This is a genomic window from Nocardioides asiaticus (assembly GCF_040049175.1).
Taxonomy (GTDB): domain Bacteria; phylum Actinomycetota; class Actinomycetes; order Propionibacteriales; family Nocardioidaceae; genus Nocardioides; species Nocardioides cheoyonin.
The window spans coordinates 1-112228 of the sequence record NZ_JBDZDM010000001.1 but is presented as its reverse complement, the minus strand read 5'-3'; the positions used below and the strand labels follow the sequence as shown (position 1 = coordinate 112228).

Sequence of the window (112228 nt, the reverse complement as noted above, 5' to 3'; positions counted from 1 at the left end):
AGGGCGTTGTCGACGTTGCGCCGCCACGCCTCGCCGATCTGCACCTTCTCCCAGTCGGCGGCGTACTCGCGTACGAGGGTCTTCGCGTTCGCCGGCGCCACGAAGTCGCCGCGGACCAGTGAGGCCGTGTTCTTCCTCAGCCACTCATCGGCGTCGCGCTTCAGTCGGAAGAGCTTTGCGTGTTCCTTGCCGTCGTCGTCGCGGAATCGCGCCTTGTAGCGCTCCGCGGTCCTGACCTCGACCGCGCCCGTCTCGCGGTCGGTCACCTTCCACGAGATCGTCGTCTTCTTCACGCTGGCCATCTCTCAGTCCTCTTCCAGTTCGAGGCGGGCCTTCTCAATCTTCGCGCGTAGGCGGCCGAGCTCCGTCTCTGCCAGCCGGTCGTCCTCCGCGCTCCAGTTGCCGTTGCGGTACGCGGCGGCCATGCGCGCGGCCGTGCGCATCTCCTGCAAGTGCTCGTGGTCGGCCATGACCAGACGCAACAGGGCCAGCTCGGTCACGACCTCGCCCTCCGGGCCGGCCTTGAGGTCGACTTCGTACTGGGCCGGCGCACGGGAGTCGAGCTGGTGGCCGACGTACTCCGCCAACTCGCTGTTCTCGTAGACCAGGTCGTAGAACGCCAGCAGCGCGGTGAAGGTCTCGCTGGCCAGGTGGCCGAAGGCATCGATGCAGCGCAAGAGGTTCGTGACGAGCTCGTGCGCGCGGTCCTGGTCGACCAGTTCGGGAGGCTTGAGCATCTCCGCGACATCGCCGTCAGTGAAGATCTCGGCGAATCCGGTCAGCTCGTCCACCGTGATGCGCCGCGGAGGCTTGCCGTTCTCGATGCTGTAGAGCGCGGCCTTGCTGATCGTGCAGCCGACATCGGTCATCTCCTTGGCGAGCGTCTCGTAACTCCAGCCTCGCGCCTTCCTCTCGCGCTCAACGCGTCGCGCGAGGTTCGTCTCACCGCGCTCTGCGATGGGCCGTGCTGCGTATCGCCTGGGCATCCCGCCCTCCTTCCGACGTTCCAAAGGCTAACGGGTGCGTCTTGCTTAGTCAACGGTCTTCGCGTTCGATTGTCGTAACGAAGTCGTCAGGCTTCACGACGGCGATCCGCTGTCGCACCGAAGGAGGGGGAGAGATGCCCGAGTACCTGACAACCGCTGACGTCGCGACGATGCTGCGCACGTCGGCCGAGACCGTGCGCTACTGGCGGCACATCAAGAAGGGGCCGGCCAGCTTCAAGGTCGGTCGCCGCGTGCTCTACGCCCGCGAGGACGTCGAACGCTTCATCGACGAGGCGCGTGGGGCGAGTGCCTGATGGGCCGAACGGCAGAGCGCCGGCCCCCAGGAGAGGACCGGCGCTCAGAGGTCGACAACCACGACGACGCCGCTGATTCTACCGACGCGCGGTGCTGGATCTGCGGTCACGCGCTGACCGCTCGCGAGTCCGTGGCGCTCGGCATCGGGCCGCGGTGTTGGTCGAGGCGGATGGGCGGTGCTGCATGAGTACCGAGGAGGCGGCCCGCGCCATCCACGCGCTCGGGAACCAGGCGTGGCGCGAGCAGCGGGATCGTCATAGGGACTGGTGGTCCCTGCCGTCCTCCGAGCGGCTCCGGGTCCTGACCTACGAATCGGGCTACGACGACGGATACGGCCAGGCGATCGCCGACATCGCGGCGGCGTGGGCCTCGAGGCCGTACTGGACCGACGATGACCGGAGGTCCGCATGAGCGGCCGGGTGCTCTACGTCGCGTTCGTCAACGCCTCGTGCGCGTTCCTCAAGGGTCACGGCTCCCGCGAGCTGCTGACCGACCTACGGGGCCGCCCGCCCGTGTGGGCGAGTCTCACCCGCGCGTGGGGCTGCCAGCCATCGACCGCCCGCGATGCCGTCGCGGTCGCGCAGTCGCGGGGGTGGAACGTCGAGATCGTCTCCGAGGAGCACCTTCTCCGGATGGCGGGCGTCGAGGTCGAGGACGTGAAGCGGCTCCACGCTGAGAGCAAGGGGCGGTTGTGGTGACCGCCGAGCGCGCATGGGCGCGGCACTTCATGGACGAGTGGCAGGCCCGCGCGGGAGACCCGCGGCTGCCCTACTGGCTCCGGATCGCCTCGCTCGCCTACGGGCACCACGAGAACAACGGCCACGCCAAGTTCAAGCGCGGCGAGATCGCCCTGATCCTCGCGAAGGTCGACGGCGAGACCGGGGAGATCCGGCCCCACCAGTGGGTGGGCCGCGACATCGCCCTCGCGGTCGAGTACGGATGGCTCTCCGAAGGAAGCTTCTGGGGCTGCCTGATCGTGCCGGCACACAGTGTCCGCAAGGGCGACATGTGGGCGACTCCGAAGCCGTGCCCGATCCACATGCGTCGCAAGGCCAAGCGCGCGAAGTCATCAATCACTGAGGACTTCGCACCGCTGAAACCTGCAATCACTGAGGGTTCCAGCGCGCGAAAGCCTCACTCACTGAGGACTTCGGAGCGCAAGCCCCTCTCTCTGATCTGTTCCACCGAAGCGTCAGCTTCGGATCACCCGGACCACAAGGAGGGTGCATGACTGCCCCAGGTAACGCGATCCGTAACGGCGTTACAGCCCAGACCCCGACCCAGGAGCAGCTCGACTGGTTCCTCCACCGTCCCGGCTGCGAGGCGCCCGTCGTCGTGGCGACCACTGGCCGCCGGGACGGAACGCCGGCGCTGCTGTGCAAGGTGTGCGGGCGGTTCAAGCCGCTGCCGCCCTACCTGCTGCCCGCGGCTGACGACGGCCAGCCCGAGGCCGAGCCCCCGGTAATCCGTGGCCGCTACCGGCTCGAGTGCGTGCGCTGTGACGCCGTGATCGACCTGCACACCCCCGCCCCGCGGATCCCGCTCTGCGAGCGGTGCAAGGCCGCCGGCTCCCGGCCTCGCCGCGACCACCAGACCCACACCGACCCGACAACCCAGGCGATCGCCTGAGACCGAAGGAGAACACCCATGCTCGACACCAGCAAGACCCGGGCCATCCTCGCCAAGATCGAGGCGCTCGGACTCACCGACAGGTTCGCCCCGCAGGTGGCCGACGACCTGGCCCGCGCCGAGGAGCTCAGCGCCGCCACCCAGCAGCCCGACCGGTCCTTCGCTCAGGCCCGGGCCGAGATCGTGGCCGGTCTCGCCGACGGAAGCCTCGAGGTCGACCAGGCCCGCGAGCAGCTCATCGCGGCACGCAACGCCACCGACCCCGACGGACTGGTCAAGGCCGCGCTCGCCGAGGCGTCCAAGGCAGCAGGCAACCGCGCCGGCCGCGTGCTGCTCCGCGACGGCGAGGCGGTCGTGACCAACATCCTCGCGCCCGAGGGAGCCCGCTGCGTCGAGGCCACGCTCAAGGCGGCCGAGGCCATCCCCGCCGAGGTCGCCACCGCCGAGCAGGCGGTCAAGGCCGGCGGCAAGGTCGCAGCCGCGTGGAAGGCGCTCATCGAGGCCAACGACAGGTGGAACGCACTGGTCGACCTCGTCACCGCGCTGCGGATCAACGAGGCGCTGGCCGGCTCCCCGTCCGACGGCTTCCTCAACTACCGCAACCCCGACCTGGCCCGACCCGGCACGGAGGCGCTGAGCCTGCTGCGCTCCATCAACAACGGCGCCGAGCCCAGGCTCGCCAACGCCGCCGAGGCGGACGCGGAGTGGAAGGCGCACACCGACCGGCTCGACGCCGAGGCCGAGGCAGCGGCAGCCGCGGCCTACAAGCGCCAGCACCACGGCTGGAGCCCGAGCCCCGACCAGCGCGACAAGGCCATCGCCGAGATGGTCGCCGAGGTCGAGGCCCGCGAGCAGCGCGAGACCGAGCGCGAGACCGAGAGGGAGAAGGCCGATGCCTGACCTGCACCCGAGCGGACACGACACCGCAGGTGGCGAGCCCTCGCCGATCCTGCCCACCCACATTGCCGACGACCGCGAGCGCGGCAGCGGCCTCGCCAACCAGTGCGCCCACGCATGGCCCAAGCGCGGCTCCGATCGGCCGTGCCCGTTCTGCCCGCAGGAGCAGAGCGCATGATCCCCGCCGGTCCCGGTCGCGTGTTGGGCGCGGTGCAGCCACGGTCGCAGCGTCCACGTGGCCTCGCGCCGGGACCGGCGGTGCCGCTGACGAAGGGGTGGGGGATGACCCCCCTGACCGCGCGTCCGCATCACCGTTGGCCTAGGGCCTCGCTGTCTGTACGAAATCAAAACCTTTCGCTGACCGAAGGAATCAGATGACCGCCACCACCACCGACCTCGCCGCTGAGTTCGCGGCGCTCCACCCCGACCAGCAGCGGGCCGCGCTCGCGCTCGTGGCCGCGACCACCCGGTGTGACCCCGACCAGCGCTCTGTGGCCAGTGACCACTGCCTCGTCACGACCGCGATGTTCGCGGCGTTCCCGCGCTCCGAGGCCGACGACAAGGTGCTCCCGCTGGCTCTGATGCTCACCCGGCTCGCCGAGCTGATCACCATCGCCGCACGCATCGAGCACGGCGTCTACGACCAGAAGGAGGCCTGAGATGGCTACCAGATCCGAGCGCGTCGTCCTCACTCTCGAGGACAACTTCTCCACCGGCATGGCCAAGGCCGCCGCACAGACCGCGCTGCTGGAGCGCGCCCTGAAGGATCTCGACGGGACCTCGACGAAGACCGGCCGCTCCACCTCCTCGGCGTCGACGGACATCGAGAAGACCGGCACGGCGGCCCGGAAGTCGTCGGCGGACATCAACCAGCTCTCCGGCCGGCTGAACCTGCTAGCCCAGACCGCGGTGACCCTCGGTCCGGCACTGATCCCGATCGGCGCCGTCGGACTGCCCGCCGTCACCGGTCTCGCTGCCGGCCTCGGTGCCGCCGCCGGGGCCGCAGGCGTGGCGATGCTCGCGTTCCACGGAGTCGGTGACGCCCTCGACGCGCTGAACAAGTACCAGGCGGAGCCGACCGCGGAGAACCTCGCCGCGATGCAGGAGGAGTTCCGCAAGGTGGGGCCGGCCGCGGCCGACTTCGTCCGCTACATCGACTCGCTCTCCCCGGAGCTCGAGGGCCTCCAGCGGATCGCCGGCCGGGGCATCTTCCCGGGGTTCGAGTCGGGGATCCGGTCTCTGCTGACGCTGCTGCCGCAGGTCCGAGCCGTGGTCGCGTCGATCTCGGATGAGATCGGCCGGCTCGGCGCAGACGCCGGCGCCTCGCTGGCCAACGACGACGACTGGCAGCGGTTCTTCGACTACATCCGCACCGACGCCGCCCCGACGCTCGACGCGTTCGCCCGCGCCACCGGGAACGTGGCCGCCGGCCTCGCATCGCTCATGGTCGACTTCGCGCCGATGTCGCGTGACTTCTCCGGCGGGTTGCTGGAGATGTCCCGGGCGTTCCGGCAGTGGGCCGACGGACTCGGCGAAACCGAGGGGTTCGAGGAGTTCCTCGCCTACATCCGCGAGAACGGTCCCGCTGTACGCGAGTTCCTGGTCGCGGCCGCCGACGCGCTCGTCGGAGTGGCCAAGGCCGCCGCCCCGTGGGGCGCGACCGTACTGCCGATCTTGACCAGCGCCGCCAAGGTGTTCGCGGCCCTGGCGAACTCCCCGGTAGGGCCGCTTCTCTACGACGCCGCCGCCGGGATGCTCGTCCTCAACCGCGCCTCCTCGCTGCTCGGCCCGTCGCTGACGAAGGCGTCGACCGGGCTGACTGGCCTGCGGACGACCATCCCGCAGATGCGCACCGACTTCGGCACCCTCGCCACGACGTGGATGACCGCCGGCACTACCACCGAGCGCGAGGCGGCACGGGTGGGCGCCGCCTCCGAGCGGTTGCGCGGCAACCTCGCCAGGCTCGGCCCGGCTGCGAAGACCGCGGCCGGCGCGGGTGGGATCATGCTGCTCGCCGACTCCGCGAACCGTGCCGACCGGTCCCTCGGCGTGCTGGAGGCGACCGCAGGCGGTGCCCTGGCGGGTGCCGCGTTCGGTGGCTGGGGTGCGGTGATCGGTGGCGCCGCTGGTCTGCTGGTCGGACTCGGGCAGTCGGCCGACCAGACCTCGCAGTACGTGCAGGAGCTGGCCGGCACCTACGACCAGCTCACCGGGGCGATGACGAACAACACACGCGCCCTGGTCGCTCAGACACTCGAGCAGGACGGCGCCCTCAAGGCCGCCCAGGCGCTCGGTCTCAACCTCCAGACCGTCCTCAACGCCGCCCTCGGCGACTCCGCCGACCGCAGCCAGCTCGCCTCGGCGTACATCCGCGACTACAACGCCGCCTACAACGAGTTCGACAAGGACGCCGCCGGCCGGCTCGGCAACTGGGACAAGCTCAACAAGCAGATCAACTTCAACGCCGACAGCGTCGACTCCGCCGGCGCCGCCGCTCGCCGAGAGGCCGCGGCGATGGGTGGTGCGGCCAGCGCCACCGGCAAGTACGGCAGCGCCGCCAGCGGAGCCAGCGGCGACACCCGCACCCTGGCCCAGCAGGTCAAGGCCGCCACCAGCGCGATGCAGGCCCACCGCCAGGCCGCGCTCGGGGCGTTCGACGCCGAGACGCAGTGGCGGCAGGCGCTGGTCGCCGCCCGGCAGCAGGCCGCGTCCAACTCCGCCGGCATCCGCGGCAACTCCGACGCCGCACTCGCCAACCGGTCCGCGCTCTCCCAGCTCGCCGCCGCATGGAACAACCAGAGCGACGCGGTGAAGAACAACAACGCCCGGTTCAAAGAAGCACGCTCGGCGTTCGTCCAGACCGCGACCGCGATGGGTGTACCGATCGGGAAGGCCCGTCAGCTCGCCAGCGCGCTGCTGGAGATCCCCAAGTCCCGCGTCGTCAACGTCACCGTCAACACCGGCGACGCCACGTCGCGGATCTCCGCGGTCTACCAGCAGCTCGCGTCGCTGCACGACAAGACGATCACCGTCAACGTCGCCCAGCACCGCACCAGCTCGGGCACCACCGGCGGACCGTTCTACACGCCGGCCGACGGGATGACGATCCCCGGCTCGCGTGCGCCATACCGCGACCAGGTGCCGATCCTGGCCGCGCCCGGTGAGGAGGTCGTCTCCAACCGGTACGGGCAGGCCGACCGCTGGCGGCCGCTGCTGAAGGCGATCAACGCCAACATGCTCGCCGACGGCGGTACCGTGCAGCGGCTCGCCGACGGCGGCACCGCTGGAGGCAGCACCACCTCCAACCGCTCCGGCCTCGGCCAACTCGCCGGCATCAACCACGCGTACCTCTCCGCGGCCGAGCTCGGCCAGCGGCTCGACAACCTCTCGAACGTCCAGATCCGGCGGCTCTCGAAGTCGTTCGACAACCTCTCGCTGAAGTCGCTGAAGAAGCTCGACAAGGCGTTCGACGACGCCGTGGAGACCGCCCGCGACGCGAAGCAGGACGCACGAGACGCCTACGCGCAGGCGAAGGAGAACCGCTCGTCGCTGGCCTCGTCGGTCGCCGACAGTCTCCGCTCGGACCTGTGGGGGCAGCAGTCCAGCAACGTGTTCGCGGGCGGTGCCGGGTCGGACCCGTTGTCGATCCTCCGCTCGGACATCGCGCACTCGCGGCAGCAGAACACGCTCGAGAAGTCGCTGATCGGCAAGGGGATCTCGGACGCGGTCCTCAGCGACGTGGCGAGCAACGGCGGGCTGGCAGGTCTCCAGCAGATCTCCGGATACTCCCGAGCCCAGGTGCGCCAGCTCAACTCCCTCTACGCCCAGCGGCAGCGGCTGTCCACCCAGGCCGGCGCGACCGCGGCAAACGCGGTCTACGGCGACGAGATCAAGCAGCAGACGCGGGCGCTCGACACGGCCAACCGCCACCTGGCCGCCATCCAGTCGGAGAACAAGCAGCTCCGCAAGCAGCTCAAGGCCGCCGAGAAGACCGCCGACAAGAGCCGCCACAGCGCCGCCGAGCACGGCGGGAGGGCGACAGGCAAGGCCGTCAACAGTGCCGCCGCCAGCGGTAAGCGCCGACAGAAGCGCGGCGGAACCTACAAGGCCAACCACTGACGCGCGCCACAGACAGAACCGCCCGGCACCCTGGGGGAGTGCCGGGCGGTTCGTGGTGGTTCCGGTCAGTCGTCGAGGCGATCCTCGAGCGCCTTGACGCGCTGCTGGAGATCCTTGATCAGCTCGCGCTGCGCCTCCACGAGCGCGGTGAGCAGCTCGTAGTTCCGCCTCAGCGATCCGATCGCCTTGTCGGTCTCCCGGGCGAACTCCTCCGGTGTCACCGCTCGGCCTCCGCGCGCCGGGCCGCGGCCGTCCGCCCGAGCAGGAAGGCAGGGTTCTGGTCCGCGATCTCGGCCTCGCGCTCCTCGAGCCACTCGGCGGCTGCGAGCGCGTTCGCCGCTAGCTCGCGCAGGCCCTCGGCGGTGAACTCGCGCCCATCGAGGATCGAGATCGAGGCGTCGAAGTAGAGGGGCTCATCCTTGGTGAGCACCTCCTCGGCCCCCACGTGGATGAACTGCCCGAATCGCGGTCCACCGTGGCTGCGGACTAGGGCCGGGTCCAGGTCGGGGTTGACCGCCCGAACGTCCGTGAGGTTGCGGTGGTCGGCGTTGTCGACGTCGATACACCATTCGGGGCACTTGATGCCGATCGGGGTATCGGTGCCGACGGTCTGAGATCCTGCATTCATGGGGTTGCCTCCTTGGTAGGCGATTCCTAGGCCCCTGTCGGCGTTCGCCCGCCGGCGGGGGCCGCTCTTTACTTGGGTGGGAGTCTGCGCTCCCGTGCCGCTCCCTGTCTCGGGTTCGGCAAGATCGGTTGGGCTACTGTCCGCGGACCGTCCGCAAGACCTCCAAGCACGGTCAACGGCAGTCACCGGATCAGTGCAGGTCAGCCCGCAAGTGCCAACGTTTGCCAACGTCAGTCACCTACGCTCGCTTTGAAGAAGGCCAAGAAGGCGGCGCTGAAGGCGGGCGCCTGAGATCACACCTCGGGTCGGCCCGCGCGTGTCATCGCGGCGCCCCGCCGCGGGTACCTCTCGGGCATGAGTCAGACGCCCGACGCCGTACGACGGCCCACGCACCTCCCGAAGCCCCGCGGACCGCTCAGCGAGTCGGTGCTCGCCGCGCTCGTCGACGGCGGGACGGTGCCGGACCCGCCGGCCGACGTCGCGGCCACGGTCGCCCCCGAGGACGCGGCGATCACGCTCTGGACCATCTACGAGCTGTCCTACCGCGGCTTCGCCGAGATCGACGACGACCGGGAGTGGGACCCGGCGGTCGTGACGGTACGCCGCGCGCTGGAACGCGACCTCGAGGCGCGGCTGCGTGAGCGCTGGCCCGGACGGCCGGCGTACGACGGCGACTTCGCCGAGGCGCTCTTCGCCGAGGTCGGGGCCCACGACGGGCCGTCCCTCGCCCGCTACGTCCAGACCAAGGCCAGCGCCGACCAGGTGCTGGAGCTGCTGCAGCTGCGCTCGATCTACCACCTCAAGGAGTCCGACCCGGTCTCCTGGGCGGTACCGCGGCTGCCGACGACGCCGCGGGCGGCCCTCATGGAGCTGCAGTACGACGAGTACGGCGTCGGCCGGCCCGAGGCGCTGCACGCGCAGCTGTTCGCCGACGGGATGGCCGCGCTCGGGCTCGACCCGACCGAGGCGGCGTACGTCGACCAGGTCCCGCTCGAGATCCTCGAGCAGAACAACGCGATGAGCCTCTTCGGGCTCAACCGACGGCTGCGTGGCGCGGCGGTCGGCCACCTCGCCGCCTTCGAGGCGACCAGCTCGCTGCCGAGCCGGCGGATGGTGCAGGGGCTTGACCGGCTCGGGCTCGCCGAGGAGATGCAGCACTACTACCGCGAGCACGTCGAGGCCGACGCCGTCCACGAGCAGCTGGCCGCGCGCGCTATCTGCGGCAGCCTCCTCGAGGCGGAGCCGGAGCTCGAGGACGACGTCTGGCTCGGCGCCTTCACCTGCCTCGACGGCGAGGACCGGGTCGCGGGGTACCTCCTCGACCGCTGGGGCGCCCGATGAGCCGCATCAGCCCCGAGCGGGCGGGCAACGAGCGGACGGGCAACGAGCGGCAGAGCGCCGACGTCATCGTCTGCCCAGGCGGACCGCTGCTGCTGCGCGGCGACCACGTCGTCCAGGACGAGGACGGCACCGACCACCGCACCAAGCGGCCGGTCTCGGCGGTGTGCCGGTGCGGACGGTCGGCGACGAAGCCGTGGTGCGACGGCACGCACAAGGTCGTGCCGGACAAGCAGCGGCCCTGACCCGGGAGCCCGATCAGAGCCCGCGCACCGGGCAGACGGCCGGGCCCTCGAGCACGGACCCGTCCTCGTCGAAGCGCGACCCGTGCAGCGGGCAGTCCCAGCTCCGCTCGGCGTCGTTCCAGACCAGCTTCCCGCCCAGGTGGGTGCAGACGCCGTCGCCTGTGCCGTCCCGCCGGAGCGGGCGCACCCATCCGCGGGCGAGCTCGAGCCCGACCTCCGCGTTGAGCATCGCGGTGCCGGGCACGCCGCCGACCTCCGAGCGGCCCCACGGCCGCCACGCGCGCGCCCATTCGGGCTGCTGGGTGTCGCCGCCGAGGATCTCGGCCGACACCGCCAGCGCGGCGGCGACGCCGCCGGTCATGCCCCACTTCGAGAACCCGCCCGCGACGAGCAGCCGGTCCTGGCCGGGCACCAGCGGCCCGGCGTACGGCAGGGCATGTGCCGGCGAGGAGTCCTGCGCCGACCAGGCGTCGGTCTCGACCGCGCCCGGGAACCGCTCGTGCGCCCACGCCCGGATCTCCTCGAGGCGGCGGCTGGTCGGCGTCGAGCGACCGGTCACGTGACCGTTGCCGCCGACGAGCAGCAGGCTCCCGCCGCCGTCGGCCCCCTCGCCGGTCCCGTCGCCGGGCGCGTCACGGAGCGAGCGCGAGGGCTGGTCGGCGGAGAGGTACATCCCGTCGACGGCCGGTGCCGGCGTACGGAAGGCCACCGAGTAGGAGCGCGCCGGCGCCATCCGCGCGAAGAAGCCGCCGCGGTCGAGGATCGGCATGTTGGTGGCGAGCACGAGCCGGTCGACGTTCACCGTCCCGTCGGTGCCCTCGAGGTCGAGCCGCACGGGACTCCGCCCGCGCACCCGCGTCACCCGCTGGCCCTCCACGATCGTGGCCCCGTGGTGGGCGGCCTCGGCGGCGAGCACGTCGACGAGGTCGAGCGGGTCGAGCTGGAGCTGGCCGTCGAGGCGTACGGCGCCGCGGGTCGCGAACGGGAGCGGTACGTCGTCGAGCCACTCGGCGTCGAGACCCGCCTCCCTTGCGGCCGCGTGCTCCGCCTCGACGGAGCGCCGGCCGTCGTCGCCGTTCGCATAGGTGTACGCCGGCCGCGACTGCGTCGCGACGCCGTGCTCCTCGCACAGCCGGGCGACCCACGCCTGCGCGGTCCGGTGCCCCTCGACGTACTCCCGCACGACCTCGGCGGAGTGTCGACGGCGCAGCCGCGAGAGCATCGTGCCCTGCAGCAGGCTCAGCTTCGCCGTGGAGCGTCCGGTCGTCCCGCCGCCCAGCCGGCCCGCCTCGATGAGCACCACGCGCGTGCCCGCCCGCGCCAGGAGGAGGGCGGTCGTGAGCCCGGTGAGGCCGCCGCCGACCACACCGACGTCCCAGGCGCCGCCCGTGAGGGGGCCCTCTCGCGTGGCGGGGGCCTGCTGACGGCGTCGCTCCCAGACGGACGGACGGGTCATCGTTCACTCCTCGAGTCGTCTCCAACGGGAGCCTTCCGGTATCCGCGAGCCTCGGTGCGCACGCGGCGGAGCGGGCCGCGCGGGCCGCTCGGTGCTCGATGAACACCAGATGACCCCGGGTGGAATGGCCGAAGCGGGGTACCGGCCCGAAGCACGCCAGATGGATCCGACGCGCTGCACCGGGTCCCGAGGCAGGAGTTCCACCACGTGCGTGGCAGAATGACGTCGCGGCTCTTGACGTAAGCGGGCCTCGCCGCGCCCCGAAGCCAGTTCTGAACAAGTTCCAGCCCCGTAGGTTCGACCCCATAGCTCGACCTCATAGTTTCGACCCCATAGTTCGACCGAGAGGTGTTCGTGTCCTCGAACGCACGCAAGATTCCTGCTGAGGTTCTCGCCCACCCAGCCGTCACGGCTCTGATCGAGCGCGGCAGACCAACCGGCCGTGTCACCCCCGAGCAGCTGCGCCGCGCCAGCGAGGACGCCGCCGTCGAGCCGCGTCACCTCAAGCCACTGCTCGCCCATCTCAGCACCCTCGGGATCTCCGTCGACCTCGGCGACGGCGGCTCCGGCCGGGCCGCTGCCGCGACCTCCACGGCGCGGAAGAAGACCGCGACCGCGAAGACCGCCGCCAAGAAGTCGGCGACGTCGGACGAGGCTGAGGAGGAGCCGGCCACCAAGACGGCGAAGACGACGGCCAAGAAGGCGGCGAAGACGTCCGCCAAGGGCGAGAAGGCCGGGGACGAGCCGGCCACGGACGAGGACGAGCTCGACACCGACGACGTCGAGGACGCCGAGCCGGGCGACGGCGACCTCGAGGACGTCGACGTCGAGGTCGCCGACGACGCGGCCGACGAGACCGACGAGACCGGGGTCGACGACGAGACGGCGGCCGCCGACACCGGCGTACGCATCGGGCCCGACGGCAAGAAGATCCTGCCGGACATCTCCGACGAGCAGTTCGAGAAGGACGTCGCCTCCGACCCGACGATCGCCGAGGACGAGAAGGAGGCCTCCTTCGTCGTCTCGGCCGCCGACGACACCGACGAGCCCGAGCAGCAGGTCATGGTCGCGGGCGCGACCGCCGACCCGGTCAAGGACTACCTCAAGCAGATCGGCAAGGTGCCGCTGCTCAACGCGGAGATGGAGGTCGAGCTCGCCAAGCGGATCGAGGCCGGCCTCTTCGCGGAGGAGAAGCTCGCCAAGGGCGGGAAGGTCACCCCGAAGGTCCTCGAGGAGCTCGAGTGGATCGCCGAGGACGGCAAGCGGGCCAAGAACCACCTGCTCGAGGCCAACCTGCGTCTGGTCGTCTCGCTGGCCAAGCGCTACACCGGCCGCGGCATGCTCTTCCTCGACCTGATCCAGGAGGGCAACCTCGGCCTGATCCGTGCGGTGGAGAAGTTCGACTACACCAAGGGCTACAAGTTCTCGACCTACGCCACCTGGTGGATCCGGCAGGCCATCACCCGCGCGATGGCCGACCAGGCCCGGACCATCCGCATCCCGGTGCACATGGTCGAGGTCATCAACAAGCTCGCCCGCGTCCAGCGCCAGATGCTGCAGGACCTCGGCCGTGAGCCCACCCCGGAGGAGCTCGCCAAGGAGCTCGACATGACCCCCGAGAAGGTCATCGAGGTCCAGAAGTACGGCCGCGAGCCGATCTCGCTGCACACCCCGCTGGGCGAGGACGGCGACTCCGAGTTCGGTGACCTGATCGAGGACTCCGAGGCGATCGTCCCGGCCGACGCGGTCAGCTTCACCCTGCTGCAGGAGCAGCTCCACGCCGTGCTCGACACGCTGTCCGAGCGCGAGGCCGGCGTCGTGAGCATGCGCTTCGGGCTCACCGACGGCCAGCCGAAGACCCTCGACGAGATCGGCAAGGTCTACGGCGTCACCCGCGAGCGGATCCGCCAGATCGAGTCCAAGACGATGTCGAAGCTGCGCCACCCGAGCCGGTCGCAGGTCCTGCGCGACTACCTCGACTGATCGACACCCCTCCACACCGTCCTGCGCTCCGCGAGCAGCCGCTCCGCGGGGCGTACGACATTTCGGCGCTCGTACGCCGAGTCCATGGGCTTGCCTCTCGACGCCACGGCTCCTGCGGGACTAGGTTTCGCGGAGGCGATCTGCGCCTCTAGCACCTCATCTCGGGAGGAATTCGTGTCCTTGCGCGTGCTGTCGAAAAGATCCGGAGCCGGGCTCGTGGCGGCGGGAGCCCTCGCCGCCGGCGCCCTCTATGCCGTGCCCCTCGCCTCCGCCCCCGCTGCTGGCTCGTCGGTCCCCACCACCGACTGGGCCGCGTGCCTGTCGGGCACCACGGACCGCCAGGCGGTCTTCGAGCGGGCAGCAGCGACCAGCGGCGTCCCGTCCGACGTCCTCCTGGCGGTCTCCTACATGGAGTCGCGCTGGGACGTCCACGGCTCGTCGCCGAGCACCTCGGGCGGCTACGGCCCGATGAACCTCACCGACATCCCCGCGCTGACCGCCGGCGCCGACGGCACACCCGACGACGAGCTCGGCAAGGGCGACCCGTCGGCGCCCCACGTCGCCACGGGCGTCAAGGCACAGGCGGCCGGCAACGACGGCCTGGCCACCCTGCGCACCGCCCACCAGCTGACCGGCATCTCGGTGAAGGCCCTGCGCAGCGACGCGGTCGCCAACATCTGCGGCGGTGCGGCCGTCCTGGCGTCGTACCAGAAGCAGGCCGGCGGCGCCGCCGACCTCGGCGACTGGAGCGCCGCGGTCGCGCGTTACAGCGGGGCCTCGGACGAGGCGACCGCGCTCCGCTTCGTCACGCAGGTGTTCACCACGCTGCGCACCGGGGCCGCGCGCACGACCAACGACGGCCAGCGGGTCAGCCTCGCTGCGCGTCCGGCCGCGGTGGCCGACAGGTCGGCCGTCGCCGACCTCGGACTCACCGCGGCCGCCGACGACCAGGCGGTCTGCCCGGCGAGCCTGGGCTGTGAGTGGATCCCGGCGCCGTACGAGAACTACGACACCTCCGACCCGGGCGCCTACGGCAACTACGACCTCGCCGACCGGCCGACGACGATGAAGATCGACTACATCGTCCTGCACGACACCGAGGAGACCTACGACAACACCATCAAGCTGGTGCAGGACCCGACCTACCTCGGCTGGCACTACACGCTGCGCTCCTCCGACGGGCACGCCGCCGCCCACATCGACCCGAAGAACGTCGGCTGGCACGCCGGGAACTGGTACGTCAACAGCCACTCCATCGGCGTCGAGCAGGAGGGCTTCGCGGCCGAGGGGGCGACCTGGTTCACCGAGGCGCTCTACCAGACCAGCTCGACGCTGGTGCGCTACCTCGCGGCCAAGTACGACATCCCGCTCGACCGGGCGCACATCATCGGCCACGACCAGGTCCCGGGCATCGCGCCGGCCAACGTCGCGACGATGCACTGGGACCCGGGGCCGTACTGGGACTGGAAGCACTACTTCGACCTGCTCAAGGCGCCGATCAAGCCCGACCGCCGTGGCAAGAGCAACGTGTGGACCGTGCGGCCCGACTTCGCCACCAACCACCAGACCGTCACCAGCTGCGAGACCGCCGGTGACACCTGTCCGGAGCAGGGCAGCAACTTCGTCTACCTCCACACCGAGCCCTCCGAGGACGCCCCGCTGCTCCCGGACGCCGGGCTGCACACCGACGGGTCGAGCTCGACGACCGGCGTCTCCGACTGGGGCGCCCGCGTCGACGCCGGCCAGAAGGTCGTCGTCGCGAAGAAGCAGGGCGACTGGTGGGCGGTGTGGTTCAGCGGCCAGCTCGGCTGGCTGCACGACCCTGACAAGGTCCTCATCCCGTCCCAGGGCACCGTCGTGACGCCGAAGGGCGACACCGCTGTCGCGGTCTACGGCCGGGCGCTGCCCGAGGAGTCGGCCTACACCGACGGGATCCCGTACCAGAAACCCACGCCGCTGCAGTACACCATCGAGCCGGGGCAGGCCTACGTGCTCGCCGACAAGGACATCGAGACCGACTACTACAAGGCCTGGAACTACAACTGCCAGACGCTGGACGACGGCGTGCCCGACTGCGTCGACGTGAAGGGTCGGACGAAGTACTACGAGATCTGGTACAACCACCGGGTCGCGTACGTGAAGGCGGACGACGTCACGCTCGCCAAGGGCTGACCGGCGTTGCCGGCGCCCGTCCGCGGGCGCCGGCAGGCCCGGCCGTGCGCTAGTTGGCGCCCTTGTTGAACTTGTCGTCGATGAACATGTCCGAGCTCGACGGCACCTTCTTGATCATGTCCACCGACTTCATGAAGTCGGCGAACTTCCCGAACCCCGTCGGCGTCAGCGACCAGGTGACGTCGGGGTCGGTGATCTGCTCCTTGACCTCCGCCTTGCTCAGCTCGCCGCCGCTCTCCTTCGCGAGCAGCGTGGACGCCTGGTCGGGGTCGTTGTTCAGCATCGTGTTGGCGTCGGTGAGCGCCTTCTCGAACGCCTTGGTGAAGGCCGGGTTGGCGTCGAGGAAGTCGGGCTTGGCGTAGATGGCGTTGAACGTCGTACGCCCGAAGATGTCGTAGCTCTTCAGGATCGGGTGGGCGCCCTGGGCGGCCTCCTCGGCGACGTACGGCGGGGCCGTCAGGTGGCCGGTGATCTGGCCGGAGACCAGGGCCTGGAGCCCGTCGGGGTGTGCCATCGCGACGATGTTGTCGTCGAGGGCGTGGGCGTCCCCGAGCTGTTCCTCGGCGGCCTTGCGCAGCGGCAGCGACTGGATCGAGTCGGGCGCCGGCATCGCGATCTTGGCGTTGTCGGGCAGGTCCTTCAGGGACTTGATCTTCGGGTCCTTGACCATCAGCTCCATGTTCATCTGGTTCATGGCCGCGACGGTCTTCCAACCCACGCCGCCGTCGACGCCGACCAGGAACGGCGAGGCGCCCATCGACGCCACCTGGACGTCGCCGGCGATGACCGCGTCGCGGAGCGCGCTGCCCGAGTCGAGCATCTGCCACTTGATCTTCGTGTCCGGCAGCGCCTTCTCCAGCGTGCCCTGCTCCTTGATGATCAGCAGCGTCGCGTAGCCGAGCCCGGGCTGGTAGCCGATCGTGATCGAGTCGGTCGGGCCGCTGGCGTCCGAGCTCCCGCAGGCGGTCGCCAGCGACCCCGCCAGCGTCACTGCCGCGACAGTGCCGACCAGTCGACGGAGCCGACGGGAGGGACCGAGCCGGCGCAGGCGTGAGGACAGGGACATGCAGATCTCCTTGGAGTGATGGTGAGGATCCCGAGAGGGGGAATGCCGGCTCAGCTGCCGGTCTTCATGCCCCACGCGACGACCGTCTTCTTCTCGATCCAGGCGAAGACGAGGTCGAAGACGATGCCGATCACGGCGATGGTGACGAGCCCGGCGAAGGCGTCGTCGACGTGGAGGTAGGTCTTGGCGTTGTTGATGAAGTAGCCGAGGCCGCCGCCCTTGCCGGCGACGCCGAAGACCAGCTCGGCGGCGATGATCGTGCGCCAGCCGAAGGCCCAGGCGCTCTTGAGGCCGCTCACGGTGTGCGGGAGCGCCGCGGGCATGAGGACGTACCAGACCATCCGCCAGCCCCGGAGACCGATGTTGCGGCCGACCGCGACGACGGTGGGGTTGGCGGTGCGGAAGCCCTGGCTGACGTTGATGGCGATCGGCCAGACGACGGCGTTCGCGATCACGACGATCAGCGCGGTCGTGTTGATGCCGAACCAGAGCATGGCCAGCGGCAGGATCGCGACCGCCGGCAGCGGGTTGAGCATGGCGGTGAGCAGGACGAGGAGGTCCTCGCCGAGCCGGGTCCAGGTCGCGAACGTCGTCAGCACGGCCGCGACGACCACGCCGATGCCCAACGCCTCGGCGAGGACGCGCAGGGTCACCAGCGTCGAGTGGACCAGGTCGCCGTCCTGCACGCCTCGGCCGATGGCCTTGGCCACGTCGATCGGCCCGGCGACGAGGAGCGGATTGACGCCGCCGTACGACACCGCGAGCTGCCAGGCGAGCAGCAGCACGGCGAGGAGGAGCGTCCGGCGTACGACGGTCGGCAGGTCGCCCCAGCGCCGGTCGCGCAGCCGGGGCCGCTCGGGCGCGGGCGCCTCCGCGAGCGTGGGGGCGGCCTGGTCGAGGGCAGCGGGGGAGGAGAGCTGGGCCATCGGATGTCCTCTCACTCGAACGCCGCGTGGGCGAGGTCGGGGTCGGCGTGGTCGTCGTCTCCGGCGAGGAGCCCGCGCAGCCTGGCGAGGGCGGCCACGAAGTCCCGGTCGGTGGGGTCGTCGAGGCCGCGGACGTCGAGGGTCTCGAGGACCGTCGAGGGCGGCGTGGAGAGCACGACGACCTCGTCGCCGACGTACACCGCCTCCTGGATGCTGTGGGTGACGAAGAGGACCGTGACGCCGGTGCGGGCGGCGACCGCCTTGAGCTCGCGCTGGAGGCGGGACCGCGTCTGCGCGTCGAGGGCGCCGAACGGCTCGTCCATCAGGAGTACGTCGGGGTCGAGCGCCAGCGCCCGCGCGATGGCCACGCGCTGCTTCATGCCACCGGAGAGCTGGTGCGGATGCCGGTCCGCGGCCGCCGTGAGCCCCATCAGCTCGAGCAGCTCGTCGGTCCGGCGGCGGGCCTCGACGCGGCCCCGCCCGTTGGCCCGCTGCGGGAACTCGAGGTTGCCGCGCACGGTGCGCCACGGGAAGAGCTGGTCGAACTCCTGGAAGACGACGGCACGGTCGGGGCCCGGAGCACCCACGGGATGGCCGCTGACACTGATGGTGCCGCGCCACGTCCTGAGGTAGCCGGCGACCGCCTTCAGCAGCGTCGACTTCCCGCAGCCCGACGGGCCGAGCAGCATGGTCGTGCTGCCGCGCGTCACCTCGAAGCCGACATCGCCGACCGCGACCTGGCGGCGGTCGCCGACGACGTAGCCGATCTGGGCGTGCGAGACGCTGAGCATGGGGTCGGCGCCGCCGCTCCGGGGGAGCGGCACGGCTGCGGAGGCGCTCACGGGGACTCCTCGTGGGTCGGATGCGTCGGGATGTTCGAGTTATCAGAGTAAGTCACGCGACTATAGCGACCGGATCGGACTCACTGCATCACCAGGGGCCACACGAACGCCCACGCGCGGCGGCCGGCGTACACCGTCAGCCGGCGGCGACGAGCGCGACGGCCACGGCGCAGAGGGCCAGGCCGACCGCCTGGGGCCGGTGGACACGCTCGCGGAGGACGACCGCGGCGAGCAGCACGGTGGTGGCGGGGTAGAGCGAGGTGATGACGGCGGTGACGGTCAGGTAGCCGTGCTTGGTCGCGGCCAGGAAGGAGCCGGTCGCGGCGGTCCCCAGGAGGCCCGCGAGCGCGGCGAGCGGCGCACGCTCGCGCCGGGGCCGCCATGGGATGCGCAGGACCGTCCCGAGCGCGGCGACCAGGGCCGCCGCGGTGAGCTGGTTGGTCGCCAGCGGCAGCAGCCGGGCCCCGTCCGAGGTCTGCGCCAGGCCGAGGAGGAGGACGCCGAAGCCGCAGCCTGCGACCAGCCCGTCGACGACGCCGGCCGCGAGCCCGCTGCGCTGGGCGGGCGAGGGCTCGAGGGTGGCCGGCTCGCTGGCGACCAGCCAGATCGCGGGCAGCGCGAGCACGAGGCCCACCCAGACGACGGTCCCCGGCCGCTCGCCGCCGAGGATGCCGACGAGCGCCGGCAGCACGGCCGCCCCGACGCCGGAGACGGGCGCGACGACGCCCATCCGGCCGGCGTTCATGCCGCGGTAGAGCGCGCTGGTGCCGACCATGTTGCCGACGCCGGCGAGCAGTGACCAGCCGAGGTCAGCGCCCGTGAGCGTCCCGCCGACCCAGATCGAGGCGATCAGGCAGGTCAGGCCGCCGACCGTGTTGCTGATCATGGACACGGTCCAGGGCGCCAGCCGCGCGGCGGCGATCCCGCCGGCGAAGTCGGAGCTGCCGTAGGCCGCGGCCGCGAGGAGGGCGAGCAGGACGGCAGTCATCGAGGGGGCTCCGGTCTGTGGGTCGGGGCGCTGCGTCAGTCGGTGCAGTGGGGCACGTCGTCGCCCCAGCGCGCCCACGCGGGGAGGGCGTCGACGTACCGGTCGCGGACGGCGTCACTCCGGGTCGCCGCCCAGTCGACGACGTCGTGGACCTCGACCTCCTGCTTCTTCTGCTCGAACCAGTTGATCATCTTCAGCTGCGGCAGCTCCTCGGGCAGGTCGGCGGCGTAGACCTGGTCCCACCACCGGCTCTTCAGGTCGAGCTCGTCGGCCCCGCCGTTGCCGGGGACGTAGAGAGCGGCCGTCTCGGTGACGGCGAGCGGGAGGTCGTAGCGTTCGGCGTACTCGGCGTAGAAGTCCGGCGTCGGCAGGTCCTGCCCGTGCCAGCCGGCGTAGGTGCCGCGGAGCATCCCGACGAACTTGCCCGCCTCGGGCAGCTCGTTCTCGCCCCACGGGTAGCGCAGTCCCCAGTGGTAGACCGACATGCCGACCCAGTCGACGTAGTCCTTCCCGGGCCAGTACGGCGCGTAGGAGTCGTCCCTGCGGTCCAGCCGCCCGTTGTGGTTGGTGTCGAGCAGCCGGAAGGCCCTCGTCCCCGGCTTGGCGGAGTACTCCCCGCCGGCGAACGGGTAGCCGCCGCCGTAGTTCGGCGCCCACAGCATCGCCGCCCCCGGCGCACCGGAGTGCACGGCGTCGGCGAGCCTCCGGAAGGTCCGGACGTACGCCGCCGGGTCCTGCCCCCAGGCGTACCAGGATCCGTTCATCTCGTGGGCGAAGCGGACCAGGACCGGCACGCCCTGCCGGTCGTAGGAGTCGACCAGCGAGACGACGCTCTTGATCACGGTGTCCGTGACCGACGCCAGGCCGTCCTGCGGCTCGAGGGTGACCAGCAGCATCGCGCCGACCCCGCGGGCCTGGAACATCGCCTGGTCCAGCAGGTGCCGGTCGTTCCCGGTCAGCGGCAGGTCGGCGAAGGTGACCAGGACGGCGGGATCGTGGCCGAGCCGGTCGGCGTACTCCTTGGCGGTCTCGTCGCTCCACTGGAGTGACGCGCCCAGCCACACGCCGTGGTCGGGCGGCTCGAGGTCGGTGGCCGGCGAGGGGCACGGGTCCACCCACTCGGTGTCGCCGGGAGGGCCGGAGAGCCTGATGCTGCACGCGCCCAGGGCCGCCGTGAGGACGATCGCCGCGAGCGCGGCGAGCCTCCGCTGGGGGCGGATCATCCGGCGAGCCTCCGGGCGACCACGACGGTCACGTCGTCGACGATGTCGCTGTCCGCCTCCCGCGCGAGCCTGGTCAGCGTCGCGACGAGCGAGGCGGCGTCGGCACCGGAGGCGAGCTCCTCATCGGCCGTCGCGATCACCGGCTCCAGGCCGCCGACGGCGTCGTGGAGGCCGTCGCTGATCGCGACCACCGCGTCGCCCGGGTGCACCGTCGTGGAGTGCATGCGCCACGAGTCGTCGGGCAGGGTGCCGACCGGGAGCCCCTCCGAGGCCAGTCGGCGGCCCCCGCGGCCGGGGGAGACGACGAAGGCCATGCCGTGGCCGGCGTCGACGTACTCGACGGTGTCGGAGCCGGGCTGGAACCGCATCGCGAACACCGTGATGAAGCGGCCGACCTCGGTCAGGTCGTCGGCGAGGTCGACGGCGACGCGGCGGAGCACGTCGGCAGGGTTGTGGTACGGCGAGGCGCCGCGGATCATCGCGCGGACGACGGTCGAGAGCATCGCGGCCGGCAGCCCCTTGCCCATCACGTCGGCGACGACCACCTGCACCTTCTCGCCGAGCCGCTGCCAGTCGAAGAGGTCCCCGCCGACGGCGCCCGCCTGGACACAGTCGCCGGCGAGGTCCCAGTCACCGAGGTCGGCCAGCGGCCGGGGGAGCAGGTGGCGCTGGAGCTCGCGGCCCGCCTCGAGGTCGGAGCCGAGGTCTCCGGAGGTCATCACTCGCCCCCGGTGCGCCGGCGGACCATCCTCCACACGTTGTCGGAGCCGTCACGGACGTACTCGAGCTCGTCGAGCACCGTGTCGGCGAGCGGGAGTCCGCGGCCCGACTCCGAGAGCGGGTCGTCGGGCATCGCGCCGTGCAGGTCGCCGGTGAACGCCTGGCCGTTCTCGCGCAGCACCGCCTGCAGCTCCCCCGGGTCGACGTCCAGGGTGAAGGTCCAGTGCACGCCGCCGGTCGGCACGCCGTGCTCGATGACGTTGTTGGCGACCTCGGTCACGGCGGTCTCGAAGAGCATGAGGTCGCTCGCGGACACGTCGGGGTGCTCCTCTCCGGCGCGGGTGAGGAGGGCGTGCAGCTTGTCGAGCTCGTCGGGCACCGCGAAACCGTCCAAGACGTAGTCACCAGCCATGGCTGGCCTCCTCGATGTCTGCGTAGGGCTTAAGGATCCGGTCGAGGTTGGTGAGGCCGAGGACGGTGCGGACCTGCTCGCCGGCGCCGGAGATCCGCAGGTCGCCCGACGCCTGCCGCGCCGACTTCAGGCCGCCGATCAGGGCGCCGAGGCCGGAGGAGTCGATGAAGTCGACGGCGCTGAGGTCGACCACGATCCTCGGGTGCCCGCCGGCCACCGCCTCGTCGACCGCCTTCTTCAGCTGCGGGGCCGCGACCATGTTCAGCCTTCCCGAGGCGCTCAGCACGGCCATCCGGCCGCGACCGGTCGAGACGATGTCCATCTAGGTCCTTGCCTCCTGCGGGACGGTGCCGGCCTGCTGGTCCGGCTCGGGGGGTCGGTAGAGCGCCGCCTCGATGATCACGCTGAGCACCACGACGTCGTAGGCCACCCAGGCCGTGTTGACGCCGACCCCGATCACGGTCAGCGCCGATCCGGTCCACAACTTCACCACGCCGACGATCACGGAGGCAACGAGCACCACCATGATCGTCAGCTGCGGCCAGATCAGCCGGAACGGGAACCGCTGCCGCCCGCCCTCGCGGACCTTGGGCGTGACGATGAAGCCGAGGTCGCGGCCGAACCACACGTTGGCGGCCGCCGTGACGCACGCCTTGATCCAGATCGGGAACAGGGCGAGGGAGTACTGGTGGCCGCGCCAGGTCTTCACGCCGTACCCGACGATGAAGAAGAGCAGCTGGTTGAGCAGGAAGTACGGCGTGAAGAATGTCAGGAAGGTCAGGCCCCAGGCGTGCACCGGCAGCGCGTCGAAGAGCAGGTAGAAGACAGGGGCGAGCAGGAACGCCAGCGCCGCGAAGCCGGCGAGGTAGCTCCACATCGTGGCGAAGTACATCAGCCGCTGCCCGGACTTCAGACCCTTCTTCGTGAGCGGGCTCTCCTTGAGGAGCACCTGCAGCGTGCCCTGTGCCCACCGGAGCCGCTGCTTGAGCATCGTGCCGAGGTCCTCGGGCGCGAGCCCGGTGGCGAGGATCTCGTGATAGAACGCCGACTTCCAGCCGGCGGCGTGCAGCCGCATGCAGGTGGCCATGTCCTCGGTGACGGAGACGGTGGCCATCGGCATGACCGGCTGGGCCTCCTCCCCGCGGGTCACGTCGACGGACCGCATGATGCGCCCGACGGCCTCCAGCGCCCCGAGGGGGCTGAAGTCGCGGGTGGTCAGCTCGTCGAGGATCTCGTCCTGGGCCAGCGGGATCCCGGTCTCGGGGTCGGTCTCGAAACCGACGTCCTCGGCGAGGTCCACGCCGATGTCGGCGAGGTCTCTGCGGATCCCGGCCAGATCGTCGGAGACGACCTCGCGGCTCGCCGCACGCACCGTCTCCTGGACGTCGTAGGTGACGTCGGCGACCGGTTCGCCGGCGTCGAGCCGGCGCAGCGCGGTCTCGACCCCGCGGCGTACGTCGGCTACCGCGGAGGCGGCGGAGGGGTCCACCTTGCGGATCTGCCGCCGGGCACGGTCGAGGATCCGGCCCGAGGTCCGCAGCGCGGTGCGTACGGCGGCGTCCACCTCGGCGACGTACTCCTGGATGCCGAGCCGCATCAGCGCCTCGCGCCGGATGACGGCGTTGGAGCCGCAGAAGAAGGCGGCGTTCCAGCCGTCCTTGCCCTGCTGGATCGGGCCGTAGAAGAGCGGCGCCTGGCTGCCCAGCGGGTCGGAGTCGGTGACGTTGCTGAACCACTGCGGCGTCTGCACCAGCGCCATGTCGGGGTCGCGGAACCAGCCGAGCGTGCGGTCCAGGATCTGCCGCTTGGGGATCTGGTCGGCGTCGAGGATGAGGATGAACTCGCCGTACGTCTGGAAGAGGGCGTTGTTCAGGTTGCCGGCCTTCGCGTGGCGGGCGTGCCCCTCCCACTCCCGGCCGCGGGTGAGATAGCCGACCCCGGCCGCCTCCGCGGCTGCGCGCATCTCGGGCCGGTTGCCGTCGTCGAGGATGTAGGTCTGGTGCGGGAAGTCGATCGCCAGCGCGGCGCGGGCGGTCGTCATGACCAGGTCGACGGGCTCGTTGTAGGTGGTGATCAGCACGTCCGCCGTGGCGTCCTCGGGCGGCGGCGGGGGATCCCCGCGGCGCTTCATCCGCCAGATCGTGATGGCGAAGAGATAGCCGTCGACGAGGGAGTAGGTCTCCGCGACCACCAGTGGGACCGCGATCCACCAGTTGTGCCAGTTGACCGACCAGACCCACCGCCAGGTGACGTACCAGGTGCCGGCCGCCAGGGTGAGCACGGCCACGACGCGCAGGCCGATGAGCTTGCCGATGCCCTCGGTGGTCTGGGCCTCGAGCTGGGCGCGTGGGCTCACGCGGTCCACCCTAGGACCTCTCAGGTCAGGACGAGGCCCACGACCCACGTCACCGTGGCGAGTACGCCGGCGACGAGCTCGATCAGGATCGAGAGCCCCACGGCCCGCAGTGCGTGCTTCGTGGAGGCCCACGCCGTGCCGGCGGCGTGCAGCCGGGCCAGCTCGGCGAGGTAGACGCCCGCGACGAAGCCGACCGCGATCCCGACGACGGGGATGACGAAGAAGCCGACGATCGCGAGCACGGCGCCGACGAGCTGGGTGCGGAACGGCACGCCGGCGTCCTTGAGGCGGCGGCCGGGGACGGCGTACTTGGTGATGACCCCGGCGGCGAGCAGCACGACGGCGACGGAGAGGACGACCCAGGCGGCCGCCTCGCCCTTCCACACCGCCCACGCGAGGATCCCGCCGCCCACCGCGAGCGAGCCCCCCGGCAGGATCGGGACCAGGATCCCCGCTAGGCCGAAGGCGATGACGAGGGCGACCAGCAGCTCGACTCCGCTCACGGCGGACACCCTAGGGCCGGCATCCGTGACGTAGAGACGCGAGCGGCCCCGGACGCAAACGTCCGGGGCCGCTCGGTTGAGTGGTCTGGGGGGCTCAGTGCTCGTCGTCGGGAGCGATGGTCGGTGTCTCGGTCAGCTTGTGGGTCTCGTCGATGACGTTCACCGCGATCTCCTTGAGCTTGTCTCCGTGCTCACGGGCGTGGTGAGCGCAGAAGAGCAGCTCGCCGCCGGACTGGAGCTCCACGCGAAGGTAGGCCTGGGCTCCGCAACGGTCACAGCGGTCCGCAGCGGTCAGCGGAGAGCTGCTGGCAACGGCAGTGGTCACATCGGCCTCATTTCTTGATCTTCCGGTGTCGGGAGAACGTACGCGAGGATCCGCAGATTCCCGAGGGATCGTGGTCCCGATCACCTCAATCCAATCATGGACTTGTCGTTCCCCGTACCCGGGATTCGGTGACACCAAGCCCCGGACCGCTCTGTCCGGAACATCAGTCTGACGCTCTCGTCGCGATCGCGGTTGCGATTCCGTGAACCGGTCATCAATTCCGGTCACCGATCGTTTCCGCTCCGTGACGTCCCTGCCTTGGAAGTCAAGGTAAGCCCGACGCGTCCGGAGGCGTGGCGTCGTCGGATGCGCGGCGTGTCGCGGGTAGATTTCTGCCCAGCAGCACGGCGCGGCAGCGCGCCACCAGCCAGCCCGTACGTCAGGGAGCCCGTCATCGCCGACCACACCTACAACGCAGCACACCTCCTCGTCCTCGAGGGCCTGGAGGCGGTCCGCAAGCGCCCGGGCATGTACATCGGGTCGACCGACACGCGCGGCCTCATGCACTGCCTGTGGGAGATCATCGACAACGGCGTGGACGAGGCGCTCGCCGGCGTCGCGAGCCGGGTCGAGGTGACGCTGCACCGCGACGGCTCGGTCGAGGTGCACGACGACGGTCGCGGCATCCCGACCGACAACGAGCCGAAGACGGGGCTTCCGGGCGTCGAGGTCGTGGCGACGAAGCTGCACGCGGGCGGCAAGTTCGGCGGTACGTCGTACGTCGCCACCGGCGGCCTCCACGGCGTCGGGCTCTCGGTGGTCAACGCGCTCTCCGCGCGGATGGACATCGACGTCGACCGCTCGCCGGCGCAGCAGGGGATCTCGTTCCAGCGGGGGATCCCGGGCGTGTTCGACGGCGACGGGCCGACCGCCGCCTTCACGCCCAAGTCGGGGCTGACCCGCAAGGGCCCGAAGGTCGGCAAGACGAAGCACGGCACCCACATCCGGTTCTGGCCGGACCGGCAGATCTTCACCAAGGACGCCGACTTCGTGCTCGAGGGTCTCCTCGGGCGGGCCCGGCAGACGTCCTTCATCGTCCCGGGCCTCGAGATCGTGATCCGCGACCTGCGCGGCGACACGCCCGTGGAGGAGAAGTTCCGCCACGACGGCGGCATCGCGGAGTTCGTCGACTTCCTCGCCCACGACGAGCCGGTCACCGACGTGCTCCGGCTGCAGGGCTCCGACGCCTTCACCGAGACGGTGCCCATGCTCGACGAGCAGGGCCACATGACCCCGCAGGACGTCGAGCGGCGGCTGGAGGTCGACGTCGCGGTGCGCTGGGGGAGCGGCTACGACACCGAGATCCGCTCCTTCGTCAACGTCATCGCCACGCCCAAGGGCGGCACCCACGTGAGCGGGTTCGAGCAGGCGGTCACCCGCACCTTCAACGACGCGATGAAGGCCACGAAGGTCCTCAAGGTCAACGACGCCGACGTCATCAAGGACGACGTCATGGAGGGGCTGACCGCCGTCGTGGCGGTGCGCCTGGCCGAGCCTCAGTTCGAGGGGCAGACCAAGGAGATCCTCGGCACCCCGGCCGCGCGGACGGTCGTGCGCCGGGTGGTCGCGGCGGAGCTGAAGAGGTTCCTCACCGCCTCCCGCGGCGCCCAGAAGCAGCAGGCCAAGCTGGTCATGGAGAAGGTGTACGCCGCCTCCCGGACCCGGCTGACGCTGCGGCAGCAGAAGGAGAACCAGCGCCGCAAGAGCGCCCTCGAGTCCTCCGCGCTGCCCGCGAAGCTGGCCGACTGCCGGACGACCGACGACCGCGCCGAGCTGTTCATCGTCGAGGGCGACTCCGCGCTCGGCACCGCGAAGCTGGCGCGCGACTCGGAGTACCAGGCGCTCCTGCCGATCCGCGGCAAGATCCTCAACGTCCAGAAGGCGTCGGTCGGCGACATGCTCAAGAACGCCGAGTGCGCCTCGATCATCCAGGTCGTCGGCACCGGCACCGGGCGGACCTTCGACCTCGACGCCGCGCGCTACAGCAAGATCATCTTCATGGCCGACGCCGACGCCGACGGGTCCCACATCCGGACCCTGCTCGCCACGCTGTTCTTCAAGTACATGCCCGGCCTCATCAGCGAGGGCCGGGTCTACACCGCGGTGCCGCCGCTGCACCGGATCGAGCTCTCGAACCCCAAGAAGGGGATGGAGAAGTACATCTACACCTACTCCGACGACGAGCTGCAGCGGAAGCTGGCCGAGCTCAAGAAGAAGAACGTCGGCTGGAAGGACCCCGTCCAGCGCTACAAGGGCCTCGGCGAGATGGACGCCGACCAGCTGGCCGAGACCACGATGGACCCGCGCCGGCGTACGCTCCGCCGGCTGACCGTCGACGACGCCGACGCCGCGGCGCAGGTGTTCGAGCTGCTGATGGGCTCCGACGTGGCGCCGCGCAAGGAGTTCCTGGTCGCTGGCGGAAGCCAGCTCTCCGAGGAGGACCTGGACTTCTAGTCCGGGGCACGCATGGACCAGAAGGCGGCTCGCGCCGCTGTCGCCAAGGCGTTCAAGGCCCGCAAGGTGCCCCTCCGCAAGGGGCACTGGCGGCTGGTGGCGCCCGAGGTGACGTGGTACGTCGACCTGCGCAGCGACGGCCCCGGGCCGACCGCTCCGCTGCGGTTCGAGGCCGGCGCGTGGCTGCCGGTCCTCGAGCAGCCCGAGCCCGAGGGCGGGGCTGTCGACTGCCCGCTCCTGGTCGACGTACCCCTCGACCCGCGGCCGGCCGCCGCCGCCGAGGCGACCGCGGCCGCCGACGCCCTCGTCGACCGGCTCGAGTCGCTCGGCACCGTCGACTCCCTCGCGGAGGCCTGGCGCGGCGGGCGCCTCGAGGGCGCGCTGGTCGACCGCTCGTTGCGGACGCTGTTCGGCGACTGATTCGGGCCGGGCGGGTCTGGTGGCTGTTCGTCTAGGTATGCAGGGAAGTGGTCACTTCCCGCGCGGAGCTCCGCCAGGGGAGTGAGCGTTCGGCTGCATACCTAGACGAACAGGCAGCAGTCGGCTGAGCGAGGGCTCCCGCTCACGGGAGCGGGCTAGAGTCGCAGCATGGCCGTGATGACGACCCGCCGCGCGATCGTGCGCCGTGGGGTGAGCGCGCCCGACGACCTGGCCGTCGAGGCGCCGCTGGTGCTCGGCCTCGACGGCGAGGCGGTGGCGACGCTGATGCGGACCCCCGGCCACGACGTCGAGCTCGCCGCCGGGTGGCTGACCGTCGAGTCGGGCGTACGCCGGCCGGACGACATCGTGCAGCTGCGCGGCTGTCGCGAGGACGACACCGACCGCGTCCACATGACGCTCGCGCCGGGCGTGACGCCGCCGCGGCCGCGCGCGTTCGTGACCTCCGCGGCCTGCGGTGTCTGCTCCGCCGACGTCCTCGACCTGGCGCCGCTGCGCCGCGCCGAGCCGCACAGCCCCGGCTGGACGGTGGACCGCGACGTCGTCGCCGGGCTGCCGGATGCGCTCCGCGGGCGGCAGCGGGCGTTCGACAAGACCGGTGGCGTGCACGCCGCCGCGCTCGCCCGGGCCGACGGGTCGCTGGTCGCGGCCTACGAGGACGTGGGCAGGCACAACGCGGTCGACAAGGTCGTCGGACGGGCGCTGCTCGACGGGCTGCTGCCCGCCACCGACCACCTGCTCGTCGTCAGCGGGCGTGTGTCGTTCGAGATCGTGCAGAAGGCCGTGGCCGCGGGCGTGGCCGGGGTCGTCGCGGTGTCGGCGCCGTCCTCGCTCGCCGTCGACCTCGCCCGCGAGCACGGCCTCCTGCTGGCCGGGATGGTGCGCAAGGGCGATCTCAACGTGTACGCCGGCGCCGAGCTCGTCGACTGACCGGCGAGCCCGCGGCGTGCGCACACAGGCACTGCAGGACCGGTGGTGGCCGACGATGACCTGCTTCGGCTGCGGACCGGCCAACGAGCGGGGGCTGCGGCTGAAGAGCTACCCGCAGCTCGACGGGACCGTGACCGCGGAGTTCACGCCGTGGCCGGAGCACGACAACGGCGGCGGCTTCCTCAACGGCGGGATCATCGCGACGCTGCTCGACTGCCACAGCGCGGCGGCGGTCCACCACACCGCGTACGCCAACGGCTGGCTGCCCGCCGACGGGCAGGACCTGGCCTACGTGACCGCGGGGATCGAGGTGCGCTACCGGCGGCCGGCGCCGCTGCGGCACCGGGTCACCCTGGTCGCGGAGACGCTCGAGGCCGACGAGGGGCGGATCACCGCCGGCGTACGCCTCGAGTGGGACGGCAAGGTCCGTGCGGAGGCGGAGGCGCTCTGGAAGCGCTGGCGGCCGCGTCCCTGAACGGGACCGTCAGATGACCTGCTTGAGCAGGCCCGTGTCGACGTCGTACAGGAAGCCGCCGACGAGCACCTCCTCGGGGATGAGGGGGTGCGAGCGGACCTTGTGGACGTCCTCGGTGAGCGCGCGAGCCTGGTCGTCGACCACCGGGAGCGGCATCCACGCCGCGTCCTGGCCGGCGGACTCGCCGATCCGGGCCTTGAGCTCGGCCTCGGTGTTGCTCGCGACCGCGCAGCGGGTGTGCGGGACGATGAGGATGCGGGAGACGTTGAGCAGGTGGGCGCCGAGGACGAGGGCCTCCATCGCCTCGGGCGTCACGCGGCCACCGGGGTTGCGGAAGATCTTCGCGTCGCCGGCCTTCAGGCCGAGCATCGCGAGCGGGTCGATCCGGCTGTCCATGCAGGTCACGATCGCGATGCCGGCGTGCGCGATGCCGTCGAAGCCGCTCAGCCCGAAGTCGGCGGCGTAGTCGCGGTTGGCCCGGAGGAGGTCGTCGAAGTCAGGCATACCCCGAGGTTAGCCGGGTGGGCAGGCGGGTGGTCGGCGGGTCAGCCGACAGCGCCGAGGGCCTCGCCGGTGTCGACGGAGCGGGTGGGGGCGCCGCGGAAGAGGACGAGGGCGAGTACGCCGGCGGCGACCGTCGCCACGGCGGCGCCGGTGAAGACGGTGTGCTCCTGCGCGATCGCCGCCTGCTGGAGCAGGTCCTGGTAGGCGTCGCAGAGGCCGTTGCCCGCCCCGCAGACGTCGCGGACGCTCGGCAGGTCGGCCTGCTCGGCGTAGTAGCGCCGCAGCCCGAGCGTGGTGAGGCCCGAGATGCCGACGAGCATGCCTACCATCCGGGCGACGACGACGAGGGCGCTGGCGAGGCCGTGGACGCCGCTCTCGGTCGTGGCGAGGACCGCCGCGTTGACGGGTGCCAGCGCCAGACCGAAGCCGAGCCCGCCGACGACGAGCGGCACCGTCGCCGAGGCGTGCGTGAGGCTGTCGGCGTCCCAGCGCGCCATCAGCACGAAGCCGGCCGCCGCGAGGACCATCCCCGCGGCGGTCACCGCGCCCGCCGGGAGCCGCCTGGTCAGGTGGCCGCCCGCGACCGCGCCGACCGGCAGCGCCACGAGGAACCGCAGCAGCACCAGCGCGGCCCTCAGCTGGCTGTCGCCGTAGACCGTGGTGCGGGCGAAGAGCGGGACGTCGATGAGCGCGGCCACCAGCCCCGCGCCGACCAGGAAGCTGACGAGGACCGAGCCCCACGCCGGCGTACGACGGAGGGCACCGGCGGGCACGAGCGGGTGCTCGGCACGGCGCAGGTGGAGGACCAGGGCGACGGCGGCGAGGGCCGCGGCGACGAGGTACCACACCCCCTGCGCCGAGAAGACCTGCACCGCCGGGTCGGCCGTCGCGAAGGCGAGGATCACGCCGCCGAGCGCGACGGCGAGCAGGAAAGCGCCGAGCAGGTCGACGTCGCCCGCGCTGCGCGCCCAGCCGCGCAGGTCCAGCAGCGGCCGGCGGGCGGTCGCGCAGCGGAGGAGGAACAGCACCGTGGCGCCGATCGCCACCAGTCCGAGCGGCGTGGTCCAGCGGCCCGAGCCGACCTGCGGGATGAACAGCTGACCCCAGGTCAGGTCGCGCATCATCGCCGTCGGCTCGGCGAACACGAGCGCCGCGGCGGCGACGGCGACCAGCAGGAGCACGACGGCCACGGGGTCGGGCACACGCCGGCGGGGCTGCGCGCCTTGCTCGCGCCCGGCGGCTCGACCGGCGTCTCCTCCGGCGCCCCTGACGGCCGCCGCGAGGATCGCCCCGACGACGAGGTTGACCAGGAAGATCGCCCGCCAGTCGGCGAGGGCGAGGACGACGGCGCCGCCGAGGGGACCGAGGACCGAGCCGAGCTCCTGGACGGCGGAGACGATGCCTAGCGGTACGCCGCGCCGCTCGACGGGGTAGAGGTCGGCGACGAGGGCGAGCGTGGCTGGTACGAGCGCACCGCCGCCGAGGCCCTGGAAGAACCGGCCGACGACCATCGAGGCCAGGTCGTACGACGCCGCGGTGACCAGCGAGCCGGCGGCGAAGACGACGAGCCCGGCGACGAGCACGGGCAGCCGCCCGCGCAGGTCGGCGATGCGGCCGATGAGGGGCAGCATGGCGACGTACCCCAGCAGGAAGCCGGAGACCACCGGCGCCGCCTTCTGCAGCTCCTCCACCGAGAGCCCGACGCCGGCCATCATGTCCGGCAGGGCGAGGACGACGACGTAGGTGTCGGCCGCGGCGAAGGCGACCGCGACGGCGGCGAGCCCGAGCAGCGCGCGGGAGCGCCGCAGGGTCATGGGGCGGTGATCTTCTCGTCGGTGCCGTAGTCGTCGACGGTGACGGTGTAGGTGTTGGGGTCGTGGTCGGCGCCGTTGAAGCGGCCGGTGATGACCGCCTTGCTGAGCTCGCCGTCGTCGTCGATCGTGTAGGTCGCGTCGAAGTCGCCGGTGGCCCCCGGCAGCACCTTGTCGACGGCGTCTCCGGGGAGCGTGCCGGCGTACTCCGTCAGGACCTGCTTGTTGTCCTCGCCGCCGCGGACGCTGTCACCCTTCTTCACGTCCTCGGTCGCGTCGAGGAGCGAGGAGATGCCGTCGTCGGGGTCGAGGAGCGTCGCGGGGTCGGGGACGCCGTAGTCGGCGGGGTCGATCTCCTGGAAGCCGGCCGTGAAGGGCAGCTGGGCGTAGACCTTCCCGTCGACCGCGACCACGTCGACGTCGGCCTCGACGCCGAGGACGGGGACGGTGATCGTGCCCTTGAACGCCGGCGCCCGGGTGAGGGTGCCGTCGGCCTTCTTCAGCGCCTCGACGCCGGAGGGCAGGTCGTCGGTGGCGAGGGCGAAGTGGACCCCGCTGGTGTCGTCGAGGTGCTTCTTCGCCTCGGCCAGGGCGTCCTCCGGGCTGAGGCTGTCGCCTCCTGAGCCGCCGCAGCCCGCGAGCGCGAGGACCGTCGCGGCCAGGAGGGCCGCGACGAGCGTGCGGGGCCGGGTCGCCCCGCGGGTCGGGTGGCTCATGGGTCAGTCTTCCGCGCCGAGCGAGAGGAGTACGCCGACCGGCCCGGCGACCGCGTCGATCGGCTGCGCCGCGGGCACCCCGGAGCCGTCCCGGCGCCCCTCGGCCGGCGGCAGCTCGACCGGTGCGCCGCTGTTGGCGGCGGCCCGCGCGGGCGAGACTCCGGCCCAGGCGAGGACGAGGGTGTCCTCGCCCTTGAGGAAGCGGTGGCACCGGACGCCGCCGGTGGCCCGGCCCTTGCCGGGGTACTCCGAGAACGGCGTCACCTTGACCGCGCCCGCCTCCGTGCCTGGCAGCGCGGAGGACGAGCCGGAGACCGTCACCACCACCGGGCTGTGGCCATCGGGCGTCTGCGGGTCGACCGCGCCGAAGAACACCACGCGCGAACGGTCGGCGAGGCGTACGCCGGCGACGCCGCCACCGGTCCGGCCCTGCGGCCGCACCGCGTCGGCTGGGAAGTGGAGCAGCTGCGCGTCGGAGGTGACGAAGCAGAGCTCCTCCCGGCCGGTCCGGAGCTGGACCGCGCCGACCACCTCGTCGCCGTCGGCGAGCCGGATGACCTCCCAGTCGTCCTTGTTGAGGACCTCGGGGTTGACCCGCTTGACCGTGCCGAGCCGGGTGCCGAGCGCGAGGCCGGGCCCGTCGGTGGCGAGCGTGCAGAGCGCGAGCGCGCGCTCGCCGGCGTCGAGCGAGAGCAGCGCCGAGAGCGGGACGCCGCCCTGCAGGTTGGGGTCGCCGGCCGTGCCGGGGATCGCCGGCAGGTCGAGGACGCCGAGGCGCACCAGCCGCCCGGCCGAGGTCAGCACGCCGATCTCGCCGCGGGCCGTCGTACGCACCGCGGAGACGATGACGTCGTGGTTGGCCCGGTCATCGCCGGTGTGGACCGGCTCGTCGGTCGACGTACGCGCCAGCAGGCCGGTGGAGGAGAGGAAGGCGAAGCACGGGTCGTCGCTCACCTCGGCGGACATCCGCTGCGCCTCGACCGCGGCCGAGCCGGCCGACTGCAGCAGCACGGTGCGGCGTGGTGTGCCGTAGGTCTTGGCCACCTCCGCGAGCTCGTCGGAGACGACCTTCTTGAGGAGGGTGTCGTCGGCGAGGATCGAGTCGAGGTACTCGATCGTCGCCTGCAGCTCCTGCTGCTCCTTCTCCAGCTCGATCTTGGAGAACCTCGTCAGCCGGCGCAGCGCCATGTCGAGGATGTACTCGGCCTGGGCCTCCGACAGGTCGAAGACCGCGATCAGCCGCTGCTTGGCCTCCGGGGCGTTGTCGGAGGAGCGGATCACCTGGATGACCTCGTCGATGTCGAGGATCGCGATGAGGAGGCCCTCGACGAGGTGGAGGCGGTCGGCGGCCTTGCCACGGCGGTAGCGGCTGCGCCGGCGTACGACGTCGTAGCGGTGCTGCAGGAAGACCTCGAGCAGCTCCTTGAGGCCGAGCGTGCGCGGCTGGCCGTCGACGAGCGCCACGTTGTTGATGCCGAAGGAGTCCTCCAGCGGCGTCTGGCGGTACAGCTGCTCGAGCAGCACCTCCGGCACGAAGCCGTTCTTGACCTCGATGACCAGGCGCAGGCCCTTCTCGCGGTCGGTGAGGTCCTTGACGTCGCTGATGCCCTGCAGCTTCTTCGACTGGACGAGCTGCTTGATCCGCTCGATCACCTTCTCGGTGCCGACGGCGTACGGCAGCTCGGTGACGACGATGCCCTTGCGCCGGCCGACCGGCTCCACCCGCGCCGTCGCGCGCATCTTGAACGAGCCGCGGCCGGTCTCGTAGGCGTCCCGGATGCCGTCGAGGCCGACGATCGTGCCGCCGGTCGGCAGATCGGGGCCGGGGATGTAGCGCATCAGGTCGTCGAGCGTCGCCTGCGGGTGGGTGATGAGGTGGCGGCACGCGGCGACCACCTCGACGAGGTTGTGCGGCGCCATGTTGGTCGCCATGCCCACCGCGATCCCGGACGCGCCGTTGACCAGCAGGTTGGGGACCGCCGCCGGCAGCACCGCCGGCTCGAGCTCGCGCGAGTCGTAGTTGGGCCGGAACTCGACGGTGTCCTCGTCGATGTCGCGGGTCATCGCCACGGCGGGCGGGGCCATCCGCGCCTCGGTGTAGCGCATGGCCGCCGGCGGGTCGTCGCCGCCGGGGGAGCCGAAGTTGCCGTGGCCGTCGACCATCGGCAGCCGCATCGCCCAGGACTGCGCCATCCGCACCAGCGCGTCGTAGATGGCCCCGTCGCCGTGGGGGTGGAGCCGGCCCATGACCTCGCCGACGATGCGCGCGCACTTGACGTGACCGCGGTCGGGGAGCACGCGCATGTCGTTCATCGTGTAGAGGATCCGGCGCTGCACCGGCTTCAGCCCGTCGCGGGCGTCGGGGAGCGCGCGGGAGTAGATGACGGAGTAGGCGTACTCCAGGAACGACGTACGCATCTCGTCGCCGACGTCGATGTCGAGGATGTGCTCCTCGAAGTCGTCGGGCTGGTCCTGCTTGGTGGTGCCGCGTGCCATGCGGGCATTCTCCCCTCATCACCCCGACAGATCCGAGCGGGGCACGCCGTCGGCGCCCGCTCACCGGCGTACTCAACTAATAGGTTGACAAAGTGTGGCCGCGCCCCGGGGAGTGTCGTCAACCGATGAGTTGAATACAAGGGAGCACGAGATGAGCAGGGTGATCATGCACGCGGTGGTGTCGGTCGACGGGTTCATCGCCGACGAGAACGACGACGTGGGGCCCCTCTTCGAGTGGTACTTCAACGGCGACCGGTCGCTCACCGACGCCGACGGCGAGGACCTGCACGCGCCGTTCCGGCTCTCGCAGGCGTCGTACGACTACACGCAGCCGTTCTGGAGCGCGATCGGGTCGATGGTGATGGGTCGCCACCTCTTCGACCTCACCAACGGGTGGGAGGCCCGGCCGCCGACGGGGGAGCACCTGGTCGTGGTCTCGCACCGTCCGAAGCCCGAGGGGTGGCACCCGGAGGCCGACGTGCCCTTCTTCGACGACGTGGCCGACGCGATCGCGGAGGCGAAGCGGCGGGCCGGTGACCGGGTGGTCGCCGTGACCGCGGGCGACATGGGCGGCCGGGCGCTCGCCGCGGGGCTGGTCGACGAGGTGGCGATGGACGTCGTGCCGGTCGTCTTCGGGCGCGGCAAGCGGTACTTCGGGCCGGTCGACGGCCAGGTCCTCCTCGAGGACCCTGAGGACGTGGTCCGGGGCGACCGGGTCCTCCACCTGCGGTACCGCGTACGACGCGAGGACGATGGCGTCGGGGTCGCCCCGACCCGGTAGATTTCGGATGTGACCGCGCCCGCCCCGATCGCCTGGCCCAGCCACTGGGAGGCCGACGTCCTGCTGCGCGACGGCCGGACCGCCCACATCAGGCCGATCACGGCCGACGACAAGGAGCTCCTCGTCGACTTCTACGCGCGCGTGTCCGACGAGTCGAAGTACTACCGGTTCTTCTCCCCGATGCCCACGCTGTCGGAGAGGGACGTCCACCGGTTCACCGAGCTCGACTACGTCGACCGGGTGGCGTTCATCCTGACGCTGCGCGGCCGGATGATCGCCGTCGGGAGGTACGACGTCGTACGCCCCGGCGAGGCGGAGGTGGCCTTCCTAGTGGAGGACCACTACCAGGGCCGCGGCATCGCGCAGATCCTGCTCGAGCACCTCGCCCAGGCCGGCCGGGAGCGCGGGATCACGAAGTTCACCGCCGACGTGCTGCCCGACAACAGCCGGATGATCCAGACCTTCCGCGACGCGGGCTACAAGGTGGCCTCGGTCTACGAGGACGGCGTCATCTCGCTGGAGTTCCCGATCGACGTCACCGACACGGCCGTCGGGATCCTCGCCAAGCGCGAGCACGAGGCCGAGGCGGCCTCGATCAACCGGTTCTTCAACCCGCGCAGCGTCGCCGTCATCGGCGCCTCGCGGCGCCAGGAGACGATCGGCCAGGCGCTGGTGCGCAACCTGGTCATCGGCGACTACGCCGGCCGGGTCTACGTGGTCAACCCCAACACGGCGGCCGTGAGCGGCATGCCGGCGTACAAGAGCGTCCAGGACATCGCCGACGACGTCGACGTCGCCATCGTCGCGGTCCCGGCCGACGCGGTGCAGGACGTCGTCCTCGACTGCGCGGCCAAGGGCGTGCACGGGCTCGTCGTCATCTCGAGCGGGTTCGCCGAGACCGGCGAGGAGGGGCGCCAGCGGCAGCGCCGGCTGGTCAACCTCAGCCGCAGCTACGGCCTGCGCCTGATCGGCCCGAACGCGCTCGGGATCATCAACACCGACCCGGCGGTGCAGATCAACGCCAGCCTCAGCCCGCTGATGCCGCCCCGGGGCCGGGCAGGGTTCTTCTGCCAGTCCGGCGCGCTCGGCAGCGCGATCCTGGAGAAGGTCAACAACCGCGGCCTCGGTCTCTCGACGTTCGTCTCGGCGGGCAACCGCGCGGACGTCTCCGGCAACGACCTGCTGCAGTACTGGGAGGAGGACGACTCCACCGAGGTCGTGATGATGTACCTCGAGTCGATCGGGAACCCGCGCAAGTTCTCCCGCATCGCGCGCCGGGTCAGCCTGCGCAAGCCGATCGTCGCCGTACGCTCCGGCCGCACCACCCAGGGCGTCCCGATGGGCCACGCCGTACGCCGGATCTCCGCGCCGCCGGCCGCGGTGGACGCGATGTTCAAGCAGGCCGGGATCATCCAGGTCGACACCCTCGACGACATGTTCGACGTGGCCCAGCTGCTCGCCCACCAGCCGCTGCCGCGCGGCCGGAGGGTCGCCGTCGTCGGCAACTCCGACGCCCTCGGCCTGCTCGCGGCCGACGCCGCCGCCTCGGTGGGGCTGGTCGTCAACAAGCAGGTGCCCCTGTCGGCCGAGCCGACCGCCGAGGACTTCGAGGACGCGCTCGACTCCGCCATCGACGACCCGGACGTGGACGCGGTCATCGCCGTCTACATCCCGCCGCTCGACGTGACGGGGGAGGACATCGCCAACGTGCTCGCCGCGGTCGGCGAGCAGTCCGACAAGCCGCTGGTCTCCTCCTTCCTCGGCTCCGAGGGCGTCCCCGAGCTGCTCCGCGTCCCGGACGTCGCGGGGTCGACCGCGGGCCGCGGGTCGGTGCCGTCGTACTCCTCGGTCGAGAGCGCCGTCCGCGCGCTCGCCAAGGTCGTCGAGTACGCCGTCTGGCTCCGCACGCCCGACGGCCCCCCGCTCCCGGCCGAGCAGGTCGACGCGGTCGCCGCCCGCCAGCTGGTCAACGACGTGCTCGGCCAGCGACCCGGCGGCGGCGACCTGGGTCAGGACGAGCTGGTCCGGCTGCTGGCGTCCTACGGCATCGAGCTGTGGGGCACCCACACGGTCAGGACCCCCGAGGAGGCGGTGGCGGCGGGGGACCGGCTCGGCTGGGACGTTGTGCTGAAGTCGACCGCCGACAGCGTCCGCGAGCGGCCCGACCAGGCCCACGTGGTCCGCAACATCGAGGACGCCGAGGAGATGCTCGACGCCTGGGAGCTCATCGCCGGGCGGGTCTCGCCCGACGCCGGCGGGTTCGTGGTGCAGAAGACCGCGCCGCCCGGCGTACCCGTCACCATCCGGAGCATGGAGGACCCGCTCTTCGGGCCGGTCGTCTCGTTCGGGGTGGCAGGCCCGCTCACCGAGCTGCTAGGGGACCGGGTCTACCGCATCCCGCCGCTGACGCAGCGCGACGCGGCCTCGATGGTGCGGGAGGTCAAGGCGGCGCCGATGCTGTTCGGCTACCGCGGCGGCGACGTCGTCGACGTGGAGGAGATCGAGCGTCTCATCCTGCGGGTCGCCCAGCTCAAGAACGACCTGCCGCAGGTCAGCTCGCTCGACCTCAGCCTCGTCCTCGTCGGCACCGAGGGCTCCAGCGTCCTCACCGCCAGCGCCCGGGTCGAGCCGGTCGCCGACCCCCGCTCGGACTGGTTCGTACGCCGGCTCAACCCGGCCGTGGCCGACACCCTGCCGGACTAGCGCGGCCCGCCGCGGCCTGTGGATCCGCCCGTGGAATGTGACGTACGCCGTGACACACTCTGACCCATGAGCACCCGCACCGACGACCTCGACCGCGGCCTGGAGCTCCGGGCCGAGATCGACCGCACCGGCTACTACCCCGAGGTGGTGGCCGACGGCGTCGCCTCCGCGATCGCGGGGGAGCAGGTGGTGTCGTTCTTCGTCCACCACGAGCCGACGTTCGAGCACGACGAGGTCCGTCGCCATCTGTCCGTGCTGGTGCTGACCCCGTCGCGGCTGATCCTCGCCCACACCGACGAGCACGCCGGCGACGACCTGCTCCCGGAGCCCTACACCTCGACCTCCACCGAGGCCGTCCGGCTCGACTCGGTCACGTCGGTCGTCGTCACGCGGATGATCGCCAACCCGACGTCGGGGCCGAGCCGACCCGCCGAGTCGGTCCTCACCATCGGCTGGGGTGGCGTGAGCCGGGTCGACCTCGAGCCGGCGACGTGCAACGACCCCAACTGCGAGGCCGACCACGGCTACACCGGCGTCCTCTCCTCCGACGACTTCTCGCTGCGGGTCTCGGCGGCCGCCGACGGACCCGACGCGGTGACGCGCCTGCTGTCCTTCGCCGAGTCGCTCTCCGCCCGCACCCACCGCACGTGAGCGACTTCGTCGCGCCGGCCTACGGCGTGCGCTCCCTCGGTGACGTGGTGCCGGGCATCGCCCGTGCGCTCGGCAAGCCGCTGGCCGCCCCGGGCGAGCCCGACGGGCAGCCCGGGCCCGAGCTGCCGCCGGCGGCGTCGTACGTCCTCTTCCTCGTGGACGGCCTCGGCGCGAACCTGCTGGCGCGCTACGCCCACGCGGCGCCGTTCCTCGCCTCGCTGCTCGACCACCACGAGCCCGCCACCGCCGGCGTACCCTCCACCACGGCCACCAGCCTCACCTCGCTCGGCACGGCGCTCACCCCCGGCGGCCACGGCCTGGTGGGCTTCACCTCGCGTGTCCCCGGCACCGACCACCTGCTCAACGCGCTGCAGTGGAGCAAGGACGTCGACCCTGTCGAGTGGCAGCCGCACCCGACGGCCTTCCAGCGGCTGACGGAGGCTGGCCTCGCGGCGACCGTGGTCAACAAGCGGGAGTTCGCCGGCTCCGGGCTGACGGTGGCCTCGCAGCGCGGGGCCGACTACCTCGGCGCCGACCGGGTCGGTGAGCGGATCGCCGCGGCCCTCGCACTGTCGGCCGAGCGGGGCTCCCTGACCTACCTGTACGACGGCGACCTCGACTGGACCGGCCACAGGTACGGCGTCGCCAGCTCGCAGTGGCTGCAGCAGCTGTCGATGATCGACGCCGAGGCCGAGCAGCTGCGGGACGCTCTGCCGACCGGCACCCGGCTCCTCGTGGTCGCCGACCACGGCATGATCGACTCGCCGCCCGAGCATCGCGTCGACGTGGACGACCGGCTCGAGCTGCGCGACGGCGTGGCGCTGATCGGCGGGGAGGCGCGCTTCCGGCACCTCTACTGCGCCCGCGGCGCGGTCGCCGACGTGGCCGCCACCTGGAGCGAGGTGCTCGACGGCCGCGCCGACGTGCTCACCCGCGCGGAGGCGGTCACGCGCGGCTGGTTCGGCACCGTCAGCCCCTCGGTCCTTCCGCGCCTCGGTGACGTCGTCGTCGCGTCGTACGCCGACCATGCGGTCGTCTCCTCCGCCGACTTCCCCTACGAGACCACCCTCGTCGGCCTCCACGGCTCGCTCACACCCGACGAGATGCTCATCCCGCTCCTGGTGAGCTGACCGCCGTAGGATCGCGGCGTGATCCGACGGATGGCCGCGGTGCTGGCCGCGGTGCTGATGGCGAGCGTGGGCCTGGTCGCGTGCGGCGGTGACGACGAGAGCCCGAGCGGCTCCGCGACGACGCTCACCTGTCCGACCGAGAACACCAAGGCGTTCCCGAAGACCCGCTTCGTGGCCGACGTCGGCCTGATCGCCGGGTCGTTCCACCACTGGATCTGGAAGCCCTACCGGCAGGGGAGGTTCCAGAAGGGCGCGGACGGGCGCACGTTCGCGCTGGTCAAGGCCGGAGCGGCGTCCCTGCTCATCGCCAAGCTGACCAAGAACGCCGTCTCCAACGTCAAGGCGAGCCCGTCGCTGTGCAACGCGATCGGGGGGCCGCTGCAGAAGCTCTCGAACGCCGTCTCGGGGCTCGGCTCCAGGCTCAGGAGCGGCGACTTCTCCTCGCTGGCGACCATCAGCGGGCTGGTCGGCACCATCACCGGCGCCATGTCGAGCAGCGGTCTCAAGGTCACCGAGACCCACCAGTAGCCCGGCCGCTGTTCCGCGGACCGGCGTGGAATGATCACGCCTCGTGGCGGAGCTGACCTTCTGGACCGGGACGATGGACGCGGGCAAGTCGACGCTCGCGCTGCAGACCAACCACAACCACGCGGCCCGGGGCCGGGCCGGCCGGATCTTCACCGCCCACGACCGGGGTGGCGAGGCCACCGTGACCTCCCGGCTGGGACTGGTCCACGACGCGATCGAGGTCGCGGCCGACTTCGACTTCTGGCGCTACACCGTGGACGCGCTGACGCACGGCGCGCGGATCGACTACTTCATCTGCGACGAGGCGCAGTTCTACACCCCCGAGCAGGTCGACCAGCTCGCCAAGATCGTCGACGAGCTGCAGATCGACGTCTTCTGCTTCGGCATCCTCACCGACTTCCGCACCCGGCTCTTCCCGGGCTCGGCGCGCCTCGTCGAGCTGGCGGACAAGACCGAGGTGCTCCAGGTCGAGGCGCTGTGCTGGTGCGGCAAGCGGGCGACCCACAACGCGCGCACCGAGGACGGGATCATGGTCACCGAGGGCGACGTCATCGTCGTCGGCGACGTCGAGGGCGAGCCGGCCGGGGAGGCCGGCGTCGTGGCGTACGAGGTGCTCTGCCGCCAGCACCACCGGCGGCGCCTCACCGCGGCCCGGGCGAAGGCGGTCTCGCTGGCGCCCGAGCCGCTGCCGTTCGGCTGAGCGGACCTACTCCGACTTGCCGCCGCCGAACATGATCTCGTCCCAGCTGGGCACCGATGCCCGCTTGCGACGAGACGTACGCCGCGGCTTGGCCGCCGCCGGCTCCTCGGCCACGGACTCCTCGGCCGGTGCTGCCTGCTCCGGCTGCTTCCGGTCGGCGACGGGGTCGTCGAAGAGGTAGGCCTCGACCGGGGTGTCGATCTCGAGGGGTGTCTCGACGGGCGAGACGTCGGCCGCGGGAGCCGCGGCGGGCGGCACCGCGCCGCTGGCGCGACCCTCCGACGGAGCGGTCGCCGGGGAGGCCGGCGGGGGAGGGGAAGGGACCTGCTGCCGGCGCTGGCGGGCGACCTCGAGGTCGTCGCGGACCGGTGTGACCTCGGACGTCACCTCGACCTTGTCGCCGACCAGCCAGCGCGCGTCGTCGTTGTCGAGGGCGACGTAGTTGCCCTGCACGTCGAAGGTGAGCTCGGCGATGCCGTCGTGCGCGGGCGTGGAGTACTCGGCCGTCAGCTTCCACCGGCCGTCGGGGCGCCGCCAGGAGTCCCAGGACACGATGTCGGGCTCGAGGTCGATGGACCGGAGGTGGGCGACGACGGCCTCCCCGAGGGTGCGGGCTGTCCCGGCCGGGTCACCGGCCCGGCGGCGTACGGACGCCTTCTGGGCACGCTCGGCCATGTGCTCGCGCTCGGCGAGCACGGGGCCGGCGAAGGCCATGATCTTGTCGACGGTGGTGCCCGCTGCCGCGGCCACGTCCTCGGCACTCTCGCCGGCCCGGATGCGGTTCTGGATGTCGCGGGGACGCAGGCTGCTGCTCGGTGGGTTGGTCACAGGAGGCTCCGATCGGCGAGGTGAGTCAGCCGGGAGGGCCGCTCGGAGACGGTCGTCGATGTCGACGGTGAACTCGCGTCCCGCCTCGTCGACGAAGAGCATTCGGCGTCCGTCGCGACTCACCGACACGAGCGTCAGGCCCTGGGGCTGCGCGTCCGTCTCGGCGCCCGGCTCGGCGAGCGGGGCGGGGTTCGCGGGTAGTTCTTCGGCCGACATCCTCGTCTTCGTCTCATCCTTCGAGTGGTTGTGACGACCCTACGCCACAACCGGTCCGCAACCCGGCTGCCGCCCCGGCGTGCCTCCGACGTGTCGTACGCCGCCGGACCGGCGGTCCCGGAATGTGATCGGACCCCGGTCATGCGCTAAAGTCTGCGACCGCGGCGCACGCCGTACGAGGGTGATTGGCGCAGTGGTAGCGCGCTTCGTTCACACCGAAGAGGTCACTGGTTCGAACCCAGTATCACCCACCCTCTCGAAAAGGCCCTCTGACCTGCATGGATAAACAGGTCGAGGGCCTTGCCTATCGTCGGCGTGCAGTTGATGTGCAGTTGGGTTCCGCGAAAGGGTCACTTCCGGAGTGCTTGGCTCGGCGTCGTGCGTCCGCGCTCATTGGGTCGGTACTCGAACCGGGCAGCTCTCGTGGGGACTCCCGGCCCTGCCGTGCCGCCGGCGACGGTGCAAGCGTCCCTCCATGGATGACATCTCAACGGCAGACGTAAAGACCTGCCTCAGCGAGTGGAACCGGGCGAGGGCGGCGACCGATCGGGAGATCCAGCGTCTCGGGGGCTTCCCGCTCAACGAGGCTGGATTCGACAAGCTCCGGTCCTTCCTCGAGCGGGAGCAGGCCGCGGGGGCCGCGTACGAGGCAGCCAAGGTTGCCGCTCGGGGCGCGTGACCAAGGGGAGTGTCTACTGGGGTGGGCCGCCGAGCACGTCCGGGTAGATCAGCGGCAACACGTACTGCCGACTGTTCGACACCACCTCCTCAAGCGACACGCCGGCACTGTGCGCCTCGCGCAACAGGAAGAACGTCAGCAGCTCGACAGCGGCCGCGAGAGTGGCGGCCAGGTCGGCATCGCTGGTCAGGTCCAGGCCGAGCGGCTCGAGCGCGAGCAGGCTTCGACGGTCGCCGTCCTCAGTGCCGGCGTCGGCAAGGTCCAGGGCCGCCACCGCATCGAGCAGGGTCCGCGCCGCAGCGGCGCGCTTGTGGGGGTCGATGTCCATGCTGCCGAACCTACGGATCCCCGGCGTTCGGACGCAGGAGAACCCGGCTCAGGTCTAGCCCGCACCGCGGCCGATGCGCCGTTCCCGAGACGCCACCGACACACCGCTTTACTTTGCTGGGATGCGAAGGGACCTAGCAGCGGCAGTCTTAGCGGTCCTAGCCCTCGGTGTCAGCGGCTGCGGCTCCAGCGCATCGGAGTCGGACGCGGCGGCGCGCGACGAGCCCAGCGGCGCTGCGTCGGCAAGCCCCGTGGCTTCATTGACCTTGCGCGACGCGTGCCCGCTGATTGAACAGGCGCTCCCGAAGAACGAGCCCGTCCTCATGAGCGACCCTCAGCTTCATGCCGCGGTGAAGCGGCTGCGGGGCATCGGCGACACTGCGGACATCGAGACACAGAACCTCGTCCGGATCCTCGTCGCGCCGCTCGAGGCCGCGATGGACGCTGGGCAGGGGGATGCGTCTGTCGATGCGTTCGACCTGTATACCAACGCGCTCACGACGGCGAAGCGGCGGTGCGAGATCGCTGGATCGTCGGCGTTCGCCGGGTGAGTCCCCCAACACTGGATATGCCGTGATGGTCAAGGTCGCCCGCGGTGAGCCGCTGGGTACGGTGGCCGACGGGGCGCACGGCGCACGCGACGGCACGAGGGTGACGGCGTGCCCACACGACGCCGACGGCAAGCCGGTGGAGCGGCTACGGGCGGCGGCGTGGCTACGCGGCTACGCCGGTGAGCGCCGACGCGCCAGGCGGGCCCACCTGACCGTCGTCAGATAAGCGCCCATCAAGTCCCGGCGAGCCGCCCCAAGGCAACCGACAGACCACAGGCGTCGTCACCGATGACACCGTGCGCCCACGCCCGCCAGTGCAACTGCCACCAGCGTAGATAGCTCTCACGCAACGCGTGATTGATCCGGTCGCGGACCTGGTCGTATCGCTCGACAGTTCCGAGCATGGCTGCGAGCTCGGTGTCACGCTCGGCCACCTGGTTCTCGAGTGCCTGCCACATTGCCTGCGCCGTCTCGCCCGGCTGCGGCTTGCCGGCGAGTTCATCGAGGCGATGGAATCGTCCGCGGTCCGCCCAGTGCTCCAGCGCGTCGAGCATGCCAGTCAGCACGTTGCCGGCTTCACAGTCGGCGAGCAGTTCAGTCAGGTAGGGAGGGGCGGCCGCTCTGTCGAGTTGGTTGCTGTAGATCCTGCGGGCGTCGCGGTCGAGCCGGGTGATGTGGTGCCCGTAGTCCTTCATTACCTTGACAGTCGGCCAGGAACGGCCTGCATCGAGCTCGGCGAGCCCGATGACGGTCTTGAGGAGCTTCTCTGAGGCGATGGACAACAACGTGAGGACCGCCGCGTACTCCTCGTCGATGTGATGCAACTCGGCGAGTGACCGGAGTCCGCAGTTCGCGAGAGCGACGGCCTCGTCGACCTCCATGATGAGCGTGAACGTCTGACGTTGGTCCAGGCCCTTGAATGGCACGCTGCGCACGGTACCGCCGCGACGCGCGGCTGTATCGCTGCCGACCGGCCCCCTTCTCCTGGGGCCGTACGTACGGGGCCGAGTGAGGCGCTCAGCGGCTCCACAGGGCACGGGAGGCGGTCGCGAGGATCGCAGCGAGCTCGTCGAGCCGGCGCTCGGCCTGCGCGATCCTCCCGGTGAGGGTGTCGGCCGGGTCGAGGCGACGCAGGTCGATGATCGTGCCGAGCAGGTCGGCGCGGTCGGCATAGACGGCCAGGTCGGCGGCGGTCTGGGCGAGCCGGTCGACGTGGGCCTCGAGCCGTGTCACGGTGTCGGCATGTTCGCTCGTGAGAGTGCGGGTCGCGGTGGTCATGGTGGTTCTCCCTCCACGCTGGTTGGGCGTGTCTCAAGGAAGATCGTTCCGGGCCTTGGGGCGGTCCGGTAGGCCGTCAAGCGACTCTCCCCGGTGAGGTTGACAGGTGGAGCGTGGGATTGGCCGTCAACGGCCTGTCAGCCGTCACGGTGGACGGTTGACGGGTCCACGCCGGGCGCGCGGTCGGAGGCATTCAGGTGTTCCACCAACTGGCGTACCTGCTCGCGAAGCGCCACGACCTCGGCGCGCAGGTCCTCGGCGTCCTCGGCCTCTCGTTCCTCGGCTTCGGTGACGCTCTGCACCAGCCATGACGCCAGTGTCGCTGTGACTGCGCCGAGAAGGGCGATGCCGCAGATCATGAGGCCGGCGGCGATGAATCGTCCCGTGGTCGTGACCGGGAAGGTGTCGCCGTAGCCGACCGTGGTCATCGTTGTGATCGACCACCAGATGGCGTCGCCGAAACTGGTGATGTTGGCGTCGGGGTTTCCGCGTTCGGCCTTGAGGATCGTCAGGGCACCGACGAAGGCCAGCAGTGACGACCCGCCGGCGACGTACGTGGTGACCTGGCCGCGCAGTCCGGAGGCGGCTCGACGGTTCAGGATGCGCAACAGCGCGATCAGCCGCAGCAACCGCAGCGGGCGCAGCAGCGGCAGTACGACCACCAGTAGGTCGAGCAGGTTCCGCTTGAGGAAACGCCACCGGTCGGCCGCCAGTGCCAGCCGAACGAAGAAGTCCAGGGCGAACGCCGCCCAGGTGATCCAGACGACGCTCGTGCACGCACCGAGCCACGGATCGGGGAGGTCCGGCTGCAGGATTGGCCACGCATATGCCGCGAGGAACAGAACCGCAGCGACCGTCAACGGCCATTCGGTCAGCCGCTGCCATCGGGTCACGGACAGTGAGTGTAGGAGTCCGTTCAGCACAGCGCCGTCCTGTTCGCCACGAGGGCAGCACTCAGAGAAGTCGGACAGATGGCCGGGGCGGGGTAGAGCCGGCTATGGCGACGAGCGCGGAGGGCGGCTCGTTGGTGGCGGCCTGGGCGCATGCCCTGAGCCTCCGAGCTCGCCCGGAACCTCGTCAGGACAGCAGGCGCGCCTTGGCTGCGGTGAACTCGTCGTCGGTGAGGATCCCAGCGGCATGGAGGTCGGCGAGCTTCGCCAACTGGTCGGCGAGTCCACGCTCGACCGCCGACACCGCGTCCGGCCGCGATGCCGAGACAGCGCCCGTCGGGGTTGCATCGTCCTCGTCGGGCCACGACGCGATCTCGATACCGACGGCGGAGAACAGCTTGGTGCGCTCGTCCTCGATGCGCCTCTGCGCCCCGATGTTGCTCTGCGAGAACACACCCATGCGGCCACTGAACGAGACCCGACATCCAGCCTGCTCAGGCTGGACGGCGACGGTAGCGATGACGCTGCCAGTGAACGCCGTCATGCCGAGGTTGACCTCGGCCCGCATGAGTCGGTCGTCACGGCTGCGAAAACGAGCGCGACGCCCCTCGAGGTAGCCCACCACGACCTCCCACACGTGCGGGGCATGTGCAGGGAAGAACTGGGCATCGCTCGCCCCCAGGTTGGTGTATCCGGCCACGCCGGGAGCGTAGATACGAATCTCCCCCGCCGTCCTGCGAATCGGCAAAGACGAATCGGGCTAGACCGACAGCCCGGGTTTGAGCTGCGCCACGGGCACCGGCCGCTGCGTGACGCACAACCTCGACGCCCAGGTCCTACTCGCCAACTGATCCGTTCCCGAGACACGACCCTGCCGTCGGGCTACCGTGCGCGAACGTGGACCTGACAGAGACGGAGCGAGCCCGCATCGCGGGACTGGCGCAGGCGCTCGTCGGCAGCCCTCGCAGCACCCACGCACTGCGGGCGTTCATCATCGAGCAACAGGTGAGGATCGAATACGCAGTCAACGAAGTGCTCTCGGCACAGCTCGCCGTGGACAGCCGCGCCGCGAGCCAACTCACTCTCCAAGTGTTCAGTCGAATCTCAATAAGCGACCGGCTCGCAATGCTCAAAGACACGCTCGACGCCGGCGACAGCGCTCGGCGGGACCGCTGGCCGTTCCTCCTACCAGTGCTTCGCAAGCTCGTTGCTCTTCGCAACGCACTCGCACACGGACTCGCCGAGGACGAAGGCGATCGGACAATCATCACGACTTGGAACCGCGGGAAGATCCAGGGGAGCACCTACGAGCGCTCACAGCTCGAATGGCTTGCATGGCAAGCGGAGGTTGCCCACCAGGAACTCGCCCAACTCTGGGCGACGCTCATACCGAATCGCGACGACTGGTTCGTCGACGACCGATTCAACGACTAAGAGCCAGAGCGTCGCTCCCGTTCGCCGACCGTGGCGCCCGCCTGTATCGGGCGAAGCGTGCACGTTCGAGGACTACTGCAGACGACAGGTAGGGACGCACCGACGGTCATACGCCCCACCCTTGGCGGCGTTCTGGTCGGTCAGGTGGTACAGAGTCGGCTGGTGTCGGCCGGGTCGAGGTCACATCCGCAGATCTCGCACCACACCGCCGCCGAGGGGGCGGGGAGGTAGGCGAGCTCGTTATGCGGGCAGGGCGGCGGACCTGACCAGTGCGAGGCCCGGCGTGAAGGGCGGGTGGTCACATCGGCTCCGGAGTGGAGAGGCTGGGGGACTCGAGGATCCGTTTCACGGTCGCGGCCTGCCAGCGCCCTCCGCGGGCGGTAGGAACGCCGTCGGCGGTTAGCCCGTCGGCGATCGCACGCAGCGACCGACCTGCTGCGCGCTCGTTAGCGATGCGGCGGCGTACGTCGTCGGGCAGCAGGGGCCGGGGGCCCTCGTCGACTCCCCACACAATGCCGCGGGCGCGGCGGGCCTCGTGCTGCCGGGCGACGCGCTTGGAGGTCATGGCGCGCTCGTACTCGCCGGCGGCGGCGATCATCGTTGCGGCCATCCGGCCCTCGGGGGTGCTGGTGTCGATCGCACCCAACCCGAGGACGGTCAGGGTCCATCCGCGTTTCGCGGCCCGGTCGAGGATCAGGGCGAAGTCGCCGACCGACCTGGTGAGCCGGTCCAAGTCGAGCACGAACAGCGCCCTCGCGGGGTCCTTCCGGTTGTCGAGCCGCTCGAGCGCGGCGCGCAGCCCCGGCCGGTTGGTGAGCTCCGCAGCCGGAGACGACGAACGCCAGAGAAGAGCGGCATCGGTCGGCATCGGGATACAGAGTCCGATCACCCCGGCTGCATCGCGCCGAGGGAGTCTCACCGAGATTGATCACCAGCCAGTTGCCCTAGACAGACCCTCAGTGTTTTCACTCACACTCAACGGCATGGACACCACCGAACAGTCCGTCGCCGATGACTTCAGCGGCTTGTGGCGACGGATCGGAGAGCTCGCGGGGCAGGAGTTCTGCACCAAGACCGGGAAGCCGTTCAGCTACCAGTTCTCAACCGGTGGGGTGATGCTGCGCAACACCAACCGGATGCTCGGTCGAGGGCAGTTCGAGCAGGCGCTAAGGCGTATGCCCCTCTCGGGTCCGGGGGCGCTTCAGGACCTGCAGGGCCCCTCCTACCTCTATGCGATCCTGACCGACTCCCGCATCACGGGCGACCAGCCCAGAGGGCGGAGTGAGGCGCCGCTGCGGGTCGCATCTGTTGGGGTGCCTCGGCGTACGCCACAACGGCCTGCCCTCGCCACCTCGCCACCGGATGCCCGAGCGGCCGACCTGGCACGACCGGGCAGGAGGATGACCGCTACCGAGCTCCGCGACCATGGCTTCGACGCCTACGAGCTCTTGTTCCACGACCGCAGCCAGGCCGGGTACTGCAACTGGGACACCCTCGGCTCTGTCCCGGATGCTCCGGGACTGTACGCGTTCACCCTCAGCCAGGAACCGAGTGCTGAGGAGATCACCGTCATGTACGTCGGCATGACGACCCACCTGTGGATGGTCACCAAGGGCCAGGTGCCCGGCGGGATAGTTCGACCTGGTCAACGGTACGGCCGACCGCAGTGGGCCGGAGTGACCAGAGTGCGGGTCAATGCGAACGTCGCGCTGGCGCACGACCTCGGGCTCCATGTCCAACACTGGCTCAGACCGATTCGTGCCTCGATGTCGGCTGCTGAGATTCGCTACGTGCTCCGAGATGAGGAGGAGCAGCTCATCACCCGATGGGGCCTGCGAGAGGTTGGGTGGAATCGAGGATGAGCCAAGGCAGATCGTCGGGGCGTTCCCTCGGGTCCCTCGTATCTGGACTCGGTCTGGTCGCGTCCAGGACTAGTGCGGGGTGGTTGCAGGACCGGGAGAAACCGGCGAGCGCGGAGCCTCCCGATCCTGAAACTTCGTGCTTCTTCGGCGTCGGCCGGGATGCAGGGTGCGGGCGCGCTTCTTCCCTCCGGGTGGGCCCGGGGTACAAGGATGACCACAACGTCGCCTCCGAGCGGACCCACCTGCACACCCTCGGGATGTCCGGCCACACAACACCTCCGGCCTCATCGACCGGCCGTCGTTCGCCGCGGCGGCGACGGGCGAGCTCGTCCTCGCTGACCTCACCCAGAGCTTCGAGGGGAACCTCCGAGTGCCTCTAAGGCTGAATGGGCGTGTGCGAGCGCTGCGGTGGCGTCTTGGTTACGCCGATTTAACGGACCTGAGCATCTCGGTGGCACAACCGCTGGAGAGCATTTCAATAATGCATTGAAACTGACCCTCGGTCTTGCGTTCGCCTCGGGGAGCCGTGTCGTCTCCAGGGGCACGCAGCCATCGGACAAGGAGCACCATGACCACCACCGACCTGATCGACAACGAGCGAGCCAGCGCAGCCGACCCGGCGAAACAGGTCTCGACGGTCGTCGCCGAGTTGCACAGTCGCGGAATCCGGTACGCGATGGTCAGCTTCGTCGATGCTCACGGCAAGTCGAAGTCGAAGGTCGTCCCCGTGGACCACCTCCCCGACGCCGTGGGTGGGAGTGAGCTGTTCACCGGGGCCGCACTCGACGGCGTGCCGCAAGAGGTCAGCGACGAGGAGGTCGCAGCGGTCCCTGACATCAGCCGCTACTTCGTGCTCCCGACCCGTCCGGACATGGCGTGGTTCCCCAGCACGCTGCACTACAAGGGCAGCGTGTTCGAGGCGTGCAGCCGCGGGATCCTGCAGCGGACGATGGCCGCGGCTGCAGAGCTGGGCTACACGTTCAACCTCGGCGTGGAGACGGAGTTCTTCGTGCTTCGTCGCACCAGCGACGGCGACCTGGTCCCGCTGTCTGACGCCGACGACCTCGCCAAGCCCTGCTACGACAGCCGCGGCCTCCTGCGGAACTTCGACTTCATCGACGAGCTGGTCTCCGCGATGAACGACGCCGGGTTCGAGGTGTACTCGTTCGACCATGAGGACGGCAACGGCCAGTTCGAGACCGACTTCGGCTATGCGGACGCGGTCACCACCGCCGATCGGCTGACCTACTTCCGCCTGATGCTCACCGAGATGGCCCACCAACACGGGGGGATCGCGACGTTCATGCCCAAGCCGTTCGACCACCAGACCGGCAGCGGCGGCCACATGAACATGTCCCTGGCGGACGCGGACGGAAAGAACCTCTTCGCCACTGACAGCGACCGCCGCGGCCTCGGACTGAGCGAACTCGGCTACCAGTTCATCGCCGGCGTGCTCAGGCACGCACCGGCGATCTGTGCGGTCGTCGCGCCCACGGTCAACAGCTATAAGCGGCTCATCCGCCGTACGAACAACTCAGGGTTCACCTGGGCGCCGATCTTCGGCTGCTACGGCGGCAACAACCGGACCAACATGCTCCGCATCCCGTTGGCCGGGGGACGGGTGGAGTGCCGTGCCGCCGACTCGGCCAACAACCCGTACCTGGCTGCCGCGTTGATGCTCGCGGCGGGCCTCGAGGGCATCAGGGACGCCGCGGACCCGGGAGCTCCGAACATGGAGAACATGTATCTCCTCAGCGAGGAGGAGCTCGCCGCCCGCGGCATCTCCCACCTGCCCGTCAGCCTCGAGGCCGCGCTCGACGCGTTCGACGCCGACCCGCTGACCCTTGAGGTCTTCGGCGCCGACATGCACGCGTCCTTCCTGGAGCTCAAGCGCGCGGAGGTCGACGCGTACAACGCCCACGTCAGCCAGTGGGAGATCGACCGCTACCTCGAGTTCTTCTGACCAGCGCGCGGGAGGCGCCAGTGCACCACGGTCACGACGCCTGGGCTCCTTCGACGTCCAGAAGGATCTCCATCGCCTCAATCCGCACGTCCGCGACGCGGTGACGGTCACGCAGCAGCGCCGACAGCGTCGTCGTCGCGCTCTGGTGCGCGGCCGTCACCGCATCGTCGAGGTCAGGCACCGGCGCCGGAAGACCGAGGGCACCCCCAGGTCCGACACGGTGTCGATGGAACTTCTGCAGGCCCTCGTTGAGGCTCAGCGCGACCGCCGCAGCAAGGGAAGGATCACCGGGATGGAAGTCGCCTGTCTGCATCCCGTCCTCGATGAGGTCGACGATGCCGTCGTACAGGGCGCGGTAGTCGGTCCAGAACTCGTCGAATTCATCGGGCCTCGCGTACGCCACGCTCTCGACCTCCCGATAGTCGAGCGGGCCGAGCACGCAGATCTGCCTGGTGTCCTCGTACAGCAACCGGTACAAGCGCGCCGAGACGCTCGCCTCGGACTTCTCCACACCGACCACCACGCTGGCCGAGTACCGGTTGATCGAGGCGGTGGCGTGCAGGAGCTCTTCCTTGTTGCGGAACCAGTAGTACACCGACGGCTGGCGCAGGCCGGCGGCCTCCGCGATGCCCTTCATCGTGGTCGCCGCGTAGCCCTGTTCGGCGAACAGCCGGGTCGCGACCCGGATGATCTCGTCACGTGGACTCTCCGAGCGAGATCCGTCTGCGCGGCGTCGGCCGCCGGACCCGCCCGCGGTGCCCTTACGCGAAGCCACGGTGCCTCCCTGATGCGGCTCATGAAGTCGAAGCGGACCTCAATCTATACGTGCTCGGTACGGATCGCGGGGACGAGGCTCGCGGACACGAGGTCGGCCGCCGCGGTGCCGCCGGTCGAAAGGCCGCGATGACGGGTCACAGGCTCCACCTGTCCGGCGTTCCAATCGGCGCCGCGCAGACCCCGGCGGACATCGACCTCGCCTATGCGACACACGGCGAGCTCGCCCCCGACGGACGCAACTGCGTCGTCCTGCCGACCTACTACACCGGCACCCACGACAGCTACCTGCCCTGGATCGGGCCGGGCCAAGTCTTCGACACGGAGCGGTGGTACGTCGTCGTCCCGGACATGATCGGCAACGGACTCTCGACCATCCGGCACCCCGGCACCGGAGAGCCGTGGGACCCGCGGACCGACCCCGTCGTGCGGGTCCGCGACAACGTGTCCGTCCAGCGGTCGCTGCTGGAGCGACTCGGCATACGGCACGTCGCGCTGGTCGCAGGCTGGTCCATGGGCGGGCTGCATGCGTACCAATGGGGGGTCTCGTATCCGGAGCTCGTCGATGCGATCCTGCCCGTCTGCGCCAGCTCCCGGTGCTGGCCCATGAACGAGATGTTCCTCGCGGGCCTCGCGCCGTATCTGGAACACGCCCTCGATCACCCCGAGGCGAGCGACTTCGCGCTTGCCGGCTTCGGGCGTGCGTACGCCGGATGGGCCTACTCGGCCGCCTACTTCCGCGACGAGCTGTGGAGGGGCGACGGGTACTCTTCGCTCGGGCACCTCCGCGAGTCGTGGGCGACGGACCACCTGACCTGGGACCCGGCCGACCTGCTGATGATGCTGCGCACCTGGGAGTACGCCGACCCCGCCGGTCCGAACGGCTCATGGAGCCAGGCGCTGGGGACGATCGCCGCCCGGGCGATCCTGATGCCGTCGACCTCCGACATGTACTTCACCGTCGCGGAGAACGAGCGCGAGGCCGCGCAGCTGCGGTCGTGCGAACTGCGTCCGATCGTGTCGGACCACGGCCACATCGCCGGCAGGCCCGGACACCTCCCGGACGTCACCGAGCAGATCGCCAGGGCGGTGAGGGACCTCCTGTCGGGCCGTTCATGACGACTTAACAAGCGAGTGATGCGAAAGCAACGCCCGGGGGAGGACGCTTTCTATGTCGTATTGAAATGCGTCCGGCCGGGAGTCGCCATGACCATTGCTGAGACCAGGACCATCACCGCGCCGAGCGTCGCCGACGACATCGTCGCCCAGATCGCCCGACAGGCCGGGGCAAGCCTCGACGAGGCCACGACGCTGCCGCCGGCGGCGTACGTCGACCCGGGGTACTACGAGCTCGAGGTGGAGCGTGTGTTCCACCGCGACTGGCTCGTGGTCGCACGCCTCGAGCAGGTCCCCGACGCGGGCGACTCCCTCGCGGTCGAGCTGCCGGGCGAACCTGTCGTCGTGGTCCGGGGCGAGGACGGCGACGTGCACGTCTCCACCGTCGGCGGGCGAGGAGTGAGGGCCGAGCTGTGGCAGGGCTTCGTCTTCGTCAACCTCGACGAGAGATCGACGCGGCCGCTCGGCATGGACGCCCTGACCGAGGTCGTCGGGAACTTCGACTTCACCAACTACCGCATCGTGCGGAGCCTTCAGTGGGGCGGCGGAGAGATCGACGCCGACTGGAAGGCGGCGCTGGAGAACTTCCTTGAGTACTACCACCACATCGGTGCCCACCGGCATACGCTCGAGGCCTCCCGTCCGGGTCTCGGTACGGTCATGGCCGACGGGAGCGCCGGAAACGCGGTCTACCACGCCTACTGTCCGGCGTCTGCGGAATCGGCCGTCGACGAGGTCGACGGATACCTGATCGCCGCGACCACTGCTCCCGTCCCGCCCGAGCTCACGCCGTACGAGCGCAGCGGTGGCGGCATCCTGGTGCGCTTCCCGTTGTTCCTGGCGACGCGCGGGCAGAGCTACAACTTCTGGCTCCAGCTCATCCCCACCGGTCCGGGGACCCATCGGCTCACCCTGCACGCGCTCGCTCCGCTGTCCACCATCGACCAGCTCACCGAGGAGCACCACGATGCGGCGATGGCCAAGTTCGACGAGATCCAGGCCGAGGACGCGGCCGTCAACGGCAGGGTGCAGCGCCTCATGCACTCGCAGTACGCCGGCGGCGGGATCTTCCACGAGCAGGAGTTCCCGCTGCTGCTCCTCCAGCGCTACCTGGCGGAGATGCTGACCGTCGACCAGGCGTAATCGGAGGCTCCCGCCGGTCTCCAACGCCTTGATTAACGAAGGCTTAGCAATCGGGTGATACCGGCGACACCGACGGCCGGGACGATTTCTAAACCATATTGAAACGGTGTGCACCGTCGCCACCCGACACCTGTGAGTCCTTGACCTTGGAGGCGAAATGGCCACGAACGTTCCCGGTGCCGGCAGCACACCGCCCACCAACCGCAGCGGCCCCGTTCGCCGAGCCGCGAGACCGGGACTGCGGCGCTCGCTGCTGGCACTGGGCGCGGTGCTCACCGTCGGGCTCGCGGCCTGCGGCACGGGTGCGAGCAGCGCCGGCTCGGATGGAGACACGATCACGATGGGGACCGTGCCGTGGCTGGGCTATGCACCCTGGGCCATCGCCGACGAGAAGGGCTGCTTCGACAAGGCCGGTATCGACGTCAAGCTCGTGAACTTCAACACCGACATGGAGTCGGCCTTCATCGCCGGCAAGATCGACGTGGAGAACACCGCCACCCACATGGTGCCGAACGTGCTCAAGGGCGGCATGAAGGCCAAGGCGGTACTCCTCGAAGACGCCTCCCTGGACGCCGATGCCATTCTCGGCGGACCTGACGTCACCTCGATCGCCGACCTCAAGGGCAAGAAGGTCGCCTACGAGAAGGGGAGCACCAGCGACCTTCTCCTGCAGTGGAAGCTGCAGCAGGAGGGCATGAGCATCGACGACATCGACCCCGTACCGATGACCGCGCAGGCGTCCATGACCGCGCTGGCCGCCGGCAAGGTCGACGCCGCGGTCTCCTACGAGCCGTACATCGCCGACACGAAGGCCTCGGGAGCGGAGTTCCACACGCTCGGCACTGCCGGCGAAGACGAAGGTCTCATCAGCGACGTCCTCGTGGTTCCCCAGACGATGATCGACGACCACCCCGATCAGGTCCAGGGCCTGGTCGACGCCTGGGGCTGCGCGATGGACTACGAGAAGGCCCACCCCGACGAGAGCATGCAGATCATGGCGGATGCCCTCGGGTCCAAGGTCGAGGACATCGAGCCGACCTACAAGGGCGTCCGACTCTACGACGCCTCCGAGCAGAGCCTGCTCGGCGGACAGTTCAGCAGCAAGGTCCTGCCCAGCGTGGTGAAGGCCAGCATGGAGGCCGGCCTGATGGACAAGGACTACACCGCGGGCGAGCTGATCGACCCGCAGTTCGCCAACACCGTCGCCGAGAAGTAGCTCCCGCCTTCTCGCCCGAGGTCCCGCCACACCTTCTTCCAGAGGACACGACATGGCGATTCAAGAGACTGCGCTTCCCGAGGTTGCGGGGCAAGCGCTCCCACCGACGAAGAAGCGGTACCGCTCACCCGCGGGCCGTCCACTGACCCGCAGCAGGTTCCGCCTGCTGGCGGTGTGCTCCTTCGTGGCGATCCTGGCCGCCTGGGCCATCGTGACCATGGGAGGAATGGTCAAGCCGATCATCCTTCCCTCGCCGATGGCGGTCCTGCAGAGCCTGGGGGATCAGATCCAGAACGGAGAGCTCTGGGCCGACGCGAAGGTGAGCACCTACCGGGTGATGGTCGGTTTCCTCCTCTCCGTCGTCGTGGCGATCCCGGTCGGTGTCCTGGCCGGCGCCTCGAGCTGGGTGGAGGCGCTCGTCGAGCCGGTCGTCGACTTCATCCGCTACTTGCCGATCGTCGCCTTCGTGCCGCTGACCATCATCTGGGTCGGCACCAACGACGCGCAGAAGTTCCTGATCATCTGGCTCGGCACCGTGTTCCAGCAGATCCTGATGATCGCCGCCAGCACCAGGACCGTCCCGGTCGACTTCGTCAATCTCGGCGCGACACTCGGCCTGGGTCGGGTCGCCATCCTGTTCAAGATCGTGCTACCGAGCGTGATGCCGCGCATCTGGGACACGCTGCGCATCACCCTGGGCTGGGCGTGGACCTGGCTGATGATCGCCGAGCTCGTCGCGGCGACCACCGGGATGGGCTACCGCATCACGCAGGCCCAGCGCTTCCTCGCCACCGATCTCATCATCGGCTACGTCATCGTCCTCGGGATCATCGGGCTGGTCTTCGACCAGATCATGCGCGCGGTCGGTCACAAGCTCTTCGCCTACGAGAGGATCAGCCGATGACGCAGGTACTCCAGACCGTCAGCCCCGTCAACAAGCTGGAGATCTCCGACCTGACGATGCGCTTCGGCGACGTGACGGCACTGCGCGACGTCACCTTGGAGTTCAAGGACAAGGAGTTTGTCTCCGTCGTCGGGACCTCGGGCTGCGGGAAGTCGACGCTGCTCAACATCATCGCGGGACTCCAGGAGCCGACCGAGGGCTCGGTCGTCGTCGACGGTGAGGAGGTACGACGTGCCGGCCGTGACCGCGGCGTCGTGTTCCAGCGGGCCACGCTACTGCCGTGGAAGACCGCCGCGCAGAACATCGAGTTCGCGCTCGAGCCCGGCGGATACTCCAAAGCCGAACGACGCGAGCTGGCGCGGAAATACCTCGCGGACGTGGGTCTAGAGGGCTTCGAGGACAAGTTCCCGGGGCAGCTCTCAGGCGGCATGCAGCAGCGGGTGGCACTGGCCCGCTCGCTCTCCTATCAACCGAAGCTGCTGCTCATGGACGAGCCGTTCGGTGCGCTCGATGCTCTGACCCGCCACACGATGCAGCAGCTGCTGATGGACATCTGGGAGGAGCACAAGCTCACGGTCATGCTCATCACCCACGACATCGAGGAGGCTGTCTTCGCCTCCGACCGCGTCGTCGTGATGAGCCACCGGCCAGGCACGATCCGGAAGGAAGTGCCTATCGACCTTCCGCGTCCTCGCAACAAGCAGTCGTTCGCGATGCCCGAGTTCCGTCGCTACTACGACGAGATCCTCGCCGAGATCAACGTCGGCGCCCTCTGAGAGCGACGGCCGCCACACGCCACCTTCGACTCCATCCCGACCGACGACCGGCTTCCGGAGAGCAGGCCGTCGGCTCCCTTCCACCACACCGGAGGACCCGATGACCATCCAAGAAGCGCGGCGCCCCGACACCCGCCCGCGGACGAAGGCGCAGCCCTCGGCCACTGCTCTCGCGATCGCACAGCAGATCCGCCGCCAGGCGAAGGCGAGGAGCCTCGACGAAGCCACCACACTGCCCGCCGGCGCCTACACCGACCCCGGGTTCTACGAGCTCGAGGTCGAGCGGATCTTCCGCCGCGACTGGATCCCGGTGGCCCGGCTCGAGCAGGTGCCGACCCCGGGCGACTTCCTCACCCTGGATCTGCCCGGGGAGCCCATCGTCGTCGTGCGCGGCCAGGACGACCAGGTGCGGGTCTTCTCGCGGGTATGCCGCCATCGGTTCGCCGACATCCTCTCCGACGTGTACGGCAACGTGCCCGTGTCAGGATGCGTGAAGTACTTCGAATGCCCCTACCACCTGTGGAGCTACGACCTCGATGGCGCCCTCATCCGGGCCGTCGACTTCGAGCGACGCCAGATGAACGGCAAGTTCGACCCAAGCAGGTTCGGCCTGCACGAGATCCGCACCGAGATCTGGCAGGGCTACGTCTTCATCAACTTCGACGAGAACACAACCCGGCCACTCGACATGGACGCCCTGGCCCGGGTCACCGGCAACATGGACGGGAGCAAGTACCGGATCGTACGCAGCATGGTGTGGGCGGACGGCGCGGAGATCGACTCCGGCTGGAAGGCCATGCTCGAGAACTACCTCGAGTTCTACCACCACATCGGAGCCCACCAGGCCACGCTCGAGAAGGGCACCCCCGGCCTGAACACGACCGTCGCCGACGGCAGCGACGGCAACAACGTCTACTGGGCCACCGGCCACCACTCCGCCGAGACCGCGGCCGAGGAGATCGACGGCTACCTCATCCCGGCCTCGAAGCTGCCCCACCTGCCCGAGGCCACGCCGTACGAGCGCAGCATCGCCCTCATCCTGGCGCGGTTCCCGCTCTTCGCCACCATGCCCGGTGCGACCTTCACGACCTGGCTCCAGATCCTCCCCACCGGTCCGGGGACGCATCGCCTCATCGCCCACCTCATGGCCCCCGAGATCCTCCTGGACCAGCTCACCGAGAAGGACTTCGACGAGTACCTCGCCTTCTTCGCCTCCTTCAACACCGAGGACGTCGCGGTGAACGGCCGCGTCCAGAAGGACATGCACTCCAAGTACGCCAAGGAAGGGGTCCTGCACGAGCAGGAGCTCCCGCTGCTGATCTTCCAGCGCTACCTCGCCGAGATGCTGGAGGAGCCGGCCGATGCCTGACCACGGCAGCAGCACCAGGGTACTGCGCTGGCCCGACCTGGTCGGCGGCGTCCTCACCGTCACGCCCGAGAGCCCCGAGGATCTCGAGGCCTACCTCACGGCGGGCGGCTACCGGCTGCCCGACGAGCAACCCACCCCGGCGCTTCTACGCCAACACCTGGAGGCGATCCCTGCCGTCACGGCCCTGCGCGGCCGCGGCGGGGCCGGCTTCCCGCTCTGGACCAAGATGGAGACCGTCCTCGACGAGGCAGCGGCGTCCGGACAGACGCCGGTCGTCGTCGCCAACGGCGCCGAGGGCGAGCCGCTCAGCGTCAAGGACCGTTACCTCATGCGGTACCGGCCGCACCTGATCCTCAACGGCGCCGCCCTAGCCGCACGAGCGCTGGGCGCGAAGACCATCCACGTCTACGCCCACGACCAGGAGAGCCTGGACGCGCTCAAGACGGCAGCCGACGACCTGGTTGCCATGGGCGTCCCGGTCCCGAAGGTCCAGATCCACGCCGCCCAGGACACCTTCGTCGCCGGGGAGGCGACTGCGGCCGTACGCGCGATCAACACCAAGGTGGCTCGGCCGCTGGACCACCCGCCGCGCATGGCCAAGAGCGGGGTCGGTGGCGCGCCCACCCTGGTCTCCAACGTGGAGACGCTCGCTCGCCTCGCACGCGCCACGATGCCGGACGCGGCCGAGGAGCAGAGTCCACTGCTCGTGACGCTCTCGGGCGACGGCGTCTCGCCGACGCTGATCGAGGTCCCGTACGGGCTCCCGGTGTTGACCCTGCTCGCGAGCCCTGAGGTCGACGCCGCCGGTGCGGGCAGCGTCCTCGCCGGCGGATTCTTCGGGGGAGTGGTGCCGATCTCGTACGACCTCGGACTGTCCCTGGAATCGCGCGCCGAGCATGGGGGAGCGCTCGGGTGTGCGAGTCTCTACCTCATCGGGGAGGGTACGGATCCGATCACCGTCGCGAGTGCCGTCGCCGACTACTTTGACGGGAACAACGCGCGACAGTGCCGCAGCTGCGTGCTCTCGACCGAGGACACAGCGCTGGCCCTGCGAGGCATCGGTGCGACTCCGGACGTACTCCTGTCCAGGCTGACGCGGTGGAGCGCCCAGATCGTCGGCCGAGGGGCGTGCGCCGTGCCCGACGGCGTCGCGCTCCTGCTGCGATCGCTCCTGCGGCACTACCCCGAGCAGCTCAAGGCGCACCTGGCCGCGCCCCCACCAACCCGACTGGACTGGGCAGGCCTGACCGTCGAGGTCCCGAGCGCCCGCGTCCTCACCACCACCGGAGGTGTCCTATGACCATCCGGGTCGATCCGACCAAGTGCCGAGGCTACGGGCTCTGCGAGGTGCTCGCGCCCGGTCATCTCGAGGCCGACGACTGGGGGCTGGCGCAGTCACGTGGGCTGCCAGTCGACCAGCAGGACGTCGCCTCGGTGCAAGCGGCGATCGACGTCTGCCCGTTCGACGCCATCCGTTGGCTCGAAGAGCCGCCGACAGAGCGGTCCTTCTGATGGCCGCGAGGAGCTGAGCCGTGGACGTACGCATCTTCACCGAGCCCCAGCAGGGCGCCACCTACGACGACCTGATCGCGGTCGCGCTCGAAGCCGAGAACCTCGGCTTCAGCGCGTTCTTCCGCTCCGATCACTACCTGAAGATGGGCTCGGTCAGCGGCCTGCCCGGACCGACCGACGCCTGGACGACACTCGCCGGCCTCGCCCGCGACACCACCACGATTCGGCTGGGCACGCTGATGACCAGCGCGACGTTCAGGTATCCCGGCGTGCTCGCGATCCAGGTCGCAGGGGTCGACCAGATGAGCGGAGGTCGAGTGGAGCTCGGCCTGGGCGCGGGATGGTTCGCCGAGGAGCACGCGGCCTACGGCATCCCCTTCCCGACGTCGGTCGGCGAGCGGTTCGATCGGTTCGAGGAGCAGCTCGAGATCATCACCGGGATGTGGTCGGACACCACCGGCTCGTACTCCTTCGCCGGCAGGCACTACCAGATCGAGGACAGCCCGGCGCTGCCAAAGCCGACCCAGCGCAAGCTCCCGCTGCTCATCGGAGGCTCCGGCAGACGTCGCACGCCCGCGCTCGCGGTGAAGTACGCCGACGAGTTCAACACCGTCTTCGTCAGCCTGGAGGATGCAACGAGGCAGTACGCCACGGTCCGGGAGTTTGCCGAGAAGGCCGAACGCGAGGAGCCGGTGGTCCTCTCCATCGGCCTCGTCCTCTGCCTCGGCGCCAGTGAGGCGGAGACCGACTGGCGGGCGGCCGCCATCGGTCGCAACAAGGCGGAGCTCCGCGAGCACGGACTCGCCGGTACGCCCACCGAGGTGATCGAGAAGATCGAGGCGTACGAGGCCGCCGGCGCGAGTCGTCTCTACCTCCAGGTGCTCGACCTCTCCGATCTCGACCAGCTGCGCCTGTTCGCCTCGGAGGTCATGCCGCAGCTGTAGGCGGCCACCCAGACGTCAACCAGACCGCGACCAAGGGGAGTCCACGTGGACGTGTGGCAGGCGATCGGCTTCACCGAGACCAGCGAGCTCGTCGCACTCGCCCAGGAGGCCGAGCTCTGCGGGTACGCCGGTGTGGCCCTGCCGGACCATCTCGTGACGCCGGGAGCGATCGAGTCGCCCTATCCGTACACCCGTGACGGCCGGATCTGGTGGGATCCGCGCACGCATATGCCCGATCCTCTGGTGATGGCGGGCGTGATCGCGTCGCACACGACGACGCTGCGGCTCCTGACCGCGGTCTACGTGCTGCCGCTGCACGAGCTCTTCGGCGTGGCCAAGGCGGTATCGACCGTTGCCTACCTCGCCGAGGACAGGCTGGTGCTCGGAGCCGGCGTCGGCTGGATGGCCGAGGAGTTCGCCCTGACCGGTCAGCCGTTCGCCAACCGTGGACGCCGTACCGACGAGATGCTCGAGATCCTCTCGGGACTCATGCGGGGCGGTCCCCTGAGCCACGACGGCGAGTTCTATCGGTTCGACGCCCTCTCGCTCGCCCCGGTGCCGGAACGTCCGGTGCCCGTCTACGTCGGCGGGAACAGCGATGCGGCCCTGCGCCGTGCCGCCCGCCACGACGGCTGGCTCGGTGCCGGTCACGACCCGGCCGAGCTTCCCGCCGTGGTGGACCGCCTCCTGCGCTACCGCCGTGCCGAGGGGCTTGGGGAGGAGGACTTCGACGTGGTCACCTACCTCACCGAGGTGCCACAGGACCTGGATGTGCTCCGTCGCCTCGCAGACGCCGGTGTCACCGGCATCGTGACGCCGTGGTTCGACTGGGACCAGGCGCACGCGCCGCTCACCCAGAAGCTGGACGCGATCCGGCGGTTCGCCGACGACTACGCCCGGCCGCTGCGGGAGATCGGCTCCACCGCGCCCTCGCTGCGGTAACAGTCAATTAACGCCGCCACGGCTGGCGGTGTAACAGCGGCCCGACATCGTTTCTATAACGTATTGAACCTGCCGTCGGGCTCCGTCCCCGACCATCCGCTCAGCCTCGTGAAGGGAGCGAACGATGACCGACATCCTGCCCGAGAGCGACACGCGCGTGGCGCCTTCGCGCCGCACGACCGCCTCGTCTGCGCGAGCGGACTGGGTTCCGGTGGGCGACTTGGTGGAACGGATCCGCGAGCAGGCCGCCCTGCCGCTCGAGTACGCCACCACCCTGCCGGCCCAGACGTACGTCGATCCGAAGTTCTACGAGCTCGAGGTCGAGAAGATCCTGACGAGGGACTGGCACGCCGTCGCCCGTGTGGAGCAGGTCCCGAACGTCGGCGACTTCGTCAACGTCGACCTCGTCGGCGAGCCGCTGGTGATCGTCCGCGGCGACGACGACAAGATCCGGGTGCTGTCGCGCCTGTGCCGGCACCGGTACGCCGACGTGACCGCGGACAAGCTCGGCAACCTGCCCGCCTGCGGCAACCTCGCCCGGTTCGAGTGCCCGTACCACATGTGGACCTACCGGTTGGACGGCGAGCTGATCAACGCCGTCGACATGCAGCGCCGCACCGACTTCGACCAGGCCGACTATCCGCTGTTCGAGATCCGCAGCGAGATCTGGCAGGGGTTCATCTTCGTGAACCTCGACGACAAGACCGAGATCCCTCTCGACATGGACTCCATCGCGGAGTACTGCGGGCAGTACGACATGTCCGAGTGGGAGGTCGTCGTCACCTCCGACTGGGGCGTCCTCGAGGCCGGCTGGAAGATCGTGGTCGAGAACTTCCTGGAGTTCTACCACCATGTCGGCGCCCACCTCGCCACGCTCGAGCACATGATCCCCGGGCTGAACGCGATCGTGGGCGACGGCTCCGGCAGCCCACGTTGCTACACCGGCCGCGTGCCGCTGAGCTCTGAAGGGGCCGTCGCAGAGGTCGACGGACACCTCCAAGGACCCACATTGGTGCCGCCGCCCCCGCACTTCGACGCCTTCCACCGCGGCGCGTACATCATCTACACGCGATTCCCCACCATGATGGTGGCGCCGTGTCCCGACCTGACGGTCTGGCTCCAGCTGCTCCCGCTCAGTGCCACGTCGCACCGACTGCTGGTGCACACGCTCATGCACAAGAGCAACATCCCCGAGGGAGGCGTGACCGAGGAGCTGAAGGCAAAGGCCCAAGGCTTCTTCGATCCGGTGCAGGCCGAGGACTGCGCGATCAACAACAGGATCCAGGCGAACATGAGTTCCGGACGCGTCGGTGGCGGACTGTTCCACGACCAGGAGTTCCCCCTGCTGCACATGCAGCGCTATCTCGCGATGATGCTCGCCGACGTCAAGAGCTCCGCACAATGACGGAGTCGGCCACGATCGCCCCAACTATCCGCCTCGGCAGCGTGGATACGACCCGGGTCCAGGCGTGGCCCGGCATCGTTGGCGGCGTCCTCGCCGACGACCCTGATCGGTTCGAGGACTTTGAGACCTACCGCGGCCGTGGTGGGTACGACGCTCTAAGCTCGCCCGACCTGATCTGCCAGAGACTGTCAGCGAACCCGTCGGTCCATGCCCTGCACGGACGCGGCGGCGCCTCGTACCCCTACTGGCGGAAGGTCGTGGCTGCCCGCGCCGCGGGCATCGAACAGCGCCTCGCCCCCGTTGTCGCGGCGAACGGCGCCGAGGGGGAGCCGCTGAGCGTCAAGGATCGCTACCTGATGCGGCATCGTCCGCACCTGGTCCTCGATGGTCTCGCGCTCTCGGCCGCCGCCGTTGGTGCCGAGCACGCGTACGTCTACGTCGCCGACGAGCTGTCCCGCCGCGCGATGGAGAAGGCGATCTACGAGGCCAGTGGTCTGCTTGGCTGCAACGTGAAGATCGCGATCGCCCAGGACACCTACGTAGCCGGCGAGTCGAGCGCACTGGTCCGCTCCGTGCAGACCGGGACGGCACGCCCGGTCGACGGCCCGCCACGACCGCACCACGTCGGGATCGGCAGCGTGCCTACGGTCGTCTCGAACGTGGAGACCCTCGCCCGTGTCGCCAGGTCCCTCCAGCCGGCACCGGCTGCGGATGACGAGGTCTTCCTTGTCACGATCTCCGGTCCGGCGGCGGAGAGCGCCGTCGTGGAGGTGCCTCAGGGGTTGTCCGTCGCCGAGCTGCTGCGCAGCGTCGGGCATCTTGCGGCGCCGCCCGAGAAAGCAGCGTCGACCGCGGTGCTCGCCGGAGGCTTCTTCGGAGGTGTCCTTCCGGTAGCTACGGATCTCGTCGTCTCCTGGGACTCCTTCGCTCAGCACGGAGGTGGCCTTGGCTGTGCCTCGCTGTACGTGATCCCCGACGTCGACGATGTGATGCCGGTTGCGGCGCAGGTGGCCACGTACTACGCCCACAACACGGCTGGCCAGTGCCGCACATGCCTCAACGCCACCCGCGACGTCGCCCACCACCTCACCAACGAGGCGCCCCCGACCGGGCACATCAAGAGCCTGGGCGGTGATGCGATGGAGGAGATCACCCGCTGGGGCACCCAACTCGTCGGACGAGGAGCCTGCGCAGTTCCCGACGGCGTCGCGCTCCTGCTCTCTTCCCTGCTGCTGCACTATCCGGACCAGCTCGCGGCCCACGTCGAGCTGATGGCGGCAACCCGGCGTACGAGCGCCCTGCTGCCGGTCAGACAAGCGGAGTGGAAGTCACACACCAAGGCGATGGCCGAGGCGATTCCCCCGGTGCCGGTCCCCGTTGCGGCCGGCGCCGACGGACTGCCCTCCGCGGATCCTGTCCAGGAGTTCGAGACGATGGAGGTGCCGAGTTGAAGGTCCGCGTCGACCCTGCCCAATGCCGCGGTTACGGCATCTGCCACGAGCTCGCTGAACGCCACTTCAACCCCGACGACTGGGGGCTCGTCCAGTCGACCGGCGAGGAGGTCGAGTCACACGAAGTAGCTGCAGTCCAGAACGCGATCGCATCGTGTCCGTACGGCGCGATTCGCTGGGTCCGCCCCAACGAGCTCGTCACCCACTGATCCGGCGAATCGCCGCTCGCCGGCCCTGCACATTGTGAGGCGACGAAGGTGGTCGATCGTCCATGAGCAGCCGGGTGCATCGATTTGGGGGCCGTCTTCGCCTCCGACCTGGAGCGGTGCCTGATGCATGCGATGAGCCGGGTGGCGGTTGCCGGTGGCATTCGGCCTTCCGCCTGGCGACGCGACCGATGGATCCTGCCTCCGCCAGGTGCTCGACGAGCCGGTCCTGCGTGAGCGCGGGCGTCGTCAAGCGATTGCAGCATGCTACCGGATCAGGCAGGCCCAGCGGAAAAAGGACGACGTCGTGCACGTCGGCGTTGCCGCAATCGTGCCGGAAGTGATCGCCGCCGCCGAACTACTGGACACGCACGGAATCTGGGCCGGTGTCGTCTGCTTGACGAGCCGGGACCTAGTCTTCCGCTCCCTCCTGTCCCTCCAACAGCGCGACACGTGGGACGAGGGTGGGGGGGTGGCGCTATCGTCCACGAGCACATGCCACGGCACTTCTCCGCCCCGGTCGTCACCGTGCGCGACGGCCACCCGCAAACTTTTCCTTTCTGAGTGGTGCTCGTCGTGACCGCAGCCGCTGCCTCCGCGTGACCGAGTTCGGACAGTCCAGCAGTGTGGAAGAGGCCTACGAGATCCACGGGATCGACACCGCCTCGATCGTCGACGCCGCGTTGACCCTGACCAGCCGCTGACGCGGGCGGCGGCCTGGCCCGGCTGGGGCAATCCTGGTTGGCTTGCGGGAGAGGGGCTGCTGCAGAGCGGAGGACTTGGCCGCCCCGCTTCAGCAGCCAAATCTGATTGCTCGGCTCACGGACTTTAGCCGAGTCCGTCGCCTGTGCGGCCCACGATCGCGCGCGACGCCATTGGCCTTCTCATCGACTGCGCCCAGCGCTGCGAGTGCGCTCCCAGATCCTGAGGCACTTCGCCATCTCGGCGATCGATTGCGGACGCATGGGCATGGCGGTAGGTCCGATCCGCCGTCAGGCCTCTCTGGGCTGCCCTTGTTGGCTGCGGTTTGGAGTCTCCGCTCGAGCGTGACCCGGGCGGCCCAAGGACTATCAACGGCCGCCTCGATGCGCCGGGAGCCATGTCTGCGGATGCCCGCCGCGAGAAGAGGTAGAGGGATGTGATCTGCCACACCTATGGTCAGGATGGCCATGACCTGTTATCGTGTTAACAGAACGAGTGTTCCGCAATAGCGAACATCAATGGAAGATTCAGGCGGTGAAATTGCGACATGGCTGACTACAGCAGGGGCGACGCCAGAGACTGGGCACGGGAGAACATGAAGGGCATCTGTGGCTGCCTGCTTCCCACGCTCTCCACCTCGCTGCGAGCTGTGAACGAGGCGGCGGTTCGGCACGATGTCCGCCTTTCGGCGGGCTTCGGATATTGGGGCACCCTGCTGGTCCCGGAGTGCGGCACGACGGACGACGAGATGCGGGAGGTCATGGACATCGCCGTCGACGAAGCCGAGAAGAGCGGCATCCGCACCATGCTCCTGGCTTCGTTCCCGACGCTTGAGGTGACGAAGGAGATGATCGGGTACGCCGAGTCGGTCGGCGTGGACATGGTTATGACGTCGTACCCCGCAACCTTCCGGCCGCGCTCCGAGCGCGACGTTTACGACTTCACGCGGGAGCTGTGCGGGGCCAGCGACCTCGGGGTGATGCTGTTCGCTATCCACCACTGGGATTTCGAGCGCCTGCACCCGAGCGGCTTCTCGTCCCAACTTATCGAGGACCTCGTCAACGACTGCGAGACGGTTGTCGCGATCAAGAACGAGGTCGGCCGTCCGGGCGTCGGAGGCCAGGCCGAGGTCTTCGCGCGCTTCAACGACCGAGTCGTGGTCAGTGACCCATTCGAGGAGAACGCGCCGGCCTGGACCTCTACCTACGGCATGGAGTTCATGGGGACCGCCAACTATGAGTACTTCGGGCGCGAGCTCGTGGACTACTTCGACCTGCTGCAGGACGGCGACCTGGACGGGGCGATGAAGCTGTACTGGAAGCTTCAGCCCGCCCGCCTCGCCTCGAAGAACCTGACGGTTCAGACCATGGCGGGCACCAACCTTGTGCACCGCCTGATGTGGAAGTACAAGGGCTGGCTCAACGGCTTCAACGGCGGGCCGACCCGCGGCCCTCAGGCTCGGCTCCTCCAGTCGCAGATGAACACGCTCCGTGGGGCCCTGGTGCAGTCCGGCATCGCTCCCGCGCCGGGTGAGGACGACGACTTCTTCATCGGCCGCAACCCGATGGAGTAGTGATGACCGTCATACTCGACCAGGCCCTGGTGCCGGGCCTCATCTCCATGCCGGAAGCGATCGACGCGCTCGAGTCCGCGTACCGCTCCCTTGCCCGTGGCCGGGCCGTCGAGGCGGAGCGCAGCAATCTAGTGCTCCCGAACGGCTGGCTGCGCACCATGTCAGCCGCGCTACTCGACGAGGGCATCGCCGGCTACAAGGAGTTCCATCGCTTCCGGGGCGTCTCCCGGTACGCCTATCACCTCTTCGACCTGGAGACCGGCGAGCAACTCGCCGTCATGGACGGGAGACACCTGACGGCACTGCGCACGGGGGCGTGCGGAGGGCTGGCGGCGCGCGAGATGGCTCCGGAGTCCGCGCCCGTCGTTGGCGTCATCGGCTCGGGTCTGGAGGCCCGAGCCCAAGTGGACGCGCTTGTCGCCGTCCGGGATGTCCGGCGAATTCAGGTCTTCAGCCCGACGCCCCGACGCCGAGAGGAGTTCTGCGCGCACGTGGCCGACTCGACGAAAGGCGCCGTCTCGGCGGTGCCAATCGACGCCGCGGAGCAGGCGGTCGAGGGAGCCGACGTCCTCATCGTGGCGACCAACACGGCCGGCCGTGGCCCGGCGATGAGCGGCCTGTGGCTGACCGGTGGGCGCCTCCACATCAACTCCGTCGGGTCGACACTCCCGGACCAGCGCGAGCTGGACGAGGACGTCTGGCCGCGCGTCGACCGTGTGGTGATCGACAGTCCGGATGTCCTCGTCGAGTCGGGTGACGTGATCGCCGCAAGGGCCGCCGGAACGTTCGACCCCGAGAGAGTCGTGCCCCTCGGCGACGTGCTCATCGGCGACGTGCTCATCGGCGAGGTGGGCAGTCGCGCCGCGACAGGCGTCACGCTGTACAAGTCCGTCGGCTCTGCCGTACAGGATATCGCCATCGCTGCCCGCATCTACCGGAGGGCAATAAGCGCCGGACTCGACCTGCCCGAGGTCGCACCTTTCCAGTCCGTCCGGACCGTCGCCGTTCCACCGGCGCAGATGGCGGTGCGATGAGCCAGATCGAGGAGGTCGCGTCCGGCGTCGTCCGTAGGGAGCCGACGTCCGCGGCCGCGGTGCTTATGGATGCTCATAAGGCCGCCGAATTGGCGAGTCAGTACGGAATCCCGGTTCCAGCCCAGCGCGAGTGCGGCTCGGCGGAGGAGGCCTGTCGCGCCGCCGACGAGCTCGGCTATCCGGTGGTGTTGAAGGCCCTAGGGAAGGAGATCGTCCACAAGAGCGATGTCGGCGGCGTCGCGCTGAACGTCCGAGATCGGCGGTCGGTCGGGGAACAGGCGAGGAAGGTCCTCGAGGAAGTCCCGGGAACCGAGCAGATTCTGGTTCAGCGGATGGAGCCCGCCGGCACGGTGGAGATGATCGTCGGCGCTCGGCGGGACCCGATCTTCGGACCCGTCGTCATGCTCGGACTCGGCGGGCTCTGGACAGAAGCGTTTGACGACATCGCCGTCCGGCTGGCGCCGGTCGCCGGCGGCTCGGTGGCCCAGATGATCGAGGACCTGCGTTCCCGTGCGGTGCTCCGTGGGGCGCGAGGCGTACCGGGCATCAATCTGGAGGGCATCGGCGCAGTTGTAGCCAGCGTGAGCCGATTGATCGCCGACGAGTCGACCGTGGCAGAGATCGACCTGAACCCGGTGATATGCGACGCCGATCGCGTGGTAGCGGTCGACATCCGGATCCTGCAGCAGCCGGATCCCGGCGTCCCGGCCGAACACTCCCCGAGGTCCCCGCAGCAGCTCGATGCGCTCCTCGCCCCGAGGAGCGTCGTCGTCGTAGGCGCGTCCCGGAATCCGGCGAAGCAGGGTGGCCGCCTGCTGCGCTATCTCATCCGGCACGAGTTCCAGGGCGAGATCGTGGTCGTGAACCCGCACGCCACCGAGGTAATGGGGTGTCGCGCAGTCCCAAGCGTCGACAAGATCGAGTTCGTGCCCGACCTGGCGTGTATCTGCGTGCCAGCCGAGACGGCCATCGACGTGCTCGAGGAGTGTGGGCGCGCCGGGGTCAAGGCGGCGATCATCTTTGGTGCCGGGTTCTCAGAGGTGGGCGGCTTCGAGGCTCAGATGCGCCAGCAGCAGCTGACGAAGGTGGCTCGCTCGTACGGCATGGTGGTCTGCGGGCCGAACACCGCCGGCCTGGCCAGCCGGCCCGTGGGGCTGTGCGCGAGCATGGGCGCCTCCTTCGAGATGGGCGACGGTCCGCTCCCGCACGGGTCGGTGGCGGTGGTCTCGCAGTCGGGTGCGATCGGAGGCTCGCTGCTCAGCCGGCTCCGCGAGTCGGAGATCGGCTTCAGTCATTGGATCTCGACCGGCAACGAGTCCGACCTGACGATCGGCGACTACCTGGGATGGCTCGCCCGCGATCCCGAGACGGCGACCATCCTGCTTTTCGTGGAGGCCATCCGCGACGCCGAGGCGTTCCGGGCGGGCTGCGAGGCGGCCCGTGCCAACGGCAAGGCGGTCATCGCCTACAAGACCGGCCGCTCCGAAGTGGGCCGGGCCGCGGTGCAGTCGCATACCGCCGCCCTCGCGGGCGACGAGCGTGTGTACGACGCCTTCTTCAAGGAGCTGGGCGTCATCGAGGTCGAGAACCTCCAGCAGCTCATCGACGCCGCGATCGTCCTAGAGTGGCAGCCGGCGCCTATTGGCGCGCGAGTCGGCGTCGTGTCCGCCTCTGGGGGCGCCTGCAGCGTCGTCGCGGACGAGTGCGCGCGACGCGGACTGGAGCTTCCGCGTCTGTCGACGGCAGCACGGACCGCCATCGAGGCGGCGATCCCGTCCTTCGGGCATGCCGAGAATCCGGTCGACGTCACCATGCAGATCAATGTCGAGCCGGGCATGATCGGCATCGCGACGGAGGCGATGCTGCAGGACGATGGCATCGACGCGGTCCTCGTAATGCTCACCAGCAACGCCGACCCGCCGGCGATCGAGGTAGCCCGCGGTGTCGTGCGTGCAGCGCAGGGCTCCCACAAGCCGGTCGTCGTCGCCCGGATGGGGGCCGAGGTGCTGGCTCCCGGGTCACTGCGGCTGTATCGAGAGGCTCGCGTGCCGGTCTTCTCGATGCCGGAGCGTGCCATCGCTGCGATGGCGGCCGTCGCCTCCGTCGGGCTGCGATCGCTCCGCGCCGACGAGACTGACACATCAACCACGTCCGCCCAGGAGGAAGCTCGATGACCAAGCTCAAGCTAACGATCGCGACCGCCGACGGCGACCGGGTCCGCCCCATCGTGGACGGTCGGGTCCAGGTCGAGGGCTGCGACGTCAACTACATCCTCAACACGCCGGAGGAGCTCTTCGCCCGGGTGGCGTACGGCGGCGCCCCCGAGGTGTCGGAGATCGGACTGCTGACGTGCCTCGTCGGTACGTCCCGCGGCTCGTTCCCGTATGTCCCGCTCCCGGTCTTCCTCTCGCGCACCTTCCGACACTCCGCGATCTACATCCGCACCGACCGCGGCATCGGGAGCCCCGAGGACCTGCGTGGCAAGGTTGTCGGCGTACCCGAGTGGCAGATGGGCGCCGCGATGTGGGCCCGCGGCCTCATAGTCGACGAGTACGGCGTCAAGCTGGACGAGATGCAGTGGAAGCAGGGCGGGCTGATCCACCCCGGTCGTCACGAGAAGTACCAGACGAACTTCCCCGACGGCTTTCCCATCGAGGCGATCGGCTCCGAGCAGACCCTCGACGACATGATCCGTGCGGGCGAGCTCGACGCGATCTTCACGGCGCGCACGCCCCCGACCTACTTCGACGACGAGGTCCCGGTCCGCCGGCTCTTCGAGAACTACCCGGAGGAGGAGCGCGCCTACTACCAGCGCACCGGCATCTACCCGATCATGCACTGCCTGGGCGTGCGGGCCGACGTCCATGAGCGCTACCCGTGGGTCGCGCCGGCGCTCTACAAGGCCTACCTGCACGCGAACCGGATGAGCCAGGAGTCGTTGTTCGACACCTCCTCGCTCAAGGTCTCCCTGCCGTGGGTCGTGGAGGCGGCGGAGGAGGCGCGCGCGCTGTTCGGCGACGACATCTGGCCGTACGGCGTCGAGGCGAACCGGGTCACCCTCGACGCCCTGACCAGGTACTCGGTCGACCAGCACATGGCCGTGCGGCGCGTGGAGCCCGAGGAGCTGTTCCCGCGCAGCGTGCTGGAGGAGGCGAAGCATTGAGGTGCCTCGTGCTCACGGCGGGTGGGAGGGCACGATGACCTCCCAGGGCCCGCGGGAGGTGGCCGAGCGCGTGTACGTCGTGCCACCGAACCAGTTCGGCAGCTCCAACTGCGGCTTCGTCGCGGGAGCCGACGAGACCCTCGTCGTGGACACGCGGATGGCGCCCATGCTCGGCCGTCAGCTGTTCGACGGCATCCGCGCCGTCACCGGCAGCCCGGTGACCACGGTGGTCAACACCCACTTCCACGGCGACCACGTCTTCGGCAACGAGGTCTTCGGGCCGGACGTCGCCGTCGTCTCCCATCGTCTGGCGCGCGAGGAGATCCTAGAGCGCGGCGATGCCATGGTCGAGGAGTTCCTCGACCACTACAACATCGCGGCGCGCTATCCCGCGGACGTGGTCGCGGACATCCGCTCGGTGCAGGTCCGGACCGCGACGGTCGTGTTCGACGAGGGGTACACCCACAAGGTCGGGGACCTCACCGTCGAGCTCGACTATGTCGGGCCGGCCCACTCGAAGGGGGACATCGTCGCCTACCTTCCCGACGCCGGTGTGCTGTTCGCGGGAGATCTCGTCTTCCAGGACATCCATCCGTACTGGCTCGACGGCTACCTCCCCGGGACCATCGCCTCGCTGCGCCGGCTCGTCGACTGGCCGATCGAGGTCGTGGTGCCGGGGCACGGTCCGGTCACCGACCGTACGGCGCTCGCCGAGATGCTCCGGTACTTCGAGACGATCGAGGCCGTTCTCCATCAGGCCGTGGCCGCCGGCAGCGGCGGGGCCGACGCCCTCCACAGCCTGGAAGCAACCCTCGGCGACTATGGCGCGCAGCCGCAACGGCTCGCCTCGACCGTGCACCGATTCTGGACGCAGATGACAGCCTCAGGACTGGAGGAGAGGGCATGACCCGATTGATCACCGGACTGCGACACGTGGGCATCGCGGTCGAGAACTTCGATCAAGCCAAGGAGTTCTACGAGAAGTCCTGGGGCTTGACGTGCGCCGAGACCGACTCCGGGGTGGCGTTCTTCTCCGCCGAGGGCAGCCCGGAGAACTACGTCCTGCGCCTGCGCCAGGGCGAGAAGCGGATGGACCTGCTCGCGTTCGCCGTCGCCTCCGCCGCCGACGTCGACACCCTGGCGGCACAGCTGGCCACCAGCGGCATCCAGCTCGTCTCTGAGCCGGGGACGCTCGACACCCCGGGCGGCGGGTACGGCTTCCGTTTCTTCGACGTGGACGGCCGTATCGTCGAGGTCTCGGCGGACGTCGCCCCTCGCCCGTACCGCGCCCTCGAGGAGCGGGAGTGGATCCCGGAGAAGCTGAGCCACGTCGTCTTGAACTCCACCGACGTTGCCAAGACGAAGGCCTTCTACGAGTCCTTCCTCGGCTTCCGGCTCTCGGACTGGATCGGCGACGTGATGTGCTTCCTGCGCACCAACGAGTTCCACCACACGATCGCCATCGCCCGCGGTCCGCACGCCTCGCTCAACCACGTCGCCTTCAACCTGCGGGGCATCGACGAGTACATGAGGGCCACCGGCCGGCTCCTGCGAGCCGGCGGCGAGCTGCTGTGCGGGCCGGGCCGGCACATGCCGGGTGACAACACCTTCTCCTACTTCATGGACCCAAGCCGCAACGTCGTCGAGTACACCACCCAACTCGAGCTCGTCGAGGACGAGGACACCTGGCAGGTCAGGCGGTTTAAGCGGTCGGATCCCGAGTCCCGTGACCAGTGGGGCACCTCGGGCTCGCCGGAGAGGCTGTACCCGGCCATGATGAACGATCTCGATACGGGGCTGTGGACGCCATGTCCGCTGTGACGGACCAGCCGGGCGCGGAGAGGACGAGCCGGCTGAGGCTGGAGGTCGCCGACCGGGTCGCGACGGTGACGATCAGCTGTCCCGAGCGCAGGAACGCCCTCGATCACGCGACTATGGAGGCGCTGCCCTTCCTCTTCGACGAGCTGGACCGCCGCGACGACGTATGGGTTGTCATGGTCACTGGGGAGGGTGACGAGGCGTTCAGCGCCGGACGCGATCTCAAGTCGGCTGGGCCGGACCGCCCGGTACGCCGGATGCCAACGGTCGGTCCCATCCGCTACCCCTTCGAGGCGGTGCGCGAGTGCTCCAAGCCCGTGATCGCCGCCATCAACGGATGGGCGCTCGGGGGCGGCTTCGAGCTGGCCCTCGCCTGTGACCTGCGCATCGCCGCGGAACGTGCTCGCCTCGGCATGCCGGAGTCAAAGCTGGGACTCGGCGGCCAGTTCGCGGCCGTGATGCTTCCTCGCCTGGTGCCCGCCGCCGTCGCCAACGAGTTCCTCTTCTTCGGCGAGAGCCTGACCGCGCACGAGGCGCAGGCCCACGGCCTGGTCGCGCGCGTCTTTCCCGACGCGACCTTCCGTGCCGAGGCGGCGACGTACGCCGCCCGGCTGGCGAGCAGGGCCCCGCTGAGCGTGCGGCGATTCAAGGCGATCGCGGCACTCAGCCACGATCTCTCGGTTGAGGCGTGCCTGCGGGCGGACCCCTATCCGAACCCCTATCTCAGCACCGACGCCGAGGAGGGCGTGGCCGCTTGGCGGGCCAAGCGCCCGCCCGTCTGGCGCGCTGAGTGAGTCGTGCCGACCGGCGCATCGAGGAGACCATAATGAGTGAGACGTTGTTTGACGACCTCTATGTCGGAGGCAAGTGGATCGCCGCCGGCGACGGCGAGCGCTTCGCTGTCGCCGACCCCGCCACTGGAGGGACGGTGGCGATGGTGGCCTCGGGTACAACGGAGGACGCGATCGCGGCCGTGGCCGCCGCTGCGGAGGCCGGCCCGCTGTGGGCATCTGCCCCGCCCCGGGCGCGAGGCGACGTGCTTCGTCGAGCCTACGAGGCGATGATCGCGCGCCGCGGCGAGATCGCTCGCCTGATCGTCCTCGAGAGTGGCAAGAGCTGGGCCGATGCAATCGGCGAGGCCGACTACGCGGCCGGCTTCTTCCGCTGGTATGCCGAGGAGGCCGTGCGTATTCGGGGGCAGGTCGGCGCGAGCCCGGCCGCCGACAAGCAGATCCTGGCGCTGCAGGAGCCCGTCGGCGTCTCGGTCTTGGTCACTCCATGGAACTTCCCGGCGGCCATGGCCACCCGGAAGATCGGGCCAGCCCTCGCCGCGGGCTGCACGGTGGTGCTCAAGCCCGCCTCCGACACGCCCCTGACGGCGCTCCTGCTGGCCGACCTCCTCGCGCAGGCCGGTGCCCCTGCTGGTGTGGTCAACGTCGTCCCGAGCAGGCGATCGGGACCGACCGTGGCGGCGATGCTGGGCGACCCGCGCGTCCGCAAGCTGTCCTTCACTGGCTCAACCGAGGTCGGCCAGATGCTGCTCCGTCTTGCGTCGGATCAGGTTCTGAACTGCTCGATGGAGCTCGGCGGGAACGCGCCCTTCCTCGTCTTCGACGACGCCGACCTGGAGACGGCGGTCGAGGGTGCGCTAGTTGCGAAGATGCGCAACGGCGGCGAGTCGTGCATCGCGGCGAACCGCTTCCTCGTCCACGAGTCGATCGCAGCGGACTTCGGCGAACGGTTCGCGGAGCGAATGTCACGTCTCCGTGTCGGGCCCGGGATGGACCCCCACAACGAGGTCGGGCCCCTGATCAACGAGCCGGCGCGCGCCGAGATCGCGGCGCTCGTCCGGCAGAGCATCGCGGGGGGCGCGCGCCTCCTAACCGGTGGAGCCGAGCTGGACGGGCCCGGCTGGTTCTTCGCGCCGACGGTCCTGGCCGACGTACCTCCGCAGGATCCGATCCTGCGGACCGAGATCTTCGGCCCGGTGGCGCCGATCTGCACCTTCGGCGACGAGGCGGAGGCCATCGCGCGCGCCAATAACACGGAGTTCGGCCTTGCGTCGTACGTCTTCAGCCGAGATGTCGGCCGCGCTCTGCGCGTCGCATATCGGATCGAAGCGGGGGTTGTCGGCATCAATCGCGGCTTCGTGTCGGATCCCGCGGCGCCGTTCGGAGGCATGAAGCAGAGCGGGCTCGGCCGCGAGGGCGGGGCGGCAGGGATCACCGAATTCCTCGAGACCAAGTACGTGGCGGTGAACTGGTGAGCCCACTGTCGTCCGGAAGCGAGAGGTGGGAGGCCATCCGTCTCGACGCCGAGGACGGACTGGCGGTGCTGCGACTCGACAGGCCGCGCTTGCTCAATGCGGTCGACGACCAGATGCGCGCCGAGCTGAAGACCGCGGTCGACATCCTCGGCTCGGACGACTCACTCCGCGGGTTGATCGTGACGGGCACGGGCCGCGCCTTTTGCGCGGGCGGCGACATCCGGAGCATGGAAGAGCGTGCCGCACAGGGAAACCGCGCCTCCGAGATCGGCTGGAGGCGCCAGGTTCCTCTCCACGAGACGTTGCAGAAGCTCTACGGGCTTGGCTTCCCAACCCTTGCCGCCCTCAATGGATCGGCGCACGGCCTCGGGCTCGATCTTGCCCTGAACTGCGACTTCATATGGGCCGTGCCCGAGGCGAGTCTGTCCTCTGCCTTCATCAAACGTGGCCTCATCCCGGACGGCGGTGGGCTTTTTCATCTGCCCCGGCGCATCGGCCCGGCGCGTGCGAAGGAACTCGTCTTCTCCGGCCGGAGCGTCACGGCCCAGCAGGCCCTCGCCTGGGGCCTCGTAGATCGAATCGTCGCCGCCGATGCGCTCATGGGCGAGGCGCGCGGCTGGTTGGGTGAACTTGGCGGCCATCCTCTGCTCGCCCAGGCGCTCGCCAAGGGTCTGCTCAACCGGTCGCTGGAGACCGGCCTTGAGGCCCTCAACCAGCAAGGACGTCAGGCGCAGGCCATCTGCTTCGGATCCGCGGCTCATCGTGAGCAGGTCGACAGTTTCCTCGCCTCCCGGCGGGGATCATCGCAGTGACCACGGCCCGGTCGGACCCCAGCGGTACATCGCCGGAGTGCGGCTCAGGGGACGATTGGGTAGCGTCGAGCCCACATGTGGAGGACCTGTGCGATCAACGCCGCGACGGTCCCCGGTAGAGGAGGCGCCCGCAGTGACGGACACCAGCACGCGTCGGCGTTCTGCGACCGGCCCTCGTGATCCGGTCGAGAAGGCCTTCGAAGCGCTCCGATGGATGTTGGACAGTCCGGAAGGCTCGTGGGGCGTTCGTGAGATCGCCCGGGGCCTCGGCCGGCCGCCCAGCACGGTCCACCGCACGCTCGCCAGTCTGGAGGAACAGGGCCTCGTCGTCGGCGACAGCGAGACCGGTCGATACTCGCTCGGTCTCGAGATGTTCCGACTGGCCGCCAAGATTTCCTCGCACTTCTCCCTGCGGCGCCTCGCCATTCCGACGCTGGAACAGCTCCAGGGGCGGTTCAACGAGACCGCCTTCCTCGGCCTGCTGGACCCGAAGGGCAAGCAGATGATGATGGCTGCCCTCGTCGAGACCACCCGTCCGCTGCGCTACGTCGTCGACGCCAACGAGTGGCGCCCGTTGTATCTGGGTGCGAGCGGGCTGGCCATCCTTGCCTTCCTCGATGCCGACGATCGCGAACAGGTGTTGAAGGATCTCGACGATCCGACCGTCATCGGCGGCAAGCTCGTCCCGATCGCGTCCGTACGTCAGACGATTGAGGAGGTGCGCGCTCAGGGATTCGCGCGCACGGTGGGTCAACGTGTCCCGGACGCACTGGGCGTGGCTGCTCCTGTGTTCCGGCCCCGCGGCACTGTCATCGGATCGATCGGACTGACGCTGCCGTCTTCCCGCTACGACGAGTCGCTCGGCATGGAGCAAGTGGTCGTGGAGGCCGCGGAAGCGTTCACCTCTTTCATCGCCTGACCGCGTGGACGCGGCCGCCGCTCTCACCTTGCCCTTCACGCTCGCTCCATCGGTGGTCCGGCACGCCGACCGACGCTTGCCGAAACCGATCAGCTCCTCCCCCCGATCCGCTATTTCCTGAACCGCACCGTTCTGTTAATCTCGTTGAGAAGAACGAACGTTCCGTTTAAAAGAACGGACTCAGGAGGACGCAGCGCGTGACCGAGGCGACTACCGAACTGACGCTCTCGCGACTGCGGGCCCTGCGGAGCGACCTCTGTCCGGAGATGACAGGGCACGACGCCGACGCAGTGGCAGCCGACGCCGGGAGACCCGGCACCGGGACCCAGGCCCACCTCATCTACATCGGCAGCGAGGAGCCAACAGCCCGGCTCGCCACTGCGGGATCCGTCGCGCGCCTGGGCCTGGTGTCCGTACGTCACGTCTCAGCTCGCCGACCCGGGTCCGCTATCGATCTCGCTGAGATGCTCGGGGGCTTCGCTGCCGTCGATCATCTGATGATCCACGGCGGAGACCCTGCGAGGCCCCTGGGCCCCTTTCGCGAGGCGTTCGAGGTCAGCGTGTCGAGCGTCCTGAGTCGGCGCGGCGTCCTAAGCGTGGGCGTCGCTGGCTATCCGCAGGGATACACGGACATCGCAGACGAGCTCTTGTGGGAGGCGCTGACCGCAAAGATCAGCGCCTTGGATGAGGAGGGTATCGATGCCCCCATCGTGACCCCGTTCAACTTCGCCGCGGACCGGGAGTGCGACTGGATCGGCGAGCTCTGGAACCGGGACCTCGGCAATCCCGTCGCGGCGTTCCCGGGCCCGTCGGCGTCCGACGCCTCCTATCCCATTAGCGCCTGTTCGGGGTCAGCACGACGACCTCCATCGCTAGCAAGATGCAGGTTCCTGAACCGCCTCCTGCGGACCGCGGGCGGAGGCATTCGTCGCCTCGTCGGCTGGCCGGCTCGTCGAGGATCCGGCCGGCCCGCCTGCATCTCTACGCGCTCGGCGGACTCACTTAGGGCTCGGCCTGGCTTGCTGCCGCCCTACGCGACTCCTGACGTCGTGCCAAGAGTGGCGACGTACGTGCACACCATGAAGAACTGGAGTCTAAACGCATGAAGAACGAATCGCTTGAGTCTGCCATCGCCCGCGCCGGCAGCGCACTGGATCTACTCAGGAACTGGCCCGCGCGGCCGTTCACGCTGCCGATCGTCGCGGAGCACACCGATTGGCAGTCCGAGCAACGCGCCTGGCGAGAGTCGGTGGTCTTGATGGACCAGTCGCACCACATGAACGATCTCTTCCTTCGCGGCGACCGGGCGGTCGACCTCCTCCGCGACCTCGGTGTCAACAGCTTCCGCAACTTCGGCCCAGGCCACGCCAAGCAGTACGTGGTCACCAACCACGACGGCTTCTATATCGCAGACGTCGTGCTAACCCATCTCCCGGACGGCACGCTCAACATGGTGGGGGCGAAGGTCGCCATGGACTGGGTGCGCTACCACGGTAAGGTTGGCGGCTACGGCGTTGAGTTCGAGTTCGATCCGAACTCCGCCGCCCGCGAGCCCGGCCGGCCGCCGAAGCAGTATCGCTACGAGGTCCAGGGCCCGTTCGCGAAGGACCTCATGTCCAAGGTGCTCGGCCAGCCGGTGCCGGATGTGAAGTTCTTCCATATGGTCGAGATCGAAATCGCGGGCCACGCGGTCCAGGTGCTGCGTCATGGCATGGCCGGCCAGCCCGGGTTTGAGTTGTTCGGCCCGTGGGAGCAGGGCGAGCAGGTGCGCCAGGCGCTGCTGGATGCGGGACGCGAGTTCGAACTCCGGCAGGTGGGTTCGAAGGCCTACTCGACCGCGAACCTCGAGTCGGGCTGGATCCCGCCCACGGTCCCGGCGATCTTCACCGGCGAGCAGAGTCGAGGCTTCCGCGAGTGGCTGGTTCCCACGGGCCTCGGTGCGCTCGGAGGCAGCCTCAGTCGCGACACGATCGAGGATCATTACCTGACGCCGTACGACCTGGGCTACGACAAGATCGTCTCCTTCGACCACGACTTCGTCGGCCATGAGGCTCTTGAGAAGATGGCCGCCGAGCCTCCGCGACGTCGGGTCTCCCTCATTTGGGAGTCGGAGGACGTGACGGGCACTATCATGGGCTCGCTGTTCAACAGCCGGCAGCTTCCGGCCAAACTGGTCAACCTGCCCAAGGCCCGCTATGCCACCTACCAGCAGGACGCCGTGCTGAACTCGGGCGAGCTGGTCGGTGTGTCGATGGACGCGGGCTATGTCGCCAACGAGCGCGTCTTCCTATCGCTTGCCTCTGTCGACAACGCGCACGCCGAGCCGGGAACCCAGGTAACCGTCGTCTGGGGTGAGCGCCCCGTGAGTTCAAAGCCGGGGGTGGAGCCGCATCGGCAGGTCGAGGTCCGAGCCACCGTCGCGCCGGCGCCATTGGATGCCTTCGCCCGTGATCAGTACCGACTCAACAGACGGGCGTGACTGCGCGGTCGGGGGCTCGTGCGACTGAAACCCGCGGAGCGGAGTCACATGGAGAGCGGCCGCACGAATCTCCGCAGCGCGCTGCCCATGCCAGTTGAGAGGAACGGCGGGACATGATCCCCGCCCGCTGAGCGTCGGCATCACCCCCACTGCCGAGGGAATTCTTGGTCATGTCGCACCGTGCAGTGAGGGCCGTCGCCGGGAAGTAGAGCGGGCGACGGGCGGCGTCGGACCGATGATCCTTGCCATGCTCTTGACAAACTTCGTTCAAACGGCCAAGCCGCGCCCGGCCAGAGAACGGTCGCCACCGGTCTGAGGGGGTCGACTCCCCGCCACCGCGCAAACACGCCCAGGCACGCCCCGGTTCCCGCCGCTTTCAAGGCCCGGCGCCGCGTGATGGATCTTGTCGCCGTAGTTCCCCGACTCTCCTTCTACGGTGAGGGACTGCCTTCTACGCGCAGGGTCGCCGTAAGCCACCGTCACTGCCTCGTCCGCACTGGGGTCGGCGACGTTTAAAAGGGCGTCGTCGACAACCGGCGCCAGCACGGGTCGATCGGCTGGCCGGTTTCGGTGAAAGCGTCGCCGCGAGTCGTCTGCCTGCGCTCCAATGGCGAGGGACGACGACCCTCGTACCGGCGTCGGTGGGTACTTGGGCCACGGCATGGATGCGGGTGACGTTCCCTTGGTCGACTGCATCCATCCGGAACCGACGGCTCCTTCACTCCGAATAACCCAGAAGTGTGGCGCTTGACACAGTCCTGACCGCATCTTTAGTCTTATTACGGAATAGATGTTCTCTTGAACGGAACAATCGCCTTCGAGGCAGGCACTGGGCATCTGGGGAATTGCGAACCGCATGCAGGCCTTTGTCTCGCCGGCAGTGAGACCGCATCTAGGAGCTCATCGTTCCTCTCTCGGGTCGGCGCCTTCATCCTGGACGTCCGTATCTCAGGCGCCCTGGTGTGCGGGTACACAGTGAAAGGAAATCAGCAGATGGCACCACGTCAACACCTGAGAGCGCTTGTCGCCGTGCTCGCGGCCGTCCTTGCAACAGTCACGGCGTGTGGGTCCAGCGGTTCGGACTCGGGTGACGCTCTTAGCACCATCAAGTATGCGGCACTGCCTCCCGGGGGTGGCAGTTGGCCTTTGATGGCGGCCGTCGAGCAGGGCTACTTCACAGCCGAGGGGATCAAATTGGACATCACATACGGCGACCCGTCGCTGATGACCAGGGCGTTGGCAACCGGCTCGGCTGATATGGCCCAGGACGGCAGCGACTTCGTCCTCTACCCTCGTGGCGACACCAACTTGGTTGCTGTGGCAGCCGGTGTTGCCGTGGCACCGGCCATGCTGTACGCGAACAAGGACATCAAGTCGCCCGCCGACCTCGCTGGTAAGAAGGTCGCAGTGCCCATGGAGACGGACGCCAATCTGACCGTCTTCAAACGGTTCCTCTCCGAGAACGGCGTGGACGCCAAAGCCGTTGATATGCAGTACATGGCGGCATCCTCTCAGCGTCGCGACGCCCTTCAGAACGGCGTGGTCGACGCTGCCATGATCCTGCCGCCTGACGACGTCCCGCTGAAGGAGGCGGGCGATCATGAGTTGTACTTCCTCCCGGATCTCGGCAGCGGGTTGCCCCAGCTCACGGCGATCACGGTTCGCCAGGACTGGGCTCAGGACCATGCCTCCCTTGTCGAGGCCTTCATCCGCGCCTATGCCAAGGGCATCGCCTGGGTCAATGACCCGGCGAACAAGGCAGGCGCTATCAAGTTGCTCGAGGACAAGGCCAAGGTCAGCGAGGCTGCTGCGAACAGCGCGTACGACGCCTACGTCGTCCGAGTGAAGGCCTACCCCGAGGGCGGCTGCATCGCGCAGCAGGGTCTTGACAATCTAGTCAAGATCGACCAAGAGAACGGCACGCTTAAGGACATGAGCCTGACCGGCGCCGATTTCATGGACACGAGCTACTGCGTCAAGAACTGAGCACGCCGTGATGGGGGCTCGCGTCAATGACGCGAGCCCCCATCCGTCCGTCTCCGACATGCTGAGGGCGTTCCTGGCTTGCACTGAACTGACAGTCCCCGGTCGGCGAGCCCCGCACCGGGCTCGCCGTGACCGAGCCGGCATCGCTGTTCTGCCCTTCCGCCGGCCGGGTCAACCGCCCCGCTTCGCTGGTGACGTCCGGCCCTCGCCGTAGATGCGGTCGGCGACGGCCAGCACGGCCCGAAGCGCCGGAGACTCGTTGTCGGCCCGCCATGCAAGAGCGGTCTCGAGCCTCGGCGCGCTCATGAGCCCGAGTAGCGTCACACCCGGCTGGTGGATCCTCCGCCAGGACGAGAGGGTCACGGCGACACCGACCCCCGTCGCCACCAGCGCCAACTGGGTAAGTGAGTCGGGCGCAACCTGAACGATCTTGGGGTCGAATCCCGCCGCGATGCATGCCCGGGTGGTCGCGGCGTGGATCGAAGACCCAACATCCGGCGGAAGGCTCACGAAATCCTCTGAAGACAGGTCGGCCATTCGCACCGTGCCCGCTTGGGCTAGCCGATGTCCCGCCGAGACAGCGACGCAGAGCTCATCGACTGCAACGCCACGCGTCGCCAATCCGTCCGACCGTGCGGGCATGTGGACGAACCCGAGGTCGAGGCTGCCGTCGAGAATCCGCCGACTCGCGATCTCCGAATAGACCCGCCCTTCTAGAACCATCTCGACTCCTGGTAGCTCTCTCCTGACGGCCAAGGCGAGCGGCGGGAGGTTCTCGTGGCTCGACGCTCCCGCGAATCCAACGCGCACTCGTCCCACTTCACCTCGACCGGCAGCACGGGCCGCACGCTCTGCCGCTCGCAGGCTGTCCAGTGCCGCCCGTGCGGGTTCGACGAGCGCCTCGCCCGCGCTGGTTAGCCTCACTGCTCGGGTGCTCCGTTCGAAGAGCCGAGTTCCCAACTCCTGCTCGAGTCTTCGGATCTGCTGGCTCAGGGGAGGCTGTGCCATGTGAAGCCGCTTGGCCGCGCGCCCGAAGTGGAGCTCCTCGGCGACCGCTAGGAAGCTGATGAGTTGCCGTATCTCCATACTTCCCACGTAGCGTCCTCCCTCGTGCTATTCCGGGAGAGAGGCCGCGCATGCAGCGGCACCCGGTGTAGCCGATCGCGTGTTACCGGGTGCTGCCGTAGCGGCTCATGCCGACGAGGTGTAACCCGTAGCGGCCGTCGAGGCTTGCGTGCGACATGAGGCCTCCGTGGCGATGACGTTCATCGGCCCTCAATACTACCTTCTGCGATGCTCCCATCGCACATGTAGTACGGGCTTTCACAACCTCAATGGTAGGCGGACGACGGCTCTGGTGATGACCTCGGTCCAGCCCGGGGAACGGTGTCGGTGGCGCCTTCGCCGACGGAGGAACCAGCCAGCCAGCTGCTAGCGAGCAGGTTGCGCGCTCCGCCATCCGCGCTGGTAGGTGTTGCGCGCCGTGTCCGCGAAGGGCACGGCACTGACCGTTGCTCGGACCGCGACTTGGCGGTGTGGTTCGACCGTCGTCTTCGCGGTGAGCGGATCCTCACCCCAGACGACTCGCACTTCGGCACCGATCGGCACATCGCGGTCGATGGTCGCCAGGGAGAGGCCCCTGCGCTCGTTCGCGGTGACGCCCGTCGACAACGAGACACCCACCACTGATCCGTCCGCATCGACGACCGAGTCGTATTTTGAGGATCCAAAGTTCGCGTTCGGCAAGTCGAAGAACTGGTACGGCAACTGCTGGCGGTCCAGGAACGACGTCCAGATGGCTGCGAGATCTGCGTCGTTCCAGGCGAGAGTGACCTTCCTGCGCTGGCTTTCAGGATCGATCTTCGCAAGCGCGTCGCGACCGATGAAGTCGTGGTCGAACTTGACGAACGAGCCGTAACCGAGCTCCCACGGATTGAGGTAGTAGTCCTCGATGTCCGTGGAGAGGTAGGAGCCAGCGAGCGCGTTATTGGCCTCGTAGGAACTCCCCGGAAGCCACTCGCGGTAGGCCCGCTCGGCGTCGCTGGAGTAGATCGCCGGCAGAGGGGAGGGGATCCAGCCCGACTCCAAGGCGTTCGTGGAGTAGGCGCGGGACCCACATGGCTCGATGCCGAAGTCTGCGCCGGCCGTGAGGATGGCGTCGCGGATCTTGCCGTGCTGCTCGAAGGGCCCCCACATCTCTAGGCCCGGAGCGCCGGCCATTCCGTGGCGGAGGGTGCGGACCTGTTCGCCCTCGATCTCCATGTGACTCATGTGGAAGAACTTCACCGTCGGCATCGGCCCGCCATTGAGCTTCTCGATGATTTCCCAGGCGTTGGGTCCCTGGATCTGGAACCGATACAGCTCGCGATGCACGGGCTGGCCGTATGGACGCGAGGGTGAGCGGTCGTCGTAGCGGAACTCGACGTCGTAACTGCCGGTCTCTGCGTGGAACTGCAGCCAGTTGGCCGTCGGCGCACGGCCGACGAATACGAAGTCCAGCTCATCTAGATGAAACAAGATGCCGTCGCCGATCACGCCGCCGTTCGAAGCGGTCGGCACGAACTGCTTCGCGGTGTCGACTGGGAAGTTCGCGAACGAGTTGATGCCAGTCTCCGACAGGAGTCTCAGTGCGTCCGGTCCCGAGAGGAAGAAGTTCACCATGTGATGCGATTGGTCGTACAGGACGGCCGTCTCGCGCCATGCCTTCTGTTCGCGTTGCCAATTTGAGAATTCGGCTGGCACTACCGGAAAGACGTAGAGCCCGATCTGGGAGTTGCGCAAGAATTCTACGGTGTTCCCGCTTATGTCGAGGAGGCGCTGGAGGTTCTGGAGGTTCTGTGGCATGGGTGTTCCTTTATGGTGCGTGTTGGAATGGCTAGGACATGCGTATCCGGCCGCTTCCCACTCTCTGCCGTACACGCGAGGCCGTCCAATACCGATTCGCCCACGATTGACTTCCTTTGCCTCTCAATCATCGAAGCCGCCAGCACCAGTGGTGTGTGGGGCTTCTAGAGTGGCGGCATCGAAAGCACTGTGCGACCGCGCTGGCACCCGATTGGTGCACCTCGGTCGTCTGGCCCAGTGGGTCGAAACTCGCGGTGGCGGGTGATATCTCGGATGGCTGCGATTGAGACGGAGTTGAGCGCAATCGCCGAGGTTGTTCCCCCCACGAGAGCACGAGGCATAACGTTCGGGTCCCGGATGCCCGTTTACGCGAGGCCCTTAGCCCCGTCGACCTTCCGCGTCCTCCTCACACGGAACTCGAAAGAATATGACATGCCCACCTCAGTACCGGAGTTGAAGTCTTTGTTGTCCGACTTCTCGTTAGAGATGACGGCCCGGGATGTGCCGCATCTGGAGGAGGCGCGGAACGTAATTCCGCGGCGGACGCGGATCAATGTGACCTTCTTGGAGCACGAGACGCTGGAACTGCGCCTCGGTGCGGCGCGGCGGGTGCGGGAGTTGGGGTTCGTGCCGGTTCCGCATATTTCGGCGCGCCGGTTGGAGTCGCGGGCTCGGCTGGAGGAGTTCCTGGCTGCGCTGGCCGCCGACGGTGCGGCGGAGAGGGTGTTTGTGGTGGGTGGGGATCCGGTGGTGCCCCATGGTCCGTTTGCGAGTGCGCTGTCCCTCATCGAGTCCGGTGCGCTGCCGGAGTACGGGGTGTGGCATGTGAGTGTGGCGGGTTACCCGGAGGGCCATCCCGACATCGACGACGCGGAGCTGTGGCGGGCACTGGAGGCCAAGGCGACCGAGCTGGCGAGGCACGACCTCGCGGGCGACGTGATCACGCAGTTCGGCTTCGACGTCGACGCGGTGATCGGCTGGATCGAGCAGGTGCGCGAGCGCGGCATCGGGCTCCCGATCCGCGTCGGGGTCGCCGGCCCGGCCGGCATCCGGCGGCTGGTCCGCTACGCCTCGCGGTTCGGGATCGGCACCAGCGCCGGCATCGCCCGGAAGTACGGCTTCTCGCTCACGAACCTGATGGGCACAGCCGGGCCCGACCGGTTCCTGCACGAGTTCGCCGCGCGCTACCGGCCGGAGGTGCACGGTGAGGTGAGGCTGCACTTCTACACGTTCGGCGGGCTGCGCGCCACCTCGGAGTGGCTCACCGACTTCACCGAAGGAGTACGACGATGACCCTGACCCAGGCTCGGCCCGCGCAGTCGGCCGGCGTACCGGGGACCGACCACGCCTCCCTCATCGTGCGAGGACGGGACCGGACCGGGATCGTCGGCACGATCGGGGGCGTGCTCAGCGGGCACGGCGCCAACATCGTCTCGCTCGACCAGTACTCCGACGACCCGGAGGGCGGTGCGTTCTTCCAGCGGACGGTCTTCGGGATGCGGGACCTCAAGGCCGCGCTGCCGCGGATCGAGGAGGACCTGCGCTCGGCGCTGGGAGAGTTCGGGTTGGAGTTCAGGCTGCGGGACCTCTCGGTGCCCAAGCGGGTGGCGATCTTCGCCTCGAAGTCCGACCACTGCCTGCTGGACCTGCTGTGGCGGCATCGGCGTGGTGAGCTGGCGGTCAACGTCGCGATGGTGGTCTCGAACCATCCCGACACCGCCGAGGAGGTGCGGTCCTTCGGGATCCCGTTCTTCCACGTGCCCTCCTCGGGTCCGGACAAGTCCGCCGCCGAGGCCGAGCACCTGCGGCTGCTGAAGGGGAACGTGGACTTCATCGTGCTGGCCCGCTACATGCAGATCCTCTCCGGGGACTTCATCCGCGAGGTCGCGGTGCCGATCATCAACATCCACCACTCCTTCCTGCCCGCCTTCATCGGCGCGGGGCCCTATGCGAAGGCGAAGGAGCGCGGGGTCAAGCTCATCGGGGCGACCGCGCACTACGTCACCGAGGAGCTCGACGAGGGCCCGATCATCGAGCAGGACGTCGTCCGGGTGACCCACGCGGACACGGTCGCCGACCTGCAGCGCCGGGGCGCCGACGTCGAGCGGGCGGTGCTGTCCCGGGCCGTGGCCTGGCATGCCGAGGACCGCGTGATCCGCCACCGCAACCACACCATCGTCTTCGCCTGAGAGCCGTATCCGCCGCGTCGTTGTGCGTCAGCGCACCGGACACCGTGCCCGGAATCGATCGCAGCGACCGGGCACAGGCATGTGAAGGCGGAGCGCATCGACAAGGTGTGATGGTTGACACTCCGAGGTGGGCCTTATAGCCTGTTCTACGGAATACCCGTTCGTGATAACGGAACGCTTTCGGCAAGATAAGGCCATGAAAGTGGTTCCCACATCGAAGCGCAGTTCGAACCCGGAGTGAAGAGGACATGGCCAGCCTTGAGGCGAGAAATGTGGGAGTCGAGTACACCAGCGCGAGTACGGGCAGGCGCGTGGTGGCGCTGGAAGGCGTCGAGCTGCACATTCCTGACGGTGCCTTCGTCTGCATCGTCGGAATGAGCGGTTGCGGGAAGTCCACGTTGCTCAACGCGATCGACGGCTTGGTCAAGGTCACCTCGGGCGAGCTCCTTCTAAATGGCAAGCCCATCTCCGGTCCGGGTCCGGAGCGGGCGATGGTCTTTCAGCATGCGGCGCTGCTGCCGTGGAGGAACGTCGAAGACAACGTGAAGTACGGCCTGGAGCTTCAGCGGCGCCACAAGAACCCGAGCGACGTCGAGCGGGTACGCCGGCTGGTCAGCCTTGTCGGCCTGGCGGGGTTCGAGAAGGCGTACCCGGGAGAGCTGTCGGGCGGGATGGCGCAGCGCGCCAACATCGCTCGGGCACTGGCCGTCGATCCCGATGTGCTGCTACTCGACGAGCCCACTAGCGGCCTGGACGCGCAGATGCGGGAGCGAATGCAGGAGGAACTCATGAGGATCTGGGAGCAGTCCCACAAGACCTCGGTGTTCGTGACCCACCAGATCGATGAGGCCATCTATCTGGCGGACCTGGTCGTCGTCATGTCGGCACGACCCGGCCGAGTGCGTGAGGTGATCGAGATCGACCTCCCGCGTCCACGCCCTCTCTCGATCAAGCGTGACAGCCGGTTCATCGACTATATGGACCACGTCGCGGGCCTCATCGAGGAGGAGCACCGGCGTTCCGGTGCCGCATCGGTTGGAGCGACGGCATGACCACCGCGGACATGGCGAAGTCGAGCGCGCCGTCTGTCGACACGGCCGAGGTTGTGCGCGCAGGCGATACCCGATCCAAGGACCGGCGGGCGGCTGCGAGGATCCGGAGGCGTCGTCAGTTGCGCCGCACCCTGCTCAGTTCCCTCACGGGTCTGGCCTTCCTCGCGTGCTGGCAGGGCGCCGTCGCGATTAGGCTGCTGAAGCCGATCCAGGTGAGCAGCCCATCGCGCATCATTCAGACGCTGGGCGACATGCTTTCTGACGGCTCGCTAATGTCGAACCTCGGCATCAGCGCCCGTGAGTTCGCAGTCGGGTACGTGATCGCCTTGGTTGTGGCCGTGCCGCTCGGCGTCGCGATTGGATGGTACGGCGTACTTCGCGACATGTTCGAGCCACTGTTGGCCTTCTTCAACGCGGTTCCCTACGTGACGCTGCTGCCGGTGTTCGTCATCTGGTTCGGCCTGGGCGCGCACTCAACTATGGCGTGTGTTGCGATGGGGGCGTTCTTCCCGATCGTCACGAACACCATGGCCGGGATCTCCAGCGTCGACTCGACCCTGGTCAAGTGTGCCCGTGCCTTCGGAGCCCGCGATCTCCAGTTCTTCAGGACGGTCGCCCTCCCTAGCGCTATTCCATTCATCGCGAGCGGCGTCAGGCTCAGCGTCGCGACGGCGCTCATCGCCACAATCGTGGGTGAGCTGTACGCCTCAAACTCCGGCTTGGGCTACATGATCGCGAACGCCGGTATCGCCTTCCAGACCGACAAGGTCATGGCTGGCATCGTCGTGGTCGCCACGATCGGTGTGATCCTGACCGGCATCACCCGGCGCATCGAGCGTCACTTCCAGAAGTGGCGGCCCGCCGCCGATTGATCGACGCAAATGCTCCTGTGGTGCTCTCCCCACCCGTCATACGAGCGTGCGTATGACACGGAGAACACCTGGCCACTCAAGAGACCTGGCCATTCACGCACATAAGCATGCCCCGGCGGTGTACCGAGCCTGAGGTGTAAAGGTGGGACGACGCATGGATTCGACACAGGTGCTGATCGTCGGTGGGGGCCCGGTCGGTATGGGACTGGCGCTCGACCTGGGGCGCCGGGGCATCGCATGCATCTTGGTGGAGAAGAGGCGTGAGCCGATGTTCCTGCCGAAGATGGAGCAGTGCCGGCCCCGGACGATGGAGATCTACCGGCGTCTCGGGATAGCGGACCGCGTGCGGCGGGCCGGTTATCCGGCCGAGCTCCCAATGGATGCCTACATTGTTGCGTCGCTCGCCGATCGCGAACCGGTGGTTCGCTGGACGGCGCCGTCCGTTCAGGAGCAGTTCGCGGCGTTCCGGGGGAGGGACGACGGCGCCCATCCCGTCGAGCCCTATCAGCTCATCTCCCAGTACACGCTCGAGCCCCTCCTAAAGGAGGCGATCGAAGAGATCGCGTGTGTCGACGTTCGCTTCGGCGTCGAGCTGGTGTCGCTCGACGCGTCCGACGATGGGGTCGTGGCCATGCTGGAGAGTCCCGAGGGCGAGGCGAAGGTAGGCGCCTCCTATCTCGTTGGCTGTGATGGAGGCTCGAGCACCGTGCGCCGCGAACTCGACATCCGCCTGCGCGGCGAGCCCGACCTCGGCCAGCTGCGCCAGGCGCTCTTTCGCTGCGACGGTCTCTACGAGCGCATCCCGGTGGGACAAGGACGGCACTACCATGTCGCGGACGACCGGTCGACCTTCCTCATCGTCCAGGACGACTGCAGGCACTTCTCGCTCCACGCCGACGTACCCAGCGACGACGACATGGTGGAACTCTTCCGGAGCATCGTACGAAGCGTCGACCCGCGACTGATGTTCGAGACGTTGTACGTCGGGGAGTGGACGATGCGCCTCATGGTCGCCGAGAGCTATGGCGCAGGCCGAGTCTTCCTCGCGGGCGACGCGGCGCATCTCACCACGCCCACCCTCGGGCTCGGCATGAACACAGGCGTGGGAGATGCCACCGACCTGGCGTGGAAGCTGGCCGGCACGCTCGAGGGCTGGGGCGGCACGGCTCTCCTGGAGTCCTACGAGCGCGAGCGCCGCCCCGTGGCGCTGAGGAACGTCGAGGCGTCCGGCCGGGCGCTTCAGGCGAGGCGGGCGTGGCGCGCGGCGTACCGGCCGAACGTGCGCGAGGCATCCCCGGATGGCAGTGTCACCCGACAGCGCATCGCCGAACTCTCCCAGGGGGAGAAGGCGGTGCGCGCCGAGACCTTTGATGACTACGTCTACGCTGAGTCGCCGATTGTTGCATCAGGGAGCCGCGGCTCGGCGTGCGACGGGGAGCGTCCGGCAGAGGATTGTCATCTCGGGCGCCGGCTCCCGAGCGTCTGGATGGACGACGGGTCACCGCTGCAGGACCGGCTCGGGCTCGGCTACTCGCTCCTTCGGCTCGGTGCGGCCCCGGCCGACGGTCGGCCGCTCGTGGGCGCGCTCGAGCGGCGGGGTGCACCCGTCGAGGTGGTCGACGTGTCCTCTCTTGGCGCCCGCCGAATATGCGGCGCGGACCTCGTTCTTGTGCGTCCCGACCTGCACGTGGCGTGGCAAGGCTCCGCACCCGCCGACGTGGAGCAGGTCGCCGACGTCGTCACCGGCCATGGCCGGGCGCGCTGATCGTCGTCTGAACGGGATGCTGCTCGGCCTGACCGGCGTCGGCCTGCGCCTTGCGGCCGCCTCGACCGCCCGGGGGTGTCCATGCCTCGGGCTTTCGTTAGTCGTTAGGTTGCGGATTTGACCGATGCGCCCCACCGATCACACTTCTCACCGGCGTCGCCATGGGTTCGGGCATCGGCAGGCCGGCCGCGGGGCCTTCGCACATGGCCTCAATGTGGTGTGGCCGCGTTGAGGCGATGGCGGACAGCGACCCAGAGATCCATGAGGTCGGGGGAACGCAATGTGCTCCCGGGACTCGGCGAGACCGTCACGACATGAGGCGCCGGCCACGCACGTGGCCTAAGTCCGAGACGCCTGGAATGTGGAGTGCGACACAACGGTGCACGGACTCGGTGGGAGCGACCCGGAGCCTACTTCCCGGGCACTTCCCGGGCAGCGTGTCGCGGATGTTGTCCGGCTGGACCGCGACAGCTGGCGTGCCGTGTAGGCGTCGGAGCGTGGACCAGTTTCCCCGGCTTTTCGATTCCACGCTCCAGGCAGGCGGCCGACAAGCCGGTCGGGATCGTCGAGACCGGATCCGCCGAGGGCGCGGCGATCAGGGTGCCCGACTGCGGGACATGCTCGCCACCGCCACCTGCGATCAGAGCGCATCTCCTGCTGTTCGGCACCTACGTGATCGCCGACACCAAGTCGCCCCTGGTCTCCACCACGAGCACCAGCCCGGTTGTGGTGAACAGTTCCCCAGTCGGCGCCCACCCCGTCGCGCATCCGTGATTGGCGCAGGGGTGTGATGGCGGGCCGCAGTGCGAGCGCCCCTACGTCGCCTATATCGGTCCGTCGGCGCCGTCGAGCAGGCCCACATGCCGCAGGATCGCGTCGACGACAGCCGCCAGCGGCCGAGTCGCATCGATCACGACACCGTTCCCAGGGATGTCTTCCTTGGTTCGGTGCAGTCGGATGATGAGCTCGCGCTCCGACTGCTTCGAGCCCCACTCGTCTGGCGGTCGATGGTCGAGGCGATGGAGCAAGGTGTCGAGATCGACGTCGAGGACGAAGACCTCATCGAAGAGATCGAGGAAGTTCGAGAAGTTGCGTGAGCCTCCGCAGAAGAAGGTGACGTCGTCGCTCCGGTCGGCGATCAGTGCCCGTACTCGGCTGACGTCCCAGATGTGGTGCTCGTGCGAGGCGCCGTCGGTGGGTTCCCCGGTCTCGGGGTCGCCTTGGTAGGCCAGCTCCCTGTCGCCGTTGATCGCGTGGTGCCCACGTCGGGTCAACTCGTTGCAGACCGAGGTCTTCCCGGTGCCCGAGACACCCTCGACCAGGTAGTTGCGTACGCCCACCGAGGCAGTATCGGCCCTGCGCCGCGTCGCGGTCAGAGATCGGGCAGGTCCCGGGCGATGTTGGCATCAGCGGCGGGGTGCTCGACGAGCGCGAGGATCCGGTTGGCCATGAACCGCGCCGTGCGCACAGGCGTCCCGCCGCGAGTGACCTCGGTGACGGTCACCATTCCGCGCCCAGTCTCGATCTCGACCCGGCGCCCGTTTCGCGTCGCCTCGATCTCGTAGGTGCGCACCTCGTCACCCGCGTCGATGACGATCTCCACGCGGTCACCCCGCACATCTGCACCGTACCCGCTCCGGTCGGCACCAGCCCATAGCCGGCCTTCGCCGGCCGCGCAGGCCACGACATCTCCGCGTCCGCCGCGAATGCGTACCCGGTGACGCGCAGGCCCGCACCCGCCGCCGCGGTCCCCGGTACCCGCGGTCAGGAGGCGGCGGCCGGGACGACGCGTGTCGTCGTACCCGCCGCGGGAGGAGCCAGCATGGGACGCAGCGAGCTCGGCTGCGCGTGGTACTTCGCCTCGTACGCCGCCGCGACGGCGTCGTTGGTGGCCTGATCTGCGGCCGGCTCGAGGGCGATGTCGACCTCCTCACCGCCGGCGCGCAGGCGGGCGGCGCTGCTGCGGGTGGCGTAGCGGTACCAGCCGCCCTCGGTGCCGTAGGCCGACCGGATGTAGAGCTCATCGCCCGCGCGGACGATCCAGATCGGCGTCCAGCGCCGCAACGTCCCGTCCCGGCGGTAGCTGCTGATCTCGACGGTGTCGGTGCGGCCGATCCGGTCAAGCTGTGCCTCAGTCCATGCCATGGTGCTGCCTCTCATGGGTTCGCCGCTGTCATGACGCCGACGCTACGGCCGGTGCCGGCTTGGTGGAATCGCGGAAAAGGGCGGGTCAGCATGGGGGCATGGACCCAGACGGGGTGACCTTCGTCGTACCGCCTCCGCTGCAGTTCTTCCTCCCAGCCAAGAAGAGGTACGCCGAGCGGGAGATGCCGGTGGACGGCACCTCGACGGTCGGACACCTGTTGGCTGCCGTCGGCGTACCGAAGACCGAGGTCGGTGAGCTGCTCCTGGATGGCCGGCCGGTCGACCCCGCATACCGTCCGCGGCCCGGTGACCGCATCGTGGTCACAGAGGTTTGCCAGCCACAGCCAGCTCCGACCTCGCCCCCGCGGTTCGTGCTCGACGTCCATCTGGGCACGTTGGCCCGCCGGATGCGGCTGCTCGGCCTGGACACGACCTACGACCAGCGGGCCGACGACGACACCTTGCTCGAGGCCTCACTGGCCGAGCAACGGATCCTGCTCACCCGCGACCGCGGCTTGCTGCACCGCCGTGCCCTGCGCTGGGGCGCGCACATCAACCATCAGGCACCGGACGAGCAGGTGCGCGAGGTGCTCGAGCGTTTCGCACCGCCGCTGCATCCTTGGACGCGGTGCCCGGCCTGCAACGGGACACTTCTCGACGTGCCCAAGCGCGAAGTCGAAGCGCTGCTGCCCGCTGGCACGCGGCGCTGCTACGAGACGTTCCGTCGCTGCTCAGCCTGCGGGAAGCTCTACTGGCGCGGCGCTCACGGGGACCGGCTGCAAGGCATCGTCGATGCCGCGACCGGGTGACGACCGCTAACAGTATGCGCATGGGGAGCAGTTGGTGCAGCGTAGTCGGGCGGCTACAGGAGGCTGTGGTAGCCCCGTGAAGGTCCGGTGCGAGCCCGGGGGCGTCTCGACACGGAGGCGTCTCGACGCCGGTCGCTGGACGGAACCGCTCGGCGCCTTGTCAGCCGGCCGTGGTGATCGAGTCGTTCGCGACGCCGGCCGCCCGTCGGGCAGCGAGTCGACGTCGCTGGGGCTCGATCGTGTAGCGAGGGTCCTTGGCGGAGTGGATCCCGGCATGGAACACGCCGAACCGCGTGAGCGCCGAGGCGGCGAGCAGAGCAGTCCCAGCGATCGCCGCGACGCTGCGCCGATGCCCTCCGAGGAGGGCGCCGAGCCCGCCCGCGATCGCCAGTGCCTCGCTCCAGCGCAGCATGGCCCCCGCCCTGCCAGTGTGCAGCGGTTCGGCCGCGACGGGGTCCATCCGGCGACGCATGACCCGCGTTGCGGCTAGGTCACCGGCGACCCCCAGCGCGGCCAACGTGCGTGCGGGTCCGGTCTCGCTGACTGGGGTGGTGACCATCGCGAGCCCGGCTGAAGCCAGGCTTGCGGAGCTGACGAACACGAACGGGAGCTCGCCCTGCGAGGCGTTCCAAGTGGGCGTGGCCGTGTCGGCGAGAAGGACCGCGGTGTAGACCGCCAGCGGCGCGCCGAGCGCAGCGGCTTCGAACCCGGCAGGGGCCTCGAGGGCGCGGAGCAGGGAGCGGAACGGTCCCAGTGGGAGCCTCTCGCCACTCATCCGATCGATCTCGTTCGCGGCCGCGACGCCCGCGCCGGCGCTGAAGGCGCTGAGGATCCAGGAACCGAGGCTCATCGGAGAGGTCAGCTTGATGGTGCGCAGCATGTTGAGGAAACGTTCTGGCCGGCCCAGGTCCCGGACGAGCGCCGCACCTCCGAGTCCGACGGCGCTCAGGGCGGCCAGTCGGCAGTTCCGACGCAGCGCCGCGAGACCGGCGACCTGGGCGCCGGCAGCGAGGAGCGCGGAGCCGCCGGCGACGCCACCGAGGAACAGGTACGCCGCGACATCGTCGCCCCAGGGAGCCGGCTTGACGACCGGGTGGCCGTAGTACGAGGTGAACTCGGCCTCGGGCACCATCGGCATCTCGCGCGAGCCGTCGGCTCCATGCGCTCCGGGCCGTCGGCGCCGCCTGCCCCGAGACCGCTTGCCGGGCGGCTCGGGCGGACGCAGGCTGTCGAACTCGGAGGTGCTCATGCGCGCTCCTTCGCGAAGGCGATGGCGACGGCTGCGAGCATCCCGGCGGCAGCGAGACCGGCACGCTTGAACATCCGCGGCAGGTCGGCGGTCGGCACCCTCGGATCGGGCGGGAGACCGTAGACCTCGGGCTCGTCGAGCAGGAGGAAGATCGAGCCGGTGCCGCCGACACCGTCGTCGTCGTTGGCGCCGTACAGACGTGCCTCGGTCATCCCTTGGGCGTGGAGCTCGGCGACGCGCCCCTTGGCCTGGGCGACCATCTCGTCGCGGTCGCCGTACTTGATCGACGTGGTCGGGCAGGTCTGGGCACAGGCAGGCGTCTGTCCCTCGACCATCCGGTCGTAGCAGAGCGTGCACTTCTGCGCGACGCCGACATTCGTCACCTCAGGGTCTGCGGCGCGCTGCACCCCGCGCTTCGTGTTCGGGGCGGCCGTGCCGTCATCACGGCGCTCGACGACGCCGAACGGGCAGCCGGCCACGCAGGTGCCGCAGCCGTTGCAGACGTCCGCCTGTACGACGACGGTGCCGTACTCGGTGCGGAACAGCGCGCCAGTGGGGCACACGTCGAGGCAACCGGCGTGCGTGCAGTGCTTGCATACGTCCGACGACATCAGCCAGCGGAACTCCGGTGTGTCCGGGGGTGCGGTCTCCGCAGCCGTCGCTGGTGCGGCGGGTGCGCCCAGACCGGGCATGCCGAGATCGATCAGTGCGCGTCCGCTCTCGCGCGCCTGCCCGATGCGCTCGTGGTCCTGCTCGATGAAGGCCACATGGCGCCAGGTGCTGGCACCGAGCGCGCCGGTGTTGTCGTAGGAGGACCCGAGGAGCTGCAGGTCGCCGTCGCGAGGGTTGTGGTTCCACTCCTTGCAGGCGACCTCGCATGCCTTGCACCCGATACAGATCGAGGTGTCGGTGAAGAAGCCCTTCCTGGGCTTGATGCTGGCCCACCTTGCGTCGGCGGCGGGATCGGTGCGTCCTGCTAGCTGACCCATCAGCGTTCCCTCCTGGACCTGTCCGGTAGGCATGCTCGCGCGGCGATCACCATCGGCTCCAGCCCTCCGATCCGGGGTCGTCGCGGGTTGCGGGCGGTTGGACGGACTCGTGTGCCGGATCGGTGATCAGGACGTTGTCGGTCTCGATCGTGGCACCGGATCGGGTCTGGTACTCGGCGATGAGCCTCAGGAGTTCTTCGCCGCGTGGACGCCGGCCCGGTCGGATGTCGCACGAACCGGCCTTGGACTCCTGGATCTGCACGTTGGGGTCGAGTGTGATGCCGAGAAGATCGTTGGCGGCGTCGCCGCTCACGACGGCATCCGTGCCCACGCCCCAGTGGTAGGGGAGACCGATCTGGTGGACGGTGCGACCGCCGATCGTCAGGGGTCGTACGCGGTCGGTGACCAGCACCCGTGCCTCGATGGCCGCCCGTGGGGACACGATCGTGGCCCACCCGTAGCTCTCCAGTCCGCGCTCGGCGGCGAGCTCGGGGGAGACCTCGCAGAACATTTCGGGCTGCAGCTCGGAGAGGTACGGCAGCCAGCGACTCATCCCGCCCGCCGTGTGGTGCTCGGTGAGCCGATAGGTCGTGAACACGTAGGGGTACACCTCCGAACCCGGCGCGCCGGCGCTGGGAGCGCTGAGGTTGTCGGTGCGCGGGAAGGTGATCCGGGTGGGGCTCTGCTGCTGCGGATAGAGCGCGTTCGTGACCGGTGACTCCTGTGGCTCGTAGTGGGTGGGCAGGGGCCCGTCGACCAGGCCCTTGGGAGCGAACAGCCAGCCCTTTCCGTCGGCCTGCATCACGAAGGGGTCGTCGCCGGCCAGTGCGTCCGGGCCGCCGAGGTGAGTGTCCGGCCGTGTCCCGGGTGCCCGGTCGACGACGAAGTCCGGGACGTCGTCGCCGACCCAGCGGCCTTGTGCCTCGTCCCACCAGATCCACCGCTTGCGCTCGCTCCAAGGCTTGCCCTCGGGGTCGGCCGAGGCGCGGTTGTAGAGGATCCGCCGGTTGGCCGGCCATGCCCAGCCCCACTCCGGCTGGCTGGGTGAGGAGCCGCCTTGCGGGACCCGGTTGGCCGCCTGGTTGACGCCGTCGGCGTACACGCCCGTATAGATCCAGCACCCTGCAGTCGTGGAGCCGTCCGCGCGCAGCTCCGTGTAGGCAGAGAGCGGTCTCCCGGCGTCCGGCCCGGTGTGCTGGTGCCCGTTGATCTCCGCCAGGACGGCTTCGGGGTCGGGGTCGCCGTGCTGATCGAGGGGGTAGTCCCAGGTGAGGTCGAGGAGCGGGCGGTCGCGTGCGTCGGTAGACCCGGCCAAGCGCTGCCGGATCCGTCGTCCGAGCTCGTAGAAGAAGTCGAGGTCGCTCTGGCAGTCGCCGGGAGGTGCGACGGCCTTGTGGCGCCACTGGAGCAGGCGCTGGGTCTGGGTGAAGGAGCCTGCCTTCTCGACGTGGCTCGCGGCCGGCAGGAAGAAGACCTCGGTGGCGATGTCCTCGGTGCGCAGCTCGCCGGAGGCGATCTCGGGGCCGTCCTTCCACCAGGTGGCCGACTCGATCATGTTGAGATCGCGTACGACGAGCCACTTCAGGTGGGACATCCCGAGTCGCTGCATGCGGCCGTTCGCAGAGCCGACGGCAGGGTTCTGGCCGAGGAGGAAGTAGCCCTCCACCTTGTCGGCGAGCATGTCGGTCACCGTCTGGTAGGTGCCGTGCGGTCCGCTCAGCCGGGGCAGATAGTCGTAGGCCCAGTCGGTCTCCGCCGTCGCCGCCTCACCCCACCACGCCTTGAGCAGGCTCACCGTGTAGGCGTCGGCGTCGGCCCAGAAGCCCTTCTGCTTCTTGGATGCGATCGCCTCGAGGTAGTCGCTGAGCGTGTCGTGGCGTCCGACCATCGGCATCGGCAGGTAGCCGGGCAGCAGGTTGAACAGGGTCGGGATGTCGGTGGATCCCTGGATGCTGGCGTGCCCGCGCAGCGCCATGATGCCGCTGCCCGGGCGGCCGACGTTGCCCAGCAGGAGCTGCAGGATCGAGGCGGTGCGGATGAACTGGGCGCCGAGCGTGTGCTGGGTCCACCCGACGGCGTACGCGAAGCACGTGGTCCGGTCGCGGCCGGAGTTGCTGGTGAGCGCCTGCGCCAGATAGGCAAAGTCGTCGGGGTCGATGCCACAGACGTCGCGGACCATCCCGGGGGTGTAGCGGGCGTAGTGCCGCTTGAGGATCTGGAACACCGATCGTGGGTGCTCGAGGGTCTCGTCGCGCAATACCTGGGAGTCGCGCAGCGGTGGACCGCCGCTACCGTGCTCGTCGCCCGCGGCCCGGGCCGAGGCGGACGCACCCGGTTCGGGCTCGTTGGCCGAGGCGTCCGCGCTCTCGGCGTACGCCCAGGTCGAGGGGTCGTAGTGCCCCGTGTCGGGGTCGTACCCGGAGAAGAGGCCGCCGAGGTCCTCGGTGTCGCGGAAGCCGTCGTTCACGACGGTCGCGGCGTTGGTGTAGGCCACGACGTACTCCTTGAACCAGAGGTCGTGGGTGAGCACGTGATTGATCAACGCCCCCAGGAGGACCACGTCGGAGCCCGCGCGGATGGGGATGTGCTTGTGCGCGATTGCGGAGGTCCGGGTGAAGCGGGGGTCGATGTGGATGACCTTCGCCCCCCGGGACTTGGCCTCCTCGACCCACTGGAAGCCGACCGGGTGACATTCGGCCATGTTGGAGCCCTGGATGATGATGCAGTCGGCGTTCGCCATGTCCTGGAGGAACTGCGTGGCGCCGCCACGTCCGAACGAAGCTCCCAGACCGGGAACCGTGGCGGAGTGTCAAATGCGGGCTTGGTTCTCGATCTGGATCGCGCCGGCAGCGGTGAAGAGCTTCTTGATCAGGTAGTTCTCTTCGTTGTCGAGCGTGGCGCCTCCGAGGGCGGCTATGCCCATCGTGCGGCGCAGCAGACGACCCTTGTCGTCGAGTTGCTGCCAGGTGTTGCGTCGGGACTCGATGAAGCGGTCGGCGATCATGTCGATCGCGGTGTCGCGGTCGAGTCGCTGCCACTCGGTCGCGCGAGGTGCGCGATACAGCACAGCCGTCTGTCGGCCCGGAGAGTTGACGAGCTGCTCGCTCGCCGCGCCCTTCGGGCAGAGCCGTCCTCGCGAGATGGGGGAGTCCGGGTCGCCCTCGATCTGGACGACACGCTCGTCCTTGACGAAGATGCGTTGGCCGCAGCCGACAGCGCAGTACGGGCAGACGCTCTGCACGACGCGGTCGGCCGTGGAGGTTCGTGGCGCGATCTCGCGGGTACGGGCCGACGTGACCGCCGGACCGCGGCCGAGCAGGTCTCCGCTGAGAACCTGCCGGACCACCGGCCATTCCAGTGGGCTCCACCTCGCCATGACCACACGCTAGCCCCGATGAGGGCGCAGCAGCAGGGGGCCTGTTCCCGGCGACATGGCTCGGTGTGGTGACGCCCAGCGGCTCTGGCTAGCAGCGGGTAGGGCGCCTCGGTCAGCGTCGAGGGCTGGTCGCGTCCGGATCGGAGAGCTCGCCGCGCTGGGTGAGGAGCAGCAGCCACGCCAGTGGCGGAACCACAAAGACCGCGGCCAGGCCGGCGACCACGATCAGGGAGTCCATCGTCTGCGGCGGCGCGGCGGCGTCGGAGATCGTCAGGTGGTCGCCCAGGAGGTAGGGGTACTGGCCGACGCCCCATCCGGCGAGGATGGCCGCCACCGCGAGTGCACCGAGCCCGCGCACCGGGCGCCACCGCCACCGGTCCGCGAGAGACATGGTGGCGGCGAGGGCAGCCAGGCCCGCGACCGCGGATACCAGGACCAGGGGCAGGGCCGGAGCCGTGAGCCGGTCGAACAGTCGCCGCGCATCTTCGTGAAGCACGAAAAGGCCCGCCAGCGCCACGATGCCGGCTGCCCCGGCTGCGAGGATCGCGCGCCGGTGCGCCCAGGCCACCAGATCGGGTGCGCCCGCGTGTCGGCCCTCCTCGGTCAAGAAGAGCGCGGCGAGATAGCTGCAGGTCATCACGGCGAGGACTCCGCCGAGGAGCGAGGTCGGGTTCAGCCAGCTGGTGACGGGATCGCCGTAGCCGTCGCTGGGGACTCTGCCCGAGGCGATGCCACCGGCGACGGTGCCGAACCCGAAGGGGGTGATCACCGAGGGCATGGCGAAGGCGACGCTGTTGATCTGACGGCCCAAGGAACCGGTGAGAACCTTGCGGAAGGCGAAGCCCGATCCGCGCAGCACGATACCGAGGACCGAGATGCCCAGGGGGATGTACAGGGTCGTCACGATGGCGGCGAATGCGGTGGGGAAGCCCGACCACAGGATGACCAGACAGAAGATCAACCAGGTGTGGTTCGCCTCCCACACGGGACCGATGGCGTGGTCGATCAGATCCCGGGCCCGCTTCCCGCGGTGCGCGCCGCCGGCGGTGAGGTCCCACAGGCCGGCACCGAAGTCGGCGCCGCCGAAGACGCCGTAGAGCACGATGCCGACCAGGAGGACGCATCCGACCGCGATCGTCATGTCTGCTCCGTACAGCGCGCGCCGCCGACCGCTCTCCCCGGTTCGTAGGGTCCGGAGATCGCTTCTCCGCGTGCCCAGCTGCGCCGCAGGGCGCGCAATGCGTAGACGGCGCCGACGGTGATGCCGACATAGATCGCCAGGGCGCCCGCGAAGAGTGGCCAGACGTTGCCCGAGCGCTGCACCGCATCGCGGGTCAGCAACAGCCCGACGACCGTCCATGGCTGCCGCCCGACCTCGGTGACGACCCAGCCCGCCTCCAAGGAGACCACCGCGACCAGGCCGCTGACGGCCACGGCACGCAGGAACCACCGGCCAGGGCGCCGGGCGCGCGTACGCCACCACGACACCGCGAACCACAGTGCGAGGGCAGCCAGGGCGAAGCCGGTGCCCACCATCACGTCGAAGGCGAGATGGACGATCGCGACGAGGTGGTCGGGCGGGCGTACTGAGGCCGGGATGGCGTCCAGGCCCTGCACGGTGGTCGACGGCTTGAACCCCGACAGCAGGGATGCGCCCGACGGGATGGGGAGCCCGAACCGCACGTCGCCGTTGACGAAGATGCCCCCGAGCACCTCAGGCGCCTGGTCCTGGGTGTGTGGGAGCGCCTCGATCGCGGCGAACTTCGCTGGCTCGGAGTCGAAGACGTAGCGGGCGATGAAGTCGCCCATCACGATCTGCAGCACCGACGCGATGCCGCCCACGGTGAGAGGCATGAGCAGCCCCAGTCGGTGGTAGCCGCCGCGGCGGCCGCGCAGCATCCCGACGGCGTACACGCCCGCGACAGCGAAGCCGGCGACCACATATGCGGCCAACAGCATGTGGAGCGCCTCGTACCAGAAGGACTGGTTGAAGAACACCTTCCACATGTCGACGGAGACGACCTTGCCGTCCTGCAACGTGATGCCGCCGGGGGTGTTCATCCAGCTGTTCGCGGCGACGACGGAGAAGGTTCCTCCTACACCGGCGAGCACGACAGGTAGACCGCACCAGAAGTGCAGCCACGGCCGCATCCGGTTCCACCCGTAGATGTAGATCGCGACGAAGATCGCCTCTAGGAAGAAGAAGATCCCCTCGACCGCGAACGGGACGCCGTACGCCGCGCCGTACGTGCTCATCAGCCCCGGCCAGAGCAGGCCCATCTCGAAGGAGAGCACCGTGCCCGAGACAGCGCCGACCGCGAACAACACCGCCGCCACCTTCGACCAGCGCTCCGCCAGAAGCCGCGCGTTGGCGTCGCCATGTCGGATGGCCCGATAGTTCGCGAGCATCGTGATGAACGTGAAGGCGACACCGAACGGCACGAGGATGATGTGGAAACCGAGCGTGAAGGCCATCTGCTCGCGTGCCGGCAGCAACTGGGACGGCTCTGCTTGGGCCATGGCCAACAAGCTCGGCGACATCTGGCTTGTCCCCTCCTGCCGTTCCGATCTCCTGCTGGTCGCACATCCCGGCGGTCCGCCGCCCTGGTGACGCGCTCGGCCAGCAGACCGGGGCTCCTGCCCTGGGAGCTGCTGTGACGCCGCTCCGGACGCCACGCTCACAACCGTCGACGATCTCTCTCGCCGCCGCCGTTGGCTACCCCTGCCGGGGAGGCCTTGCGCGGTCCGGTGACCGGCGACAGGCGGCTCTGTAGAACCCTCCAACCTTTCGATGCCCGTGGACCGGTGCCCACTGAATCGGGATAGAACGCCCTCGAGGTCGGCCAGAAGGAGTTGACGGGGTCATGGACATTGCGCGCCTCGCGGAGCGTCTGACCATCGGCGGGTTGTTCATCGGGCACGGCACGCAGAAGCTCTTCGGCTGGTTCGGCGGACCGGGCCTGGACGGGACCGAGCAGATGATGAGGTCGCTCAAGCTGTACCCACCACGCCAGCAGGCGGTGGTGGCCGGCGTGGTCGAGGCGGGGGCAGGCGCCCTGGTCGTGGCTGGTCTCGGCACCCCGCTCGCGACATCCGCCCTGATCGGTGTCATGACCACTGCGATCAAGGACGCTCATTGGTCCGATGGCCTGTGGAACACCAAGGGCGGCTACGAGTACAACCTCGCGCTCATCGCCGCCCTCGCGACGCTGGCGCAGGACGGGCCGGGCGCGTTCTCACTCGACCGCGCGTTGGGCACAGAGCGTCGTGGTCCCTGGTGGGCCGTCGGGGCCGTGGCAGTGGGGGCGGCCGGGGCATTCGTCACGACGAAGGTCGGCAGGCGCCTAGCGGCAAAGGCGGAGGCGGAGGCCCGTCGCGGATGAGACTCAGCGGGCTCGTCACCGAGCTTCGTGATCCTCGAACCGGGCGATCTACGAAGGTCGGCGATCGCGCTGCCAGGCTCATGGAAGAGTGGGCCTGGTGGGAGAAGGCCGGATACATGGACAGCGCAGTGGCCGGGCCCAGCTGGCCAGCTGGGCCGCTGGCAACCTGCCCGGCCTCATCGAGAAGGCGTGCGCGGACATCGCGGCCCGCGTGCCCGCCTACTACGGCGACCGAGCCGAGCAGATCGTGTCGCTGGCCGAGCTCAAGAGATCGGTCGCGCGCAACCTGCGCTCGATGGTCACCGCACTCGGGAATCCGCAGGCGCCTCTCGACCTGACGGCACCGCAGAAGACCGGGCGGAGGCGGGCGCAGCAGAACGTTCCACTCCCGGAGGTCCTTCGCGCCTACCGCCTCAGCTTCGGGGCGCTGTGGAACGGGATGGTCGACTACGTCCATCACACCAGGCAACCCGCGCTGACGGACTCTCTGATCCGGACGGCGAGCCTGCTGTGGGAGCTGACCGATGAGCATGCGGTGGCGCTCACTGAGGCCTACCGCGCCATGACTGCGGAGCTGCTCTTGGCCGAGCAGAGGCGCCGTGGCGCCGTGGTCGAAGCCCTGCTGCACGGCCGGCCGGGTCCGGAGTCCGGTCCGTGGGAGGCGGCCGCGCTGCTCGGCTTCGCGCCTGATTCGAGCCTCATGGTCATCGTCGCCGAGACCCGCGGCCTGGCCGAGGAGAGCATGCCGAACGTCGAGCAGCGGCTGGCGGAGCGTCGGATCGTATCCGCGTGGCGACTCACGCCGGCCCAGCAGATGGGCATCGTGTCCTTCCAGCCCGAGGACGTCGAGACTGTGCTGCAGGCCCTGCGTGACCTGGCCACCGCGCGTACCGGAGTGAGCCCGGCCTATCGTGCCTTGCCCGACACCCCGCGTGCGCTGCGGCTGGCCCAGGCCGCGCTTGCGGGGATGCGCCCGGGGCAGGTCGGCGTCCACACGTTCGAGCAGAGCCCGCTGGCCGCGCTCATGGTGTCGGAGCCGACCGAGGGGCGCCGGCTGGCACAGCAGGTGCTGGGCGGTGTGCTACAGCAGCCGTCGGAGGACCGGGACCTGCTCCTGCAGACCCTCGCGGCGTACCTCGACCACGCGGGCTCGGCAGAGCGTTCGGCAGATGTCCTCTACTGCCACCCGAATACGGTCCGCAACCGGTTGCGGCGCATCCAGGAGCTGACCGGGCGGTCGTTCAGCGACCCCATCGACATCGCCGAGCTGACCACGGCCTCCTATGCGCTTCGGCTCGAGCCGGTCACGGCGCTCGTGTCCGGCTCACCGGGAACGGTGCCGCGCAACCGGGCGATGATCCATCGCCCCACGGACTCCCGAGACGCGTGAGAACGCTCCAGGAGACCCAGAGGGTCAGCCGGACGCGATGCCCGCGACGAGGTTGATGGTGCTCGCCAGGACGACGGCACCGAAGACGTACGACAACAGGGTGTGCCTGAGCACCACGGCGCGGATGATCGGGCTCGACACCGTGGTGTCGGAGACCTGGTATGTCATGCCCAGGTTGTAGCTGAAGTAGAGGAAGTCGCGGTAGGCCGGCGCCTCCTGCGAGTTGAAGTCGATCCCCGAGCCGTCCCCGGTGACGTAGTAGAGGTAGGCATAGCGCGACGCGTACATCAGGTGCAGGCTCGCCCACGCGGCGAACACTCCGCACAGCGCGATCGCCGCCGCGACCCGCTCCGTGCTCGAACCGCCGCGAATGATCAACATGGCGATGCCGAAGAGGCCGCACAGCGAGATGGCGACGACCACGAGCTCCTCGACGGCCGGCCGGAAGTCCTCACGTCGGGCGTTCGCCTGTGTCCCGGGTGCGTCCAGGGGCCACAGCACCGCCCAGCCGGTGACCACGAATGCAACGTGCAGGGAGGCGATCCCCAGCAGGATCGCCAACGGCGCGTCGACGAAGAAGACCGCGATCACCGTCCCCGCGACGCCGGTCCCGCCCGCCCAGGACAACCGGGTCCATGCGGCCATCGGTAGCCGGTCGCCGCCGGTCACGAGGCACCAGCTGTCCGTACGGGAGACTCGGAACCGGTCGGTCCGGCGACGTCGACAGTGCTCACACTGACCTGCCTGAGTGGACGATGGGCGGTTCACGCTCGCGCACGTGCACCTGTGGTCGCAAGACGAACACCGGACGGCGAGCGTGTCCGTGGCGACGATCTGCAGTCCGCGTGTACGCCGCACAACCTGTGCTGTCCGCGCCGACAACGGTTCGGGCGGCTCGTGGTCGGCGTCCTGCGACGGCGGTAGAAACGCCAGACAGAGGCCCTGCAGCGGACGCGGAGCAGGCCTTCGCCAACGAGCCCATCCGTCATCGGAAGAAGAGAGAAGCGCCATGGCCAAGGCAGTCGGCATCGACCTCGGGACCACGAACTCGGCGGTGGCCGCCACGATGGAGGGGGGCCGTGCAGAGGTCATCCCGAACGCCGAAGGCGGGCGTACGACGCCGTCGGTCGTGGCGTTCACCCAGGACGGCGAACGCCTTGTCGGCCAGGTGGCACGGCGGCAGGCGATCCTGAACCCGGAGGCCACGATCTACTCTGCGAAGCGGTTCATCGGCAGGAAGTGGGGAGAGGTCGACGAGGAGGCGAAGATCGTCTCCTACCCGGTGGTCAAGGGTCCCAACGACGCGGTGAGGTTCGACATCCGGGGCCGCGAATACGCGCCGGAGGAGATCTCGGGGCTGATCCTGCGCAAGCTCGCCGACGATGCGGCGAAGTTCCTGGGGGAGCGGGTGACCGAGGCGGTCATCACCGTGCCGGCGTACTTCAACGACGCGCAGCGGCAGGCGACCAAGGACGCAGGTCGGATCGCAGGCCTGGAGGTCCTGCGCATCATCAACGAGCCGACGGCGGCGGCGCTCGCCTACGGTCTCGACAAGGCCGGGTCGGAGACGGTGCTCGTCTTCGACCTGGGCGGCGGCACCTTCGACGTCTCGATCCTGGAGGTCGGCGACGGGGTCGTGGAGGTGCGCTCCACCAGCGGCGACGGGCACCTCGGCGGAGACGACTTCGACAAGCGGATCGTGGACTGGCTGGCCGAGGAGTTCCAGCGGGACCAGGGCATCGATCTGCGGAGCGATGCGCAGGCGCTGCAGCGGCTCTACGAGGCGGCGGAGAAGGCGAAGGTCGAGCTCTCGACGACCACGACCACCACGGTGAATCTGCCGTTCATCACGGCCGACGCGGCCGGCCCCAAGCACCTCAACATCGCCCTGAGCCGAGCCAAGTTCGATCAGCTGACCAAGGATCTGGTGGAACGCACCCGGGGGCCGGTCGAGCAGTCCCTGAACGATGCCAAGCTCACCGCCGACGACATCGATGAGGTGATCCTGGTCGGTGGCTCCACGCGCATTCCAGCCGTCCAGGCGCTCGTGCGGCGCTTGACCGGCGGCAAGGAGCCGAACATGTCGGTCAACCCCGACGAGGTCGTCGCCATCGGCGCCGCCCTTCAGGCGGGCGTGCTCAAGGGTGAGGTCGAGGACGTGGTGCTGCTCGACGTCACGCCGCTGTCTCTCGGTCTGGAGACGATGGGCGGGGTCATGACCAAGGTGATCGAGCGCAACACGACCATCCCGGCCCGACGCACCGAGGTCTTCTCCACTGCTGACGACAACCAGACGGCTGTCGACGTCGTGGTGCTGCAGGGGGAGCGGGAGCTGGCGGCGGACAACCGGCAGCTGGCGCGCTTCCGCCTCGAGGGCATCCGCCCGGCCCCGCGGGGTACGCCGCAGATCGAGGTCACCTTCGACACCGATGCCAACGGCATCCTCAGTGTGTCCGCCCGCGACAAGGACACCGGCACCGAGCAGCGGGTGGAGATCCAGGAGTCGACGAACCTCATGCAGGAGGACATCGACCGGATGGTCGCCGACGCCCAGGAGCACGCCGCCGAGGACAAGCGACGGCGCGAGGAGGTCGACGCCCGCAACGAGCTGGACTCCCTCGCCTACCAGGCCGATCAGCTGGTCACCGAGCTCCAGGACCGTCTCCCGGTGCACGAGAAGGCTCGCGCCGAGCAGCTGGTCTCCGACGCGCGCGCTGCCGTCGATCAGCAGGCCGGTCTGGATCGGGTGCGCCCGCTCGTCGCCGACCTCCAGCAGGTGATCCACAGCCTTCCGGGGGCGGCCTCGACCGGTGCCGGAGGTCCCGGCTCCGGTTCAACCGGCGCGAACGAGGATGAGGACGTCGTCGATGCCGACTTCACCCGAGAGTGACGGCAGCTCGACCGACCCCCGACCCGAGCCCGGACAGGGTGCGCCTGAGCACGAGGCGGCCGACGGCGGCGACACCGGTGTGGTCGACGAGCTCATGCAGCTGCGCGCCCAGCTGGCGGTCCTCGAGGATCGGCACCGCAGAGCGCGCGCCGACCTCGACAACTACCGCAAGAGGGTCGAGCGGGAGGGGGACCGGCGCGCAGCGACGGCGCGGCACGGCCTGCTTCGCGAGTGGCTGGAGGTACGCGACAGCGTCGAGCGCGCACTCCACCACCGCCCTGGCGATGCCGGACTGAGCGCGGTTCTCGGACAGATCGACAGCATTCTGGCGCGACACGGTGTTGAGCAGATGGACCCGGTGGGCAGGCCGTTCGATCCCACTCGCTACGAGGCAGTCGGCGTACAGGCCGACAGCGATGCACCCGACCACACCGTTCTCGCTGTCGCGAGGTCCGGTTTCGAGCTGTCCGACGGCGCGGTGCTTCGCCCCGCCGAGGTCGTGGTCTCGCGCCGGGAGCCGGCACCGGCCGGGGGGCTCTGATGGCAGTCGGCTACCACGACTACTACGAGACGCTTGCCGTTCCCCGCACGGCGACCTCGGACGAGATCAGGCGCGCCTACCGGAAGCTGGCGCGCAAGTACCACCCCGACATCAACAAGGAGCCGGGGGCCGAGGACCGCTTCAAGCAGATCGCGGAGGCCTACGAGGTGCTGCGCGACCCCGAGAAGCGGGAGAAGTACGACCGACTCGGGTCGAGCTGGCGCGCCGGCGACCCGGTGCCGGACTCGGAGGGCTTCGGGGGTGGCGACTTCGGCGGCGTCCACTTCACCACCGGTGACGACTTCAGCGACTTCTTCGAGAACCTCTTCGGCGGCCGCCGCCCGGGCGCGGGGCCGCGGCGCGCGGGCGAGGGCTTCGGGGGAACGGTGCCGATGAGGGGAGCCGACCACGAGGCCACCATCGACCTCACGCTGGAGGAGGCGGCGGTGGGCGGGACGCGGCGACTCTCCCTCGGCGATGGACGCAGCTACGAGGTGAAGATCCCCGTCGGCACGCGCGCCGGTCAGCGCATCCGGCTGGCGGGCGAGGGAGGCCCCGGAGCGGACGGCGGCCCGCGCGGGGATCTGTTCTTGAAGGTCCGGATCAAGCCCCACCCCCGCTTCAGGCTCGACGGCAACGACCTGTACGTCGACGTACCGGTCTCGCCGTCCGAGGCGGCGCTGGGTGCTCAGGTGCCCGTGCCCACGCTCACCGGCACCGCGCGGGTAAGGGTGCCCGCGGGGTCGTCGACGGGACGGCGACTACGGCTCCGCGACGAGGGAATGCCCACGCGCGACGGCAGGCACGGCGATCTCTACGCCCAGGTCCAGATCGTCGTGCCCAAGCATCTCGACGGCCGCGAGCGGGAGCTCTACGAGGAGCTGGCGGCTGCCTCCTCCTTCGATCCGAGGAAGGTGAACTGATGACCCCCACCACACGGACCGTGCTGGCGGTCCGAAGCTCGGGACCCGATGGCGCCCCGCTGGTTGCCGTCGAGGTGCTCGCCCGGGAGGCCGACCTCCATCCCGATCTGGTCCGGCGCCTGATCCGACTCGGTGTCCTGGAGCCACGTGGAGGAACCTCCCGCGCACCTCTGTTCCCCCGCGATGCCGCTGCGCGCCTGGCCCGGGTGGCGCGGCTGCGACGCGACCTCGGCCTCAACTATCTCGGCGCACTGCTCGCCGTCGACCTGCTCGCCCGGATCGAGGCCCTCGAGAGCGAGCTCGCCCGCACCCACGTCGACCCCGGAGGTGACTAGCCATGGACCTCAACCGACTCACCGAGAAGTCCCAGGAGGCTCTGCACGACGCACAGACGCTGGCGTTGCGCTACGGCAACACCGAGATCACTGTCGAGCATCTCCTGCTCGCCCTCCTCGAGCAGCGGGACGGTCTGGTCGCGCGCCTCCTGGAGCGCTCCGGCATCGACGTCACGTCCCTGCGCGGCCAGGTCGAGAGCCGCCTGTCCAGCCTGCCGCGCGTCAGCGGCACCGGAGGAACCGGGCAGATCCACGCGTCGCGGAGCCTCAACGAGGTGTTGGTCGCGGCCGCCGGCATCGCGGAGCACTTGAAGGACGAGTACGTCTCGGTCGAGCACCTGCTCTTGGCGATCGTCGACACGGGCTCGAGCACGGCGGCGGGTCGCACCCTCAAGGAGGCAGGCGTCACCCGCGAGGGGGTCCTGGAGGCGCTCGCCGACGTACGGGGGAGTCAGCGGGTGACCAGCACGACGCCGGAATCCTCCTACGAGGCACTCGAGAAGTACGGACGCGACCTGGTGGCCGCCGCCCGCGCCGGCGCACTGGAGCCGGTGATCGGGCGCGATGAGGAGATCAGGCGCGTCGTCCAGATCCTCTCGCGCAAGACGAAGAACAACCCCGTCCTCATCGGCGAGCCCGGCGTGGGCAAGACGGCGATCGTCGAGGGACTGGCCCAACGCATCGTGAACCGCGACGTCCCCGAGGGCCTGCAGGACAAGACGATCTTCGCCCTGGACCTCGGATCGCTCGTCGCGGGGGCGAAGTACCGCGGCGAGTTTGAGGAGCGGCTGAAGGCGGTTCTGAGCGAGGTCACCGAGGCGGACGGACGCATCCTGCTGTTCATCGACGAGCTGCACACGGTCGTGGGAGCCGGCGCGGCCGAGGGGTCCATGGACGCCGGGAACATGCTCAAGCCGATGCTGGCGCGCGGCGAGCTGCACTGCATCGGCGCCACCACGCTCAACGAGTACCGCCAGTCCATCGAGAAGGACGCCGCGCTGGAGCGCCGCTTCCAGCCCGTGTACGTCGGCCAGCCCAGCGTCGAGGACACGATCTCGATCCTGAGGGGGCTCCGTGACCGGTTGGAGGTGCACCACGGCGTACGCATCCAGGACGCGGCACTCGTGGCCGCCGCGACGCTGTCGGACCGCTACATCAGCGACCGGTTCCTTCCCGACAAGGCGATCGACCTCGTGGACGAGGCATGTGCCGTGGTGAGGACGGAGATCGACTCGATGCCCACCGAGCTCGACGCGATCACCCGTAAGGTGATGCGGCTCGAGATCGAGGAGGCGGCCCTCGACAAGGAGTCGGACACCGCGAGCCGGGAGCGACTCGACGTCCTACGCCGGGAGCTCGCCGATCTTCGCGCCGAGGCCGACGCCCTGACTGCCCGGTGGGAGGCGGAGCGCCGGGCGATCCGCAAGCTGCAGACGGTCCGCTCCGAGCTCGAGCAGGTGCGGCACCAGGTCGAGGAGGCCGAGCGCGCCTACGACCTCAACCGTGCCGCTGAGCTGCGTCACGGCAAGCTCCCCGAGCTCGAGCGACGCCTGCACGCGGAAGAGGAGCATCTGCTGGCCAAGCAGGGGAGCGACCGCGTCCTCCGCGAGGAGGTGACGCCCGACGAGATCGCCGAAGTCGTCGCGCGGTGGACCGCGATCCCGGTGAGCAGGCTCCTGGAAGGCGAGAGGATGAAGCTCCTCCGTCTCGACGACCTCCTCCACGAGAAGGTGATCGGTCAGGACGAGGCGGTCGACCTCGTCGCCGACGCGATCATCCGCGCGAGGTCCGGCGTCAAGGATCCGCGTCGACCGATCGGGTCGTTCATCTTCCTGGGCCCGACGGGCGTCGGCAAGACCGAGCTCGCCCGCGCGCTCGCGGCGTCACTCTTCGACTCCGAGGACAACCTGATCCGGTTGGACATGAGCGAGTACCAGGAGCGACACACGGTGAGCCGCCTGGTCGGGGCCCCGCCCGGCTACGTGGGCTACGAGGAGGGCGGTCAGCTCACCGAGAAGGTCCGGCGCAAGCCCTACTCCGTCGTGCTCTTCGACGAGATCGAGAAGGCACACGTCGACGTGTTCAACATGCTGCTCCAGATACTCGACGACGGGCGCCTCACCGATGCCCAGGGTCGGACCGTCAGCTTCCGCAACACCGTCGTGATCATGACGTCCAACATCGGCTCCGTCTACCTGCTCGAAGGCGTGGACGACCACGGGCAGATCAGCGAGGAGGCGCGGGACAGCGTCATGCAGGACCTGCGCGCCCACTTCCGTCCCGAGTTCCTCAACCGCGTCGAGGACATCGTGATGTTCAAGCCGCTCACCCTCGCCGAGACCGAAGAGATCGTCGACCTCCAGATCTCCGATCTGAAGCGGCGCCTCTCGGACCGTCGGCTCACGCTCGAGCTCACCTCGTCTGCCCGCGAGCTGATCGCCGAGAAGGGCTACGACCCCGTCTACGGTGCGCGCCCGCTGCGGCGCTACATCTCCCACGAGGTCGAGACGCGCATCGGACGTGCGCTGCTCTCGGGCGACATCCACGACGGCGCCACCATCGTCCTCGACGCCAAGGACGGCGACCTCCTCGTCGACTGGATCAACCACCCGTCCGAGGACGGGACGGAGGAGACCTCGCAGGCGTCCGCCGGGGTCGGTGCCGAGGCTTCCGGAGCCTCCGGGAGGCCGATGTCGTGACCATGAGGATCACCGAGGTCATCACACCGAGTGAGGGAGGCATCGGCCGGGTCGCCCGGGTGATCGGTCCGGTGGTCGACGTGGAGTTCCCCGTCGACGCGATGCCCGAGATCTACAACAAGCTCGAGGTCGAGGTCGTCCTCGGCGGCGAGTCGACGACGCTGCCGCTGGAGGTGGCCCAGCACATCGGTGACGGCATGGTGCGGGCGATCTCGCTGAAGCCGACCGACGGGCTGGTCCGCGGTGCACAGGTCACCGACACCGGAGACTCCATCAAGGTACCTGTCGGATCGGGAACCCTCGGCCACGTCTTCAACGTGCTCGGAGAGCGCCTCGACGTGGGTCAGGACGGCGACGTGCAGTACGACGACCTCTGGGGCATCCACCGCAAGGCGCCCGCCTTCGACCAGCTGGAGTCGAAGACCCAGATGTTCGAGACCGGCATCAAGGTGATCGACCTGCTCACGCCGTACGTGCAGGGCGGGAAGATCGGCCTGTTCGGTGGTGCGGGTGTGGGCAAGACGGTGCTGATCCAGGAGATGATCGCCCGGGTGGCCCGCGACCACGGTGGTGTCTCGGTGTTCGCCGGTGTGGGTGAGCGCACCCGTGAGGGCAACGACCTGATCGTGGAGATGGAGGAGGCCGGGGTGCTGGGGCAGACCGCGCTGGTCTTCGGTCAGATGGACGAGCCGCCGGGCACCCGGCTGCGGGTGGCGCTCTCGGCGCTGACGATGGCGGAGTACTTCCGCGACGTGCAGAGCCAGGACGTGCTGTTGTTCATCGACAACATCTT

Annotated in this window: 109 protein-coding genes, 1 tRNA gene and 1 pseudogene (1 of these 111 cut by a window edge); 71 read left to right on the top strand and 40 right to left on the bottom strand. The window is 69.3% G+C overall.

Going from position 1 to position 112228, the window contains the following annotated elements; genetic code table 11:
- Nucleotides 1-302, bottom strand: the 5' portion of a protein-coding gene (locus ABLE53_RS00545) for a tyrosine-type recombinase/integrase (RefSeq protein WP_348856574.1). It extends 826 nt beyond the left edge of the window; the window shows 302 of its 1128 coding nt (coding positions 1-302); it begins with the start codon at nt 300-302; its stop codon lies off the left edge, out of view.
- A 3-nt stretch (nt 303-305) separates the two neighbouring features.
- A complete protein-coding gene (locus tag ABLE53_RS00540) occupies nt 306-986 on the bottom strand; it encodes a helix-turn-helix domain-containing protein (protein WP_348856573.1) in 681 nt (226 codons plus the stop codon).
- A gap of 134 nt (nt 987-1120) precedes the next feature.
- Between ABLE53_RS00540 and ABLE53_RS00535 the strand changes: the two genes are divergently transcribed.
- The 10 genes from ABLE53_RS00535 to ABLE53_RS00495 all read left to right on the top strand — a co-directional run bounded on the left by ABLE53_RS00535 (nt 1121) and on the right by ABLE53_RS00495 (nt 7946).
- Nucleotides 1121-1300: a helix-turn-helix domain-containing protein gene (locus ABLE53_RS00535; protein ID WP_348856572.1), complete on the top strand. Its 180-nt coding sequence runs from the start codon at nt 1121-1123 to the stop codon at nt 1298-1300.
- Nucleotides 1300-1488 carry a DUF6011 domain-containing protein gene (locus tag ABLE53_RS24755; RefSeq protein WP_425474825.1) on the top strand — a complete coding sequence of 63 codons (189 nt, stop codon included), beginning with the start codon at nt 1300-1302 and terminating at the stop codon, nt 1486-1488. Before ABLE53_RS00535 ends, ABLE53_RS24755 begins: the two co-directional genes overlap by 1 nt.
- Entirely contained in the window at nt 1485-1712 is a 228-nt protein-coding gene (locus ABLE53_RS00530; protein WP_348856571.1) for a hypothetical protein, read from the top strand. Before ABLE53_RS24755 ends, ABLE53_RS00530 begins: the two co-directional genes overlap by 4 nt.
- Nucleotides 1709-1999: a hypothetical protein gene (locus ABLE53_RS00525; RefSeq protein WP_348856570.1), complete on the top strand. Its 291-nt coding sequence runs from the start codon at nt 1709-1711 to the stop codon at nt 1997-1999. The genes ABLE53_RS00530 and ABLE53_RS00525 overlap by 4 nt, the downstream gene beginning before the upstream one ends.
- Nucleotides 1996-2532 carry a hypothetical protein gene (locus tag ABLE53_RS00520; RefSeq protein WP_348856569.1) on the top strand — a complete coding sequence of 179 codons (537 nt, stop codon included), beginning with the start codon at nt 1996-1998 and terminating at the stop codon, nt 2530-2532. The genes ABLE53_RS00525 and ABLE53_RS00520 overlap by 4 nt, the downstream gene beginning before the upstream one ends.
- On the top strand, nt 2529-2930 hold the full coding sequence (locus ABLE53_RS00515) for a hypothetical protein (RefSeq protein WP_348856568.1): 402 nt from the start codon (nt 2529-2531) through the stop codon (nt 2928-2930). Before ABLE53_RS00520 ends, ABLE53_RS00515 begins: the two co-directional genes overlap by 4 nt.
- Before the next feature lie 18 nt (nt 2931-2948).
- Nucleotides 2949-3830: a hypothetical protein gene (locus tag ABLE53_RS00510; protein ID WP_348856567.1), complete on the top strand. Its 882-nt coding sequence runs from the start codon at nt 2949-2951 to the stop codon at nt 3828-3830.
- A complete protein-coding gene (locus ABLE53_RS00505; protein ID WP_348856566.1) occupies nt 3823-4005 on the top strand; it encodes a hypothetical protein in 183 nt (60 codons plus the stop codon). Before ABLE53_RS00510 ends, ABLE53_RS00505 begins: the two co-directional genes overlap by 8 nt.
- A 196-nt stretch (nt 4006-4201) precedes the next feature.
- On the top strand, nt 4202-4486 hold the full coding sequence (locus ABLE53_RS00500) for a hypothetical protein (RefSeq protein WP_348856565.1): 285 nt from the start codon (nt 4202-4204) through the stop codon (nt 4484-4486).
- A gap of 1 nt (nt 4487) precedes the next feature.
- Entirely contained in the window at nt 4488-7946 is a 3459-nt protein-coding gene (locus tag ABLE53_RS00495; RefSeq protein ID WP_348856564.1) for a hypothetical protein, read from the top strand.
- 65 nt (nt 7947-8011) lie between these two features.
- Here ABLE53_RS00495 and ABLE53_RS00490 read toward each other — a convergent pair whose 3' ends face one another.
- Together ABLE53_RS00490 and ABLE53_RS00485 are read right to left on the bottom strand one after the other, a co-directional pair.
- The gene (locus tag ABLE53_RS00490) at nt 8012-8167 is read right to left on the bottom strand and encodes a hypothetical protein (RefSeq protein ID WP_348856562.1); all 156 of its coding nucleotides are present in this window, start codon (nt 8165-8167) and stop codon (nt 8012-8014) included.
- Entirely contained in the window at nt 8164-8574 is a 411-nt protein-coding gene (locus ABLE53_RS00485) for a hypothetical protein (protein WP_348856561.1), read from the bottom strand. The genes ABLE53_RS00490 and ABLE53_RS00485 overlap by 4 nt, the downstream gene beginning before the upstream one ends.
- 354 nt (nt 8575-8928) lie before the next feature.
- Between ABLE53_RS00485 and ABLE53_RS00480 the strand changes: the two genes are divergently transcribed.
- Together ABLE53_RS00480 and ABLE53_RS00475 are read left to right on the top strand one after the other, a co-directional pair.
- Nucleotides 8929-9915 carry an iron-containing redox enzyme family protein gene (locus tag ABLE53_RS00480; protein ID WP_348856560.1) on the top strand — a complete coding sequence of 329 codons (987 nt, stop codon included), beginning with the start codon at nt 8929-8931 and terminating at the stop codon, nt 9913-9915.
- Entirely contained in the window at nt 9912-10157 is a 246-nt protein-coding gene (locus ABLE53_RS00475) for a CDGSH iron-sulfur domain-containing protein (protein ID WP_348856558.1), read from the top strand. Before ABLE53_RS00480 ends, ABLE53_RS00475 begins: the two co-directional genes overlap by 4 nt.
- Before the next feature lie 13 nt (nt 10158-10170).
- Here the strand turns inward: ABLE53_RS00475 and ABLE53_RS00470 are convergent, their stop codons facing one another.
- Nucleotides 10171-11613 carry an FAD-dependent oxidoreductase gene (locus tag ABLE53_RS00470; RefSeq protein ID WP_348856556.1) on the bottom strand — a complete coding sequence of 481 codons (1443 nt, stop codon included), beginning with the start codon at nt 11611-11613 and terminating at the stop codon, nt 10171-10173.
- A 459-nt stretch (nt 11614-12072) separates the two neighbouring features.
- Here ABLE53_RS00470 and ABLE53_RS00465 point away from each other — a divergent pair, with 459 nt between their 5' ends.
- Both ABLE53_RS00465 and ABLE53_RS00460 read left to right on the top strand, forming a co-directional pair.
- A complete protein-coding gene (locus ABLE53_RS00465) occupies nt 12073-13596 on the top strand; it encodes an RNA polymerase sigma factor (RefSeq protein WP_425474843.1) in 1524 nt (507 codons plus the stop codon).
- 174 nt (nt 13597-13770) lie between these two features.
- Nucleotides 13771-15768 (top strand): N-acetylmuramoyl-L-alanine amidase, encoded by a 1998-nt coding sequence (locus ABLE53_RS00460; RefSeq protein ID WP_348856553.1) that lies wholly within the window; start codon nt 13771-13773, stop codon nt 15766-15768.
- Nucleotides 15769-15817: 49 nt separating this feature from the next.
- Here the strand turns inward: ABLE53_RS00460 and ABLE53_RS00455 are convergent, their stop codons facing one another.
- From ABLE53_RS00455 to ABLE53_RS00405, 11 genes are all read right to left on the bottom strand, one after another.
- The gene (locus ABLE53_RS00455) at nt 15818-16834 is read right to left on the bottom strand and encodes an ABC transporter substrate-binding protein (protein ID WP_348856552.1); all 1017 of its coding nucleotides are present in this window, start codon (nt 16832-16834) and stop codon (nt 15818-15820) included.
- A gap of 50 nt (nt 16835-16884) precedes the next feature.
- Entirely contained in the window at nt 16885-17760 is an 876-nt protein-coding gene (locus tag ABLE53_RS00450; protein ID WP_348856551.1) for an ABC transporter permease, read from the bottom strand.
- Between the two features lie 11 nt (nt 17761-17771).
- Complete coding sequence (locus ABLE53_RS00445; RefSeq protein WP_348856549.1) at nt 17772-18602, bottom strand: ABC transporter ATP-binding protein; 831 nt, start codon at nt 18600-18602, stop codon at nt 17772-17774.
- Between the two features lie 136 nt (nt 18603-18738).
- Nucleotides 18739-19590 (bottom strand): EamA family transporter, encoded by an 852-nt coding sequence (locus tag ABLE53_RS00440; RefSeq protein WP_348856548.1) that lies wholly within the window; start codon nt 19588-19590, stop codon nt 18739-18741.
- Nucleotides 19591-19625: 35 nt separating this feature from the next.
- Nucleotides 19626-20813 (bottom strand): glycoside hydrolase family 26 protein, encoded by a 1188-nt coding sequence (locus ABLE53_RS00435; RefSeq protein WP_348856547.1) that lies wholly within the window; start codon nt 20811-20813, stop codon nt 19626-19628.
- Nucleotides 20810-21532 carry a PP2C family protein-serine/threonine phosphatase gene (locus tag ABLE53_RS00430; RefSeq protein ID WP_348856546.1) on the bottom strand — a complete coding sequence of 241 codons (723 nt, stop codon included), beginning with the start codon at nt 21530-21532 and terminating at the stop codon, nt 20810-20812. Before ABLE53_RS00430 ends, ABLE53_RS00435 begins: the two co-directional genes overlap by 4 nt.
- Nucleotides 21532-21945 carry an ATP-binding protein gene (locus tag ABLE53_RS00425; RefSeq protein WP_348856545.1) on the bottom strand — a complete coding sequence of 138 codons (414 nt, stop codon included), beginning with the start codon at nt 21943-21945 and terminating at the stop codon, nt 21532-21534. Before ABLE53_RS00425 ends, ABLE53_RS00430 begins: the two co-directional genes overlap by 1 nt.
- Nucleotides 21935-22267, bottom strand: a complete 333-nt coding sequence (locus ABLE53_RS00420) for an STAS domain-containing protein (RefSeq protein ID WP_348856544.1) — start codon at nt 22265-22267, stop codon at nt 21935-21937. Before ABLE53_RS00420 ends, ABLE53_RS00425 begins: the two co-directional genes overlap by 11 nt.
- On the bottom strand, nt 22268-24301 hold the full coding sequence (locus ABLE53_RS00415) for a glycosyltransferase family 2 protein (RefSeq protein ID WP_348856543.1): 2034 nt from the start codon (nt 24299-24301) through the stop codon (nt 22268-22270).
- Between the two features lie 20 nt (nt 24302-24321).
- Nucleotides 24322-24804, bottom strand: a complete 483-nt coding sequence (locus ABLE53_RS00410; RefSeq protein WP_348856541.1) for a DUF456 domain-containing protein — start codon at nt 24802-24804, stop codon at nt 24322-24324.
- Nucleotides 24805-24898: 94 nt separating this feature from the next.
- On the bottom strand, nt 24899-25129 hold the full coding sequence (locus tag ABLE53_RS00405) for a DUF7455 domain-containing protein (protein ID WP_348856540.1): 231 nt from the start codon (nt 25127-25129) through the stop codon (nt 24899-24901).
- A gap of 393 nt (nt 25130-25522) precedes the next feature.
- On the opposite strand from ABLE53_RS00405, the gene ABLE53_RS00400 reads away from it, so the two are divergent.
- From ABLE53_RS00400 to ABLE53_RS00385, 4 genes are all read left to right on the top strand, one after another.
- Nucleotides 25523-27583, top strand: a complete 2061-nt coding sequence (locus ABLE53_RS00400) for a DNA gyrase/topoisomerase IV subunit B (RefSeq protein ID WP_484555209.1) — start codon at nt 25523-25525, stop codon at nt 27581-27583.
- Between the two features lie 12 nt (nt 27584-27595).
- Nucleotides 27596-28003 (top strand): hypothetical protein, encoded by a 408-nt coding sequence (locus ABLE53_RS00395; protein ID WP_348856539.1) that lies wholly within the window; start codon nt 27596-27598, stop codon nt 28001-28003.
- A gap of 168 nt (nt 28004-28171) precedes the next feature.
- Nucleotides 28172-28951 (top strand): formate dehydrogenase accessory sulfurtransferase FdhD, encoded by a 780-nt coding sequence (fdhD, locus tag ABLE53_RS00390; protein WP_348856538.1) that lies wholly within the window; start codon nt 28172-28174, stop codon nt 28949-28951.
- A gap of 16 nt (nt 28952-28967) precedes the next feature.
- The gene (locus ABLE53_RS00385) at nt 28968-29426 is read left to right on the top strand and encodes a PaaI family thioesterase (RefSeq protein WP_348856537.1); all 459 of its coding nucleotides are present in this window, start codon (nt 28968-28970) and stop codon (nt 29424-29426) included.
- A 9-nt stretch (nt 29427-29435) separates the two neighbouring features.
- Here ABLE53_RS00385 and ABLE53_RS00380 read toward each other — a convergent pair whose 3' ends face one another.
- Genes ABLE53_RS00380 through ABLE53_RS00365 form a run of 4 tightly spaced genes read right to left on the bottom strand, consistent with a single transcriptional unit; the run spans nt 29436 to nt 34953 of the window.
- A complete protein-coding gene (locus tag ABLE53_RS00380) occupies nt 29436-29930 on the bottom strand; it encodes a beta-class carbonic anhydrase (protein WP_348856536.1) in 495 nt (164 codons plus the stop codon).
- A gap of 41 nt (nt 29931-29971) precedes the next feature.
- Nucleotides 29972-31744, bottom strand: a complete 1773-nt coding sequence (locus ABLE53_RS00375) for an MFS transporter (protein WP_348856534.1) — start codon at nt 31742-31744, stop codon at nt 29972-29974.
- Nucleotides 31741-32457, bottom strand: a complete 717-nt coding sequence (locus tag ABLE53_RS00370; protein WP_348856533.1) for an LppX_LprAFG lipoprotein — start codon at nt 32455-32457, stop codon at nt 31741-31743. Before ABLE53_RS00370 ends, ABLE53_RS00375 begins: the two co-directional genes overlap by 4 nt.
- A 3-nt stretch (nt 32458-32460) precedes the next feature.
- Nucleotides 32461-34953, bottom strand: a complete 2493-nt coding sequence (locus ABLE53_RS00365; RefSeq protein WP_348856532.1) for a DNA gyrase/topoisomerase IV subunit A — start codon at nt 34951-34953, stop codon at nt 32461-32463.
- 151 nt (nt 34954-35104) lie between these two features.
- Here ABLE53_RS00365 and ABLE53_RS00360 point away from each other — a divergent pair, with 151 nt between their 5' ends.
- From ABLE53_RS00360 to ABLE53_RS00335, 6 genes are all read left to right on the top strand, one after another.
- On the top strand, nt 35105-35734 hold the full coding sequence (locus tag ABLE53_RS00360) for a dihydrofolate reductase family protein (RefSeq protein WP_348856531.1): 630 nt from the start codon (nt 35105-35107) through the stop codon (nt 35732-35734).
- Between the two features lie 9 nt (nt 35735-35743).
- Nucleotides 35744-38437 carry a bifunctional acetate--CoA ligase family protein/GNAT family N-acetyltransferase gene (locus ABLE53_RS00355; protein ID WP_348856530.1) on the top strand — a complete coding sequence of 898 codons (2694 nt, stop codon included), beginning with the start codon at nt 35744-35746 and terminating at the stop codon, nt 38435-38437.
- A 66-nt stretch (nt 38438-38503) separates the two neighbouring features.
- Nucleotides 38504-39088 carry a DUF5998 family protein gene (locus tag ABLE53_RS00350; RefSeq protein ID WP_348856529.1) on the top strand — a complete coding sequence of 195 codons (585 nt, stop codon included), beginning with the start codon at nt 38504-38506 and terminating at the stop codon, nt 39086-39088.
- Nucleotides 39085-40218 carry an alkaline phosphatase family protein gene (locus tag ABLE53_RS00345; protein ID WP_348856528.1) on the top strand — a complete coding sequence of 378 codons (1134 nt, stop codon included), beginning with the start codon at nt 39085-39087 and terminating at the stop codon, nt 40216-40218. Before ABLE53_RS00350 ends, ABLE53_RS00345 begins: the two co-directional genes overlap by 4 nt.
- A gap of 18 nt (nt 40219-40236) precedes the next feature.
- Nucleotides 40237-40746: a hypothetical protein gene (locus ABLE53_RS00340; RefSeq protein ID WP_348856526.1), complete on the top strand. Its 510-nt coding sequence runs from the start codon at nt 40237-40239 to the stop codon at nt 40744-40746.
- 43 nt (nt 40747-40789) lie between these two features.
- A complete protein-coding gene (locus tag ABLE53_RS00335) occupies nt 40790-41446 on the top strand; it encodes a thymidine kinase (RefSeq protein WP_348856525.1) in 657 nt (218 codons plus the stop codon).
- Between the two features lie 6 nt (nt 41447-41452).
- On the opposite strand, the gene sepH is transcribed toward ABLE53_RS00335, so the two are convergent.
- Nucleotides 41453-42490, bottom strand: coding sequence for a septation protein SepH (gene sepH / locus ABLE53_RS00330; RefSeq protein WP_348856524.1), 1038 nt, complete (start codon nt 42488-42490; stop codon nt 41453-41455).
- 179 nt (nt 42491-42669) lie between these two features.
- Between sepH and ABLE53_RS00325 the strand changes: the two genes are divergently transcribed.
- Nucleotides 42670-42741, top strand: a tRNA-Val gene (locus ABLE53_RS00325).
- 224 nt (nt 42742-42965) lie between these two features.
- Entirely contained in the window at nt 42966-43169 is a 204-nt protein-coding gene (locus ABLE53_RS00320; protein WP_348856523.1) for a hypothetical protein, read from the top strand.
- A 13-nt stretch (nt 43170-43182) separates the two neighbouring features.
- Here ABLE53_RS00320 and ABLE53_RS00315 read toward each other — a convergent pair whose 3' ends face one another.
- The gene (locus ABLE53_RS00315) at nt 43183-43497 is read right to left on the bottom strand and encodes a hypothetical protein (protein WP_348856522.1); all 315 of its coding nucleotides are present in this window, start codon (nt 43495-43497) and stop codon (nt 43183-43185) included.
- Between the two features lie 259 nt (nt 43498-43756).
- Between ABLE53_RS00315 and ABLE53_RS00310 the strand changes: the two genes are divergently transcribed.
- Nucleotides 43757-44047: a hypothetical protein gene (locus tag ABLE53_RS00310; protein ID WP_348856521.1), complete on the top strand. Its 291-nt coding sequence runs from the start codon at nt 43757-43759 to the stop codon at nt 44045-44047.
- Between the two features lie 25 nt (nt 44048-44072).
- On the top strand, nt 44073-44273 hold the full coding sequence (locus ABLE53_RS00305; protein ID WP_348856520.1) for an Rmf/CrpP fold protein: 201 nt from the start codon (nt 44073-44075) through the stop codon (nt 44271-44273).
- A gap of 7 nt (nt 44274-44280) precedes the next feature.
- On the opposite strand, the gene ABLE53_RS00300 is transcribed toward ABLE53_RS00305, so the two are convergent.
- The 4 genes from ABLE53_RS00300 to ABLE53_RS00285 form a co-directional block, all read right to left on the bottom strand.
- Nucleotides 44281-44973, bottom strand: a complete 693-nt coding sequence (locus ABLE53_RS00300; protein WP_348856519.1) for a hypothetical protein — start codon at nt 44971-44973, stop codon at nt 44281-44283.
- 91 nt (nt 44974-45064) lie between these two features.
- Nucleotides 45065-45325: a hypothetical protein gene (locus tag ABLE53_RS00295; protein WP_348856518.1), complete on the bottom strand. Its 261-nt coding sequence runs from the start codon at nt 45323-45325 to the stop codon at nt 45065-45067.
- A 137-nt stretch (nt 45326-45462) separates the two neighbouring features.
- Nucleotides 45463-46218 (bottom strand): potassium channel family protein, encoded by a 756-nt coding sequence (locus ABLE53_RS00290; protein ID WP_348856517.1) that lies wholly within the window; start codon nt 46216-46218, stop codon nt 45463-45465.
- 184 nt (nt 46219-46402) lie between these two features.
- Entirely contained in the window at nt 46403-46837 is a 435-nt protein-coding gene (locus ABLE53_RS00285) for an SHOCT domain-containing protein (RefSeq protein WP_348856516.1), read from the bottom strand.
- Nucleotides 46838-47112: 275 nt separating this feature from the next.
- Between ABLE53_RS00285 and ABLE53_RS00280 the strand changes: the two genes are divergently transcribed.
- Nucleotides 47113-47649 (top strand): hypothetical protein, encoded by a 537-nt coding sequence (locus tag ABLE53_RS00280; protein WP_348856515.1) that lies wholly within the window; start codon nt 47113-47115, stop codon nt 47647-47649.
- A 298-nt stretch (nt 47650-47947) separates the two neighbouring features.
- Here the strand turns inward: ABLE53_RS00280 and ABLE53_RS00275 are convergent, their stop codons facing one another.
- Complete coding sequence (locus ABLE53_RS00275) at nt 47948-48517, bottom strand: recombinase family protein (protein ID WP_348856514.1); 570 nt, start codon at nt 48515-48517, stop codon at nt 47948-47950.
- Between the two features lie 115 nt (nt 48518-48632).
- Here ABLE53_RS00275 and ABLE53_RS00270 point away from each other — a divergent pair, with 115 nt between their 5' ends.
- Complete coding sequence (locus ABLE53_RS00270) at nt 48633-49511, top strand: hypothetical protein (protein WP_348856513.1); 879 nt, start codon at nt 48633-48635, stop codon at nt 49509-49511.
- Between the two features lie 568 nt (nt 49512-50079).
- A complete protein-coding gene (glnT, locus tag ABLE53_RS00265) occupies nt 50080-51474 on the top strand; it encodes a type III glutamate--ammonia ligase (protein ID WP_348856512.1) in 1395 nt (464 codons plus the stop codon).
- A 31-nt stretch (nt 51475-51505) separates the two neighbouring features.
- Here the strand turns inward: glnT and ABLE53_RS00260 are convergent, their stop codons facing one another.
- Nucleotides 51506-52249: a TetR/AcrR family transcriptional regulator gene (locus tag ABLE53_RS00260; RefSeq protein ID WP_348856511.1), complete on the bottom strand. Its 744-nt coding sequence runs from the start codon at nt 52247-52249 to the stop codon at nt 51506-51508.
- 128 nt (nt 52250-52377) lie between these two features.
- On the opposite strand from ABLE53_RS00260, the gene ABLE53_RS00255 reads away from it, so the two are divergent.
- From ABLE53_RS00255 to ABLE53_RS00130, 26 genes are all read left to right on the top strand, one after another.
- Nucleotides 52378-53367, top strand: coding sequence for an alpha/beta fold hydrolase (locus tag ABLE53_RS00255; protein WP_348856510.1), 990 nt, complete (start codon nt 52378-52380; stop codon nt 53365-53367).
- An 87-nt stretch (nt 53368-53454) separates the two neighbouring features.
- On the top strand, nt 53455-54507 hold the full coding sequence (locus ABLE53_RS00250) for an aromatic ring-hydroxylating oxygenase subunit alpha (RefSeq protein WP_348856508.1): 1053 nt from the start codon (nt 53455-53457) through the stop codon (nt 54505-54507).
- A 157-nt stretch (nt 54508-54664) separates the two neighbouring features.
- A complete protein-coding gene (locus ABLE53_RS00245) occupies nt 54665-55723 on the top strand; it encodes an ABC transporter substrate-binding protein (protein WP_348856507.1) in 1059 nt (352 codons plus the stop codon).
- A 52-nt stretch (nt 55724-55775) separates the two neighbouring features.
- Nucleotides 55776-56627, top strand: coding sequence for an ABC transporter permease (locus ABLE53_RS00240; RefSeq protein ID WP_348856506.1), 852 nt, complete (start codon nt 55776-55778; stop codon nt 56625-56627).
- On the top strand, nt 56624-57403 hold the full coding sequence (locus tag ABLE53_RS00235; protein ID WP_348856505.1) for an ABC transporter ATP-binding protein: 780 nt from the start codon (nt 56624-56626) through the stop codon (nt 57401-57403). Before ABLE53_RS00240 ends, ABLE53_RS00235 begins: the two co-directional genes overlap by 4 nt.
- Before the next feature lie 100 nt (nt 57404-57503).
- Complete coding sequence (locus ABLE53_RS00230; RefSeq protein ID WP_348856504.1) at nt 57504-58772, top strand: aromatic ring-hydroxylating oxygenase subunit alpha; 1269 nt, start codon at nt 57504-57506, stop codon at nt 58770-58772.
- Nucleotides 58765-60072 (top strand): NADH-ubiquinone oxidoreductase-F iron-sulfur binding region domain-containing protein, encoded by a 1308-nt coding sequence (locus ABLE53_RS00225; protein ID WP_348856503.1) that lies wholly within the window; start codon nt 58765-58767, stop codon nt 60070-60072. The genes ABLE53_RS00230 and ABLE53_RS00225 overlap by 8 nt, the downstream gene beginning before the upstream one ends.
- Nucleotides 60069-60284, top strand: a complete 216-nt coding sequence (locus tag ABLE53_RS00220) for a ferredoxin (RefSeq protein ID WP_348856502.1) — start codon at nt 60069-60071, stop codon at nt 60282-60284. The genes ABLE53_RS00225 and ABLE53_RS00220 overlap by 4 nt, the downstream gene beginning before the upstream one ends.
- A 20-nt stretch (nt 60285-60304) precedes the next feature.
- Complete coding sequence (locus tag ABLE53_RS00215) at nt 60305-61228, top strand: LLM class F420-dependent oxidoreductase (RefSeq protein ID WP_348856501.1); 924 nt, start codon at nt 60305-60307, stop codon at nt 61226-61228.
- Nucleotides 61229-61273: 45 nt separating this feature from the next.
- The gene (locus ABLE53_RS00210; RefSeq protein ID WP_348856500.1) at nt 61274-62170 is read left to right on the top strand and encodes a TIGR03619 family F420-dependent LLM class oxidoreductase; all 897 of its coding nucleotides are present in this window, start codon (nt 61274-61276) and stop codon (nt 62168-62170) included.
- A gap of 124 nt (nt 62171-62294) precedes the next feature.
- Nucleotides 62295-63575, top strand: a complete 1281-nt coding sequence (locus ABLE53_RS00205) for an aromatic ring-hydroxylating oxygenase subunit alpha (protein ID WP_348856499.1) — start codon at nt 62295-62297, stop codon at nt 63573-63575.
- Nucleotides 63576-63616: 41 nt separating this feature from the next.
- Nucleotides 63617-65026, top strand: coding sequence for an NADH-ubiquinone oxidoreductase-F iron-sulfur binding region domain-containing protein (locus ABLE53_RS00200; protein ID WP_348856498.1), 1410 nt, complete (start codon nt 63617-63619; stop codon nt 65024-65026).
- Nucleotides 65023-65235, top strand: a complete 213-nt coding sequence (locus ABLE53_RS00195) for a ferredoxin (RefSeq protein ID WP_348856497.1) — start codon at nt 65023-65025, stop codon at nt 65233-65235. Before ABLE53_RS00200 ends, ABLE53_RS00195 begins: the two co-directional genes overlap by 4 nt.
- A 1246-nt stretch (nt 65236-66481) precedes the next feature.
- Nucleotides 66482-67507, top strand: coding sequence for a dihydrodipicolinate synthase family protein (locus ABLE53_RS00190; protein WP_348856496.1), 1026 nt, complete (start codon nt 66482-66484; stop codon nt 67505-67507).
- A gap of 2 nt (nt 67508-67509) precedes the next feature.
- Nucleotides 67510-68541, top strand: coding sequence for an ornithine cyclodeaminase family protein (locus ABLE53_RS00185; RefSeq protein ID WP_348856495.1), 1032 nt, complete (start codon nt 67510-67512; stop codon nt 68539-68541).
- Nucleotides 68538-70715, top strand: coding sequence for an acetate--CoA ligase family protein (locus ABLE53_RS00180; protein ID WP_348856494.1), 2178 nt, complete (start codon nt 68538-68540; stop codon nt 70713-70715). Before ABLE53_RS00185 ends, ABLE53_RS00180 begins: the two co-directional genes overlap by 4 nt.
- Nucleotides 70712-71704, top strand: a complete 993-nt coding sequence (locus ABLE53_RS00175) for a substrate-binding domain-containing protein (protein WP_348856493.1) — start codon at nt 70712-70714, stop codon at nt 71702-71704. The genes ABLE53_RS00180 and ABLE53_RS00175 overlap by 4 nt, the downstream gene beginning before the upstream one ends.
- Before the next feature lie 34 nt (nt 71705-71738).
- Nucleotides 71739-72611, top strand: a complete 873-nt coding sequence (locus ABLE53_RS00170) for an MBL fold metallo-hydrolase (protein ID WP_348856492.1) — start codon at nt 71739-71741, stop codon at nt 72609-72611.
- Nucleotides 72608-73525 carry a VOC family protein gene (locus tag ABLE53_RS00165; RefSeq protein ID WP_348856491.1) on the top strand — a complete coding sequence of 306 codons (918 nt, stop codon included), beginning with the start codon at nt 72608-72610 and terminating at the stop codon, nt 73523-73525. The genes ABLE53_RS00170 and ABLE53_RS00165 overlap by 4 nt, the downstream gene beginning before the upstream one ends.
- The gene (locus tag ABLE53_RS00160; RefSeq protein WP_348856490.1) at nt 73513-74316 is read left to right on the top strand and encodes an enoyl-CoA hydratase/isomerase family protein; all 804 of its coding nucleotides are present in this window, start codon (nt 73513-73515) and stop codon (nt 74314-74316) included. Before ABLE53_RS00165 ends, ABLE53_RS00160 begins: the two co-directional genes overlap by 13 nt.
- Nucleotides 74313-75788 carry an NAD-dependent succinate-semialdehyde dehydrogenase gene (locus ABLE53_RS00155; RefSeq protein WP_348856489.1) on the top strand — a complete coding sequence of 492 codons (1476 nt, stop codon included), beginning with the start codon at nt 74313-74315 and terminating at the stop codon, nt 75786-75788. The genes ABLE53_RS00160 and ABLE53_RS00155 overlap by 4 nt, the downstream gene beginning before the upstream one ends.
- The gene (locus ABLE53_RS00150) at nt 75785-76600 is read left to right on the top strand and encodes an enoyl-CoA hydratase/isomerase family protein (protein ID WP_348856488.1); all 816 of its coding nucleotides are present in this window, start codon (nt 75785-75787) and stop codon (nt 76598-76600) included. The genes ABLE53_RS00155 and ABLE53_RS00150 overlap by 4 nt, the downstream gene beginning before the upstream one ends.
- A 133-nt stretch (nt 76601-76733) precedes the next feature.
- The gene (locus tag ABLE53_RS00145) at nt 76734-77519 is read left to right on the top strand and encodes an IclR family transcriptional regulator (protein ID WP_348856487.1); all 786 of its coding nucleotides are present in this window, start codon (nt 76734-76736) and stop codon (nt 77517-77519) included.
- A 197-nt stretch (nt 77520-77716) separates the two neighbouring features.
- The gene (locus ABLE53_RS00140; RefSeq protein ID WP_348856486.1) at nt 77717-78625 is read left to right on the top strand and encodes a methylenetetrahydrofolate reductase; all 909 of its coding nucleotides are present in this window, start codon (nt 77717-77719) and stop codon (nt 78623-78625) included.
- Nucleotides 78622-79998, top strand: a complete 1377-nt coding sequence (locus tag ABLE53_RS00135; protein WP_348856485.1) for a hypothetical protein — start codon at nt 78622-78624, stop codon at nt 79996-79998. The genes ABLE53_RS00140 and ABLE53_RS00135 overlap by 4 nt, the downstream gene beginning before the upstream one ends.
- Nucleotides 79999-81147: 1149 nt before the next feature.
- Nucleotides 81148-81984: an ABC transporter substrate-binding protein gene (locus ABLE53_RS00130; RefSeq protein ID WP_348856484.1), complete on the top strand. Its 837-nt coding sequence runs from the start codon at nt 81148-81150 to the stop codon at nt 81982-81984.
- A 171-nt stretch (nt 81985-82155) separates the two neighbouring features.
- Here the strand turns inward: ABLE53_RS00130 and ABLE53_RS00125 are convergent, their stop codons facing one another.
- Nucleotides 82156-83070 carry a LysR family transcriptional regulator gene (locus tag ABLE53_RS00125; RefSeq protein WP_348856483.1) on the bottom strand — a complete coding sequence of 305 codons (915 nt, stop codon included), beginning with the start codon at nt 83068-83070 and terminating at the stop codon, nt 82156-82158.
- A 345-nt stretch (nt 83071-83415) separates the two neighbouring features.
- Nucleotides 83416-84828: a vanillate/3-O-methylgallate O-demethylase gene (gene ligM / locus ABLE53_RS00120; protein ID WP_348856482.1), complete on the bottom strand. Its 1413-nt coding sequence runs from the start codon at nt 84826-84828 to the stop codon at nt 83416-83418.
- 465 nt (nt 84829-85293) lie between these two features.
- Between ligM and ABLE53_RS00115 the strand changes: the two genes are divergently transcribed.
- The 5 genes from ABLE53_RS00115 (at nt 85294) to ABLE53_RS00095 (ending at nt 90706) form a co-directional block, all read left to right on the top strand.
- Nucleotides 85294-86121, top strand: coding sequence for a methylenetetrahydrofolate reductase (locus ABLE53_RS00115; RefSeq protein ID WP_348856481.1), 828 nt, complete (start codon nt 85294-85296; stop codon nt 86119-86121).
- Nucleotides 86118-87017 (top strand): formyltetrahydrofolate deformylase, encoded by a 900-nt coding sequence (purU, locus tag ABLE53_RS00110; protein WP_348856480.1) that lies wholly within the window; start codon nt 86118-86120, stop codon nt 87015-87017. The genes ABLE53_RS00115 and purU overlap by 4 nt, the downstream gene beginning before the upstream one ends.
- Nucleotides 87018-87265: 248 nt before the next feature.
- Nucleotides 87266-88069: an ABC transporter ATP-binding protein gene (locus ABLE53_RS00105; RefSeq protein ID WP_348856479.1), complete on the top strand. Its 804-nt coding sequence runs from the start codon at nt 87266-87268 to the stop codon at nt 88067-88069.
- Nucleotides 88066-88941: an ABC transporter permease gene (locus tag ABLE53_RS00100; protein ID WP_348856478.1), complete on the top strand. Its 876-nt coding sequence runs from the start codon at nt 88066-88068 to the stop codon at nt 88939-88941. The genes ABLE53_RS00105 and ABLE53_RS00100 overlap by 4 nt, the downstream gene beginning before the upstream one ends.
- Nucleotides 88942-89095: 154 nt before the next feature.
- On the top strand, nt 89096-90706 hold the full coding sequence (locus ABLE53_RS00095; RefSeq protein WP_348856477.1) for an FAD-dependent monooxygenase: 1611 nt from the start codon (nt 89096-89098) through the stop codon (nt 90704-90706).
- 824 nt (nt 90707-91530) lie between these two features.
- Here the strand turns inward: ABLE53_RS00095 and ABLE53_RS00090 are convergent.
- From ABLE53_RS00090 to ABLE53_RS00080, 3 genes are all read right to left on the bottom strand, one after another.
- Nucleotides 91531-92046 (bottom strand): AAA family ATPase, encoded by a 516-nt coding sequence (locus ABLE53_RS00090; RefSeq protein ID WP_348856476.1) that lies wholly within the window; start codon nt 92044-92046, stop codon nt 91531-91533.
- A gap of 32 nt (nt 92047-92078) precedes the next feature.
- Nucleotides 92079-92309 carry a hypothetical protein gene (locus ABLE53_RS00085; protein WP_348856475.1) on the bottom strand — a complete coding sequence of 77 codons (231 nt, stop codon included), beginning with the start codon at nt 92307-92309 and terminating at the stop codon, nt 92079-92081.
- Between the two features lie 161 nt (nt 92310-92470).
- Complete coding sequence (locus ABLE53_RS00080) at nt 92471-92851, bottom strand: DUF2255 family protein (protein ID WP_348856474.1); 381 nt, start codon at nt 92849-92851, stop codon at nt 92471-92473.
- 98 nt (nt 92852-92949) lie between these two features.
- Between ABLE53_RS00080 and ABLE53_RS00075 the strand changes: the two genes are divergently transcribed.
- Nucleotides 92950-93660: a Mut7-C RNAse domain-containing protein gene (locus tag ABLE53_RS00075; RefSeq protein WP_348856473.1), complete on the top strand. Its 711-nt coding sequence runs from the start codon at nt 92950-92952 to the stop codon at nt 93658-93660.
- Nucleotides 93661-93820: 160 nt separating this feature from the next.
- Here ABLE53_RS00075 and nrfD read toward each other — a convergent pair whose 3' ends face one another.
- The 6 genes and pseudogenes from nrfD to ABLE53_RS00050 all read right to left on the bottom strand — a co-directional run bounded on the left by nrfD (nt 93821) and on the right by ABLE53_RS00050 (nt 101794).
- Nucleotides 93821-94909, bottom strand: coding sequence for an NrfD/PsrC family molybdoenzyme membrane anchor subunit (nrfD, locus tag ABLE53_RS00070; protein WP_348856472.1), 1089 nt, complete (start codon nt 94907-94909; stop codon nt 93821-93823).
- Nucleotides 94906-95898: a 4Fe-4S dicluster domain-containing protein gene (locus tag ABLE53_RS00065; RefSeq protein WP_348856470.1), complete on the bottom strand. Its 993-nt coding sequence runs from the start codon at nt 95896-95898 to the stop codon at nt 94906-94908. Before ABLE53_RS00065 ends, nrfD begins: the two co-directional genes overlap by 4 nt.
- A gap of 46 nt (nt 95899-95944) precedes the next feature.
- Nucleotides 95945-98695 (bottom strand): annotated as a pseudogene (fdh, locus tag ABLE53_RS00060) (formate dehydrogenase); the annotation flags it as partial.
- A 12-nt stretch (nt 98696-98707) separates the two neighbouring features.
- Nucleotides 98708-99274 (bottom strand): hypothetical protein, encoded by a 567-nt coding sequence (locus ABLE53_RS24890; protein WP_484555206.1) that lies wholly within the window; start codon nt 99272-99274, stop codon nt 98708-98710.
- Nucleotides 99275-99386: 112 nt separating this feature from the next.
- On the bottom strand, nt 99387-100415 hold the full coding sequence (locus ABLE53_RS00055; RefSeq protein WP_348856468.1) for a cytochrome d ubiquinol oxidase subunit II: 1029 nt from the start codon (nt 100413-100415) through the stop codon (nt 99387-99389).
- Nucleotides 100412-101794, bottom strand: a complete 1383-nt coding sequence (locus ABLE53_RS00050; protein ID WP_348856467.1) for a cytochrome ubiquinol oxidase subunit I — start codon at nt 101792-101794, stop codon at nt 100412-100414. The genes ABLE53_RS00055 and ABLE53_RS00050 overlap by 4 nt, the downstream gene beginning before the upstream one ends.
- A 344-nt stretch (nt 101795-102138) precedes the next feature.
- Between ABLE53_RS00050 and ABLE53_RS00045 the strand changes: the two genes are divergently transcribed.
- Nucleotides 102139-102657, top strand: a complete 519-nt coding sequence (locus ABLE53_RS00045; protein WP_348856466.1) for a DoxX family protein — start codon at nt 102139-102141, stop codon at nt 102655-102657.
- Between the two features lie 97 nt (nt 102658-102754).
- Nucleotides 102755-104047 (top strand): PucR family transcriptional regulator, encoded by a 1293-nt coding sequence (locus ABLE53_RS00040; RefSeq protein ID WP_348856465.1) that lies wholly within the window; start codon nt 102755-102757, stop codon nt 104045-104047.
- A 24-nt stretch (nt 104048-104071) separates the two neighbouring features.
- Here the strand turns inward: ABLE53_RS00040 and ABLE53_RS00035 are convergent, their stop codons facing one another.
- Nucleotides 104072-104692: a DUF1345 domain-containing protein gene (locus ABLE53_RS00035; RefSeq protein ID WP_348856464.1), complete on the bottom strand. Its 621-nt coding sequence runs from the start codon at nt 104690-104692 to the stop codon at nt 104072-104074.
- Nucleotides 104693-105056: 364 nt separating this feature from the next.
- Here ABLE53_RS00035 and dnaK point away from each other — a divergent pair, with 364 nt between their 5' ends.
- The 6 genes from dnaK to ABLE53_RS00005 all read left to right on the top strand — a co-directional run.
- Entirely contained in the window at nt 105057-106937 is a 1881-nt protein-coding gene (gene dnaK, locus ABLE53_RS00030) for a molecular chaperone DnaK (RefSeq protein WP_348856463.1), read from the top strand.
- Nucleotides 106915-107478: a nucleotide exchange factor GrpE gene (locus ABLE53_RS00025; RefSeq protein ID WP_348856462.1), complete on the top strand. Its 564-nt coding sequence runs from the start codon at nt 106915-106917 to the stop codon at nt 107476-107478. Before dnaK ends, ABLE53_RS00025 begins: the two co-directional genes overlap by 23 nt.
- Entirely contained in the window at nt 107478-108401 is a 924-nt protein-coding gene (locus ABLE53_RS00020) for a DnaJ C-terminal domain-containing protein (RefSeq protein WP_348856461.1), read from the top strand. Before ABLE53_RS00025 ends, ABLE53_RS00020 begins: the two co-directional genes overlap by 1 nt.
- On the top strand, nt 108401-108736 hold the full coding sequence (locus tag ABLE53_RS00015) for a chaperone modulator CbpM (RefSeq protein WP_348856460.1): 336 nt from the start codon (nt 108401-108403) through the stop codon (nt 108734-108736). Before ABLE53_RS00020 ends, ABLE53_RS00015 begins: the two co-directional genes overlap by 1 nt.
- Nucleotides 108737-108738: 2 nt before the next feature.
- Entirely contained in the window at nt 108739-111435 is a 2697-nt protein-coding gene (clpB, locus tag ABLE53_RS00010) for an ATP-dependent chaperone ClpB (protein WP_348856459.1), read from the top strand.
- 2 nt (nt 111436-111437) lie between these two features.
- On the top strand, nt 111438-112228 hold a 791-nt coding region (locus tag ABLE53_RS00005; protein WP_484555208.1), incomplete at its 3' end, for a F0F1 ATP synthase subunit beta.

What these genes read in the sequence shown, in the direction of transcription:
- ABLE53_RS00530 (WP_348856571.1), top strand. Translation starts at nt 1,485, where the DNA reads ATGAGTACCGAGGAGGCGGCCCGCGCCATCCACGCGCTCGGGAACCAG.
- ABLE53_RS00305 (WP_348856520.1), top strand. Translation starts at nt 44,073, where the DNA reads ATGGTCAAGGTCGCCCGCGGTGAGCCGCTGGGTACGGTGGCCGACGGG.
- ABLE53_RS00450 (WP_348856551.1), bottom strand. Translation starts at nt 17,760, where the DNA reads ATGGCCCAGCTCTCCTCCCCCGCTGCCCTCGACCAGGCCGCCCCCACG.
- ABLE53_RS00055 (WP_348856468.1), bottom strand. Translation starts at nt 100,415, where the DNA reads ATGACGATCGCGGTCGGATGCGTCCTCCTGGTCGGCATCGTGCTCTAC.
- dnaK (WP_348856463.1), top strand. Translation starts at nt 105,057, where the DNA reads ATGGCCAAGGCAGTCGGCATCGACCTCGGGACCACGAACTCGGCGGTG.
- ABLE53_RS00135 (WP_348856485.1), top strand. Translation starts at nt 78,622, where the DNA reads ATGAAGAACGAATCGCTTGAGTCTGCCATCGCCCGCGCCGGCAGCGCA.
- nrfD (WP_348856472.1), bottom strand. Translation starts at nt 94,909, where the DNA reads ATGAGCACCTCCGAGTTCGACAGCCTGCGTCCGCCCGAGCCGCCCGGC.
- ABLE53_RS00245 (WP_348856507.1), top strand. Translation starts at nt 54,665, where the DNA reads ATGGCCACGAACGTTCCCGGTGCCGGCAGCACACCGCCCACCAACCGC.
- ABLE53_RS00510 (WP_348856567.1), top strand. Translation starts at nt 2,949, where the DNA reads ATGCTCGACACCAGCAAGACCCGGGCCATCCTCGCCAAGATCGAGGCG.
- ABLE53_RS00050 (WP_348856467.1), bottom strand. Translation starts at nt 101,794, where the DNA reads ATGGCCCAAGCAGAGCCGTCCCAGTTGCTGCCGGCACGCGAGCAGATG.
- ABLE53_RS00170 (WP_348856492.1), top strand. Translation starts at nt 71,739, where the DNA reads ATGACCTCCCAGGGCCCGCGGGAGGTGGCCGAGCGCGTGTACGTCGTG.
- ABLE53_RS00375 (WP_348856534.1), bottom strand. Translation starts at nt 31,744, where the DNA reads ATGACCCTGCGGCGCTCCCGCGCGCTGCTCGGGCTCGCCGCCGTCGCG.
- ABLE53_RS00020 (WP_348856461.1), top strand. Translation starts at nt 107,478, where the DNA reads ATGGCAGTCGGCTACCACGACTACTACGAGACGCTTGCCGTTCCCCGC.
- ABLE53_RS00515 (WP_348856568.1), top strand. Translation starts at nt 2,529, where the DNA reads ATGACTGCCCCAGGTAACGCGATCCGTAACGGCGTTACAGCCCAGACC.
- ABLE53_RS00500 (WP_348856565.1), top strand. Translation starts at nt 4,202, where the DNA reads ATGACCGCCACCACCACCGACCTCGCCGCTGAGTTCGCGGCGCTCCAC.
- ABLE53_RS00230 (WP_348856504.1), top strand. Translation starts at nt 57,504, where the DNA reads ATGACCATCCAAGAAGCGCGGCGCCCCGACACCCGCCCGCGGACGAAG.
- ABLE53_RS00320 (WP_348856523.1), top strand. Translation starts at nt 42,966, where the DNA reads ATGGATGACATCTCAACGGCAGACGTAAAGACCTGCCTCAGCGAGTGG.
- ABLE53_RS00180 (WP_348856494.1), top strand. Translation starts at nt 68,538, where the DNA reads ATGAGCCAGATCGAGGAGGTCGCGTCCGGCGTCGTCCGTAGGGAGCCG.
- ABLE53_RS00350 (WP_348856529.1), top strand. Translation starts at nt 38,504, where the DNA reads ATGAGCACCCGCACCGACGACCTCGACCGCGGCCTGGAGCTCCGGGCC.
- ABLE53_RS00420 (WP_348856544.1), bottom strand. Translation starts at nt 22,267, where the DNA reads ATGGACATCGTCTCGACCGGTCGCGGCCGGATGGCCGTGCTGAGCGCC.
- ABLE53_RS00440 (WP_348856548.1), bottom strand. Translation starts at nt 19,590, where the DNA reads ATGACTGCCGTCCTGCTCGCCCTCCTCGCGGCCGCGGCCTACGGCAGC.
- ABLE53_RS00395 (WP_348856539.1), top strand. Translation starts at nt 27,596, where the DNA reads ATGGACCAGAAGGCGGCTCGCGCCGCTGTCGCCAAGGCGTTCAAGGCC.
- ABLE53_RS00075 (WP_348856473.1), top strand. Translation starts at nt 92,950, where the DNA reads ATGGACCCAGACGGGGTGACCTTCGTCGTACCGCCTCCGCTGCAGTTC.
- ABLE53_RS00495 (WP_348856564.1), top strand. Translation starts at nt 4,488, where the DNA reads ATGGCTACCAGATCCGAGCGCGTCGTCCTCACTCTCGAGGACAACTTC.
- ABLE53_RS00095 (WP_348856477.1), top strand. Translation starts at nt 89,096, where the DNA reads ATGGATTCGACACAGGTGCTGATCGTCGGTGGGGGCCCGGTCGGTATG.
- glnT (WP_348856512.1), top strand. Translation starts at nt 50,080, where the DNA reads ATGACCACCACCGACCTGATCGACAACGAGCGAGCCAGCGCAGCCGAC.
- ABLE53_RS00270 (WP_348856513.1), top strand. Translation starts at nt 48,633, where the DNA reads ATGGACACCACCGAACAGTCCGTCGCCGATGACTTCAGCGGCTTGTGG.
- ABLE53_RS00275 (WP_348856514.1), bottom strand. Translation starts at nt 48,517, where the DNA reads ATGCCGACCGATGCCGCTCTTCTCTGGCGTTCGTCGTCTCCGGCTGCG.
- ABLE53_RS00470 (WP_348856556.1), bottom strand. Translation starts at nt 11,613, where the DNA reads ATGACCCGTCCGTCCGTCTGGGAGCGACGCCGTCAGCAGGCCCCCGCC.
- ABLE53_RS00175 (WP_348856493.1), top strand. Translation starts at nt 70,712, where the DNA reads ATGACCAAGCTCAAGCTAACGATCGCGACCGCCGACGGCGACCGGGTC.
- fdhD (WP_348856538.1), top strand. Translation starts at nt 28,172, where the DNA reads ATGGCCGTGATGACGACCCGCCGCGCGATCGTGCGCCGTGGGGTGAGC.
- ABLE53_RS00080 (WP_348856474.1), bottom strand. Translation starts at nt 92,851, where the DNA reads ATGGCATGGACTGAGGCACAGCTTGACCGGATCGGCCGCACCGACACC.
- ABLE53_RS00485 (WP_348856561.1), bottom strand. Translation starts at nt 8,574, where the DNA reads ATGAATGCAGGATCTCAGACCGTCGGCACCGATACCCCGATCGGCATC.
- ABLE53_RS00480 (WP_348856560.1), top strand. Translation starts at nt 8,929, where the DNA reads ATGAGTCAGACGCCCGACGCCGTACGACGGCCCACGCACCTCCCGAAG.
- ABLE53_RS00045 (WP_348856466.1), top strand. Translation starts at nt 102,139, where the DNA reads ATGGACATTGCGCGCCTCGCGGAGCGTCTGACCATCGGCGGGTTGTTC.
- ABLE53_RS00435 (WP_348856547.1), bottom strand. Translation starts at nt 20,813, where the DNA reads ATGATCCGCCCCCAGCGGAGGCTCGCCGCGCTCGCGGCGATCGTCCTC.
- ABLE53_RS00240 (WP_348856506.1), top strand. Translation starts at nt 55,776, where the DNA reads ATGGCGATTCAAGAGACTGCGCTTCCCGAGGTTGCGGGGCAAGCGCTC.
- ABLE53_RS00160 (WP_348856490.1), top strand. Translation starts at nt 73,513, where the DNA reads ATGTCCGCTGTGACGGACCAGCCGGGCGCGGAGAGGACGAGCCGGCTG.
- ABLE53_RS00365 (WP_348856532.1), bottom strand. Translation starts at nt 34,953, where the DNA reads ATGGCACGCGGCACCACCAAGCAGGACCAGCCCGACGACTTCGAGGAG.
- ABLE53_RS00190 (WP_348856496.1), top strand. Translation starts at nt 66,482, where the DNA reads ATGGCTGACTACAGCAGGGGCGACGCCAGAGACTGGGCACGGGAGAAC.
- ABLE53_RS00235 (WP_348856505.1), top strand. Translation starts at nt 56,624, where the DNA reads ATGACGCAGGTACTCCAGACCGTCAGCCCCGTCAACAAGCTGGAGATC.
- ABLE53_RS00475 (WP_348856558.1), top strand. Translation starts at nt 9,912, where the DNA reads ATGAGCCGCATCAGCCCCGAGCGGGCGGGCAACGAGCGGACGGGCAAC.
- ABLE53_RS00100 (WP_348856478.1), top strand. Translation starts at nt 88,066, where the DNA reads ATGACCACCGCGGACATGGCGAAGTCGAGCGCGCCGTCTGTCGACACG.
- ABLE53_RS00380 (WP_348856536.1), bottom strand. Translation starts at nt 29,930, where the DNA reads ATGCCTGACTTCGACGACCTCCTCCGGGCCAACCGCGACTACGCCGCC.
- ABLE53_RS00540 (WP_348856573.1), bottom strand. Translation starts at nt 986, where the DNA reads ATGCCCAGGCGATACGCAGCACGGCCCATCGCAGAGCGCGGTGAGACG.
- ABLE53_RS00015 (WP_348856460.1), top strand. Translation starts at nt 108,401, where the DNA reads ATGACCCCCACCACACGGACCGTGCTGGCGGTCCGAAGCTCGGGACCC.
- ligM (WP_348856482.1), bottom strand. Translation starts at nt 84,828, where the DNA reads ATGCCACAGAACCTCCAGAACCTCCAGCGCCTCCTCGACATAAGCGGG.
- ABLE53_RS00065 (WP_348856470.1), bottom strand. Translation starts at nt 95,898, where the DNA reads ATGGGTCAGCTAGCAGGACGCACCGATCCCGCCGCCGACGCAAGGTGG.
- ABLE53_RS00035 (WP_348856464.1), bottom strand. Translation starts at nt 104,692, where the DNA reads ATGGCCGCATGGACCCGGTTGTCCTGGGCGGGCGGGACCGGCGTCGCG.
- sepH (WP_348856524.1), bottom strand. Translation starts at nt 42,490, where the DNA reads ATGTCGGCCGAAGAACTACCCGCGAACCCCGCCCCGCTCGCCGAGCCG.
- ABLE53_RS00425 (WP_348856545.1), bottom strand. Translation starts at nt 21,945, where the DNA reads ATGGCTGGTGACTACGTCTTGGACGGTTTCGCGGTGCCCGACGAGCTC.
- ABLE53_RS00105 (WP_348856479.1), top strand. Translation starts at nt 87,266, where the DNA reads ATGGCCAGCCTTGAGGCGAGAAATGTGGGAGTCGAGTACACCAGCGCG.
- ABLE53_RS24890 (WP_484555206.1), bottom strand. Translation starts at nt 99,274, where the DNA reads ATGGCGAGGTGGAGCCCACTGGAATGGCCGGTGGTCCGGCAGGTTCTC.
- ABLE53_RS24755 (WP_425474825.1), top strand. Translation starts at nt 1,300, where the DNA reads ATGGGCCGAACGGCAGAGCGCCGGCCCCCAGGAGAGGACCGGCGCTCA.
- ABLE53_RS00455 (WP_348856552.1), bottom strand. Translation starts at nt 16,834, where the DNA reads ATGTCCCTGTCCTCACGCCTGCGCCGGCTCGGTCCCTCCCGTCGGCTC.
- ABLE53_RS00430 (WP_348856546.1), bottom strand. Translation starts at nt 21,532, where the DNA reads ATGACCTCCGGAGACCTCGGCTCCGACCTCGAGGCGGGCCGCGAGCTC.
- ABLE53_RS00225 (WP_348856503.1), top strand. Translation starts at nt 58,765, where the DNA reads ATGCCTGACCACGGCAGCAGCACCAGGGTACTGCGCTGGCCCGACCTG.
- ABLE53_RS00185 (WP_348856495.1), top strand. Translation starts at nt 67,510, where the DNA reads ATGACCGTCATACTCGACCAGGCCCTGGTGCCGGGCCTCATCTCCATG.
- ABLE53_RS00220 (WP_348856502.1), top strand. Translation starts at nt 60,069, where the DNA reads ATGACCATCCGGGTCGATCCGACCAAGTGCCGAGGCTACGGGCTCTGC.
- ABLE53_RS00130 (WP_348856484.1), top strand. Translation starts at nt 81,148, where the DNA reads ATGGCGGCCGTCGAGCAGGGCTACTTCACAGCCGAGGGGATCAAATTG.
- clpB (WP_348856459.1), top strand. Translation starts at nt 108,739, where the DNA reads ATGGACCTCAACCGACTCACCGAGAAGTCCCAGGAGGCTCTGCACGAC.
- purU (WP_348856480.1), top strand. Translation starts at nt 86,118, where the DNA reads ATGACCCTGACCCAGGCTCGGCCCGCGCAGTCGGCCGGCGTACCGGGG.
- ABLE53_RS00295 (WP_348856518.1), bottom strand. Translation starts at nt 45,325, where the DNA reads ATGACCACCGCGACCCGCACTCTCACGAGCGAACATGCCGACACCGTG.
- ABLE53_RS00250 (WP_348856508.1), top strand. Translation starts at nt 53,455, where the DNA reads ATGACCATTGCTGAGACCAGGACCATCACCGCGCCGAGCGTCGCCGAC.
- ABLE53_RS00165 (WP_348856491.1), top strand. Translation starts at nt 72,608, where the DNA reads ATGACCCGATTGATCACCGGACTGCGACACGTGGGCATCGCGGTCGAG.
- ABLE53_RS00025 (WP_348856462.1), top strand. Translation starts at nt 106,915, where the DNA reads ATGCCGACTTCACCCGAGAGTGACGGCAGCTCGACCGACCCCCGACCC.
- ABLE53_RS00535 (WP_348856572.1), top strand. Translation starts at nt 1,121, where the DNA reads ATGCCCGAGTACCTGACAACCGCTGACGTCGCGACGATGCTGCGCACG.
- ABLE53_RS00370 (WP_348856533.1), bottom strand. Translation starts at nt 32,457, where the DNA reads ATGAGCCACCCGACCCGCGGGGCGACCCGGCCCCGCACGCTCGTCGCG.
- ABLE53_RS00505 (WP_348856566.1), top strand. Translation starts at nt 3,823, where the DNA reads ATGCCTGACCTGCACCCGAGCGGACACGACACCGCAGGTGGCGAGCCC.
- ABLE53_RS00205 (WP_348856499.1), top strand. Translation starts at nt 62,295, where the DNA reads ATGACCGACATCCTGCCCGAGAGCGACACGCGCGTGGCGCCTTCGCGC.
- ABLE53_RS00315 (WP_348856522.1), bottom strand. Translation starts at nt 43,497, where the DNA reads ATGGACATCGACCCCCACAAGCGCGCCGCTGCGGCGCGGACCCTGCTC.
- ABLE53_RS00255 (WP_348856510.1), top strand. Translation starts at nt 52,378, where the DNA reads ATGACGGGTCACAGGCTCCACCTGTCCGGCGTTCCAATCGGCGCCGCG.
- ABLE53_RS00360 (WP_348856531.1), top strand. Translation starts at nt 35,105, where the DNA reads ATGAGCAGGGTGATCATGCACGCGGTGGTGTCGGTCGACGGGTTCATC.
- ABLE53_RS00525 (WP_348856570.1), top strand. Translation starts at nt 1,709, where the DNA reads ATGAGCGGCCGGGTGCTCTACGTCGCGTTCGTCAACGCCTCGTGCGCG.
- ABLE53_RS00125 (WP_348856483.1), bottom strand. Translation starts at nt 83,070, where the DNA reads ATGGAGATACGGCAACTCATCAGCTTCCTAGCGGTCGCCGAGGAGCTC.